Annotated in this window: 95 protein-coding genes, 2 tRNA genes, 1 other RNA gene and 1 riboswitch (2 of these 99 cut by a window edge); of the genes, 43 read left to right on the forward strand and 55 right to left on the reverse strand. The window is 42.3% G+C overall.

What is annotated here, in order from left to right:
• Together K333_RS11695 and K333_RS0101775 are read right to left on the reverse strand one after the other, a co-directional pair.
• Window positions 1-509, reverse strand: the beginning of a protein-coding gene (locus K333_RS11695) for a glycoside hydrolase family 95 protein (protein ID WP_024989175.1). Its footprint begins 1,621 nt before the window's first position; only the first 509 of its 2,130 coding nucleotides appear in the window; it begins with the start codon at window positions 507-509; the stop codon falls past the left edge of the window.
• 81 nt (window positions 510-590) lie between these two features.
• Entirely contained in the window at window positions 591-1,316 is a 726-nt protein-coding gene (locus K333_RS0101775) for a sulfite exporter TauE/SafE family protein (protein ID WP_024989174.1), read from the reverse strand.
• Window positions 1,317-1,773: 457 nt separating this feature from the next.
• Here K333_RS0101775 and K333_RS0101780 point away from each other — a divergent pair, with 457 nt between their 5' ends.
• Both K333_RS0101780 and K333_RS13610 read left to right on the forward strand, forming a co-directional pair.
• Complete coding sequence (locus tag K333_RS0101780) at window positions 1,774-5,742, forward strand: hybrid sensor histidine kinase/response regulator transcription factor (protein WP_024989173.1); 3,969 nt, start codon at window positions 1,774-1,776, stop codon at window positions 5,740-5,742.
• A gap of 64 nt (window positions 5,743-5,806) precedes the next feature.
• Complete coding sequence (locus K333_RS13610) at window positions 5,807-6,607, forward strand: DnaJ domain-containing protein (protein WP_024989172.1); 801 nt, start codon at window positions 5,807-5,809, stop codon at window positions 6,605-6,607.
• Here the strand turns inward: K333_RS13610 and K333_RS0101790 are convergent.
• Both K333_RS0101790 and K333_RS0101795 read right to left on the reverse strand, forming a co-directional pair.
• On the reverse strand, window positions 6,604-7,428 hold the full coding sequence (locus K333_RS0101790; protein WP_024989171.1) for a zinc ribbon domain-containing protein: 825 nt from the start codon (window positions 7,426-7,428) through the stop codon (window positions 6,604-6,606). The two genes, K333_RS13610 and K333_RS0101790, sit on opposite strands and share 4 nt — an antisense overlap.
• Window positions 7,429-7,454: 26 nt before the next feature.
• Window positions 7,455-8,243, reverse strand: a complete 789-nt coding sequence (locus K333_RS0101795; RefSeq protein WP_024989170.1) for a Nif3-like dinuclear metal center hexameric protein — start codon at window positions 8,241-8,243, stop codon at window positions 7,455-7,457.
• Between the two features lie 150 nt (window positions 8,244-8,393).
• Here K333_RS0101795 and K333_RS0101800 point away from each other — a divergent pair, with 150 nt between their 5' ends.
• On the forward strand, window positions 8,394-9,482 hold the full coding sequence (locus K333_RS0101800) for an agmatine deiminase family protein (protein ID WP_036885831.1): 1,089 nt from the start codon (window positions 8,394-8,396) through the stop codon (window positions 9,480-9,482).
• Window positions 9,483-9,491: 9 nt separating this feature from the next.
• Window positions 9,492-10,376: a carbon-nitrogen hydrolase gene (locus tag K333_RS0101805; protein ID WP_024989168.1), complete on the forward strand. Its 885-nt coding sequence runs from the start codon at window positions 9,492-9,494 to the stop codon at window positions 10,374-10,376.
• An 82-nt stretch (window positions 10,377-10,458) separates the two neighbouring features.
• Here the strand turns inward: K333_RS0101805 and K333_RS11700 are convergent, their stop codons facing one another.
• The 3 genes from K333_RS11700 to K333_RS12830 all read right to left on the reverse strand — a co-directional run bounded on the left by K333_RS11700 (window position 10,459) and on the right by K333_RS12830 (window position 16,138).
• A complete protein-coding gene (locus K333_RS11700; protein WP_024989167.1) occupies window positions 10,459-10,941 on the reverse strand; it encodes an energy transducer TonB in 483 nt (160 codons plus the stop codon).
• Between the two features lie 167 nt (window positions 10,942-11,108).
• Complete coding sequence (locus K333_RS0101815) at window positions 11,109-12,398, reverse strand: MFS transporter (RefSeq protein WP_024989166.1); 1,290 nt, start codon at window positions 12,396-12,398, stop codon at window positions 11,109-11,111.
• A 32-nt stretch (window positions 12,399-12,430) separates the two neighbouring features.
• Window positions 12,431-16,138, reverse strand: coding sequence for a DUF4922 domain-containing protein (locus tag K333_RS12830; RefSeq protein ID WP_081657179.1), 3,708 nt, complete (start codon window positions 16,136-16,138; stop codon window positions 12,431-12,433).
• 103 nt (window positions 16,139-16,241) lie between these two features.
• On the opposite strand from K333_RS12830, the gene rlmN reads away from it, so the two are divergent.
• From rlmN to K333_RS0101865, 9 genes are all read left to right on the forward strand, one after another.
• Window positions 16,242-17,294 (forward strand): 23S rRNA (adenine(2503)-C(2))-methyltransferase RlmN, encoded by a 1,053-nt coding sequence (gene rlmN / locus K333_RS0101825; RefSeq protein ID WP_024989165.1) that lies wholly within the window; start codon window positions 16,242-16,244, stop codon window positions 17,292-17,294.
• Between the two features lie 13 nt (window positions 17,295-17,307).
• Window positions 17,308-18,192: a DUF4837 family protein gene (locus tag K333_RS0101830; protein ID WP_081657180.1), complete on the forward strand. Its 885-nt coding sequence runs from the start codon at window positions 17,308-17,310 to the stop codon at window positions 18,190-18,192.
• Window positions 18,179-19,339, forward strand: coding sequence for a PdxA family dehydrogenase (locus K333_RS0101835; RefSeq protein WP_024989163.1), 1,161 nt, complete (start codon window positions 18,179-18,181; stop codon window positions 19,337-19,339). Before K333_RS0101830 ends, K333_RS0101835 begins: the two co-directional genes overlap by 14 nt.
• 74 nt (window positions 19,340-19,413) lie before the next feature.
• Window positions 19,414-20,403 carry a lysylphosphatidylglycerol synthase transmembrane domain-containing protein gene (locus tag K333_RS0101840; protein ID WP_024989162.1) on the forward strand — a complete coding sequence of 330 codons (990 nt, stop codon included), beginning with the start codon at window positions 19,414-19,416 and terminating at the stop codon, window positions 20,401-20,403.
• A gap of 75 nt (window positions 20,404-20,478) precedes the next feature.
• Window positions 20,479-21,732, forward strand: coding sequence for a sigma-54 interaction domain-containing protein (locus tag K333_RS0101845; RefSeq protein ID WP_024989161.1), 1,254 nt, complete (start codon window positions 20,479-20,481; stop codon window positions 21,730-21,732).
• A complete protein-coding gene (locus K333_RS0101850; protein ID WP_051230832.1) occupies window positions 21,729-22,283 on the forward strand; it encodes an LptE family protein in 555 nt (184 codons plus the stop codon). Before K333_RS0101845 ends, K333_RS0101850 begins: the two co-directional genes overlap by 4 nt.
• Window positions 22,283-23,182, forward strand: coding sequence for a hypothetical protein (locus K333_RS0101855; RefSeq protein ID WP_024989159.1), 900 nt, complete (start codon window positions 22,283-22,285; stop codon window positions 23,180-23,182). Before K333_RS0101850 ends, K333_RS0101855 begins: the two co-directional genes overlap by 1 nt.
• A gap of 2 nt (window positions 23,183-23,184) precedes the next feature.
• Window positions 23,185-23,559, forward strand: coding sequence for a preprotein translocase subunit SecG (gene secG / locus K333_RS0101860; protein WP_024989158.1), 375 nt, complete (start codon window positions 23,185-23,187; stop codon window positions 23,557-23,559).
• 97 nt (window positions 23,560-23,656) lie between these two features.
• Window positions 23,657-23,732 (forward strand) — tRNA-His (locus tag K333_RS0101865).
• Window positions 23,733-23,838: 106 nt separating this feature from the next.
• On the opposite strand, the gene K333_RS0101870 is transcribed toward K333_RS0101865, so the two are convergent.
• Window positions 23,839-24,528, reverse strand: a complete 690-nt coding sequence (locus K333_RS0101870; protein ID WP_024989157.1) for a type I restriction endonuclease — start codon at window positions 24,526-24,528, stop codon at window positions 23,839-23,841.
• A 17-nt stretch (window positions 24,529-24,545) separates the two neighbouring features.
• Window positions 24,546-24,737: a winged helix-turn-helix domain-containing protein gene (locus K333_RS12835; RefSeq protein ID WP_262498673.1), complete on the reverse strand. Its 192-nt coding sequence runs from the start codon at window positions 24,735-24,737 to the stop codon at window positions 24,546-24,548.
• A gap of 677 nt (window positions 24,738-25,414) precedes the next feature.
• Between K333_RS12835 and K333_RS0101880 the strand changes: the two genes are divergently transcribed.
• Window positions 25,415-26,686 carry an ABC transporter substrate-binding protein gene (locus K333_RS0101880; protein ID WP_027452261.1) on the forward strand — a complete coding sequence of 424 codons (1,272 nt, stop codon included), beginning with the start codon at window positions 25,415-25,417 and terminating at the stop codon, window positions 26,684-26,686.
• Entirely contained in the window at window positions 26,683-27,720 is a 1,038-nt protein-coding gene (locus K333_RS0101885) for an iron ABC transporter permease (RefSeq protein WP_024989156.1), read from the forward strand. Before K333_RS0101880 ends, K333_RS0101885 begins: the two co-directional genes overlap by 4 nt.
• Here the strand turns inward: K333_RS0101885 and cbiD are convergent.
• Genes cbiD through K333_RS0101910 form a run of 5 tightly spaced genes read right to left on the reverse strand, consistent with a single transcriptional unit; the run spans window position 27,711 to window position 36,037 of the window.
• The gene (gene cbiD / locus K333_RS0101890) at window positions 27,711-29,531 is read right to left on the reverse strand and encodes a cobalt-precorrin-5B (C(1))-methyltransferase CbiD (protein ID WP_024989155.1); all 1,821 of its coding nucleotides are present in this window, start codon (window positions 29,529-29,531) and stop codon (window positions 27,711-27,713) included. The two genes, K333_RS0101885 and cbiD, sit on opposite strands and share 10 nt — an antisense overlap.
• Complete coding sequence (gene cobM / locus K333_RS0101895) at window positions 29,528-31,291, reverse strand: precorrin-4 C(11)-methyltransferase (RefSeq protein WP_024989154.1); 1,764 nt, start codon at window positions 31,289-31,291, stop codon at window positions 29,528-29,530. Before cobM ends, cbiD begins: the two co-directional genes overlap by 4 nt.
• Window positions 31,292-31,311: 20 nt before the next feature.
• Window positions 31,312-32,526 (reverse strand): bifunctional cobalt-precorrin-7 (C(5))-methyltransferase/cobalt-precorrin-6B (C(15))-methyltransferase, encoded by a 1,215-nt coding sequence (locus K333_RS0101900; protein WP_024989153.1) that lies wholly within the window; start codon window positions 32,524-32,526, stop codon window positions 31,312-31,314.
• 30 nt (window positions 32,527-32,556) lie between these two features.
• Window positions 32,557-33,966 carry a precorrin-3B C(17)-methyltransferase gene (cobJ, locus tag K333_RS0101905; protein WP_027452262.1) on the reverse strand — a complete coding sequence of 470 codons (1,410 nt, stop codon included), beginning with the start codon at window positions 33,964-33,966 and terminating at the stop codon, window positions 32,557-32,559.
• Window positions 33,967-33,976: 10 nt separating this feature from the next.
• Window positions 33,977-36,037, reverse strand: a complete 2,061-nt coding sequence (locus tag K333_RS0101910) for a TonB-dependent receptor plug domain-containing protein (RefSeq protein WP_024989152.1) — start codon at window positions 36,035-36,037, stop codon at window positions 33,977-33,979.
• Between the two features lie 80 nt (window positions 36,038-36,117).
• Window positions 36,118-36,309, reverse strand: a riboswitch (cobalamin riboswitch).
• A gap of 90 nt (window positions 36,310-36,399) precedes the next feature.
• Here K333_RS0101910 and K333_RS0101915 point away from each other — a divergent pair.
• Window positions 36,400-37,686, forward strand: coding sequence for a cobyrinate a,c-diamide synthase (locus tag K333_RS0101915; RefSeq protein ID WP_024989151.1), 1,287 nt, complete (start codon window positions 36,400-36,402; stop codon window positions 37,684-37,686).
• Between the two features lie 37 nt (window positions 37,687-37,723).
• Here K333_RS0101915 and K333_RS0101920 read toward each other — a convergent pair whose 3' ends face one another.
• The 6 genes from K333_RS0101920 to ssrA form a co-directional block, all read right to left on the reverse strand.
• Complete coding sequence (locus K333_RS0101920) at window positions 37,724-37,975, reverse strand: hypothetical protein (RefSeq protein WP_024989150.1); 252 nt, start codon at window positions 37,973-37,975, stop codon at window positions 37,724-37,726.
• Window positions 37,976-37,987: 12 nt separating this feature from the next.
• Window positions 37,988-38,605, reverse strand: a complete 618-nt coding sequence (locus tag K333_RS0101925; RefSeq protein ID WP_024989149.1) for a hypothetical protein — start codon at window positions 38,603-38,605, stop codon at window positions 37,988-37,990.
• A gap of 461 nt (window positions 38,606-39,066) precedes the next feature.
• Window positions 39,067-39,759, reverse strand: coding sequence for an LrgB family protein (locus K333_RS0101935; RefSeq protein WP_024989148.1), 693 nt, complete (start codon window positions 39,757-39,759; stop codon window positions 39,067-39,069).
• Window positions 39,756-40,115 (reverse strand): CidA/LrgA family protein, encoded by a 360-nt coding sequence (locus K333_RS0101940; RefSeq protein WP_024989147.1) that lies wholly within the window; start codon window positions 40,113-40,115, stop codon window positions 39,756-39,758. The genes K333_RS0101935 and K333_RS0101940 overlap by 4 nt, the downstream gene beginning before the upstream one ends.
• A 31-nt stretch (window positions 40,116-40,146) precedes the next feature.
• Complete coding sequence (locus K333_RS0101945) at window positions 40,147-40,725, reverse strand: cytidylate kinase-like family protein (RefSeq protein WP_024989146.1); 579 nt, start codon at window positions 40,723-40,725, stop codon at window positions 40,147-40,149.
• A gap of 262 nt (window positions 40,726-40,987) precedes the next feature.
• Window positions 40,988-41,387: a transfer-messenger RNA gene (gene ssrA, locus K333_RS12840) on the reverse strand.
• A gap of 173 nt (window positions 41,388-41,560) precedes the next feature.
• Here ssrA and K333_RS0101950 point away from each other — a divergent pair.
• The 9 genes from K333_RS0101950 to K333_RS0101990 are packed head-to-tail and all read left to right on the forward strand — an operon-like array spanning window position 41,561 to window position 50,908.
• Entirely contained in the window at window positions 41,561-42,232 is a 672-nt protein-coding gene (locus K333_RS0101950; RefSeq protein WP_024989145.1) for a hypothetical protein, read from the forward strand.
• A gap of 45 nt (window positions 42,233-42,277) precedes the next feature.
• Window positions 42,278-43,066, forward strand: coding sequence for a polysaccharide biosynthesis/export family protein (locus tag K333_RS0101955; RefSeq protein WP_024989144.1), 789 nt, complete (start codon window positions 42,278-42,280; stop codon window positions 43,064-43,066).
• A gap of 8 nt (window positions 43,067-43,074) precedes the next feature.
• Window positions 43,075-45,348 (forward strand): GumC family protein, encoded by a 2,274-nt coding sequence (locus K333_RS0101960; protein WP_024989143.1) that lies wholly within the window; start codon window positions 43,075-43,077, stop codon window positions 45,346-45,348.
• On the forward strand, window positions 45,329-46,630 hold the full coding sequence (locus K333_RS0101965) for an oligosaccharide flippase family protein (RefSeq protein ID WP_024989142.1): 1,302 nt from the start codon (window positions 45,329-45,331) through the stop codon (window positions 46,628-46,630). Before K333_RS0101960 ends, K333_RS0101965 begins: the two co-directional genes overlap by 20 nt.
• The gene (locus K333_RS11710; RefSeq protein ID WP_051230833.1) at window positions 46,617-47,756 is read left to right on the forward strand and encodes an O-antigen ligase family protein; all 1,140 of its coding nucleotides are present in this window, start codon (window positions 46,617-46,619) and stop codon (window positions 47,754-47,756) included. Before K333_RS0101965 ends, K333_RS11710 begins: the two co-directional genes overlap by 14 nt.
• Window positions 47,753-48,511 carry a glycosyltransferase family 2 protein gene (locus tag K333_RS0101975; protein ID WP_024989140.1) on the forward strand — a complete coding sequence of 253 codons (759 nt, stop codon included), beginning with the start codon at window positions 47,753-47,755 and terminating at the stop codon, window positions 48,509-48,511. Before K333_RS11710 ends, K333_RS0101975 begins: the two co-directional genes overlap by 4 nt.
• On the forward strand, window positions 48,508-49,377 hold the full coding sequence (locus K333_RS0101980; protein ID WP_024989139.1) for an alpha-1,2-fucosyltransferase: 870 nt from the start codon (window positions 48,508-48,510) through the stop codon (window positions 49,375-49,377). Before K333_RS0101975 ends, K333_RS0101980 begins: the two co-directional genes overlap by 4 nt.
• A 12-nt stretch (window positions 49,378-49,389) precedes the next feature.
• Window positions 49,390-50,208: a glycosyltransferase gene (locus K333_RS0101985; RefSeq protein ID WP_024989138.1), complete on the forward strand. Its 819-nt coding sequence runs from the start codon at window positions 49,390-49,392 to the stop codon at window positions 50,206-50,208.
• Window positions 50,209-50,242: 34 nt separating this feature from the next.
• Window positions 50,243-50,908: a sugar transferase gene (locus tag K333_RS0101990; RefSeq protein WP_024989137.1), complete on the forward strand. Its 666-nt coding sequence runs from the start codon at window positions 50,243-50,245 to the stop codon at window positions 50,906-50,908.
• On the opposite strand, the gene K333_RS0101995 is transcribed toward K333_RS0101990, so the two are convergent.
• Together K333_RS0101995 and K333_RS0102000 are read right to left on the reverse strand one after the other, a co-directional pair.
• Entirely contained in the window at window positions 50,909-51,343 is a 435-nt protein-coding gene (locus K333_RS0101995; RefSeq protein ID WP_024989136.1) for a lipocalin-like domain-containing protein, read from the reverse strand. It lies immediately after the preceding gene.
• Complete coding sequence (locus K333_RS0102000; RefSeq protein WP_027452265.1) at window positions 51,340-52,914, reverse strand: capsule assembly Wzi family protein; 1,575 nt, start codon at window positions 52,912-52,914, stop codon at window positions 51,340-51,342. Before K333_RS0102000 ends, K333_RS0101995 begins: the two co-directional genes overlap by 4 nt.
• Before the next feature lie 144 nt (window positions 52,915-53,058).
• Here K333_RS0102000 and K333_RS11715 point away from each other — a divergent pair, with 144 nt between their 5' ends.
• Window positions 53,059-53,868: a hypothetical protein gene (locus K333_RS11715; RefSeq protein WP_024989135.1), complete on the forward strand. Its 810-nt coding sequence runs from the start codon at window positions 53,059-53,061 to the stop codon at window positions 53,866-53,868.
• A 295-nt stretch (window positions 53,869-54,163) separates the two neighbouring features.
• On the opposite strand, the gene K333_RS0102010 is transcribed toward K333_RS11715, so the two are convergent.
• Window positions 54,164-54,673, reverse strand: a complete 510-nt coding sequence (locus tag K333_RS0102010) for a histidine phosphatase family protein (protein WP_024989134.1) — start codon at window positions 54,671-54,673, stop codon at window positions 54,164-54,166.
• Window positions 54,674-54,771: 98 nt separating this feature from the next.
• Here K333_RS0102010 and K333_RS0102015 point away from each other — a divergent pair, with 98 nt between their 5' ends.
• Window positions 54,772-55,401, forward strand: coding sequence for a DUF308 domain-containing protein (locus K333_RS0102015; protein WP_024989133.1), 630 nt, complete (start codon window positions 54,772-54,774; stop codon window positions 55,399-55,401).
• A gap of 639 nt (window positions 55,402-56,040) precedes the next feature.
• On the opposite strand, the gene udk is transcribed toward K333_RS0102015, so the two are convergent.
• Genes udk through K333_RS0102030 form a run of 3 tightly spaced genes read right to left on the reverse strand, consistent with a single transcriptional unit; the run spans window position 56,041 to window position 58,299 of the window.
• Window positions 56,041-56,682 carry a uridine kinase gene (gene udk / locus K333_RS0102020; RefSeq protein WP_024989132.1) on the reverse strand — a complete coding sequence of 214 codons (642 nt, stop codon included), beginning with the start codon at window positions 56,680-56,682 and terminating at the stop codon, window positions 56,041-56,043.
• Entirely contained in the window at window positions 56,679-57,254 is a 576-nt protein-coding gene (locus K333_RS0102025; RefSeq protein WP_024989131.1) for a uracil-DNA glycosylase family protein, read from the reverse strand. The genes udk and K333_RS0102025 overlap by 4 nt, the downstream gene beginning before the upstream one ends.
• Before the next feature lie 7 nt (window positions 57,255-57,261).
• Window positions 57,262-58,299, reverse strand: coding sequence for an endonuclease/exonuclease/phosphatase family protein (locus tag K333_RS0102030; RefSeq protein ID WP_024989130.1), 1,038 nt, complete (start codon window positions 58,297-58,299; stop codon window positions 57,262-57,264).
• Window positions 58,300-58,456: 157 nt separating this feature from the next.
• Between K333_RS0102030 and K333_RS0102035 the strand changes: the two genes are divergently transcribed.
• The 5 genes from K333_RS0102035 to K333_RS0102055 all read left to right on the forward strand — a co-directional run bounded on the left by K333_RS0102035 (window position 58,457) and on the right by K333_RS0102055 (window position 65,114).
• Window positions 58,457-60,994 carry a TonB-dependent receptor gene (locus K333_RS0102035; RefSeq protein WP_024989129.1) on the forward strand — a complete coding sequence of 846 codons (2,538 nt, stop codon included), beginning with the start codon at window positions 58,457-58,459 and terminating at the stop codon, window positions 60,992-60,994.
• A gap of 11 nt (window positions 60,995-61,005) precedes the next feature.
• Entirely contained in the window at window positions 61,006-62,325 is a 1,320-nt protein-coding gene (locus tag K333_RS12845; RefSeq protein ID WP_027452266.1) for a DUF5689 domain-containing protein, read from the forward strand.
• A 35-nt stretch (window positions 62,326-62,360) separates the two neighbouring features.
• Window positions 62,361-63,677, forward strand: a complete 1,317-nt coding sequence (locus K333_RS0102045; RefSeq protein ID WP_024989126.1) for a hypothetical protein — start codon at window positions 62,361-62,363, stop codon at window positions 63,675-63,677.
• 77 nt (window positions 63,678-63,754) lie between these two features.
• The gene (locus K333_RS0102050; RefSeq protein ID WP_024989125.1) at window positions 63,755-64,693 is read left to right on the forward strand and encodes a DNA/RNA non-specific endonuclease; all 939 of its coding nucleotides are present in this window, start codon (window positions 63,755-63,757) and stop codon (window positions 64,691-64,693) included.
• Window positions 64,694-64,862: 169 nt separating this feature from the next.
• Complete coding sequence (locus K333_RS0102055) at window positions 64,863-65,114, forward strand: type B 50S ribosomal protein L31 (RefSeq protein ID WP_024989124.1); 252 nt, start codon at window positions 64,863-64,865, stop codon at window positions 65,112-65,114.
• A 165-nt stretch (window positions 65,115-65,279) separates the two neighbouring features.
• Here K333_RS0102055 and K333_RS0102060 read toward each other — a convergent pair whose 3' ends face one another.
• Window positions 65,280-65,984, reverse strand: coding sequence for a hypothetical protein (locus K333_RS0102060; protein WP_027452267.1), 705 nt, complete (start codon window positions 65,982-65,984; stop codon window positions 65,280-65,282).
• A 139-nt stretch (window positions 65,985-66,123) separates the two neighbouring features.
• A complete protein-coding gene (locus tag K333_RS0102065; RefSeq protein ID WP_024989122.1) occupies window positions 66,124-66,600 on the reverse strand; it encodes a hypothetical protein in 477 nt (158 codons plus the stop codon).
• A 323-nt stretch (window positions 66,601-66,923) separates the two neighbouring features.
• Between K333_RS0102065 and K333_RS11720 the strand changes: the two genes are divergently transcribed.
• The 4 genes from K333_RS11720 (at window position 66,924) to K333_RS0102085 (ending at window position 74,052) form a co-directional block, all read left to right on the forward strand.
• Window positions 66,924-70,712: a helix-turn-helix domain-containing protein gene (locus K333_RS11720; protein WP_051230835.1), complete on the forward strand. Its 3,789-nt coding sequence runs from the start codon at window positions 66,924-66,926 to the stop codon at window positions 70,710-70,712.
• 276 nt (window positions 70,713-70,988) lie between these two features.
• Entirely contained in the window at window positions 70,989-71,540 is a 552-nt protein-coding gene (locus tag K333_RS0102075; RefSeq protein ID WP_024989120.1) for a glutathione peroxidase, read from the forward strand.
• Window positions 71,541-71,546: 6 nt separating this feature from the next.
• On the forward strand, window positions 71,547-72,494 hold the full coding sequence (gene trxB / locus K333_RS0102080; RefSeq protein WP_024989119.1) for a thioredoxin-disulfide reductase: 948 nt from the start codon (window positions 71,547-71,549) through the stop codon (window positions 72,492-72,494).
• Between the two features lie 175 nt (window positions 72,495-72,669).
• Complete coding sequence (locus K333_RS0102085) at window positions 72,670-74,052, forward strand: TrpB-like pyridoxal phosphate-dependent enzyme (RefSeq protein WP_024989118.1); 1,383 nt, start codon at window positions 72,670-72,672, stop codon at window positions 74,050-74,052.
• A gap of 494 nt (window positions 74,053-74,546) precedes the next feature.
• Here K333_RS0102085 and mfd read toward each other — a convergent pair whose 3' ends face one another.
• From mfd to K333_RS0102130, 9 genes are all read right to left on the reverse strand, one after another.
• Complete coding sequence (gene mfd, locus K333_RS0102090) at window positions 74,547-77,936, reverse strand: transcription-repair coupling factor (RefSeq protein ID WP_024989117.1); 3,390 nt, start codon at window positions 77,934-77,936, stop codon at window positions 74,547-74,549.
• A 3-nt stretch (window positions 77,937-77,939) separates the two neighbouring features.
• Window positions 77,940-78,689, reverse strand: coding sequence for a polyprenol monophosphomannose synthase (locus K333_RS0102095; protein ID WP_027452269.1), 750 nt, complete (start codon window positions 78,687-78,689; stop codon window positions 77,940-77,942).
• Window positions 78,690-78,731: 42 nt separating this feature from the next.
• Window positions 78,732-79,490, reverse strand: coding sequence for a lysophospholipid acyltransferase family protein (locus K333_RS0102100; RefSeq protein ID WP_027452270.1), 759 nt, complete (start codon window positions 79,488-79,490; stop codon window positions 78,732-78,734).
• Window positions 79,491-79,494: 4 nt separating this feature from the next.
• Window positions 79,495-80,682, reverse strand: coding sequence for a metallophosphoesterase (locus K333_RS0102105; RefSeq protein ID WP_024989116.1), 1,188 nt, complete (start codon window positions 80,680-80,682; stop codon window positions 79,495-79,497).
• A 10-nt stretch (window positions 80,683-80,692) separates the two neighbouring features.
• Complete coding sequence (locus K333_RS0102110) at window positions 80,693-81,511, reverse strand: vitamin B12 dependent-methionine synthase activation domain-containing protein (RefSeq protein ID WP_027452271.1); 819 nt, start codon at window positions 81,509-81,511, stop codon at window positions 80,693-80,695.
• Window positions 81,511-82,833 (reverse strand): dihydroorotase, encoded by a 1,323-nt coding sequence (locus tag K333_RS0102115; RefSeq protein WP_024989114.1) that lies wholly within the window; start codon window positions 82,831-82,833, stop codon window positions 81,511-81,513. Before K333_RS0102115 ends, K333_RS0102110 begins: the two co-directional genes overlap by 1 nt.
• Before the next feature lie 9 nt (window positions 82,834-82,842).
• Window positions 82,843-83,649 (reverse strand): DUF4369 domain-containing protein, encoded by an 807-nt coding sequence (locus K333_RS0102120; RefSeq protein ID WP_024989113.1) that lies wholly within the window; start codon window positions 83,647-83,649, stop codon window positions 82,843-82,845.
• A 99-nt stretch (window positions 83,650-83,748) separates the two neighbouring features.
• Complete coding sequence (locus tag K333_RS0102125) at window positions 83,749-84,165, reverse strand: hypothetical protein (protein WP_027452272.1); 417 nt, start codon at window positions 84,163-84,165, stop codon at window positions 83,749-83,751.
• Window positions 84,149-84,496 carry an FtsB family cell division protein gene (locus K333_RS0102130; protein WP_024989112.1) on the reverse strand — a complete coding sequence of 116 codons (348 nt, stop codon included), beginning with the start codon at window positions 84,494-84,496 and terminating at the stop codon, window positions 84,149-84,151. The genes K333_RS0102125 and K333_RS0102130 overlap by 17 nt, the downstream gene beginning before the upstream one ends.
• Before the next feature lie 70 nt (window positions 84,497-84,566).
• Here K333_RS0102130 and K333_RS0102135 point away from each other — a divergent pair, with 70 nt between their 5' ends.
• A complete protein-coding gene (locus K333_RS0102135; protein WP_024989111.1) occupies window positions 84,567-86,393 on the forward strand; it encodes a DNA polymerase III subunit gamma/tau in 1,827 nt (608 codons plus the stop codon).
• Between the two features lie 164 nt (window positions 86,394-86,557).
• Here K333_RS0102135 and K333_RS0102140 read toward each other — a convergent pair whose 3' ends face one another.
• The 3 genes from K333_RS0102140 to asnA all read right to left on the reverse strand — a co-directional run bounded on the left by K333_RS0102140 (window position 86,558) and on the right by asnA (window position 90,941).
• Window positions 86,558-88,624 (reverse strand): outer membrane beta-barrel protein, encoded by a 2,067-nt coding sequence (locus K333_RS0102140; protein ID WP_024989110.1) that lies wholly within the window; start codon window positions 88,622-88,624, stop codon window positions 86,558-86,560.
• Window positions 88,621-88,830 (reverse strand): helix-turn-helix domain-containing protein, encoded by a 210-nt coding sequence (locus tag K333_RS0102145; RefSeq protein ID WP_024989109.1) that lies wholly within the window; start codon window positions 88,828-88,830, stop codon window positions 88,621-88,623. The genes K333_RS0102140 and K333_RS0102145 overlap by 4 nt, the downstream gene beginning before the upstream one ends.
• Before the next feature lie 1,073 nt (window positions 88,831-89,903).
• Window positions 89,904-90,941 (reverse strand): aspartate--ammonia ligase, encoded by a 1,038-nt coding sequence (asnA, locus tag K333_RS0102160; protein WP_024989106.1) that lies wholly within the window; start codon window positions 90,939-90,941, stop codon window positions 89,904-89,906.
• A 208-nt stretch (window positions 90,942-91,149) separates the two neighbouring features.
• Here asnA and K333_RS0102165 point away from each other — a divergent pair.
• Window positions 91,150-91,223: transfer RNA gene (locus tag K333_RS0102165), tRNA-Arg, on the forward strand.
• A 31-nt stretch (window positions 91,224-91,254) separates the two neighbouring features.
• Window positions 91,255-92,478, forward strand: coding sequence for a peptidase T (gene pepT / locus K333_RS0102170; RefSeq protein ID WP_024989105.1), 1,224 nt, complete (start codon window positions 91,255-91,257; stop codon window positions 92,476-92,478).
• A gap of 33 nt (window positions 92,479-92,511) precedes the next feature.
• Here the strand turns inward: pepT and K333_RS0102175 are convergent, their stop codons facing one another.
• The 4 genes from K333_RS0102175 to K333_RS0102190 are packed head-to-tail and all read right to left on the reverse strand — an operon-like array spanning window position 92,512 to window position 99,901.
• On the reverse strand, window positions 92,512-94,761 hold the full coding sequence (locus K333_RS0102175; protein ID WP_024989104.1) for a cation:proton antiporter domain-containing protein: 2,250 nt from the start codon (window positions 94,759-94,761) through the stop codon (window positions 92,512-92,514).
• An 18-nt stretch (window positions 94,762-94,779) separates the two neighbouring features.
• On the reverse strand, window positions 94,780-97,563 hold the full coding sequence (locus K333_RS0102180; protein WP_027452273.1) for a putative LPS assembly protein LptD: 2,784 nt from the start codon (window positions 97,561-97,563) through the stop codon (window positions 94,780-94,782).
• A gap of 23 nt (window positions 97,564-97,586) precedes the next feature.
• Window positions 97,587-98,126: an HD domain-containing protein gene (locus tag K333_RS0102185; RefSeq protein WP_024989103.1), complete on the reverse strand. Its 540-nt coding sequence runs from the start codon at window positions 98,124-98,126 to the stop codon at window positions 97,587-97,589.
• Window positions 98,126-99,901, reverse strand: a complete 1,776-nt coding sequence (locus K333_RS0102190) for an oxaloacetate decarboxylase (RefSeq protein ID WP_024989102.1) — start codon at window positions 99,899-99,901, stop codon at window positions 98,126-98,128. Before K333_RS0102190 ends, K333_RS0102185 begins: the two co-directional genes overlap by 1 nt.
• A 138-nt stretch (window positions 99,902-100,039) precedes the next feature.
• On the opposite strand from K333_RS0102190, the gene K333_RS11730 reads away from it, so the two are divergent.
• The 4 genes from K333_RS11730 (at window position 100,040) to K333_RS11735 (ending at window position 104,311) form a co-directional block, all read left to right on the forward strand.
• On the forward strand, window positions 100,040-100,891 hold the full coding sequence (locus K333_RS11730; protein ID WP_036885862.1) for a hypothetical protein: 852 nt from the start codon (window positions 100,040-100,042) through the stop codon (window positions 100,889-100,891).
• Between the two features lie 16 nt (window positions 100,892-100,907).
• Window positions 100,908-101,648, forward strand: a complete 741-nt coding sequence (locus tag K333_RS0102200) for a helix-turn-helix domain-containing protein (protein ID WP_027452274.1) — start codon at window positions 100,908-100,910, stop codon at window positions 101,646-101,648.
• Between the two features lie 126 nt (window positions 101,649-101,774).
• The gene (locus K333_RS0102205; protein WP_027452275.1) at window positions 101,775-103,814 is read left to right on the forward strand and encodes a TonB-dependent receptor; all 2,040 of its coding nucleotides are present in this window, start codon (window positions 101,775-101,777) and stop codon (window positions 103,812-103,814) included.
• The gene (locus K333_RS11735) at window positions 103,811-104,311 is read left to right on the forward strand and encodes a hypothetical protein (protein WP_024989099.1); all 501 of its coding nucleotides are present in this window, start codon (window positions 103,811-103,813) and stop codon (window positions 104,309-104,311) included. Before K333_RS0102205 ends, K333_RS11735 begins: the two co-directional genes overlap by 4 nt.
• Window positions 104,312-104,337: 26 nt before the next feature.
• Here K333_RS11735 and K333_RS0102215 read toward each other — a convergent pair whose 3' ends face one another.
• The 11 genes from K333_RS0102215 to K333_RS0102265 all read right to left on the reverse strand — a co-directional run.
• A complete protein-coding gene (locus K333_RS0102215) occupies window positions 104,338-104,634 on the reverse strand; it encodes a cysteine peptidase family C39 domain-containing protein (protein WP_024989098.1) in 297 nt (98 codons plus the stop codon).
• A gap of 34 nt (window positions 104,635-104,668) precedes the next feature.
• Entirely contained in the window at window positions 104,669-105,703 is a 1,035-nt protein-coding gene (locus K333_RS0102220) for a hypothetical protein (protein ID WP_024989097.1), read from the reverse strand.
• A gap of 74 nt (window positions 105,704-105,777) precedes the next feature.
• On the reverse strand, window positions 105,778-106,254 hold the full coding sequence (locus K333_RS11740) for a hypothetical protein (RefSeq protein WP_161624545.1): 477 nt from the start codon (window positions 106,252-106,254) through the stop codon (window positions 105,778-105,780).
• A gap of 665 nt (window positions 106,255-106,919) precedes the next feature.
• Complete coding sequence (locus K333_RS0102230) at window positions 106,920-109,475, reverse strand: outer membrane beta-barrel family protein (protein WP_081657182.1); 2,556 nt, start codon at window positions 109,473-109,475, stop codon at window positions 106,920-106,922.
• A gap of 9 nt (window positions 109,476-109,484) precedes the next feature.
• Window positions 109,485-110,138: a DUF4974 domain-containing protein gene (locus tag K333_RS0102235; RefSeq protein ID WP_036885825.1), complete on the reverse strand. Its 654-nt coding sequence runs from the start codon at window positions 110,136-110,138 to the stop codon at window positions 109,485-109,487.
• 1 nt (window position 110,139) lies between these two features.
• Complete coding sequence (locus tag K333_RS0102240; protein WP_024989094.1) at window positions 110,140-110,688, reverse strand: sigma-70 family RNA polymerase sigma factor; 549 nt, start codon at window positions 110,686-110,688, stop codon at window positions 110,140-110,142.
• 781 nt (window positions 110,689-111,469) lie between these two features.
• Entirely contained in the window at window positions 111,470-111,940 is a 471-nt protein-coding gene (gene queF / locus K333_RS0102245) for a preQ(1) synthase (RefSeq protein ID WP_024989093.1), read from the reverse strand.
• 5 nt (window positions 111,941-111,945) lie between these two features.
• Window positions 111,946-112,635 (reverse strand): queuosine precursor transporter, encoded by a 690-nt coding sequence (locus K333_RS0102250; protein WP_024989092.1) that lies wholly within the window; start codon window positions 112,633-112,635, stop codon window positions 111,946-111,948.
• Window positions 112,636-112,792: 157 nt separating this feature from the next.
• Window positions 112,793-114,127 (reverse strand): MATE family efflux transporter, encoded by a 1,335-nt coding sequence (locus tag K333_RS0102255; RefSeq protein WP_024989091.1) that lies wholly within the window; start codon window positions 114,125-114,127, stop codon window positions 112,793-112,795.
• A 9-nt stretch (window positions 114,128-114,136) separates the two neighbouring features.
• Entirely contained in the window at window positions 114,137-115,069 is a 933-nt protein-coding gene (locus tag K333_RS0102260; protein ID WP_024989090.1) for a calcium/sodium antiporter, read from the reverse strand.
• 28 nt (window positions 115,070-115,097) lie between these two features.
• Window positions 115,098-115,343, reverse strand: partial view of a hypothetical protein gene (locus K333_RS0102265; protein WP_154652965.1) — the 3' end only. The gene runs 312 nt beyond the window's last position; only the last 246 of its 558 coding nucleotides appear in the window; the start codon falls outside the window, past its right edge; the stop codon is at window positions 115,098-115,100.

Here is a 115,343-nt window from a genome sequence, read left to right on the forward strand (position 1 = left end):
ACAATGACGGGATCACTAAGCGAAGCAAACACTTCGCGATGAATATGATTACCGCCTTGCTTGTAATCCACAGAAGCTAATGCGCGATCTAACTTCAAGTCTCGCACATACTGACTAACCTTGTCATGACAGTCAAAGTCGATTACGATATCTCCCAAAGGAAGGAATTTCATGCCATGAGGTCCCTTGATGAAATAACGGTTGATGAGATTCTCAGCTTCGTTTTCACGCCCATTGAATATCAACTGTCGCACTTCTGCCAGATGAGATAATGATTCCTTGGAATTATTGGTATAAGGACCACCCGACCAAAAGGTATCCTCGTTTAAAGCAATGGTATCGGAAACAATTCCACCATATAACATTGCACCCATCTTTCCATTACCCAATGGCAATGCCTCCAACCACTCTTTGGCCGGAGTATTAAACCATATACGCTGCTCGTCATTATGGGCATAAAGGCCCATAAACGAAAGCAGCAAACATAATAACAAATACGATCTTTTCATTTGAGCACAAAGTTAATATATTTTAGGCGTAAGTAATTTCGTATATGTTTCAAATAGTTTACTAAAAGTTTCAAGTGGTGGCTATGCTGTAAAAAGTATTATAATTCCGCTAATTCCAATGTAAGTATATACGACATATCTGAATATGTATCTCGGGATGTGATTAAAGACGAATGCGCCCAAAGCGGAGCCTAATACGACACCTCCTATACCATACAGGTAATCTATTCCGACGGTAGGTGTGAGAAAGCCATTGTACGCACGCTCCAGTGTCATCATCAGGTTACCAACAACGAAATAGGTTTGGCACATGGCCATATAATGATTTTTATCGGACTCTGAGGATATAAAATAAAGCACGGCCGGTGGTCCTTGCATTCCGAAGAATCCTCCCATGAGTCCGCTCAACACGCCTATGCCGACCTGATTGGACTTTGTCGCAGGTATTTTTATCCGACGACTGAAGAACTCGAAATAAATGCTGATAAGGATCAGAACGATACCGAGAATCCTACGCAGAAGTATGTCATCCATTCTTTTCAGATAGAAGATTGGTATTGCTGACACGACAATGAAAGTAAGAAGCATCGGCAGCAGATTCTTCCATACCACGTATTTACGCATTCTTACGGCTACAATAAGAGATGTCGACATGGCCAGCAGTCCACTCAATGTGGTGGCTTCGCCGAATGACGGCATGAGGAACGGAAGCATCGTCATGATGAAGATGCCAAAACCGAATCCTGTAGTACGCTGTATGAAACTAGCGCCTATACAGAGAAGAAATATGATTAGAAATAAATCCATTTTATATGATTACTTTCTGCGAAGGTAATATAATTTATTGACAAAAACAACTTTCTGTGCCATAAAAAGTGATACATACAGAAAAAAAATACTGGGTCACTAGTATCGCTACTCATGACCCAGAACTACCTAAAACGTTCAAAAAACAACTTTTTTAACTAACCTAAAAAATAATTTCACATAAACTTATGTATCTTTCGTATCTTCAGAATCCACCAGATTCTATATTTTTAAAACAACTATAAATTCAACGCTGCAAAGGTAATCGTTTATTTGCAAACTATCGTTTTCATATGTTTCCAATAATTTATCATTTGTATCAAACTGTGTTAAACTGCTGTAACAAAAACTTTCCTATTCGTACCATCGAAAAATAATTTATCCGCTATTTCTTTTGTAACTCGCATAATTTCAGTATCTTTGCAGAAAATAACGTATGCGAAGCAAAAAGCTAACTATGAAACTTAATTTTTTAATATTATTATTACTTCTAACCTTAAGAATCTCTGCCCAAACCGGTAAATTCTATAATACGGATAACCAACTACCTAGCAGTTTTGTAAATCAGGTATATCAGGATTCACAAGGTTACATTTGGATTGCTACCAGAAATGGACTAAGCAGATATGACGGCTATCAATTCAAGAACTTTACGAACGATGACCTTACAAGCGTATATATCAACTGTATATGTGAGGACTCTAAGCACGATCTGTATTTTGGAAGTAATACCAACGTACAACGATTCCATAATGGTGCTTTCGAGACGATTCATCTCTATGACAAAAATACCAAACGTGAGATAAGTACTTATGTCACTTCTATCATTGAGAATAAACAGGGGAAAATTCTGATCAGCACTTCCGGATATGGTCTCTTGCAACTCAAGGATAATACGGCTATGGCTTTAGGTGGAGCTACGGCAAAAGTTTTATTTATCCGTAAGATGGTGGAAGACAGTAAGGGACGCTTATGGATTATCGATGACAAACAAGGACTTCTCTGTGTCTTTCACAATAAACTCCAGAAGGTATCGATCCCGAAGGAAACCCGAACATATCTAAGAGATATCTGCGAGGATGCTCGGGGAAATATTTATGTTGCAACTATCGGACAAGGTCTTTTCAAGCTCAACAATTCTAACCAAACTTTTGAGAAGATTCCGGCTGCCGGCAACCTACCAATTTCGAGTTTCCATATCACCAGGAACGGTCTGTTCTTGTTAGGATGTGATGGTAACGGTCTCTATACTTTCGACCCGAAAACGAATCTGATCACCAACAATCCTTTCTACTCTCCAGAAACCGACCTTACCCATACCAAGGTGTATTCTATCATCGAGGATCAATCGGGAAACATCTGGTTGGGATTGTTCCAGAAAGGTGTATTCATGCAACCTGTCCAGCATAGTATCTTTGGCTATCTCGGTGCAAAACTCGGAACGCATAACGTAATTGGTTCTAACTGTGTTTCCGCCGTACTCAGAGACCATCTAGGAAACTTATGGGTGGGTACGGATAAAGATGGCTTATATCTCTTGGACAGTCATCGCAACTTGATAAGACATTATACAAATGTACCTTCTACCATTCTGGCCTTAACGGAAACCAAAGACGGAAAAATATGGTTAGGATCATACGAGGAAGGTATGGGATACGTTTCTGCATCTTCTTCGGCCTACACACCACATAACCTTAATATTGGTGAGCACACGAGTGTTTACACCATTGCTAAGGATCATCATGATAATCTATGGATAGGTACCATGGGACAGGGTATCATCTATTTAGACCCTTCGACAGGAAAACAGAAGCGCTTTGTTGCTCCTCAGAACAACAACACACGACATATGAACTGTCTGACCAATAATTTTATCGGTAAAATCATTCTCTCTCGTGATGGCAAACGTATGTATGCCGCTACTTCCGTGGGAGTCGTATGTCTGGACTTGACCAAGAACAGTTGGCTTAGTACCTTTGGCGTGAACTGTCCTAATTTCGGAACTTATTGTACTACCGTACACGAGGGATTGGACGGATTCATCTATGTGGGAACGAATTATGGACTTTATCGTTATGATCAGAAAAATAAAAAGACGAAGATAATAACCATAAAAGATGGACTGCCTTGTAATGGTATTGCCAGTATAGAACATGATCACTTGGGTAGATTGTGGATAGGTACTTATCATGGTCTGTGCTGCATGAATCCGAAGAATCTCAACATGAATTGTTTCTATACTGACAAGGGATTACAAGGAAATGAGTTCACAGATGGGGCTTCGTTCATGACTCAGGATGGAAAGAATGCGTTCTTCGGAGGTGTCGGTGGTGTGACATGGTTCGAAACCGATGCAAAACTTAACCAGACTTGGAAAGCAAATGTAACATTAACAAGTATTGTATCGGGAAACCAAGAAATCCTCGGTTATATGGAAGACGATAAAAACGAAGATGAGGAATATACCTTCGACTATGAGGATAACTCTCTCTCGCTACATCTGTCTACGCTTACATACGATGATCCTGACAATATCACTTATTTGTATAGCATCAACAACGAGAAATGGAATAAACTACAACCGGGAAGCAATGAGATCAACTTCAGCCACTTGTCACCGGGAACATATCATTTCCGCGTGAAGGCTATGCTCAACAATCAGCAATCCAGCGAGAAGGAGTTTACCATCATCGTAAAATCTCCGTGGTATCGCTCTTCTATCGCTTATTTATTCTATATCATCCTGTTGGTTTTTGGTGTCTTCGAGTATCTACAGTATCGTAAACGCCGCGAAGAGGCTCGTCTTAAACTGCAAGAGCATATCCATGCTGAGGAAATGGGTGAGGCTAAACTGAAATTCTTCATGAACATCAGTCATGAGATTCGTACGCCTATGACGCTGATTATCTCTCCTCTACTGCAATTGATGAAAGAGAATAAGGATTTGCATCATCAGCATGTTTACGAGACTATGCGAAGAAATGCTGAGCGTATACTTCACCTCATCAACCAAATGATGGATCTGCGTAAAATCGATAAAGGACAGATGGCTATGCATATGCGAGAAACGAATATGATTTCTTTCATCGATGATGTGCGCACGCTCTTCGCTGAACAGGCTCGTAACAAGAAGATCAATCTGAAATTCGAGCACGACTGCGATAGGCTTCCTGTATGGATTGACCGAAGTAACTTTGACAAAATCTTGGTCAACATCATCTCTAATGCCTTTAAATATACTAAGGTGGGTGGAAATATCACCATCAAACTTACGCATACAGCTGAAGAATGTAAAATAGCTATCAGCGATGACGGAGAGAAGATTGCAGAGGATAAACTAGAACGTATATTCGACCGCTTCTACCAGACACCGACGACGGCTAACGATCGCCATATTGGTACGGGTATCGGTCTCGACCTGACACGTTCTCTCGTGGAACTTCACTATGGTAATATCGAGGCTCATAATAACGAAGACAAGGGTTGCGAATTTGTCGTTACCATTCCGTTAGGTAATGAGCATCTGAAACCTGAAGAGATGATTTCTGATTCTCTTGATGCTGAAGAGGAGAAACGTATAGAGGCACAGAATGATGTTGAGGAAACGATTGTAGATGATGACATCGAAGATGTTCTAAACACGGAGACAACAGGTAAGGGTAAACGTACTACGGTTGCCATCGTGGAGGACGACGAGGAGATTTCCAAATATCTTGAGAGTGAGTTGGGAAGAGACTATAAGATCACAACTTATCCAAATGGTAAGGATGCGTTGGAAGGTATCCTCCGCAAGGAAAGACCTAACTTGGTGATTAGTGATGTCATGATGCCGGAAATGGACGGAAACACGCTCTGTGCTAATCTCAAGAACAATATCAATACCAATGATATTCCGGTCATCCTGCTGACGGCAAAGAGCCGTGACGAGGACAGACTGGAGGGATTGGAAACCGGTGCTGATGCTTTCATCGTGAAACCTTTCAATATGGATATTCTTCGTCGTACTGTTGTCAACTTATTACAGCAGAGGCAGACTCTTCGCAACAAATTCAATGGCAATGAGTCGCAAAAGAGCAGAATTGACGAGATCAAGATGCAGAGTCCTGACGAGAAATTGTTGGAGAGAATCATGGGCGTTATCAACGCTAACATCAGCAATCCTGAGTTAAGTGTCAATATGATTTCTGAACAGGTGGGTATCAGCCGTGTCCATTTATACCGTAAGATGAAGGAGCTGACAAACCAAACTCCTCATGGTTTCATCCGTAACATACGATTACAACAGGCTGCCAAACTGTTGAAACAGCAAGGACAGAATGTAACGGATGTGATGTATGCTTGTGGATTCAACAATCCGGCTTCTTTCTCAACTACATTCAAGGCTCTCTATGGTGTTTCGCCTCGTGATTATATGAATCAGAAATAAGCAAGGAACTTGAGTTGGCATAATATTTGCATCATCAAGGATATATAATCAAACAAATAATAATATGGCAGCAGGAAAATGGATAGGCGGAGCCTTAGGCTGGATTACAGGAGGTCCTCTCGGAGCTCTTGTAGGGTTTGCAATGGGATATCTTTTCGATAAAGGATTAGATAATTACAGCGAAAACGATACGTATATTAATCGTGAATACGATGATTATGGGTCAACACATCGACAATATCGACAAGAAGAGCAACGAAATTCCTTCATGTTCTCTTTATTGGTCCTCACAGCCTACATCATTCGCGCCGACGGTAAGGTGATGCATTCTGAGATGGAAGTAGTAAGAAACTTCCTTCGACAGAATTTCGGAGAATCCGCAAAGGTACAAGGAGAACAAATACTGTTGAAGATCTTTGAACAACAGAAGAATATAGGAGCCCAACAGTTTGAAAGTGTTATCCGTGACAGTTGTCATCAGATTGCTGTCTATATGCCTTTTGAACAGCGTTTACAACTCATCAACTTCTTGACGATTATAGCCAGAGCCGATGGTATTGTAGCGACAGAAGAGGTAAAAGCTATAAAAAATGTAGCTATCCATCTGGGATTGTCTATAGCCGATGTAGAATCTATGCTCAACCTCAAGGATGGCAGTACAAATCTAGACGCAGCATATAAAGTGTTGGGGGTATCACCGGATGCCAGCAATGATGAGGTAAAGAAAGCCTATCGTAAGTTGGCATTACAGAATCATCCTGACCGTGTTGCCACTCTTGGTGAAGACATAAAAAAAGCGGCAGAGATTAAATTTAAAGAAATCAATGCCGCTAAAGAACTTATATGGAAGGAAAGAGGTCTTTAAGCCTCTTCTCCTTCTGTTTTCTTCTTACGAATAGTACGCTTGCGCTTTGGCTTTTCTTCTTTTACTTCAGATTTAACACCTGCCAATTCTGGGTCAATAAGGATACGACCACAGTATTCACAAACGATAATCTTCTTGTGCATCTTGATATCCAACTGACGCTGAGGCGGAATCTTGTTGAAGCAACCACCACAGGCATCACGCTGTACATACACGATACCAAGACCATTACGAGCACCCTTACGGATACGCTTGAAGCTGGTAAGAAGACGCTCTTCGATCTTACTCTCAAGTTCGGTTGCCTTCTCTTTCAATTTAGCTTCCTCTTCCTTGGTCTCGCTGACAATCTCAGAAAGTTCTGTACGCTTCTCGGCAAGAGCTGTCTCATGATCTTCAATAGTCTGCTGAGTGTACTCTAACTCTTTACCCTTTTCTTCAACCTTAATCTGAGCTTCCTTGATCTTCTTCTCGCAAAGTTGAATCTCAAGTTCCTGGAATTCAATCTCCTTACTCAAGGTATCATACTCACGGTTATTCTTTACCTCATCAAGCTGCTTCTTGTAACGCTCCAAGCTCTGCTCTGCATCAGTGATTTCACCTTTCTTTTGAGAAATTGCTCTTTGGAATTCATCAATCTCTCGCTCAATCTTCTCATAACGAGTCTTCAAGCCCTCGATCTCATCTTCAAGGTCTTTTACCTCAAGAGGAAGCTCACCACGAATAGCACGCTTCTCATCGATAGCTGACAAGGTAGTCTGCAACTGGAAGAGAGTTCTCAACTTCTCTTCTACGGTCAATTCTGAAGGATCTTTCTTTGCCATATTATTGATATATTATATATTGTATTTTATAAGTAAATTATCGGATTCGTATTGGTCTCTGCTATTTCACATCTCACTTCCGGGCAAGCCTTTTGTATGATGCTCTGGAAGACTTCAGTCACGTATTGTTCACTCTGATAGTGACCTATCACGCAAATCTGTATTTCCTGTTCATGACCGAAATATTCATGATAGCTCATCTCACCGGTGATAAAAGCATCTACTCCTGCAGCAATGGCCTCTTCAAGTAGAAAACTTCCTGCACCACCACAGACTGCAACCTTCTTGATAGGACGGCGCAACAGTTGATTACAACATACGCTCTCGACCTCAAAGACATGACGAAGTTTTATCACTAGGTCATCGGCAGCCAACGGTTCTTCGAAGGTTCCAATTACACCTTCTCCACCTTTTACGCCATTCACTTCCTGTAATTTCCCCAAGAAGTCAGGATTCTCAAGACCAAGTTTTTCGGCAATCTTGAAATTCACTCCACCCTGGGCCGCATCCAGATTGGTATGCATGCTCACGATAGCGATGTCGTTTTTTACCGCCTTACGAACAGCACGCTGCACGTAGTCTTCATCTGTCACACGTCGTAACTTTCTGAAGATTATCGGATGATGACTCACAATAAGATTACAACCCTTACGGATAGCCTCATCGACAATTTCCTCAGTCACGTCAAGACACAATAAAGCCCCTGAGACTTCCACCCCTGTTAATCCAACCTGCAACCCGGCATTATCATAGTCTTCTTGCAGAGGCAGAGGCGCGAATTGTTCAAGGGCATCAATTACCTTTTGTATGTTCACGCTTGTATAAGCCTTTATATATTACCGTGCAAAGATACATATTATATTGTAATTATGCAAGGTTTTAACTAATTTTAGTTAGTACATCTTCTTAAATTCGCTCTTTTTTGTTTAACTTTGCACAATTAATAACAATCAATCTCATATCCTATGAACATTACTTTGCAAAGTGACTTTATCCTCCCACCTGAGTGGTATCCGCAAAGCGGCATTCAACTGACATGGCCTCATACCAACACCGATTGGGCTCCTTATCTTGATGATATCACACGTACTTTCATCGAGATGACCCGTATCATCGCTGCACGCGAGAAGGTTCTCATCGTCACACCTCACGTCAACGAAGTAAAAGATTCTTTGAAACAGGAACTTGGGGAGGACTTGTGCAAGAATCTTGTCTTTTATGAGATTGACACCAACGATACTTGGGCACGTGACCATGGAGCTATCACATTGGTCTCTACAGGTAAAGCTAAGGGATTCAACATCCATAACCATCTTCTCGACTTCAAGTTCAATGGTTGGGGTGAGAAGTTTGCTTACGAGAAAGATAATGCCATCAATCTACAACTCTATTATGCAGGTGCATTCAATGCTGCTCTGGAAAATCATACGGATTTCACACTGGAAGGCGGCAGCATCGAGAGTGATGGTAAGGGTTCTGTCTTTACGACGACCAGTTGTCTGATGGCCCCTCATCGCAATCAACCTCTTCGACAAAATGACATTGAGAATCGACTCAAGATTATTTTCCATGCTTCTCGCATTGTATGGCTGAATCATGGTCAACTGATTGGCGACGATACTGACGGACATATCGATACCATCGTCAGACTGGCTCCTAATGATACTATTCTATATATGGGAGCCGGAAAGGAGGACGATGAACAGCATGATGACTTTGTGGCATTGGAATCGGAACTACAGGAGTTACGTACCCTCGAAGGAAATCCTTATCGTCTGCTCCGTCTACCTATGCCTGACGCCATCTATGACGGTGAAGATCGCTTACCTGCCACTTATGCCAACTTCGTTATTCTCAATGGGGCTGTCATCGTACCTACTTACAACCAACCGAAGAATGATGCCGAGGCCTTGGAGCAGGTACAGAAAGCCTTCCCTAACTATGAGATCATCGGACTCGATGCACGTACTGTCATCCGACAACATGGTTCATTACATTGCCTGACAATGCAATACCCAAAAGATATTCTCACCCAACGTAATCAGATCTATTAATATATAACAATGAAAGAAATCAAAGTAGGTTTTTTACAACAACATAATACCAGTAGTCTGCAAAATAATATGGTTAGACTGGCCGAAGGCATTGCTAACCTAGCAGAAAGAGGTGCACAACTGATTGTATTACAGGAACTTCACAATTCACTCTATTTTTGTCAGGTTGAATCTGTGGATAACTTCAATCTTGCAGAACCTATTCCCGGTCCTTCCACTAACTTCTATGGTGAATTGGCCCGACAATATGGTGTGGTCATCGTCACCTCTTTATTCGAGAAACGTGCACCAGGCCTATATCACAATACAGCCGTTGTTATTGAAAAAGATGGTACTATAGCTGGTAAATACAGAAAGATGCACATCCCTGATGACCCTGCCTACTATGAGAAATTCTATTTCACACCAGGCGACTTAGGATTCCATCCTATCGACACATCAGTCGGACGATTAGGTGTACTCGTATGTTGGGACCAGTGGTATCCTGAAGCAGCACGTCTGATGGCTCTACAGGGGGCAGAAATACTTATCTACCCTACTGCCATTGGATACGAGAGCAGCGACACTCCTGAGGAACAGGAACGCCAGCGCGAGGCTTGGACAACCGTCATGCGTGGTCATGCTGTAGCCAACGGCTTGCCTGTCATTGCAGTCAATCGTGTAGGCTACGAACCGGATCCAAGTGGACAGACTGGTGGTATTCAATTTTGGGGAAGTAGTTTTGTAGCTGGACCTCAGGGAGAATTACATTATCGGGCCAGCAATGATGAGGAGGAAAGTGTTATTGTCAACATTGATTTAGACCACAGTGAACAGGTACGCCGCTGGTGGCCTTTCCTTCGCGATCGCAGAATCGATAAATATGACGACATCACGAAGAGATTCATCGATTAAAACATATCCATATCAAAGTAATGAACTTGTGAACGACCTAATATATAGCGTTCACAAGTTCATTTTGTTTATATCAGGACCTCTAAAAGTATTTCTTGGGAGTATCATATTTGAAATTAACAGCCACAGCCATTGCATATCTTACAGGATTGCCATCAACCTCAGCTGGTTTCCATTTCTTCATCTTTACCCTCTTCACCGCCTCAAGAGAAGCATTATCCAAAGGTGGAGTGATACCTTTCACCACCCTGAAATTACTACAACTACCATCTTTCTCTATCACAAAGCCGACAACAACACGAGAACCTTTCTCATCTAAACCATTGATCAATTCTTTTGGTATACTTTGGGCTTTCTCGTTTATTAATTTCATTAGGGCAGCCATCCCTCCCGGATAAGAAGGTCGCTTATCTGCAAGCTTATAAACATCTACCGAATCCTTGACAAGTTCAGCCTTGGGAGGATTCTCCGCTGCCTTCAATAGATCCAATAAGTTCTGAGCTGATGCCGTAACCGAACACATCATTAGAACACTTACACAAATCACCTGTTTAAAGTTTTTCATTCTTTTATTATGTTCAATATTAGATTATTAATGCAAAGATATGCATTTCAAAACAGAAAAGAGCCATTAGGTTCCATCTTTTTGATGCGAATTCAATTATATTAACACAAAGAGCATGCTTCCGAAGCAAGAAAACATGCTCTTTGAGAATAAAAAGTACGAATCATTTATTCGTCTTCGATCTCGAGGTCATCCTTGCGGCCGAATTCCGGATCAATATGTACAAACTTAGTAACAAGGAATGTGACCACACAACTCATCATGATGACCACGAAGAACATCCGATAACCTAACAGTTCCTGTAACGCTCCACTCACGAATCCCGGTAACATCAAACTGATGGTCATCAAGGCTGTACAGAGTGCATAATGACTGGTTTTATAATCTCCCTGAGAGAAGTAAATCAGATAAAGCATGTAAGCCGTGAAACCAAATCCGTAACCGAATTGCTCCACAAAGAGACAACTGCTGATCACCAAGATATTATTCGTCATCATATAACTGAGCAAGATATATACACAGTCTGGTAGCGTGATGGCACAAACCATCGGCCACAACCACTTTTTCAGTCCATCCTTAGATACGGCCATACCACCTAGAATACCACCCAACAACAGACCTACGACGCCCACAGTACCCGATGCCAGTCCATATTCCTGTGGCGACAATCCCAGACCACCGTTATGCGAAGCATCGATAAGAAACAGAGGAGTAATCTTTGTAAGGAATCCTTCAGGCATTCGATAGAACAACATGAAGCAAACTGCCGTGAGCAGATATGGCTTATGAAAGAATGTAACCACTGTATGCCCAAATTCTGTCAAGATATCATGTGTAGTGACCCCTAAACGAGGGCGATCAACCTTCGGCTCTGGCAGAATATAGCGATGCCAAGCCCATAACGCAATAAACAATCCTGTAACACCATAGAAGGTAAGACTCCACGAAAAACGGATATTATTACGGAATATCACTTGCAGATTACCCGCTATCATCACCAGTACACCTTGACCAAAAATCATAGCCAAGCGATAGAATGTACTTCTGATGCCTACAAAAAGAGACTGGTCGTGCTCACTCAATCCTAACATATAGAAGCCATCGGCTGCAATATCATGCGTGGCACTGGAGAATGCCATCAAGAAGAAAAAGAACAAGGTAGACTGCAACCACCACACCGTAGGGATAGTGAAAGCTACCCCGGCAAGGGACGCCCCAATCAACAACTGCATAGCCACCGTCCACCAACGCTTGGTCTTGATAATATCCACAAAAGGACTCCATATCGGTTTAAGCATCCATGGCAAATTCAGCCAGGAAGTATAAAATGTAATTTCCGCATTGCTCAGACCCATCTGCTTATACATCACCAAGGATACCACGGTGACAATGACATTTGGCAGTCCTTCAGCAAAGTAAAGAGTCGGTATCCAGCTCCAAGGATTTCTATTTTTCATGATGTTGAATCTTTACAAATGTTTCCGTTCTTTTATTTATAGATTTTCTTGATATCGGCACCTTGATAATAGTGCAACAGGATCTGGTCGTATTTGTACCCCTGTTCACCCATAACGGCAGCACCTATCTGGCACAATCCTACTCCATGTCCCCAACCTGCACCGATAATTTCAAACTGCTGTGGCACACCGTTAGCATCCTTCTCTGCCTTGTCTACTACAAAAGCAGAACTGTAAAGATGCGAAGAACTTAGTGTGCGACGAATCTCAAGTTCCTTACCGATAATGAAGCTCTTCTCACTTCCCACGATGCGGAGACGAGAAATTCTACCACTCTTTCCACGTTCCAAAGGTTCCAGATCCAAGATATCTCCCAAACTCATCTTAAGACTATCCTCTATCAACTGACGAATTTCCGCCTGTGTATAGGTTACTTTCCAGCGATAGAAGTCCACAGTTTCCTGATCATAATCATTCAACACCTGCGACAGAATCTTCTTATCATTCGTGTTACAGAAAGCATCCGGTGACGTACGAATCCATTGTTCTGCATTCGCTTCCACAGTGAGATCAGGCAACTCTTGTTTACCATCACGTACCGCCAATAGATAAGGTTTCTTGATATTCTCCCAGCAATACTGGAACTCTTCGGTGACACCACCACAACATTTTGAGAAGCGAGCGTCACAAATCTCATCACCACTCATCAAGATCTGACCACGGGTAGCCTTGATAGCCTCAGCGACATGTGGAGAAGTCTCTTTGGTTATACCTTGATAGCGCTGACAATGGTCATCGGCACACACATCAAAGATGGTATGGTCTTCGCGGTCGTACCAGCGAACCAACTCATCATCTTTCTTTACGAAAGAGAAGAAACTATTGCCTTGTTCAGCCACCTTACGGCGTTTCTCCATCTGTGCCAACAACCAACTGCGGGAAATCACAGCATGAGCCTTGAGAAGTTCCAAACTCGAAGTAGCACTCATCTCACTCGAGATCACACTCTCTAAGTATTTTTCTACTGGCAACTCGTTGATTGCACAGATTTTATCTTCCTCTACGACAAAAGACAACGTCCCCAAGAAAGTCTGAGTCTCTTTACGTTCCCAATGGAAGTTCACACCAATGGTCACATCGTCGAGCGAGAAAGAAGCATCATTACTCTGAGGATGGAAAGTAAGTTTACTATACTGATTACCATTCCATAAGATACCACCCTCGGAGAATTCCACAGTCTGCTCTCCTTCCACCTTCGTACCCTTGGCTAGATAAGGTTTGTTGAGTACGAAATGAACCTTCTGTGCCGATACGATTCCGACAGTCACGTCAGGCTGTTGGTTACCGAACATCGTCTCAAGATGTGGCGTCAACTTATCGAGAACTATACGCATGGTCTCATCAGTAATTGTCATTTCCTGCAAGATATCATACAGTTGACTACCCGTAATACGCTCGAAATCTTGCTCTCGTGGCGTTATCGCAAGTCCTGCCATATCCAGAGCACCCGGAGAGATAAGTATCTTACTGTCATCTTCAGCGAAATAACAATCCGGACGATGCTTCTTTCGTGGGAAGACAACGCTAACATATTCATCATCCTGTCGCCAAGCCACGATATTCATCATAGGTTCAGTTTCATCCTTCTGCTGTGGCAGAGAGCGATAGAGTTTCCTGAACAATTGCATATCAGCCTCAGCAGTTTTTGTACGAATCACGAAAGCCTTACAAGGATAATCCTTGATAACCGAAAGGCTCTCCTGCTCGTTCAGAGCAATAACGACATCCAAGTTTCTGCTCAGTCGCCCCCATTCTGTCTGTAGTGGTAACACACCACTCGTTCCAGCTTGGAAATGCATGTGGTCCGGTGCACTGGCACCACACTTCGGACCGTTATAGAATACCATCAACTGGTCGTATTCACTCAATATCTTATGTATCTCGCCATAATTTTCGAGTATCGCCTGTGGCTTATGCTTACGGGCAGGAATCGTGAAATGCGTTGGCAGAATAGGGAACGGATTCACCAACAGATGGAATTTGCCGTCGATATTCTTCGACATCTGCACATCCGGACGATTCTGGTCACAGAGGAAACATGCACGTTTGGCGATTGTATTCTTGTCTATCTTCGCCCCTGTACTTACAATTCGTGCTGGGTTAAACTGTACCTTAAGATTTATCGAAGTATGCTCACCTTCCACGGCAAGATCTCGTGTCTTCACCTGTGTCAGGTCACGATAACGTTTACGTACGTCATCCCATATCTCGATCTGTCGATTGAAGAATCGGGTAAGACTGTTGTTGGTATGCTCCAGAGTACCAGCAGCCAACTGTTTGCGAGCCATAATCTCCATCGTACGCAGTCGATCTTTGTAGAGATTATTTGCATTCACCTTTTCGATACTCAGATTACTGTCACTATTACCACCCCATCGACGGCATAGATACAGTTCTTCATAGATTCTTCCGATACGATAATGGCGACTAAACGCCAAACCTAAGGCATAGTCTTCACCATAACTGGTATTCGGGAACTGCAACTGACGGAGAATAGGCGTAAAGAAAGCACGCGGAGCACCAAGGCCATTGATACGCAACGCATTATTACATCCATTATCATCCGTCCACTCCTTATGATCAATCATACCGGGAGGCAACGTATTGAGGTCGAAATCGCACATTCTATAACTACCGATGATCATAGCCGCCTTCTGCTTATGGAAGGCATCCACGATTTTCTGCAAAGTATATGGAGAAGAATACAAGTCATCACTATCGAGCTGTACGGCGAAACGACCACAGAAGTTGGAATTGATAGCTTCGTTCCAGCAACCTCCGATACCCAAGTCATCGCGTTCCGGTACGATGACATGCAGATGCTCATACTTAGCTGCCAACGCATCGAGGATTTCACCCGTACGGTCGGTACTATGATTGTTGACAACGATAACATTGAAATCGAATTTGGCTTTCTGTGTGAGCGCACTCTCCACGGCATCAGCCACAGTCTTCTCACGATTGAACACAGGAATGATCACAGAAGCCTCCTGATCGAAATGCTGTTCATCAAACTCTGGTTTCAGATAATCATTCACATCCACTAACGCATGGATAGCGGCAAGATGCGCTGTGACCACCTTCTCCATCTCGATCTGAACCTCACGATTACGAGGGTTCACATAGTCAAACTGCTTTTCACCACTCTTGCGCAAGTCGAGTTCTTCCTCCGTATAGAGATACTCATTCAGATGGAAAATCTCACCCTTTCTACTCAAGAACAGGCGCAGATCATAAAGAGCCGCATATTGCAACACATTGTCATCATTCTGCATTCTCGCCCACTGATGGAACAGATCGGCACGAATCAACAGCAGCGAACCGAACTCGAAGTCATCCCGAACGGATCCCGACTGATAATCGATGACAGGATGCTTCACCAACTTGCCATTTTCCATGGCATAATGATCGCTATACACCATGGCAGCCTGCGTATCCACAGCCACCTGAAGCATACGATGCAGACAATTCTGTCCTATCACGACTTTGGTAGGACGAATGCATAAAAGTACGAATTCGGCATCTGTAGTATCATTAATCTCCAAAAGTGAAGTCGTAGAGGTCATCGACTTCTTTACGATATGAATATGCTGTACTGTCTTGTCATCAGAAAGAATTTGGCAAGTGTCCTTCATTTCATCACCAATTTCAGGCAAGAAACAGTCTATCTTTTCTCTCATTTTCTATGCTTTAATAATTATATAAGTGCAAAGATAATAGTTTTTTGCAAATAATCACTATTCATACCTGTGATTTTCCCAACTTTTTATTATCTTTGCAGCTATGAACGAAGAAAAGAAAGTACTCTTGGGAATGACCCTTGACGAACTGAAAGATGCCGTCAAGACATTAGGTATGCCAGCCTTTACAGGTGGGCAGATTGCCAAATGGCTGTACGAGAAGCACGTGAAGAGCATCGACGAGATGACAAACCTATCCAAGGCCAACCGCGAGAAACTGGCCGAGCATTTTGAGATTGGTTGTGCTGGGGCTATCGACGAGCAGCGCTCTAAGGATGGCACCGTGAAATATCTCTTCCCTACTCGTAGCGGTAAGTTCGTAGAATCGGTCTTTATCCCTGAAGAAAATAATCATGCTACGTTATGCGTATCATCACAGGTGGGATGTAAGATGAACTGTCTGTTCTGTCAGACTGGCAAGCAAGGCTTCGAAGGAAGTCTTCCTGCTTCTGACATTTTGAACCAAATCTATTCCCTACCGGAAGTCGACCAACTCACCAACATTGTGTACATGGGTCAAGGTGAACCAATGGACAACCTCGACAATGTGTTGCGCTCCACAGAGATTCTTACAGCCAAATACGGATGGGCATGGAGTCCAAAGCGCATCACAGTATCATCAGTAGGAGTCAAGAATAAGTTGAAACGTTTCCTCGATGAGAGTCAATGCCAAGTTGCCATCAGTATGCACTCACCCTTACCCGAACAACGTGCCCAACTAATGCCGGCACAGAAGGGCATGAGCATCGAGAAAGTAGTAGAATTGTTACGCAACTACGACTTCTCTCACCAGCGTCGCCTCACCTTCGAATATATCGTTTTCGGAGGTGTCAACGATAGTATCGACCATGCCAAGGCCATCATTCGACTGACCCGCGGACTGGAATGCCACGTCAACTTGATTCGTTTCCACCAGATACCGAACGTTCCGCTCCACGGAGCCGACGAGAAGACGATGGAGACCTTCCGCGATTATCTTACCTCACACGGCGTATTCACAACGATTCGTGCCAGTCGCGGACAGGATATCTTCGCAGCCTGCGGCCTCTTGAGTACGAGCAAGAAGATCGGTGAAATCAGAGCCAACCAGGAATAAAAGGAATAAAGACATGAATAAGTTCGGGAGTATCATTCTGTTGATATCTTTAATCATGATTTGCGGATGTCGTGAGAGAATGAACCGACTGCCCAACAGTACAGCCCGACCTTACGAGGTTATCCTCTCCGGTGATAGTGCCGACACGATAAGGAAGGCGCTCACGACTGATGTGGAAGGACTTCCTCAGCCGGAGCCCAACTTTGACGTGAGGACTATCAAACCGGCAAACCTAAAAGGCAACATGCTTTATGCACGGGCCATCGTTATCTATTCGCACGACCACGATACAATATGCCATTACAAACTGAACGTGCACGCTGAGCCGCAGATCATCATCGAGGCCAACGCACACAATATCAAGTCGGTGATTCGATATCTACAGGCTTTCGAGGCCGAACAACAAGTTGTTCAACTCCGTCGTCATCGCAATCGTGAAATGGAACGAATGATACGGAAGAAGTTTGGTATCCAGATGACGATTCCTGTGGAGATGACATCGAGCAAGGTACGCAAAGATTTCATATGGCTATCCAACAACGATGCCCTGAAGATGAAGAACATCTGCATCATACGGATCAACGAACCAACCACAGAAGCCATCGACAGTATGCTGGCTCGGAATATCAAGGGCGAAACAGATGCTATGCATATGCAACTTACTTCCGCCACACTACACGAGGAGGAAACGGCTAACGGAGAACAGCATCTCTATGGACTATGGGATATGAAAGGTGATGCCATGGGAGGGCCTTTCGAAGCAAGAGTCGTCCCACAAGGTAATCATTACATCGCTATGTTAACCTTTGCTTACGCACCACAAACCAAGAAAAGAAACATCATGCGACAGCTTCATGCTGTTATCTACAATAAATTCATTACTTATGGAAGAAAATAATAAAATACGTGTGGCTATCACACATGGCGATACCAATGGTATCGGATATGAGCTCATCTTTAAAACCTTTGCAGAACCAGAGATGCTGGAGATTTGTACTCCGATCATCTACGGCTCGCCTAAAGCCGCTGCCTATCATCGCAACGTACTCGACATTCAGGCTAATTTCTCTATCATCAACTCGGCAGAAGAAGCCAGAGATGGAAGAATCAACCTGTTGCCTACCTACGACGAAGAAACGAAGATCGATATGGGCATCGCGACACCGGAATCCGGAACGGCTGCCCTCAAAGCCCTCGACAGAGCTATGGGCGACTATCGCAATGGATTGTTCGATGTTCTGGTGACAGCTCCTATCAACAAGGCAAACATCAAGGGCGAAGGGTTCGAGTTCAAAGGTAATGCCAAATATATAGAAACTTGTATCGGTGAGGGACAAAAGGCTTTCCCTATCCTTGTCAACGAACAGATCCGACTGGCTTCTGTCACCGAGAATATCCCGCTCAAGGATGTGGCCAATGCCATCACGAAAGAAGCCCTCGCCGAAAAGGCCACGATATTCTTCAACACCCTTCGTCGCGACTTCAATATCTCAAACCCTCGTATCGCCGTATTGGCGCTCAACCCAAGTACCAACGAGGACGGTACCTTCGGCAAGGAGGAGACTGAGGTCATCATTCCGACAATCAATGAACTCGTTGACAAGGGTGTAGAGACATTCGGTCCTTATGCGGCAGACGAATTCTTTGGCAACGGTTATTATCAGTCTTTCGATGGTATCCTTGCGATGTACCACGATCAGGGTACAGCACCTTTCAAGACAATCGCTCCGGAATCCGGTGTGGTCTATTTGGCTAACCTCCCTGCAATTACGACAGCATCCGATATGACCGTAGATTACGAGAATGCAGGCAAGTGTATCGAGAGTCCTGACAGCTTCCGACATGCCGTCTATCTGGCTATCGACTCATTCAACAATCGCCACCGCTATGATGAGCCTTTGACGAACCCGCTCAAGAAGCTCTATCATGAGAAACGCGACGAGAGTGAGAAAAATCGCTTTGCCATTCCTAAGAAGCATAGTGGTGATCCTTTCCCTCCAAAGGAAGACAAGCATACCGAGAAGAAAGAGGCACAGAAGAAATAAAAGAGAACATCTGGTGTTAAAGCATTTGCTCTAACACCAGAAAAGTTCTAAAAATACGAATTGATGTAGATGAGATGAGAAAGAAATACCAGAATGCTTTCTTCATTTTTGGTATCGTTGTACTCGGCATCATGGTGAGCCAGCTCAACTTTACCGAAGTATGGCAGGGATTGCAACATGCCGGCTATTGGTTCTTCGCAGTCCTCATCCTTTGGGCATTTCTGTACATCTTCAACGTATCAGCATGGTATGTCATCATCCGTTCGTTAAAGGCCAAGGTCAACTTTCTCTGGCTCTATAAGATAACCGTCTCCGGCTTCGCCCTGAACTATGCCACCCCAGGCGGTCTCATGGGTGGCGAACCTTATCGCATCATGTCCTTAGCGCCACATATCGGTACCGAGAAAGCCACTTCCTCCGTGGTACTCTATGCGATGACCCACATTTTCAGTCATTTCTGGTTTTGGATTATATCCATATTTCTTTACATTATCACCCAACCGATTCACCTATTCATGGGGATTATCCTTGCGTTGACCTTCACATTTTGCTCCCTCGGAATATGGTTTTTCATGAAGGGATATCGCAAAGGATTGGCCTATAGGGCTATGAACATTGCAAAACATATTCCTGGTTTACACAGAAGGACTGAGCAGTTTATCTCTACCCATAAGGAACAACTCAACACCATCGACGAACAGATCGCAGCCCTCCACCGTCAGAACCCCAAATCGTTTATCACAGCAGTACTCTTAGAACTCATGTGCAGAATCTGTTCAGCACTTGAAATTTTCTTTATACTCTTGGTACTCATGCCACAGGTAAACTACATCGACTGCATCCTCATCCTCGCCTTCACCTCATTACTCGCCAACCTACTCTTCTTCATGCCCCTCCAGTTAGGCGGCAGAGAAGGCGGATTTCTTCTCTCCACAACAGGACTTGCCATGAGCGCAAGTGCAGGAATCTTCGTAGCCTTAATCGTCCGTCTCCGCGAACTGATATGGGTAGCTATCGGTCTACTTCTCATCAAATTCGATAGAAAATCTACTCTTACAGAGTAATAAGCGGTTAAAAACCCGAAAAAAACTGCCAAATTTGCGCATTTCTCAAAAATAATATGTAAATTTGTCAGCTAAATGAATACATCAGAACTGCAAAAAGTAAAACAGAGATACAACATTGTAGGAAACTGCGATGAATTGAATCATGCTCTTGACGTTGCCCTTCAGGTAGCGCCAACAGATTTGAGCGTACTTATTGTTGGCGAATCAGGTGTCGGCAAGGAAATCATTCCGAGAGTTATCCACGACAACTCCCCTCGCCGACGCGAACAATATCTTGCCATCAACTGCGGTTCTATTCCTGAAGGCACCATCGACAGCGAACTGTTCGGTCATGAGAAAGGTTCTTTCACCGGTGCTATCGGAGAAAGTGAAGGTTACTTCGGCATCACCGACAAGGGTACAATCTTCCTCGACGAGGTAGGTGAACTACCATTGGCAACACAAGCACGTCTGCTCCGCGTACTGGAAACAGGAGAATATATCCGTGTTGGCGGTACACAGATTCGCAAGACCAATGTAAGAATCGTGGCTGCTACCAACGTGAACATGCGCAAGGCTGTAAGCGAAGGTAAATTCCGCGAGGACTTGTATTATCGTTTGAATACCATCCCTATCCAGATGCCTCCTCTCCGCAATCGTGGCAACGACATCTTGTTGCTCTTCCGCCTCTTCGCCATGCAGATGGCTGAGAAATATCGCATCCCAAAGATTATACTTACCGACGAGGCCAAACAGATTATGCTGCAATACAAATGGCCTGGTAACGTGCGACAGCTCAAGAATATCACCGAGCAAATGTCTATCTTAAGCGAGAAGAGGGAAATAGACACAGAGACCCTACTTCAATACATCCCTCGTGATATCGAATCTACGCAACTGGCAACGACCAACAAACCGGGACAGCACTCCTACGAGAGTGAACGCGAGATACTATACAAGATTCTATACGAGCTAAGAGGCAACGTGAGCGATTTGAAACGCGACATGAACACCCTCCGCAAACAACTCGATGAAGCACGCGGTCTTGCCGGGGCTGCAGGATTCCAGAATCCGACATTCCAAGATACTGAGGCTGCGAAGTTCCCAATGGTACAATCGGGACATCATGAACCAAGCAACGAGATTGCCGAAGCTGAAGCCGAAGAAATCAAAGATCTCGAGCCGGAGACGCTCAACCTCAACGATCTGGGCAGACTGATGGTGGAGAAAGCCTTGGAACGCAACGGAGGCAACAGAAAGAAAGCAGCACAGGAACTCGGCATCTCCGACCGAACCTTGTACAGAAGAATCAACCAATACGGTCTTGACAAGCAAAAAGAAAAATGAATATTCTAAAAGAAATATACAATAAGGTAATAACAGCGCATCGCTATCTATGGATAGTGCTCCCTATCTGCGTCCTCACTTGCCTTGTAGCCGCTTGCAGCATTTCCTACAAATTCAATGGCTCTAGCATCGACTACAACAAGACCAAGACTATCCAGATAGACGAGTTCCCTATTCGTTCAAGCTATGTATGGGGACCTATGGGTCCAATGTTCAACAATGCCCTCAAGGATGAGTTTGCCAATCACACTCGTCTGCAACAGGTAAAACGTAACGGTGACTTGCAGATTTCGGGAGAGATCACCAACTATTCCCAGCGTAACAAATCTGTTTCCAGTGAGGGATACTCTGCACAGACTGAGTTGAGCATCACGGTAAACGTGCGCTTCACAAATAATAAAAATCACAGCGAGGACTTCGAAAAACAGTTCACCGCCGCACAGACTTATGAGACTACTCAGAGTTTGGCCAGCGTGCAGGAAGAACTGGTAACACAAATCATCAAAGACCTCGTCGATCAAATATTCAACGCAACAGTCGCAAATTGGTAATGGAGTTAGCACAACTAATACAACATCCGGAAAAGATGAACAAGGAGACGCTCTACGACCTTCGTAGTCTTCTTGCCCTTCATCCTTACTATCAGACGGCACGCCTGCTGATGTTGCAGAACCTATACATACTCCATAGTCCGTCCTTCGACGAGGAATTGCGCCGGGCTGCCATCTATATCACCGACCGCAAGGTACTCTTCCAGATGATAGAGGCTGCGCACTACAAGTTGCATACTCTTCGCAAAGATGACAAGTCTGCTGCCACCCAACAGGACAACAGTAGCAGAACCGTGGCCTTGATTGACAACTTCTTGGAATCAATCCCTGCCGACGAAGACAACGAAGAGACAAGTAAGCAACACCGCAAGCCTACTCCTGCCGATGCTGCCGTTGACTATGTGGCCTACCTACTCGAGACTGAAGATGAAGACAACAAGGTCGAAGATGTACAGGAACAGGAGGACGGCGAAGCCAAGTCTTCCGGAAGTAGAACTATCGACCTCATCGACAACTTCATCCATGATGGTGGTTTCAACCTGTCTACCGAAGAGGGGGAACAAGAACAAAACGAGAAAATCGATGAAGACTTGCTCATCCCTGAGGAACAGTATAACCTAGAGGAGGCCACCAAGAATATGCCTGACACGACTGTAGAGGAACAAGAAGAGGAAGAAGGAGTTGAAAAACAAGCTGATTCCCCAACAGAAGAAAAGGAAACAGACGAAAGCTACTTCACGGAAACATTGGCACGAATCTACATCAAACAAGGCAGATATGAGAAAGCATTGGAAATAATCCAGAGATTATATTTGAATTATCCGAAAAAAAATGCTTACTTTGCAGACCAGATGCGTTTCTTAGAGAAATTGATTATAAATAATAAAAACAATAAATAACAATGTACACATTATTAATTATCTTAATTGTCCTGGTATCATTCCTCATGATCGGAATCGTACTTATTCAGGAGTCAAAGGGAGGTGGACTCGCTTCAAACTTCTCTTCATCAAATTCTATCATGGGTGTTCGCAAGACCACCGATATCATTGAAAAACTCACATGGACTTTTGCCGGCATCATGGTTGTCATCAGCGTTCTTTGCGCTTACACCGCTCCAAAAGCTCAAGGTGAAGAAAGTGTTATGGAGAAAACTTCTACTACGACCAACACTGCAATGCCTGCAATGCCTGGTCAGAGTAGCGATGCTAACACTGCAACTCCTGCTGCAGCAGGTCAGAATGCACCTCAGGCACCAACATCTCCTGCAAAATAAACTTTTTTTGAAAAAAGTAAGAGAAAAATTTGGTGGAACCATTTTTTTCTCTTACCTTTGCACCCGCTAAACAACAATAGCGGACATCAATTAAGATGGTGGATGTAGTTCAGTTGGTTAGAGCGTCAGATTGTGGTTCTGAATGTCGTGGGTTCGAGTCCCACCCTCCACCCATCAAGAAAGCGGAAATCCTTTTTAGGATTTCCGCTTTTCTTTTATCCATATAGAGTACAAAACAGATGGTTTTCTACTCTATATCATTTAAGGTGTAATATCCTATCATTTACGATGAACCTCCAACCCAGCCCCATTGCTACCTTGGTTGAACGGTATAAAGTAAGTCTTCTCACCCTTCAGTTCTGTAGCCATGGCAGCCTCATAGAGGTCGCAGCCGAAATAGGCAAGGATACGGTTATCGAAATGAAACAAAGGTTCCTTAGGGTTACGATCATGCTTCCATTGTTCTATCGAGTCGTTCACATCCTGTCCCGTGAACTGGTTTTTCAATTCTATGGCCACTATAGGAATACCGTTGAGCGAGAGCACCATATCGATAGAGTTTCTCACGTCCTTGCTATACACGAACTGGCGCGTACACTCCAAGATATTCTTATGATACTTCTCCATAAGTTCAGGGTTGAGCGAAGAGGCAGGAGCGAAATAGCAAAGTTGAATCTCAATGCCCCTATTCTTGATACCCTTACGAAGCGTATGAATAAGGCCATACTTCAAGATGTCGCCCTGCATCGTCTTGTAGAGTTCAGTTTTAGCATTAGATCCAAACACACGTTCAAACTTCTCCCAAGCCTTAGGCTGAGAGTCTTTGATAAAACGAATGAGAGTATCTAAGTCAATGGCCTTTTCCTTATCGTATGTTTTCTGAGAACCTTTCACGTACCCTCCTTCTGTGATAAGATACTGTTCTATATCGGCCTCAAAATTCTTTTCCTGTAAACCGCTGTGTGTCATAATTCAAAACAATAAGTTTATTTTTCTATAATTTCCCATCTACCACCATAGTCGTGTCCGTCCCGTCGTATAAGCCCTTGTTCTTGAAGTTTCTTTATGTGTTTAGCAATACCACTACGAGCTTTACCCAGCCTTGCAGAAATCTCATCATAGGTTATTTCTGGATTATTTCTAATTAATTCTAAGATTTCCATAGCTACTTCTGAAATTTTTCTTGTTTGAACGGACTGAGAGGTGGACTAAGAGGCGGACTGAGAGGTGGACTGACTTCAAAACAATAACAGATGAAGACATATATATGGTACAAGAAAAGATTAACAACAGACCTAGAAAAAGGCTGAATTTTATATCTTCTATTGAGTTTATAATACGAAAATATTGGAAAAATAAAACAATTCTAAAGTTGTTGCGTTATTAAGTTGAATTCGCCCAAGTTTAATGAACTTTAAATTCCTTAATTTTCAATCTTAAGAAGATGCTCATAATTCGCAAATTCTGAATCCATGACGAGTTGATGACGAAAACTGGAATTATGAGCAAAATGCAAATTACTGATTATCAGCAAGTTAAAAAATCAACATCTATTCTATCATCAAAAGATACTGAAAATAGCGGCTTATTCAGTTAACTACATAAGGCTACAAACCTATTCGCACGAGCTTACGAAGTTAACTGCGTAAGCCGATGAAGTTAACTGCGTTCGAAGACGCAAGTTTTGAGCATGGATTTTCCATACTATCATGGGGGCAGAAGACTGCCCGTTTGCTCTAAAAGGAGCTATAAACAGACACCTTTTTCTTTTAACACTTGCACGATAAGGTTTAAATAGTGTAAAAATTATCACATCAGGAAACTATTTTGTATCTTTGCATAAAATTATCAAACTATGAAGAGAATTGCTTTTATCGCACTTACTGCCATCTTCGCGATGACAATGAACTCATGTAAAAATAATCTGCAAAAGAAAGATTATCCTAAGGCTGACGTGACGGGGATCATGAGCAAGGATGCCTTGATCCAACCGAAATATGCTAAAGGGTTTACCGTGAAATATCAGAAGGATGGCGTGAGACTCGTCGACATTTTCGGTTCTGAAATGGAGATGAAAGGTATGGGGGGTATGAAGAAGCATCACGACAAAGGGATGAAGAAGGCTCATGGTGAACATTCCGGTAAGATGCACATGATGGGCGACAAAGAGCACATGATGGATGACCATAAGAGTGATTATCACTTTGCTCTGGTGCCACGAGGCGCCAAGGTTAATGTGCCTGCAGGATATACTCCTATAGAAATCCCTATCAAGAGTACCATCTGTATGACACTATTGCAGCTCTCCAACTTCACCGCCCTCGATGCCCACGACTATGTGAAGGGTATCACCAGCACAAAGAATCTCTTTGACAAGGATATCCTGAAACGCGTGAAAGAGGGAGACATCGTGAAGATCGGACAAGAAGGTAATTTTGATACCGAGGTGGTGATGGCTGCCAACCCTGACATCATCTTCATCTCACCTTTTAAACGTGGCGGATATGAGACAATCAAGGAGACGGGAATCACACTGATACCACATCTGGGTTATAAGGAACTCTCTCCATTAGGTCAGGCTGAATGGATCAAATTCGTCAGTATGTTCATCGGTAAGGAGAAGGAGGCCAACAAGATCTTCGCTGGCATCGAAAAGCGATATCAGGCAGCGAAGGCCTTGGCACTGAAGGTGAAGAACAGACCGGTGGTGTTCAGCGGTGAAATACATGGTGGCAACTGGTTTGCCGTGGGTGGTAAGAACTATCTTGCTCAGATGTTCCGCGACGCCGGTGCCGAATATGTGCTGAAGAATGATCACCACACCGGAGGCGTCCCTATGGACTTTGAATCTCTATATGCTCAGGCAGCACAGGCTGACTACTGGAGGATTCTGAACAGTTATCCGGGCAATTTCTCGTATGATGCACTAAAGGCCAGTGACCCAAGGAATGCTGACTTCAAGGCTTTCAAAGAGAAGCATGTCATCTATTGCAACATGAAGCAGACTCCTTATTATGAGTTGTCACCGGTACAACCGGATATCTTATTAAAAGACTTTATCGCTATCTTCCATCCGGAGTTGATGCCGAAAGACTATAAACCAACTTATTATACCCTACTGAAATGATGCGGAGAACTGCCCCTTTGATGACCCTACTCCTTGTGGCCATCGCCTTGTTGTTTGTCATCAACTTGGCTATTGGCTCTATCGACATCCCTATGAAGGATGTCGTAGCTATCCTTTTGGGCAACGATGAGACATCAGAGATCTGGCAGAACATCATCTTAAAGTCAAGAGTTCCACAGGCCCTCACGGCAACTATGGCGGGAGCAGGACTGGCTATCAGTGGTCTGCAGATGCAGACGGTATTCCACAATCCACTGGCTGGTCCTTCGGTATTGGGAGTGAGCAGTGGTGCCAGTTTGGGCGTTGCCTTTGTCGTCCTACTCTCCGGAGCTATAGGAAATGTGGCTCTGAGCCGACTGGGATATCTCGGTGACACAGCCTTATCCATCGCTGCCATCATCGGTTCACTCTCCGTGATGGGGCTCATCGTATGGATATCGCAACGTGTAAAGGGTAATGTCACACTGTTGATCATCGGTGTGATGATCGGTTATCTAGCCTCAGCGATCATCGGTATACTGAAGTTCTTTAGTCCTGAGGAAGATGTAAAGGCTTTCGTCGTCTGGGGACTGGGCAGTTTCTCACGTGTATCGGGCGACCAGATGGTACTTTTCGTGGTCATCATGGCGATACTGATACCGCTCTCGATGTTACTCATCAAGACGCTCAACCTGATGCTGCTCGGTGATGAATACGCGAAGAACCTCGGTCTGAACATCAACCGTGCCCGCACGCTGATCATACTGAGTGCCGGTATCCTCATCGCTATCGTCACCGCCTATTGTGGACCGATCATGTTCATCGGTTTGGCGGTACCTCACCTCTGTCGCGCTGTATTCCGCAGTTCCAACCATCGTATCTTGATGCCGGGAACCATGCTCATGGGGGCAGCACTGGCCTTGGTATGCAACCTACTGGCGAGGATGCCGGGATTCGAGGGTGTGCTACCGGTAAACTCGGTAACGGCTCTCATCGGAGCGCCTGTCATCGCTGTTGTATTATTCAGAAGAAGAAATCGTGAATTTCATGAGTGATAGATGTTGCCGTCTTCATCAATCAACAATATGGTCAGTTGACCATGCGGTAACAGGGATTCACAATGGGAGGCACAATACTTGATGACGACTTCGGCAAATCGCTGAAGTTGACTCTCAGGGACGATCTTCCACAATTCACGAGCTAAGGTGATGTGTTCTGCCTTACGGATGACTGTATCATCGCATTGAGCTTCCCGAAGCATATCCAGAATAAAACTTTTATCCATCACGGATTTCTTGCTGTGGGTATCCAAATTTCCTGCCGCCAACTTTACCGCCTTTCCAAGCATCACACCCAATGTTACCTGAGGAAAATGCAGTTCTGAGGCCATCCGGATGGTATCACCGATATAGTTGCCATACTCCACGAAAACTTGTGAAGGCAATGCGGGATAATAGACCTTGACGAATCGCTCACTCTTGGCACCGGAATTGATGACCACCCGATCGCATCCCGAAGCCTTAGCCACCTGCATACACTTCTTGATGGAATCTAAGAACCCAGCCTTGGAGAAAGGTTTGATGATGCCAGAAACTCCTACCACGGAGATGCCACCAACAATGCCCAGACGGGGATTGAACGTGCGACGGGCTATCTCTTCGCCTTGTGGAATGGAGATCGTCACCACAAGATGGGCATCGGGGAAATGAGCAAGAATATTATCACGGATCATCTCACGAGGTACTCGATTGATAGCAGACTCGCCGACGGGAGAGTCGAAACCGGGAAGTGTTATGGTTCCTACACCCTTACCGCCCTTGATGATGATGTTTTCATGTTGTTCTCCACGGGTTTGGATCACCGATGCCTGTATCTCCAGTCCATTCGTTACATCCGGGTCGTCACCACTATCCTTGATGACCGATGCCCCATCATTATGATAAAGGACATCAACGGGAATGGTCTCCTCATTAGGGAGGATGACGGGCACACTTGTAGGGCATTCGTCTTTCAACAAACGAAAACAGGCTGCCAATGCTGCTGCCGTAGCACATGTACCAGTGGTAAGTCCACTATGCAATGGATAAAACTCCGGAAGTACATGTTCTACCATTCTTCGCAGTCCATGCTCTCCATTTACGGTCAGGAAGCCTTCGGGCATGACGGGACGTTTGATGGCCATCACACGGATGCCAAGAGATAAAGCTGCACGGGTCTTATCTTCAAAGCCTCCACTCTCACCGCTCTCCTTGACGAGGACGACATCGGGATGCAGACGTTCAAAGAGGGCCATATCGTCTTCCGTCGTCGAACGCTCCGCATCACTTGGAGAGGGATAGTAGCAAAGTTCTTCATCGCATGCTCCCTGCTCATAAGCCAAAGCCATACTACTTTGCCGAGGAAGTATCCTAAACCACAGTCGGATGCCCCGCTGCTTCAAAGGTTGCAACCGAGATATCGACTGCACCCCACAGGTTGAAAGTACACGTTTTACGGTTTTGTTTTTGTCGGTCAACATACGGATTGCCTCATCGTAATCGGCAACCCACAGGATAGCAGGATTACGAGGAGGATAGATTCGCTCATAGCGGATGACTGGAAGATGAAGTTGACGAGATACACGTGCTATCGTATGATGCAGATGCGCGGCAAAAGGATGGGCAGCATCAATGATGAGGCGGATGGAATGTGACCGACAGAAGGCGATCATGTCGTTCTCGGGCATAGCTCCACAGAGCGGAATACCATGCAGCAAGGCGATATCCTGTTCACCTTGTTTGGTAGAATAGAAGAAGGGATTACCCGCTTCTTCCAGTTCCGCTACCGTCTTACGACCTTCTGTCGTTCCTCCAAATACGAGTATCATTTGCCCTGACGGAATAGATGCGTGAAATGTCTATCGTAGAGTTTTGACTCATGACTTCTGTTATCTATCGCCTCACCAACGACAAGCATCGTGGTCAGGGTAAGATGATGATCTTTCACAATCTTAGCCAGGTCTTTGAGTTGACCGCGATAGATGCGTTGGTCGTCCCAAGTGAGATGATAGCAAGCTGCAACGGGAGTATCTTCGGGATATTCCATGAGTAACTCCTTTTGCACCTTGTCGACGATTGCTGCACTCAGGAAGATGCACATCGTACTCTGACTGCGTGCCAACAGGTGCAACTTCTCACGCTCAGGCATCGGTGTACGCCCTTCGCCTCGTGTCAGAATGATGGTCTGCACACGTTCCGGAATGGTAAACTGGGAACGCAGTTCGGCGGCAGCTGCCAGAAACGATGATATTCCCGGAGTGATATGATAGTGCATATTGTGCTGGTCGAAATAGGCCATCTGCTCCTGTATAGCACCGAAGATGCAAGGGTCACCAGTATGCAATCGTACGATATATTTGCCTTGATCGTAGAAGGTCTTCATCAACTGGCATTGCTCTTGCAAATTCATGTCGGCAGAGGAACGGACGGTAGCACCGGCCTTGGCACAATCCGTAAGTTCACGAGGCACCAGACTACCGGCATACAAGATCAGGTCGGCATGTTCGAGCATCCTGCGCCCACGTACTGATACGAGGTCGGGATCTCCGGGACCTGCTCCGACTATCTCGATATGTCCCTGACGAACGGCATCAACATCGAGAGCGGCTGCCAATGTCCACTTTTCTCCTTTCTGCTTAGACATCAGTAGACGACCATACCGGGAAGAGAGAAGGGCGGATGCTTCACAGACACTCGCTGTAGACATATATTTTTCGACAGTGGCACTGGGATTAGGAACTTCCACATCCTTGAGTTGGGCTGCATCGTAGAAATGTACGGTCTCACCTTGTGCCTGTAAAATCTTGACCACAGGTTCGTCTTTCTTCTCACGAATTGTGGAATAGTCAGCGACAGCCTCCGGAAGGATCTGATGATCAGTCATCGATGCCGTCATCTCCCTCAGAATCGTATCAACAGGTTGGGCTTGATGCGCCAGTCCTATACCGAGGTGAACGCATCGTGGGATATATTGCAGACAGGGTATTGTAATGTTATGGAGTTGGAAAGGAGACACCGCCAGCAACAACTCATAATCTTGTTGCGGGATGTCATCAAGATGATAGAACACCTTTACATGATCGGGAAGGTTAGCTTCCATCCAGTCTGTTCCCTTATCACAAATATCAAGTAATAAGGCCGTCGGTCTGCGGTTCGTAAAGCGTGCAATCTGCTGATTCATCCGTTCATTCTCCACTGTCCATCCAAATCGTCCGGCAAGCATATCGAGAGCCCATAATCCCATGCGGTCACTCTGTGTGGTGACAACGGGCATAGCTCCCAATAATCCAGCAATTCTATGGGTGAGTTCGTTGGCCCCACCAATATGTCCCGACAAGACTGAAACGACCATCTCGCCCAAACTATCGACACAGACTACTGCCGGGTCGGTATGTTTATCTCGAAGATAAGGTGCAATGCTACGCACACAAATGCCCATGGCACCGATAAAGACAAAGGCATCATGAGTGTTCCAATGTTCCGGTGTCATACCTTCATGCAAACTAAAAGGATGGGCATGCAACTCTTCTATCAATCGTTGGGCTACAGGATGTCCTGTCTTCGAAATCTGTATAACAGCAATCTTCATTATATCGTATGGTCTTTACTTTACAACTCCTGTTTTATCGCTTTTAGTATAATGATAGGGTTAAATTCATCTAATTGGATACGTTCGGCAGATTGCAATGTCATACCGAGTTCTGTGGCTGTGGTTTCGAATATCGCCCTACTATCTACGGGAACAACCTGAGAGATGACGGCATTCATCACGATGCATCCTCCGGGACGAAGATACTTATAGATACGATGTATCATATCGCGAAGATGTCCCCCATGACCGCCGATGAAGACGGCATCCGGAGCTTTCAGCACAGAGAGGTCTTCTTGCATGAAGTCGCCGATATGTACTTCTATTCCCGGTGCTCCGAAGCGATGACAGTTCTCCTGCATGAGTGCCCTGCCCTCTTGACGGATCTCAAAAGATGTGATATGAAGGTGCGGAAACTGTAGGCGCGCTTCTACTGATACGGAACCGGTGCAGAAGCCGATATCCCACATCTCATGACGCTGATACAGATCCAGTGCCTGAAGGGACAACAAGCGAATAGGCATCTTGGTAATCATCTTGCTACGCCCGTCCAGAAGCATAAACTCGTGATCGGGAATGCCCAACCTGCGCGGTGGTAATGGGGATGATGCCTGCAAAATCAAACAGTTGGGATATTCTGAGGTATCATGTGCGGCCTCCGACAGGGAGATTGTACGCACCTTTTCCTTCTCTCTATTGCCCAGATGCTCGCCTATCGTCATCTGATACTGTGTATATCCGTATTCTATCATCCGTTGAGCAATAGCTGACGGCGAATGTTGACGGTCGGTAAGTAGACCGATCTTGTCTGCACGCTCTATCAAAGCTCTGTCAAATTCAGGCCAGTCGCGCCCTGTGAGCGATACGATGCGCATATCATGATAAGGTATCACCATGCGATGCGCTAAGGTCTGAAGGGAGTTGAACCAGGGATAGACGATGATCTCGGCATCCGGCATCTTGCGACGGATGGTATTGGCAAAACCAAAGAACAGGGGATCACCGGAGGCAAAGACGACGATAGGTGACTCTACAGCGGAATATTGTCGGAAAACATCATCCAAGGGTACGGTGATGTCTATCCATTGCGCATCAACGGGCAATTGCTCACTCACCAGTTCATGGTGACGTCTACCACCCGAGAAGATACGTGCGGTAGACAAGAGTTCTTCTACTTCTTTCGCAAAATGGAAATCAGGAGAATCGGGAATACCTATTACAAAAAACTTTTTCATAGGTCTATGATTTATTCTTTTATTCTGCTATCATAAGTCGCGCCCGGGACGTAACTGTGCAGCATCATCAAAACAAAGGATGGCATTGCAGAGTGTGGCGGCAAGGTTGCTGCCCCCCTTTCTGCCCTCAACGATAATCTTAGGGATGTCATGGAACGGTTTCACCATATATTTAGACTCCTTGACATGTACGAAGCCTACCGGTGCTGCGATGATACCGGCAGGATGAGCCTTGCCCTTACGAATCAAATCGCAGAGTTCCATCAATGCCGTAGGTGCATTGCCAAAGGCAAAGAGGGCATCAGGATGTTCTTCTACAGCCAATCGGATTCCCGCCTGTGTACGGGTGATACCTTTCTGTTGGGCGAGTTCACTCACACGAGGGTCCATCAGATAGCATTTTGCCTCTACCCCTAACCGTGCCAAGGCGCCCTTGCGGATGCCACTCGTCACCATCGTCACATCAGTCACAATGGTTTTCAACTCGCCTGAGGCTACCTTACGATATAGGTTTTCCACAGCATGGTCATCGGTATAGAGGATATCTTCCATATCGAAATCTGCCGTCGTATGAATGGCATGGAGCAAAGCCCACTTATGGTCGAGCGGGATATCAGGATGTTTCAGTTCGCTCTCTATAGTCCTAAAACTATGGATCATGATATCCTGTCCGATCTTCGCGGCATGGTCGTCATCCTGACGATAATACCCGCGAGGGGTTATCATACTACCATTCCATTCGTACGATTGCGAATTACCAATCAGTACCACCGTGAACATATCTATTTCTTCAGGGTCAAAGTCTTGGAGGGTCGTCAGCGTCACCTTCTGTTCTTCTCTGCCGGCTTGTCTCACATAGCCTACCGGGGTTTCCTTGGCTCTACCCTCTTGCAGGAAAATTTCCTTCAGTCGATAGAGTTGCCAGTATCTGCCATGACTCTTAGGGTTATATACTGCCGTGATGAAGTCGGCCATCGCGGCAGCATGTATTCGTTTTTCAATGACCTCCCATGGGGTCATCAGATCGGATAGTGAGATAACGCAAAAATCATGGCCGATAGGTGCACCGAGCAGAGAGGCCGCCTTCTGGAAGGCGCTGATACCCGGATAAGAGATGACCTCAACATCACTGTTACGCTCGCGTTTCATCTCATAGATGAGTGGTGTCATACCATAGATGCCTGCATCGCCACTACTGATGACGACAACGACATTGCCTTGTTCTGCGAGTTCGAAGGCCTGCAAGGCTCTGTCGCGTTCACGTTTCATACCGGTGTCGATACATTGGGCATCACTACGAAGATAATGTTTGACAAACTGGAAGTAATAGCTATACCCTATTACGATATCTGCCTCGCGAACGGCATTCAGTACGGCGGGGGTCATATCATCTGCACTACCCGGTCCGATGCCAACAACTATGATTTTTGCGTTACTCATTGATTCATCATTATTTAAACTTCACCTTCAGTCCTACTACGAGCATTCTGCCTGGTGAGTAGAGTGCATATCGGCGCTTGTCGCTATCGATACGATTATCGGTCTTATTCAGGATGTTATCCACACCGATACTTGGTTCGATAAACGCCCACTTCAGATAATCGAAGGTATGTGTTGTATTCAGATTCCATACACCGAAGCCTGGAGCATCTTCATAACTTGGGTAATAGGTCTTACTCTGCAGTCTGCCGTTCAAATTCACGTTGAGGGCATACTTGTTCCATACATGGTGATAGTTGGCTGCTACGGTTGCGGTATTGCGGATACTACGTTCCAAAACTTGCCATACGTCAGCGCTCTTGGTCTTTGCATAAGTATAGGCATAGTTGGCTGTGAGATCAAAACCCGGGAGGACGTTAGCCCATAGGTTTACCTGTACACCTTTTACCAATCCACGGTCACTATTCTGATAGAGTGAATAATGGGTGAGCTTCTTAGCCTGTGGATCTGTCATCTCTGGGAATGCTTTTCTCAGTTCTACAAGTTTCTCCGGAGTTACATCAACATAATTCTTGATGACCATATCGCTGATATAGTTCATGAAGCCATTAACAGACATAGAGAATCTATTGGTACGGTATTCTGCATTCAAAGCGACATAATTACTCTTCTCCGGCTTCAAGTTCTTGTCACCAAAAGTTACCATCACCTTACCATGGTTTACAGAGAAGTAATTGTAATACAACTCATCAAGTCCCGGAGCACGGAAACCCATGGCGTAGTTGGCACGCAAGTTGAAGTTACCCACAGAATACATCAACGCAAACTTTGGAGTAAGTCGGTTACCGAAAGTTTCATGATAGTTGTAACGCAATCCGGCAGTAGCCTTCAAACCGCTTACGATTGTTTGTTCATGCTGAACATATCCGGCTAAGGTATATACGTGTTCATCGATATTACCCGAAGAGGCTGTAAGGAAGTCGTTACGCCAGTTGGCACCAATCACGGTGGTACCATTCTTTACGAAATGGAATACGCCCTTCAGGTCAGACTCATAAGAGCGTTGCTTCTTCTGCTGAATATAGTCGCCGATATGATTTGACTTGGTCTCGACATCATATTCCTTACCATAACGGAACTTATCGGTGGTAAAGGTAAACTGGATAGAATTCTTGTCGTTGATCTTATAGATACTTCCCAAATCCCATCGCAATCCTTTATATCGCATCTCGTAATCATATCCTCCGGCGATATCGGTACGGGTATCCGGACGATTGGTCATCTTGTAAGATGTGCTCAGCGAAGCATTGAAAGAAAGATGACGATTGACGTCATACACAAACTTCTGACTGAAAAGGTTCGACTTGTAACCGACAAAGATCGGAGACAAAGACTGCCGGGTTTCACCATCTTCACCCTTTACATATTCCAAAGGGTTGATGCGATAGCTATCAGCCTTGTCGTGAGTGAATGTCGTATATGATCCGAATCCCTTGTAATAGGCATCGAGGTTCACAGACTGTGTCAACTGTCCACGTCCTGAAACACGAGTATTTGATGTTACAGATACGAGATCGTTCGTAGGTTGGTCGGTAATAATGTTGATGACACCGCCGATGGCATCAGAGCCATAAAGTGAGGAAGCCGCACCGTCAAGTACCTCGATACGCTTCACACGAGACATATCGACACGATTCAAATCAACATTGTTGCTGATATCACCAGACAACTTCTGACCATTGACGAGCACCAAGATATACTTGTTTCCCAATCCGTTGAGACGCAACTGTGATCCCATGGCATTAGGAGCCAATGAAACCTGAGGAAGCATGTGAGTCAACGCTGCATCAAGGGTGGTGATGCCTTGTTCGTGGATTTCACCCTTCGTGAGTACATGTACCGGCGTTGATGAGGATTTAAGATGCTGATGATGTCCCGAGGCTGTAACCACTACAGGGTCAAGAACATGAGTACGATAAACACTCAATGTATCATTCTTTTGATGCATCTGAGCATTTGCAGGGTAAGTGGCGACCATTCCGCCCACTAACAATAAATAAACTTTCTTCATTACTTTATGATTTACGGATTCGATGTCGTGATATAAAGAACATGAATCCTAGTTAAACTTCAACTCCTGGAAGTCTTATACTCTATAATATAGATAAGGTAGGTATTCTGGCTCTCCTCAATTCACTATACCTTCCCGCTCGACGCAGTGGCGTTATACTAGTGAATCAGTAAAACGAGGATTACAGCTGCAGGAACAGCTCCGGTATTCCACCGGATTCCCTTGCATCCTTCAGATTCTTCTTAAGGATTGCCTCATCTGGAATGCAAAGATACATATAAATTAAGAAAAAGAGGGTAATTTTGATATATTTTTTAAAAACATCCTTTTATTTTCTCTTAGAAAGTTTTACTTTTGCAATAATGAATATGATTCCTCAATTTCTCATCGCTGCACCATCCTCGGCTTCCGGAAAAACCACAATCGCCCGCGGACTGATGGCGCTCTATACGCACAAGGGGTTACATGTGCAACCCTGCAAGTGTGGACCTGACTATATAGATACGAAGTATCATGCTATGGTATGTGGGCGACCTTCGGTGAATCTCGACTCTTTCATGGCCAGCAAATCTCATATCCAAGAGATTTATGCCCGATATGCTGACCATGCTGATCTGACGATCACGGAAGGTATGATGGGACTATACGATGGATATGACCGCGACCTGGGTTCTTCGGCCGAGATTGCTCGTATCTTGCATCTGCCTGTGATACTGGTCGTAAACGCGAGATCATCGGCTTATTCCATCGCTCCTCTGATACAGGGCTTTGTCAACTTCAGAAAGGATGTGGAGATTGCGGGAGTTATCTTCAACCAGGTGGGGTCGCAGCGCCATTTCAACATGCTAAAACAGGCTTGCGACGACATCGATGTTCGGTGCTTCGGATATCTTCCCAAACAGTCTGAATGGGAAGTGTCATCAAGATATCTGGGGTTAGACTTCAACACGGATTCTAAATCACAACAACTTATCGAACAACTCGACAAGACGGTTGACTGGCGGGGATTGCTCGAATTGAAACATCCGCTCGCGGCTCCTTCTCCCGTAACTTCACAAAGGGATGGGGGGCATATCCTTGTGGCGCGAAACGCTGATTCTTTCTCTTTTATCTATCAGGAACATATCGACATTCTGCGTACGCTCGGAACCGTGGATTTCTTTGATCCGGAAGAGAATTTCTCACTTCCTGATGATACTTCTCTGTTATATCTACCGGGTGGCTATCCTGAACAGCACACTGAAGCACTCATGAAGGCTGAAACCACGAGGAAGTCTATCAGAGAATATGCACAGAGAGGAGGAAAGGTTCTTGCCGAATGTGGGGGAATGATGTATCTATGCAAGGAAATCCTCACCGATGAGGGATGTTGGGAGATGTGTGGAGTGTTGCCGTATTCCATCACAGCACGAAAATCAGACCGGAAATTATCTCTCGGATATCGTCAAATGGAATGGAATCATCAGAATCTTCGGGGGCATGAATTCCATTACACACAATTCTGCAATGAAGTTCCTGCATCGATGACGCAAGTATATAATGCTGCCGGGACTCCTGTGACAACTCCCGTATTCCGCGAAGGGAATGTCATCGCCAGCTACACACATCTTTACTGGGGAGAAACAGACCCGTTAAAGTTGTTTCTGTAGTGTTAGAATGATGTAGTATACGGAATACGCAACAAAATCACAACAGTTGCATGGCTTTCTGATATTCCTCTGAGATTATCAGTTCCAAGTTTAGGTGATGAATTTCACAGAGTTTCAGCAAAGCTGAGTTGTGCGGAGCAAGGATTCGATAGAGACGAAGACCTTTCAGCACATTCCGTCTATAAGCCTCAGGATTACTGTTCTTTATGGCTCGATAGTCATCAAATGATACCTGGAATCCTGCCTTTAGGGCTTTCCTTATTTCTTCTTCAATCTTTGAGTCGGTCATTATACTATACTATTATTTTTTCTTTTTGCTTTTAGGCATGATATCGCGCAAACTCCGATTGTCTTTAATTTGCTTTTCCAGATATCTTATCTTCATCCTAAACATAATCATCTGTCCTTTATCATCACTATCGAGACCGATACTATTGGCCAGTACATCGATAAAGATTATACGATTGGTAGACTGTCTGGCATGGCCGTTGGCAAGTGGTTCCATCTCCAGCCATTTCGAGTTGGCACTCTTGAGACAGGTAAAGAGAAAGCACTCCAGTGCTTTAGGTTTGGTGGTAAGGAATGCTTTCTTCATATCGTTTACATCTTCGATATTGAGGATGTATCCCGCTCTGGAAAGAAATTTAATATCATAGACAAATTGTTCCTTGTCGCTCATGAAGTCGATGAGACTTTGCGACACACCTGCTGCACGATGATTGTATTCATCGATATACTGATAGAGCATGCCACAGGCTTTCTTCATCGAGAAGAGTAAAATCTTGTCTAATTCGTCCTTGCTAACGACGCCCTGTTCGAAATAGTCGGAAACTATATCGACAAATTGTTTAAACGCATTTTGATTCTTTAGGAAACTATCGGAAGGAAGGTTTCCTAATACATGGGGTATCGTATTCATCCAAAAATAATCTAATATATACTTTGAGTTCTTTCAGCGTGCAAAAATACTAAAAAAATATGGGAAACCCGCAAGAAAAATCTTACTTTTTCATCAAATACTGTATAATAACGTGGCATACGAAAAAGGGGGACTGTCTCTCGACTGGCCCCCGTTCACAATTACTCAAGTTTTAAATTTACTTTTCTATCGATTAATAAGAACTCTTTCTATTCTTTCGGATGCAAATATACAAAACTTTGTTGAAACCAACAAAACATATCGGCAATCAAAAGTCGAAATTAGTTCTTTTATTCATATACGTTTTTTCATTTTTTATCCACACATTTTCACACAACTTCTATTTTTCCTTTATCTTTAGTATATAAGAACAGGAGAAAAACTTGCAACCGTATTACAAATTTTGAAGTTTTCATTTTAACTTTCATTAACCACAAATATTTTCCTCAACAAGTTACTTTTCACAGAAACCAGGAAAATACCGTAGCACCAAGTACTGTCATGATACCACTTACTACGATGGACAATCCGCTCATGGCGCCTTCAACCTGTCCCATTTCCATAGCACGGGCCGTACCAATGGCATGGGATGCACTACCTATGGCGACACCCTTGGCAATAGGTTCTTCTATATGCAAGAATTCTAATACTCTGTCGGCGATCACATTTCCGATAACACCGGTAAGCACAATGACAACGACTGTTACTGATACGTATCCACCTAACTCCTGAGAGACGCCCATACCGATGGCGGTCGTAATAGACTTAGGAAGGAAAGTTACGTATGATGCATGATCGAACCCAAACAATAAGGCTAAGATAAGTATCGTGATCATCGAACTAATCACTCCGGATAATATTCCGGCCAATACTGCCTTATAGTTTTTCTTCAATAGTTCTACCTGTTGATATAATGGAACTGCCAGACAGATCGTTGCTGGAGTAAGCATATAGCTGATAATATCTGCTCCTTCACTATAGGTTTGATAAGGAAGTCCTGTAACCAAGAGGAATGCGATAATCAAAACAATAGAAACCAATAGTGGATTGAGGATGCTCCAACCCGTCTTTCGTTTCAACAACATACCAATGGCATAGGCTCCGATACTGAGCAGGACACCCAGAAATACTGAATTCTGCAATAAGTCTTTCATTCGGCTGCCTCCTTTCCGCGACGAATCACATATTGGGTCACGAGTCCGGCAACAGACATCACTACTACTGTACTTATTATCGTAATGGCGAGATACTGGAATATTGAGCCCTTGATGGCTTCCCAAGAGTCAATAAGTCCTACTGCTGAAGGGATAAACATCACAGGCATCACAGCGATGAGGAACATACTGACTTCTCGGATATCTTTCACCTTGATCCATTTCATCTCCAATACTCCGAACAACAAGATAATACCATAGATGCTGGCGGGTACCGGAACCGGTATGAAATGATGGAGTACTTCCCCGATAAATGCGAATATGATAATAATAAGTAGTTGTATAATATATTTCATTTTGCTATCCTTCTTTTTACCCTTCTTTTAATTATTTAATGTTCAATGCTTTGATATATCCTTCTATGATCGATGCCGTATGCGAGGAATCCAACCGACAGTTGTCCAGACAGATGTCGTAATCGGCAGCATTTCCCCAAGTCAGACCTGTATAGTATTTATGATAACTGATACGACAATCGTCTATATAGTCAACAAACTCTTGTGCTTCGGTCTTCTTCATATTTTTCTCTTGCATGATATCCAGCACCCTGGCATCCACGTTACCCTTAAGGAATACAGATACCAGATCTTTTCGATTCCTAAAGATATAATTTCCGCATCGTCCTATGATGATGCAATCCCTATCTCCGATCATATCCGAGAGCATTTTAATAGGTTTCTCATGCAGACTGATGTTTGCTTCTGCATATCCTTCTGATATCGCGAACATCAGATTGTCTACAGGACGCTCCTCGAAGAAGTCATCCATTTCCTGCAAGATGCCCTTTTCTTCGGCCATATCCATCAAACTCTTTCTCGTATAGAGAGGTATGCCATAATGTTCTGCAAGTATCTCGCCCACATGGATTGCACCGCAACCACATTGGCGCGCTATTGTAATTATCATACTTTATTTTTTATCGTTAAAAAAACGAGTGCAAAGGTAGTCATAATTTACCTAATAAATGCGAGAAAGACGCTTTTATATCTTCCGTACCCGTAATTTATTGATATATATCTAATCGCTAAATAGAAAGGAAATCGCAAGATGACCTTTGGATTAGCTGATAGAAGATGCTTACGAGCAAAAAGTAAAGTGCCTTAACTTCATGAAGTTAAGGCACTTTACAGATTCCTAATTGTTTTTTTGACTTTGTCTGAAAAGATGGTCGTGGAGCTGGCGGGAGTCGAACCCGCGTCCAAACAGGGAAACCATACGCTTTCTACACGTTTATTCCAGCCTTCGGTTTTCGTGTATCGGCAAGACCTGGACCACCAACCGATACCTTATCCTCTAAAATTTCATCAGACGAGCGAGGCATCGCCAGACTATTTCCGATTTAACCTGCACCACTATATCTTTAGATTCGGAACAACATCCTCGGAGCGGTGTCTCGTCCTATCACCTTGTGACAGGATTAAGCCAGTAATCTACTGTACTTCGATTAGGCAGCGAGAGCGTAATTGTTTTCGCCAATTAATTTTTGATCACTCAGATTAAGGAGCTAGCCATCGAGGCTCCGCGTGCTTACGTACCATTTCATCCCGCTGTCAAATCCAAACAACCCCTGAAATGTACTTTTCTGCTGCAAAGATAAATCAATTTACAGTAATAGCAAAATAAAAATGGAAGTTTTTGTTCGTTTTCGCACATATTATATATATGATTGCCATTTTTATGCTACCTTTGCATCGTCTACGGCTCTCGTGACATCACGGGACATGATTCATACTAAGTTTTTATGAGACATAATAAGAATGTACAATCTATAGGTGGTAAGACTTGCTACGTCTATCATGAGGATGAACCTCGGTTCGTTCTCCTGCAACCGGTGGACAGTCATGATGTGACGGAACTCGACCATGAGGTGGAACATATTGAGCAACTGACGGACAAGTCGTTTACACTTGTGGCTTTCAAGATAGAAAAATGGAATGCGGAACTTACACCTTGGCCTGCCCCACCGGTATTCGGAAAGATTCCTTTCGGTGATGGCGGTCCGCAAACACTCGACTATATCATCGAGAATATCATCCCTGTGTTCTGTCTCCCTGACACGAAGATCATCCTCGGAGGATATTCCCTTGCCGGATTCTTCTCGATATGGGCGGCTTTCCAGAGTGATATATTCTATGGTACGGTATCGGCATCACCATCGATATGGTATCCTAACTGGATAAAATACTCTGAGGAGCATGACCCTTTGGTAAAGCATATTTATCTGAGTTTAGGAGACAAAGAGGAACATACCAAGAGTGTGGCCATGAAACAGGTGGCTGTATGTATGCGTCGGGAATACGAGATCTTGCAAGACAAGGGGATAAACAGTATTCTGGAATGGAATCCCGGCAACCATTTTCAAGACAATGGATTGAGAACTGCAAAGGGATTTGCATGGGTTATGGGACAATAATTTAGGATAAAACGAGTTTTCTCTAAAACAATATTAAGATTCATCATGAAGAAATCATATCATATCATTATACTTTTACTTTCTTTTGTTTTTCTTTCCTGTGAAACGCCAAAGAACTTCAATTATATGCAAGACCTCTATGATGGTACTACCATACAAACCTCGAACAACGGAATGATCAGACTACAGAAAGGTGATGAGATATCTATCATCGTCAAGAGTAAAATTCCGGAGTTCAACTATCTCTTCAATGGTAACCTGAACACGAACATCAGTTCGGGAAGTCCTTCGGGCAACCAGTACATTACAGGATATACTATCGACTCTGATGGCAATATCGATTTCCCGATCTTGGGAAAGATACATCTCTCGGGACTAACCCGAGAGGAAACCGAAGGAATCATCAAGGAAAAACTAGTGAATACGGGAATGGCTAAGGATGTCACCGTCAACGTGGGATACAAGAATCTTTCGTATACTGTTCTAGGTGAGGTAACCCTTTCGGGCATAAAGAAGATCACCAAGGATGAGACAAATATCTTTGAAGCCCTGGGACAATCTGGTGACGTAACCTTATTCGGAAAGAGGGACAGCATCGTCGTACTACGCGATGTGGATGGAATGAAGAAAACTTATATGCTTAATCTAGCTTCCGGGAAAGACCTTCTTCGTTCTGATGCCTTTTATATCCACCAGAATGACGTGATATATGTGAAAGCGAACAATTACAGGGCACGACAATCTACGGCCAACGGTAATACGTCACGAAATGTTTCGGTATGGCTTTCCGTTGCTTCTGTCCTCACCACGATTGCCGTTCTCTTCTTTAAATAAAATGTGCCATGGATTTTCAAGATTACGAAAAATTAGTTGAAAATAAAGAAAGACATATTACGTTGAAAAGAATCCTTGACGAATGCAGAAATCATTGGATAGGATGTGCTATATTCTTTGTCTGTACAATAGCTGTCGCTATTCTGTTTCTCCTGATAGTAACCCCGAAATATGAAAGGGATGCTGAGGTTCTCATCAAGGACGAGGATAACAACAGCAGTAGTCTGTTGAGCTCTGCTGTCGCATCAAACTTAGGTGTGTTCTCGAATTTGGGAATGTTCCATATCTCTTCGAACGTGAACAATGAAATCAGAATTCTACAGGCGATGTCAACCTTAGAAGAATTGGTAAAAAGACTTGACCTAAACACTTCGTATCAAATTCAACATGGTCTGTTCTATCAGGAGGTATGCGACAAGAACTTACCAATAAAGGTTTCCTTCGCCAACATCGATGACTCGTCGAAGGGACAGGTTATCGTGAAACTCAACAAGAATGGTGAGGTTACGCTAAGTGACTTCAAAAAGGAGAAAACAGACTATGATGATGAGGTCAAGGGAAAGATAAATTCTGTGATTCATACGCCTATCGGTTCCGTTTGCATCACGCCGACAAGGTATTTCCCTAAGGCTTTCAGCGATCAGGAGGAAATCACGGTAAAGGTAAAGAAAGAAAGGGTGTACGATACTGCTGACAATATATCGAAGGTCATCAAGATAGAAAATTCTGATGACCAGACCTCTGTCATAGAACTCTCTTACCAGGATATCACAGCCAAACGGGCTGAACGGGTTATCAACACGCTCATCAGCATATACAAAGAGAAGCATTTCAAAGAGAAGATGACTTCTATGCAATCGTCGGCAAAATTCGTTAACGACAGAATCTCGGATATTGAGAAGACGCTCTCTGGACTTGACAATCATATCATGGACTTCAAGAGTGACAACATGATACTGGACTATGCTGGGAACGCGAAAATGTATCTGGAAACTTCGTTGGTGGAAAACGAGATGGCTGCAAAACTGAACAACCAGTTGTATATGCTCCAGAATATGAGTAACCTTGCTAAGGGGGCTAACAACTATCAGCCGTTGCCGGGCAATTTGTTGCCTGACAACGAGAACGTGGCGAAGCAGATCATCAACTATAACGAGCTCTTGATGAAGAGAAATAATATGCTTCAGAATAGTAGCGAGAAGAATCCGCTCGTAGAGGAACTCACGCGCCAAGTAAATGCGATGAGAAAGGCACTTGCCACCTCTCTCGACCACGCCGTGGCACAGGCAAAGTTGCAAGCAAAGAATATGCAACAAACTAAGAATTCGACAAATAGTGAGATCGCCTCTGCTCCACAGAAGGTCAAGAAGATTCTTCCTATCGAAAGACAGCAGAAGGTTATCGAACAGTTGTATATTTTCTTGTTGCAGAAAAAGGAGGAGATAGAACTCTCCAACTTGTTTGTCTCTGACAACGCTAGGGTTATCTCTCAGCCTACGGGTAAGTTTAAACCTGTATTCCCTAAGAAGATCAGAACGATGGCTGCCGCCGTACTCTTCGGTATGCTGTTTCCTTTTATCTTCTTCTTCATCAAACTATACCTCAGTAAGACAATTAGAAGAAAAGAGGATATCTTCGGCACGAGTCTGCATCTCTGTGCTGAACTTCCAGAAGAGCATGACGCCAACTACGATGATGCGATCCGTATGTTAAGGAATCGGATGACGAAAGACAAGGAGGATGACGGAAGTTATAATCTTCTGATCTGTCCTGCTCACGAAGATTCGGGAGCAACACATACTGCCTTAAACTTGGCAAAATCTCTTAGCAGACTTCCCAAGATGAGGACTTTGCTGATAGATGCTGACACCAGAGGCTATTCTTTAACGTCTATATATGGTGCTCAACATGAGGGATTAACAGATCTATTACAAAACGAGGATGCCGCCAACCAAGATTCTTACATCATACAGATGCAAGAAGGGTTGTACTTTATGCCACTCGGAACAGAAAGAAGTCATGCTATCGACATCTTATTATCACCTTATGGCAAATCACTCATGAGCGAATTGTCTAAGGTATACGACTTCATCGTCATCGACGCACCTTCTCTATTGCATTATTCTGATGTTGAGATATTCGCTGAATCCTGTCAGCATTCCTTGTTGGTAATCAGAAGTGGAATGGCAAATATCAATGACATCAGAAATATCGAGAAACTGGAGAACGACGGCTTTATAAAGAATGTCCAACTCATCTTAAATGGCGGGAATAATAGATAATCTTAGAAAGCATGATGTTGCCAACAGATTAGTCCATGGGGCTTTCTGGACGTTCACGGGTACAGCTATAGGAAAATTTTGTTTCTTCCTGTCTGGTATCTTATGCGCCCGTATCTTGGGGAAAGACATATTCGGTGAACTCGGTATCATCCGTTCTACCATTGGTATGTTCATAGTCCTGGGTGCCACGGGAATTGGAGTAACGGCTACAAAATTCATTTCGCAATATCGCAAGGATTGTCCTGACCATGCAGCCTCTGTCTATCGGCTCTCCAACAGATTCTCGCTCGTCATCGGACTCGGTATCGTAATCTTGCTCTTGCTGTTCTCCCACCTGATTGCAGAAAAAATTCTCGGTAGACCGGACTTGGATACTATCATTCAATATGGCAGTGTCATGTTGTTCGTATCGATACTGAACGGAATTGAGAATGGTACGTTGATGGGACTGGAGGACTTCAGAAGTATTGCCATCAACACACTCTGGGGAGGTATCGCTGAGGCTGTCCTCATGGTTGCCGGTGCTTATTATTTTCACCTATCCGGTGCCATTATAGGATTCGGTTTAGGCATCACCTTACTTTATATTCTTAACTTCTTCTCTGTCCGAAGGTCATTCGCAAGAAACCATATCGACATCAAAAAAGGACGCATCCGAAAAGAAGATTGGAAATTGTTATATACGTACAGCATTCCCGCAACGCTTTCGGCCATCATGGTGACGCCGGCTTTCTTCGTCATCCGAACCCTACTCGTGAGGAGCAATGGATTCGGAGAACTTGCCATCTTTGAAGCTGCTGACCAATGGAAAGTTATCTTACTTTTCATCCCTGGAGCCATCAGTCAGATTGTGTTACCTATACTCGCCAGCATTACCAGCAACAAGGAGTTCAAGAACACCCTACTTACCAACATTATCGGGATATCCTGTATATCTCTTCTCTTTGCCATCTTCACGTTTTTGGCAAGTAACATGATCATGGACTTTTATGGCAATGGATTTGAAGATACCACTCCCCTTGTTCTGTTAGGGTTCTCTACGGTATTCTCTTCCGTCTCCAATGTCATCGAGATGTCTGTATATAGTAAAGACAAGATATGGACCAGTTTCTTATTGAATTTGATATGGGCTATCGTCTTGATTCTGTCTACATATTATTTACTTCAGATGGGGTATGGAGCCTCAGCGCCGGCCTTGGCAGTATTCATCTCGTATGTTGCCAAAACTCTCATGATATGGATATATATAAAAACGATATTGAAGACTTATGATCATCAGTAATAGTATAAAATATTATATCTTCGCAATATCCCTCATTCTGTTCCAGTTTGCGGGATATACGCCCTATACGCTACCTCTGCTCGCTCTGGCTGCCATACTTCTGTTCTCTGTGGATACCTTTATCTATCAGATAAGAACAATACCTGTATTTTCATTATTCTTGGGCATTTCTCTCCTTATCGGTATTGCCAACGTGATATTCCGGGATACGACAAGTAAATCAATCATGATGTGGGGACAATTCTACTTTTTCGCATTCTTCTTTATGGGTACCCAACATAAGACTGAACTCATCTCCATCATCAAGGCTGTTGTCTATCTCATCTTTATCGCAGATATCCTTTCCAACATATTATTGGCGATGGGGTTCTCGCTACCTTGGACAGCATTTCCACCTATACGTCCGGGAGAGTTCTTACCGAGATTTCCTGGTGTAAAGAACAACACGCTCTATTCCGGAAGTATATCATTCTTGGCGATATGCTGTTTCTTACACGAAGACATCAAGAACAAATGGATCAAGAGATTCATCATGGCAAGTATGCTGATCAATCTACTTCTTGCAGGTTCGTTCAGATATTACATCATATTATTGGCAGTATTCCTACTTTACAAATATCAGTTCTTCAAACATCCAAGACTATTGAAATCGCTCTATTTTCTGTTGGTCATCGCTGTCGTCGTCATGACAGCGCTCACGGTAGATATTAGTCAGAGCAACGAGTTAAGATGGGCGCTTTGGGAAAGAACCGTCGGTTTGATCCTACAGAGTCCGTTGACAGGGATTGGTTTCTTCTTCCAAACCTTAAAAGATAACACGATATTCACCTTCCACAATTTGGCAATGGCCGGAGTAACGGAATCTACGATATTGCTCATCGCTTTATGCTTCGGAATTCCGGTGATGCTCTTGTTCCTCTATGCGATATACAAGACGCTTACCTATTATTCTACCTATAAGGAGTATTCTATAGAATTGGGACTGTTCCTTGGGTTATCGCTCGACTTATTTTGGGGCGGTAGTCTCGACAACTGTATCTCGTTATCTATTCTGTTATTGAGTCTGGGACTAATCAACTATCATGGATATATTGTAACACAAGCCGGCAAATATATTAAGAAATGAATAACTTCTGTATCATCATACCGACCTATAATAACTTGCTCCTAACAAAGGAAGCAATAGACTCCGTTCGTTGTCAGAGTGTACAGGACTTCAACATCATCATTACTGATGACTCTACGAATGATGATATACGAGATTATGTTGACTCCATCAGCGACCAGAGAATCAGATATTATGCGAACAAACCTTCTCTCGGAGCCGTAAGGAATTGGAATAAGGGGTTGGAATTTGCTGATGGGAAATATGTCATCCTTCTTCATCATGATGAGAAGATGATGGGTGAAAAATATCTGGAGGAACTTCTGTCTGACTTCAGAAAAGGTTATTCGATCATTATCTCTCGAGTAATCGTACAGGATTCTAAAGGCGTAAGGAGACGATACGTTAACAAACTGACGAACTTCTTCGCATCACATCCTCGTCTTCTCTTTGTCTGCAATACCATAGGACCATGTTCTGCCATTGCATTCGAACACGAGAAGATGAAGATGTTCGATACGAGATTACATTGGCTCGTTGACGTTGACTGGTATTATCATCTGCTGAATGGTCAGAATATCTATTATGACCGACATATCCATATCATCTCACAACATGGGCATGCAGACCAGATATCTATGAATATCGATCGGGAAGCTATGATAAAACAAGATTGTGAAATTCTAAATGCTAAATACAATAATTTGTTCAGATACGAATTACTGGCATACCAATTGATACAATATTTCAAGGAAATCATTAAACGACTCGTATGAAAATCGTTAAGATATTAGGTGGATTAGGCAATCAAATGTTCCAGTTTGCATTTGCTCTTGCTCTGAAAAAGAAACATCCTGAGGAAAGGGTGCTTCTCGACTTGAGATGTGCTAGGAATTATCATAAGCATCATGGGTATGAGATTTCTTCTGTCTTCCACACCAACCTTCCTACAGCTTCATGGTCGGAGATTTTACCTCTTGCTTACCCTTACCCTAATTATAATTGTTGGAGAATAGGAGTTAGATTGCTACCCAAAAGGAAAGATACAATCATTGAGGATTTGTCTATGACTTTATTGTCTGACATCACGGAGATTGAACAAAGTAAGTATTATGATGGATATTGGCAACATGAAGAGTATTTCAATGGCATCAAGGATGAAATCATAAAGGCGTTTACTTTTCCTGCCTATCACAATAAAAGGAATCTGGAACTCAGCAAAACGATTCAAACTTGCAACTCGGTTTCTATCCATATCCGACGAGGAGACTATCTGAAAAGTAACATGTACAGGGATATCTGCAACATCGATTATTATAAACAGGCTATCCTGACAATTGAGGAAATGGTACACCCTGACTTATATTGTATATTCTCTGACGATATGGAATGGTGCAAACAGGAAATCGTTCCATTACTCAATAAGCATTCTGTCTTAGTAGACTGGAACAAGAATGGTGATAGCTATAATGATATGCATCTCATGTCTGAATGCAAGCATAACATCATCGCTAATTCTTCTTTTTCGTGGTGGGGAGCCTGGCTGAATAAAAACAGAGATAAGGTCATCATCGCGCCAAAGAAATGGAACAATATTAAGAATTATCAATCACCTGTTTGTAAAGATTGGATTACCCGATAAGTATTTTACACAATGAAATTCTCTGTTCTTATATCTGTATATTTCAAAGAGACTCCCACACATTTATCTGAATGCTTGGAAAGCCTCATCCATCAAACTGTAAAAGCCGACGAGATTATACTGGTGGAAGATGGGAAACTGAACGATGGTTTATATGATGTCATCAACAGGTTCTCTGAGAAATTTCATACTCTTAAGATTGTTTCGTACGAAGAAAATATGGGATTAGGATATGCCCTTCAACATGGTCTGCAACATTGTTCGCACGAACTGGTGGCCCGAATGGATGCCGACGACATCTGCTATCCCGAAAGATTCGAAAAGGAACTCGACATTCTTCTGTCGCATCCTGAGATTACTGTCGTTAGTTCATGGATGTCTACCTTCTCGAAAGATATCTTTCATATCGAGAACATCAAGATGGTTCCGGAATTCGATCATGACATCAAACGATATGCCATATCGAGGAATCCTGTCAACCATCCGGCATGCATGTTTAGGAAGTCTAAAGTTCTGGAAGCAGGTAACTACAAACCCTTCTACCTTCTCGAAGACTACTATCTATGGATTAGAATGATTAACAAAGGCTACATCTTTTATAATATCCAAGAGCCATTAGTATATTTCAGACAATCCAACGACACCTTCGAACGCCGTGGCGGTATAAGATATATACAGTCTGACATTAGATTGCAAACCTATGCATTCCGGAGTGGATTTATCAACATCCGACAATATATCAGAAATCTGGGTATCAGAGTCTTCGTCAGATTGGTACCGAACAAGATTAGGAAATATCTCTATCTGTTTTTTTTAAGAGACAGACAATAAAAGAGCCGTCACTTACGTTTATAATAAGGTGCTCATGAAGAATATTGAAACAAAATATATAGAACGATATAGTATCCACGGGAACGCAGATATAATAGGTAGTAGACTTTCGCAAACTAGCGTCATTATAAAAAGATGTTTTGAAATCCTCTTTGCTTGTTTAGCTCTCATTATCTCTTCTCCCGTCATGCTATTATGCTTTCTCGCTATTCGATGCGAAGACGGCAAACCTTCTATATTCAAACAGGAGCGTATAGGGAAACATGGGCGCCCATTCTATATCTATAAGTTCAGAAGTATGAGAAAGGATGCAGAAAAGGACGGTCCTATGCTTGCCAAACTCCATGGCGACAAAAGACTTACCAAGGTGGGACGCTTTCTTAGAAATCATCATCTAGACGAACTTCCTCAACTGTGGAATGTCTTCATCGGCAACATGTCGTTTGTTGGTCCAAGACCGGAACGTAAGTATTATATTGACAAAATCATGAAGAGAGACCCTAGATATCGGTTGATCCTACAAGTGAAACCGGGTCTTACCTCTTTTGCCACATTATATAATGGTTATACCGACAACATGGATAAAATGCTTCGGAGATTGAGAATGGATCTATTTTATATCCAGAAAAGATCTTTGCTTACCGATGCTTCTATCATCATAAAGACAATCTTTAAAATCCTTTTCGGTAAAATCTTCTAATTAGAATCTTCGGAAATACAGGCGGATACTATCTGACTTCAATATCATCTTTCCCCCTGACAGTTTCTCTACCTTATAATGCTCTTCGAGATGGAATATCCCATAATTGGCAAAATCTACCGGAACTTTTGTCAACAGAGAGTCACCACCCGTCTGATGTTCCATATACTTATACGGTTCACTTATCCACAAACTATCTCCCTTATGCTTGAATCTAAAATAGTAAGAATCTCCTCCACCAGACAACTGAAGGAGTTTTGCCTGTATAGCCCAAAAACGTCTTAAACCAGATACATCATCTTGCTTTTCCGTTGCCAACGTCTCGATAGAAACCATATTCCAGTTTCCGTCGAGTTCTCCATTGTCTATATATTCTAATTCACAAGAAGTGAGGGAAAACATCAAAACCACGAATAGAACAAATATCTTTTTCATAAACCTAGTACTCCTATTTTTGTAACTGTTATCTGAAATCCTGTATTCCGACCTAATATACTTCCAAAGTCCATAGCATAAGCACCCTTTACATCCCAATTTCGATGCAGATGGAATACACCTTCAAACATAACGCTGGCATTATGACGTATCTTGTCAAAAGCATAGTCATAAGTACCGAATCCTTCCTGCCATGTGGCCAATATTCTATAATCAAACGGCTGCACAGGATGCCCCGACAATCCCAGATGGAATCCCCAGAAGCGATTGTTCTCTACCATCAGCATACCATCCGTATTATACAGCGGAGAACGATACAACGGATTACCCATCACTTGTCCCCAATGTTGCCATCCCGGATATATATAATGGTTATAATAGTTATCCTTTCCAGCCACATGATCGCTTATTGTCTCCGTTCTGTCATGATATACAGGACCACTTTGATATCTTGTATAGATATATTCAAAGACAATATCACGAAGCCATCTACCTTGTTTGAGATTGATTTCTGTCCCTAACAGCATATCTTTCATGGGATAATGAAGTAAACGGAGCTTTTCACGCTTATTCCAATTCTCTCCCGTTCCATAACCGTCATAATCGAAGAGGAACATCATCGACTGATCTTCAAAGAAATGATCTATATATAAATGAGCTGCCCACTTATCCGTATCATAGTTCAAACGTGCCACCCAACTACCTAAGTCATCACCTGCCATATTCTCATAGAGTCCTTCTCCTTGATCACCACCACCAGGTATAAAAGAATGCCACATTCCCTTCAGCCCTGTTTCGCCTTGCCATATTCTTACGTTACCCGATGCGTCTGGTTCTCCATAAGCTGTTCCTCCATAAAGGGTGGCCATCTCCAGACCTAACTCTAAGCTCCAATGTTTGATCTTCTCTTTATTTCCTATCTTCAGATAACCGGCCTTACTATGAAACTTCACATCATCAGCATACTTATGATTACAAGATGTAAAATCATGTTGCCAGCGTTCATCGGTCTGCCATCCATAGGCTATATGTCCCTTCATATGCAACCAGCGTCCTCCGATGGGCAATGTCCAGTATTCGGGCAATGCGATACGCACTTGTGGTATCGGACGGGCATTGATTCCCAACGTCTGGGAGCCACTACTCAACGAGTTATTCTTTAATTCCATCGGATATTCTTTGCTACCTATGGTGAGCACGCCATGATGCCATCTCATTTCTCCATACGCCTGCTGTACCACAAACTTACTGGTATAATTCAATGGAACTACCAAGTCTATACCATATCCTATCCCCCAATGGCGATCGGAATCCTTAGATAAAGGGCGACAGATACTTCCGCGAAGATACCCGTTATTCTTTCTCAAGGAACTTAACCCATACTTATTGGCATTCAACCACAACGGAGTTTTCCCACTAGAGAAAGACCCCTGTGTTTCAACACAATATACCAAATTTTGTGTGAGATTATGATGCTTCTCTCCATCCACATTCGTCTGTCCTGTGTATTGCGCATACGATGGCAGAGACATCACAGACATGATAATATATATGATCGTTTGCAATCTCATGGTTTCACTCTTATTATGGTATAATAACGCTGTTACAGATCATTTATTTTAAACTATAGGGATTTTCCCCCTCTACTTTAGGGAAAATCCCCCCACATGGGTGAAATTTAAGAAGTAACTTTGCAAATAATAATTAATACGCATATGAAAAAGTTGATATTAGCCTTCATAGCACTGTTTACCATAACAGTATCAGCAAGCGCCATGAGTTATGAGCAAGCCCGAGAGCAAGCTCTCTTCTTGACGGATAAGATGGCGTATGAATTGAATCTTACAGATGACCAATACGAAGCCGCCTATGAGATCAACCTCGACTATCTGATGGGCATCAACAACTATAGCGACATTTACGGAAATTACTGGCAGCAACGCAATATCGACCTGCAATACATATTGTACGACTGGCAATACCGTAATTATCTCGAATGCTTGTATTTCTATCGCCCTATATATTGGGACGGAGATTACTGGCATTTTAGGATCTATGCAAGATATCCACACCGCAACTATTATTACTTCGGTCGTCCTCACTTCTATGCGGTCTATCGAGGCAGACATAGTTGGAAAAACAATAGTGGAAGAAGTTGGTATAAAGACAGAACCTATGGATACAGAGAAAACGGAAGATACTACGGAATGCGTGATGACTTCAACAACGGAGTATATGGACGCGGACGTTCTTTCGGCAATCTGGACAACCGATCCAACAATACGATACGGCAGAGTTCTACACGGACTACGGTAAGGAAAGGGAACAGTTTCGGAGAGAACAGAAGTTTCGGAAATGCTACCCGACCTTTTGAATCTACCCATCCGAGCAACACGTTTGGTTCAAGGGCAAATAGCTTCGGCAACAGTCGCTCTAACAATACATTTGGTTCAAGAGGTTTCGATAATTCCGCGAGGACTTCCGCACCAAACAGAGGTTCCGGGAGTTTCGGAGGACATCGATAAGATATCAAGAATTATGAAGATAGAAACAAGTTCAATATAATAGACAACAAATTAGAGAGTTATATAATAGAGAGTTATATTAAATCTTACGAGACGACTAATCAGAGAGTTATTTTAAGAGTTAATTATAATTCGCATGTGGAGTGGGTTTGTCGTGAGACACGCTCACTTTTTATGCAGTATTTTTGCTAATCCATACACATTAGCGAACTACAGGAATCATAGTCTTTAGATTGAATAAAGGGGTAACGTGGTTAACTGCGTTGACTACGCAGTTAACTACACAAGAGGATGTTCAGAGGTCGAGCACACGAACTTCAGCGTTCGTCATCTTCTGAACTTCGTTCATAGGTTTATGAAAATACACACTCTGTATTGCTTTGTTGATAATACCATGCCCTACAGCCAGGACTATTTTATCAGGATAAGTCACCTTAAGATAAGTCAGGAAGTTCTGCGCTCTCGATTTCAACTTCTCTAGCGATTCCACATTTTCCGGCCATTCTTTTACATCCTGCAGATCAGGGATAAACTTACCCGTGAAGTCTCCCCAGTCGCGCTCGCGAATCAGTGCAGTAGTCTCTACAGGTTTATGATGTGGCGCGGCAATGATCTCTGCCGTTTGGATACTACGATGCAAATCGCTCGAAATGAAAACATCAATATGGGCATCTTTCATCTGATCACGAACAATCTCTGCCTGATGTATTCCGTTTTCGTTAAGTTCTCCCGGGGTTTGTCCCTGTAGGATTTGTGCTGCGTTGTCTACGGTCTCACCGTGACGTACTAAATACAATCTTGTCATAATGAATGCAATTTGTGTGCAAAAATACAAAAGAATATGGGTTAACGATAAAGGTTTTGCGTTTTTTTATTATATTTGCACAAAACAAGAAAGAGAGTATGAAGATATTACAAAGTCATCTATTCAGAGCTATCTGCGCCATCATCATTGGTGCATTACTCATAAGATATCGTGAAGATATGGTACAGTGGCTGACAATAGCTATCGGTATCTTATTTTTCCTGTCGGGAGTGATCTCCCTTACCGTATATTATGCAGCATTGCGACAGCGTTCCGACACGATCGTCTATGATGCCCATGGCAAACAAATCTCCGGAATGAAGCCAAGTTTCCCTATTGTTGGATTAGGAAGCTTGATTTTGGGACTTATCCTTGCCTTCATGCCACATTCCTTTATCTCCGGTCTGATGTACATACTGGCAGCAATTCTGATACTGGGTGCTATCAACCAGTTCTTCAACCTTGCCTCTGCCCTGAAATTCAGTCGCATCGGTTTCTTCTATTGGCTGATGCCGTCTATCATCCTACTCACGGGCATTTACATCTGCATCAAACCTATGGACAGTGCATCACTACCTCTTCTCATCATCGGTTGGGGTATGCTGGTATATGGTGTCGTGGAATGCATCAATGCCTTCAAGATTCATACCTGTCATAAGACGTGGGAGGAACAAAATAAAATGGCACATGATGCCATTGAGGTGAAAGAGAGCGACACTGACAACTAAATAGTTATATAGTAAAAAGATAATAAGAAATTTTTCCATAGTCTTGTTGGAGACACCTTGCTTGCAGAGAACTCATGTTTAAATAACCTTTCATAGTTTAATTTTCATCTACAAAAAGAGGCTCATAATTCGCAAATTCAGAAATAATGACGAGTTGATTATGAGTATTAAAAATATGAACAAAACGTATTTACCTGATTTTCAGCGAGTTGAGATTTCCACCTTTGATTTCATTCTCGGAAATTACCGGATTTGCAGCATTTCTTAGTTAACTGCGTAAGGCTACAAACCTATTCGCGTAAGTTTACGAAGTTAACTGCGTAAGCTGATGCAGTTAACTTCGTTCAAAAACACAACCTTTTGAGGATTATTTTCGATGGCTTTTGAGAGTGAAAATGCAGTTATACGATCTAGATGAAGCATAATTCGGAACATTTTTTCTTTAACAGTTCCGCGATAAAGTTTAAAGATTGTGAACAAAATACTCAATTCTCATAAACTCGTGTATAACATAAACAGCACTCTGTTCAAATTCTCTTGCAGTTCGGACAAAAAAAGCCTTGTGTCAACAATGTCAAAAGACATGAGATACAAGGCCTTATATTTTTGGACTAACGTTTTCTAATATTACTTCCGATATTAGACTTCTTCCTGAGGAACCAACCCCTCAATATATTTACATAAGATTCCAATACCGGTAACGTTCTCACCTCCCTGTGGGATAATCAAGTCAGCATAACGTTTGGTAGGCTCGATAAACTGCTCATGCATAGGTTTCAACACCTTGAGATATCTGTCGACAACCATGCTCACGGTACGTCCACGGTCAATGGTATCGCGCTGAATATTACGAATCAGTCGTTCATCAGAATCGCAATCCACGAAAATCTTTAAGTCCATCAGGTCACGCAGTTTCTTATTCAACAAGGTCATGATACCTTCGATGATGATAACAGGCTTTGGCTCTACATGTACCGTCTCCGGAAGACGGTTACACTGGATGTAACTATACGTAGGCTGCTCTATGGCAATGCCCTCACGAAGATCATTGATCTGCTTATGCAACAACTTCCAATCGAATGCATCCGGATGGTCGAAGTTGATGGCATGACGCTCCTCCTCTGTCATATGACTCGTATCATTGTAGTACGAATCCAAAGGCACTACGGCTACATAATGTGGAGGCAACGCCTCAACGATTTTCTTTACTACTGTGGTTTTTCCACTTCCGGTACCTCCCGCGATACCAATAATTGTGATATGGTCTTCCTTTACGTTCATAATATCTCGTCAAACATAATTTTATAATATTCTGCTTTTTTCTCTACTGCTAAGGGATAGGCGCGACTACTGCTCGGCATTCGGTAAAGACGGAGGGTTCGTCCTTCGAAAGGAAACTCTACATACGACCCCATCTTCAATTTCTTCGCATCAATACCATAATGTTCTGTAAACACCTTCGTCGCCAACTGTCCTGCCGTAAGTACGCCCTTGCAATCCGGCAATGAGCGAAGCATACCGTCTAGGTCTGCTTCTTCTACGATCTCCAGATCTTTGTCGGAGGCATTGCCCTTTGTGCGACGTATCCGCAAAGCTGTATCAAAAATCGCGACACGCTTCTCTCGGAGAAATTCCTTCAATTCATCCAGACGATATGTCTTATGCGCTGTATCAACAAAATGTAGTTTGTCACCCCAAAAGACGATACCAAAGATACGCCACATATCGTTCATGAAATTGGGATAGTACCATTCCATACACCAACGCTTGGGGGATGGAGGGAAAGTACCCAGCATCAGCAATCGAGCATCAGCAGGAAGCCATGGTTCAAAAGGATGCGTTTCTATCTCCATGAATGTATTATTTTTTTTCCTTCAACAAATAGACAACTACAGGAAGGTGGTCGCTATAGCCATCGAGCCATACGCCGCCGGCACTGGTTCGCTTTGGACTGCCTTTATATTTCCCTTCGGTCTGGAAGAGATAATCACGACGGAAAATCTGATTCTTCCAATATTTTAATGTTGAGAAATCTTTCTTGCCTTTTTGGTTTAATAGATTTGGAGTCATCACAATCTGATCGAAAAGATTCCATGCTCCCTTATATGTCAAAGTACCTACACCTTGCTTCACCAACAGATTATACCATGGGTTGTACATGTCACCCTCGCCTACCTCGTCGACTTCTGGCTTACACTTGAGATATTGTGTCATGCTGGCATTGGTAGGATCATCATTAAGGTCTCCCATGATAAAGACCTTACGAGTAGGGAAAGCATGAAGAATAGAATCCTTGATAGCCTTTACCTGACGGGCTGCACTCTCACGATAGAATCCTGCACTGAATCTACTTGGCCAGTGGCATACAATAACGGTGACATCATCATCGGCCAACTTTCCCGTTACCGTGAGGAAGCCACGAGTGAAGAAGGCGCTATCCTTTTTCAATTCCTGAACATAAGGAAGGAGTTTGCTGTCGGTAACCTGAAACAACTGTGGATTATAGATTAATGCACAGTCTACTCCACGACGGTCAGGACCTTCGATGTGAACATATTTCATGCCACGCTTTGCCAAAGCCGGTTGAGCAACGAGGTCGCTCATCACGCGTGCATTTTCCACCTCACTCACTCCAATGAAGGCACAACCTACATTCGGAAGGACATCGGTACCCATCTCGGCAAGTACCTTCGACATATTATGAAGTTTATGTGAATACTTGAGACCGTTCCATCCTCTGGCTGGAAGATACTCATAATCGTTTTTCCCTTTGTCGTGACAAGTGTCGAAAAGGTTTTCCTGATTGTAGAAGCCCACTGCATAGCATGAAAACTTTTTCTGGGCAAAAGATGCCAAACTAACAAAGAGCAGAATGGCCAGTAAAAGCTGCTTTTTCATATTTTCTATTTATTTATCCTCAAAATCATTCTGCAAATATCGGTATTTATTCTTAAAAAAGCCATCTTTTAACTGAAAATTTAATCAAATTTCTTTTCTTTTTTAAAATTTATTTCGTTACTTTGCAGCCAAAGTATAATATTTATTAATAAAGACTATGCAGAAAAAGGTAAAAATCGCTGTGATGGCGTTCTGTTACAGTCCTTTGGTCTTCGCTCAAAATGTAAATTCTGAGAATCAAGCTAAAGCTCTTGACGAAAATGCCTTCACTTTCACCGAAGCACAGTTGGGTGAGGATGACAACATGTCTCAGAATGTTACCATCCTAAATTCAACAAACAATGCGTATGCATCTGAAGTGGGATTCCTATTCTCACCTATGCGTTTCCGTTATCGTGCATTAAACCAGAAGTACAATGAGGTCTATATCAATGGCGCTTCCATGAACGATATGGAATCAGGACAGTTCAGATTCTCTAACATCGGAGGTTTAAACCGTTTCACCAGAAACGTTGAGTTTGCTCTTCCTTTTGAATCAAACAACTTCGCTTATGGTAGTATTGCGGGTAGCAACAACTACGATTTTCGTGCTGGAAGCATGGGAGCAGGACAGTATATCTCCCTTGCCGGTGCTAATCGCAACTACACACTTCGTGGTATGTATACCTATGCTTCAGGCTTTAACGAGAAAGGTTGGGCTGTAGCTGCTGGTCTTACTTACCGCTGGGCTAACCATGGATATGTAGAGGGTACTTTCTATAATGCGCTTTCTTATTTCTTTGGCGTCCAGAAGAAATGGAACAATGGACATTCACTGAGTTTCACAACTTGGGGTAACCCTACCGAGCGCTCTACTCAGGGTGCTTCTACCGATGAGGCTTACTGGATGGCTAACGATTATTACTATAATCCATATTGGGGTTATCAGAACGGACATAAGCGTAACTCTCGCGTCGTTAACGACTTTGCTCCTTCTGGCATCCTTACCTGGGACTGGGACATCAACGATAAAACGAAGTTGACTACTTCTGTCTTTGGTAAATATAGTATGTATAAGAGCACTAAGTTGAACTATAACAATGCAGAGAATCCTCAGCCTGACTACTGGAAGAATATGCCTAGTAGCTACTATGATGTATGGGGAAACTATAATGCAGCCGACGAGGCTCAATGGCAACGCTCTTACGATTACTGGACTAGCATGAAGATGCATCGCCAGATCAACTGGGACCGTTTGTATTATGCCAACAAAAATACTGACGGTGATGCTATCTATTACATACAGGCTAAGCATAATGATAACTTGATGCTGAGTATGTCTTCTGCTTTGACTCATAACTTTACTGAGAAGCAGACTCTGAATGTTGGTATCAACCTTGCTGCCAACACAGCTCGTCACTATCAGACTATAGATGATTTGCTCGGTGCTAGTCAGTTCCACAATATCAATACTTATGCTGTAGGTGAGTATGCTCTTTCTAACCCACTCGTTCAGTATGACCTGAATACCGTTGATGCAAATGGTAATGCAAAATCTGTTGGCGTCGGTGATACTTTCGGTTATGATTACCGCCTCAACGAGCGTAAAGCTTTGGGATGGTTAAGTTGGAGCGAGGTATTCGGTATCGCTCACTATACTGCTGCTGCCAAGATTGGTTATACAAATATGTATCGTAACGGATATATGCGCAACGGTTTGTTCGCTGACAACTCTTACGGTAAGAGCAAAAAGGCTGACTTCGTGGATGGCGGTGTCAAGTTGAGTTCTTCTTTCGCTATGGCTCCTGGTCATACCTTGGCTTTGGGTATCGGATATGAGAAGCATACACCAACAGCCGCTACTGCTTTCTCGGCTCCTGAGATGAACAACGACTTCGTACTCAACTTGAAGAATGAGAACATCTATAGCGCTGAAGCTAGCTATCAGTTCCAGAACGGATGGTTACATGCTAACATCGGTGGTTACTATAACTATATGAGTAATGGTACGGAGTGGCAGAACTTCTACTTCGATGATGTTAACTCTTTCACTTACGTAAGTCTTACCGACCTTCGCAAAGCTTATTATGGTTTAGAGGCTGGCTTGAACGCAAAACTTACTTCATGGTTGAACTTCAAGGTTGTAGGTACTATCAGCGAGGCTAAATATCTGAACAATGCTACCGCAACATATTTGATCTCTACAAAAGCCAACGTCACTTCAGAGACTGTCTACAGCAAGAATATGCGCGAGAGTGGTACTCCTCTGAAGGTTGCCAGCTTGGGTCTTGACTATCATCTCGGTGGCTGGTATATCGACTTGAACGCTAACTATTATGATGATATCTATCTCTCTTGGTCTCCTAGCATGCGCTACGAAAGCACTTTGAAGACTACAAAGAGCATCGACATCAATACCGGTGAATATATCGCTCCTGAACAGGCTAAGGGTAAAGGTGGTTGGATGGTAGACGGAAGCATCGGCAAGAGCTTCAGACTGAGAAACGGTCATCAGTTGAACTTCAACTTCTCTATAACCAATATTCTGAACAACCAGAAGATGGTATCAGGCGGTTATGAACAGAGTCGTAGCGACTATACCGTAACCGATGCCGGAGATTACAACAAGGCCCGTACCTATAAGTTCTCTAAGAACAGCAAGAAGTATTATGTATTCGGTACCAATGGAATGTTCCAGGTATCTTATAGATTCTAAAATAGAAAATCATGAAGAAATTTAAATATATCGCATTAGGACTCACGGGGCTGCTCTTCGCATCTTGTATGGGTGCAGACTATGCTGATCCGGACGATAGCATTCCACCATATGGTAACAATTCTATCATAGGAACCAATATCATCAGCATCGACTCTTTGAAAAATATCAACGAGTATGCTAATGCTATCGATAACAATGGCTATAAACTCATCGACCAGGATATCCAAATCAAGGGTATCGTAACGGGTAACGATAAGATGGGAAATATCTATAAGGAGATTTCTCTACAAGATAAGACGGGTGCTATCTTGATTCGCGTAAATCAGGGTGGGCTCTTCGCTACTCTCCCTGTAGGTCAGGAGGTTCTCATCAATCTGAAAGACTTATACATCGGTGGATATGGCAAACAGGCTCAGCTCGGTTTGCTGTATAATGGTTCGGTAGGCTATATCGACCGCTATAGCTTCAACAAGTTCTATCGTCTGATGGGTAATCCAGACAAGGCTAAGGCTGAGGCTCTTGCTGAGGAATTCGACCTGAACAAGGTTAACGACGAAACTTATCTCAAGAAGAATGCCGGTAAACTGATGTATATTAAGAATGTGGCTTTTTCTGACGCTAACGGTAAGAATACATACGCTCCTAAAGGTAGCGACCAAAGCATTAACCGTGGTTTGAAGAATGCAAAGACTAGTCAGAACATTTCTACTTCCAACTTGGTGGTACGCACAAGTACTTATGCTAAGTTTGCTAATGAGGTGTTACCAAGTGGTAGCGTGGACATCACGGGTATCTTCACACGATTCAACAAGACTTTCCAGATCTTGCTCCGCGGAACTGATTCTACAGAGATCTGCCCAAGTCTGAAACCTTTCCTCACTGAATCATTCGGTGAAAGCCAGGGGCAATTCTCCATCGACAACATTGCATTGAGCGAAGGTGTTGACCATGTGTGGGCATGGGCTTCTGCACAATATGGAATGAAGGCTTCTGCTAATATCAGCAAAAAGAATTATGCTACACAGAGCCGTTTGGTTTCTCCTGCTATCGACTTGAGCAAAGCAAAGGGTGCTACCTTGACTTTCGATCAGGCAGGTAAATTCTTCAGCACTTATGCCAACGACTGCAAAGTTCAGGTGTCTACAGACTTAAAGAACTGGACTGACCTTACTGTGTCTGAGGAGTTGACTGGTAAGAACTGGAACTTCGTGACAACTACTTGCGACTTAAAACCTTATGTCGGCAAGACTATCTATATCGGATTCCTTTACACCAGTACTGCTGAAGCTGCTGCGACATGGGAAATTAAGAATGTAACAGTAGAATAATACTCATCAAGTAAAAAAAACAAAAAACAATAAATATGAAAAAGCTTATTTGTTCAATGTTTGCATTGGCAATGACTGCCATGACATTCGTAAGTTGTGAGGATGTTCCTATGCCTTACACTCTTCCTACCGATAATGGTGGAAAAACCGAAGATACCGTTGCTGCTACCGGTACCGGTACTCAGGCAGACCCTTACAACGTTGCTGCCGCAGTAAAGTTGATCAAAGGTCTTGAGGCTGGCATACAGACTGAAACTGCTATCTACGTAAAAGGTAAGGTGAAGAGTTTCGCTAGTGACTATGCTTCTGCTATCAGCGGATTCGGTAACGCTAACTATTATATCACCGATGATGGCAACAACGAGTTGTACATCTTTCAGAGCTATTACTTAGGTGGTGCGAAATTTACTTCAGCAGACCAGCTCAAGGAGGGTGACGAGGTTGTTATCTATGGTAAGTTCGTAAACTATAAGGGTAACACTCCTGAGACTGTAGGTAAGGGCGCTTCTCATATCTATTCTCTGAATGGCAAGACTTCTTCCACCAACACTCCTACTGTTACCGAGGAACAGAAAGGTGATGGTACTCTGGCTAAGCCTTACAACCCTGCTGCAGCATACGTAAAAGCTTCTTCTCTCGACGGTGAGGGTAAGATCGAAAACGTTTATGTTTCTGGTATCGTTTCTAAAGTTGAGGTGAGCACACAGTTTGGTAACGCTACTTACACCATCTCTGAGGATGGCAAGACTACCGGTACTCAATTCTCTATCTACCGCGGTTTGTATCTCGAGGGTGCTAAGTTCAAATCTGCCGACCAGTTGAAGGTTGGTCAGAAGGTTGTTGTATTGGGTACTCTTGTAAACTACATGGGTAACACTCCTCAGATGACAAAAGATAGTAAGTTGATCTCTGTCGAAGGTGAGGGTACTACTCCTGAGGCTGACGATGAAATCGCTGTCAGCAGCTTCGGTTTGGGCAACACCACAGATTGGGGCACACAGACTATGGCTGATGGAACCAAGATTATCGCTGATAAGGGTACCGGAAGCAATGTTCCTAAGTATTATAGTGCAAGCAATGGTACAATCCGTATGTATCCTGGTAACTCGCTGACCTTTGAGGCTACCAAGAAGATTGAAAGCATCGTATTCACATGCGACAGCAGCAATGGTACAAACTATACTGCTGAAGGTAAAGTTACGGTTACTTTTGGTACAGTCGCTCTCAATGATCTTGTATTTACTATCAGCGGAATCAACAACACAAAGGTAACGATTACAAATAGTAATACCGCTACCGGAAGTAAAACTCAGCTCAGAATAAAAAGCTTCAAGATCGTCTACGCTAAGTAATTTAGATAAACTTTCATAAAAAAAAATGTAGGATGCGAAAATCTTTGTATTTTTGCATCCTATTATTTTTTGTACGTATGAAAAGAAATAAGTTTTATCTCATAGCTCTTGCAGCTCTGACAGTTCTTGCAGGATGCAGTAACGACACGGAAACTACAGACGGTGACAGCGAAATCAACATCAACAAGAATGTTGTAACAGGCAATCTACCTTCTGAAGTTACACGACTGGAGTTTCCGAAACTAAAGGACGGAAACAATTGCGTCATTGTGCATTATGCAAAAGAACCGGGAGGTACTAACAAGGACGTTAACTATGCCGTGGAATGGGATACTAAGAAGAAGGCTAACAGATGGACTTGCTACATCATGACGACTAACAATCAACAGGATATCGTCAAAAGAAAACCTTATACATCAACAGCAGACCAATATCCACAAGACCCGAATCTGCCAAATTCATACCGATTCTCCACAGACCCTTTCAGAGGTTCCGGATATGACCACGGACATCTATGTCCGTCAGCAGACCGATTATACTCAAGAGACGCAAACGATCAAACTTTCTATCTGACGAATATGATTCCGCAACCTCATGACTTTAATGCTGGTATGTGGGAGAAAATGGAAGCTGAAGTAAGAAGACTCCTAGAAAAGCAAGTAAGCTTTGATTTGAGTCATTACAAGGTTGACAAAGATACTTTGTTCGTCGTAAAAGGTGGCACAATGGATAAGAGCGACCAAATAGCAAGGACGCTCAGCAATGGCTTGATCGTGCCAAAATATAATTATTGCGCTCTTCTCATGAAATGCCATGATGGATATATGGCCATGGGATTCTGGTTCGACCAAACTAAAAACTATTCGGATTCTGATAAACCAGAGAACTATATCGTAAACATCGATGAACTGGAATCTCTCACAGGGATAGACTTCTTCTGTAACCTACCCGATGAGATTGAAAATCGTATAGAAAGACTTCCACGGGAAAACTTGAAAAGAATCTGGGGATACTAACAACTCTCGTGGTTCCTTTAAAATATATTGATAATATGCAAATAACTCGCAAATTATTTGCTAATTCCCAAAAATCTTCGTAAATTTGCGCCCGATTACGCTCTAAGAGTCGTAAAAGACCCCGAAACGTGATATAACATTATTAATAATATTATAATTTTAAATTAAAATGAAAAAAGGTATTCATCCAGAAGACTATCGTCCCGTCGTATTTAAGGATATGTCCAACGGCGATATGTTCCTTTCACGTTCTACATGCAAGACTACAGATACAGTAGAATTTGAAGGTGAGACTTACCCAGTAGTAAAGATTGAAATCTCAAGCACTTCTCACCCATTCTATACAGGTAAGAGCAAGCTTGTTGATACTGCAGGTCGTGTTGACCGCTTCATGAACCGTTACGGTAAGTTGAAGAAGTAATATATACCTTTTTGATTTAAGGATATATTAAGTACGAAAGTGCATTTAGACGTAGTTGCATATGCGTTTGAATGCACTTTTTCTATGCCCATAAAAAAAGGTCGCACAACTCTCGTTGCACGACCCACAGCTAATCTCAAGTTAATTCTCGCAAGTGGAGTTTTGTTATCTCCTTATCAATTTCTTTTCACCCTTTATCTCTTGCTTCTGTAAATCCGTACTACCGAAATTGCGAATAGAAGAAGCCCTCGTTGAAGACTTGGCGCTCTCTGTACGGGTCAAGTCGATATAAATCATATCTTTGTTGTTGGTCCCTGCCATATATCCTCTGAAGATACCTGTAGATTCTTCTAGACGGAAACCATAAGTGCTGGCACTGATGTCCATCACATAAGTAGATCCACTGGCATACTTTATATATATGTTACCATTATAGTCGATATACCAAGTAAACTTTAAAGTCTGTCTCTCATTTCCCGATACGTCTATCTCCACACCTGTACCTTTGATCGCATTAGTATTCGCCTGTACGAATGTCATCGCTACATCAAAAGAAGCTTGTTCACCAGTAGTTCCGTTAGTAAACTGCATCTGTCCGGTCCACTTACCACTCAACACCTGAGCCTCATCGAGAAGGGTGTTACCTTGCTGTCCGCCACCATTATAGTTTCCACCATTGTTGTAATAACCGTTATTCCAGTTATAATAGCCATTACTATATCCATACCACCAAGGTGTATGATCGCCATACCAAGGTCTGTCATACCAATAGCCACTATCATCATACCAGTAGTCGCTATCACAACTTGTCATCATAAGAGGCGATGTTGCTACCATCAGCATCAATATAAAATGAGTAAACCTTTTCATATCTTTCCATTTTTAAATTCTACTTTTATCTTGTTTTCAATAGCAAAAGTAAACAAAATCCCCATAGCTAGATAGTATTTTTTCCTATTTTGCTATGGGGATTTCCCTATTCTATTTAGTAAGTTGCCGATATGTCTGTTTATCGCTTGTTTTCTATCGCCCCTTTGGCATAACTATCATAGTTTCTGCTATCAGAGATTAGGTCAATATTGACGTTACGCCCAGATCCATCATCAATATAACCACGGAGATGACCACCATCGGTCGTGATGCCATAGATATAGAACCTGCGACCATTCTCAAAAGTGATCTCTACCTCACTACCCTTTACCCAATATTCAAAACGAGAACGAGAAGCACTCTGATTATTACGAGTGAAATCTATTTCATAACCATGACCATGACGAGAACCTAGGTCTCCACTAAAATGAAAGATGGTGTAATAATGGCCTCCTTGATCCAAACTCCACCAACTCTTATAGTAATTGGTAGAAATCGTACCTCTCCACGTGCCTTGGATATTCATTGCAATCATCTGATCTTCATCACATGATGTAAAACACATGCTCATCAATGCTACAAATGCTATTGATAATAAAATCGAAAGTCTTTTCATAACTGTTTTTTATTAATCTTTAGTTTATGCTGCAAAGGTAGAAATTATTTCCCGCCTAGACTCAAGAATATTCATATTATTCGTATAGAATTCCCCATTTTATCAGAGGGAATCCCTATAAATGATGAAAAAAGCGAAAAACACTTGCTTTTATAAAAATTAATTATTATTTTTACTCCCAAAACAGTATTCGCATTTGATCATTAGATTAATTTAATACCAACGGAATGAGATTTTGTGGAAGGATTATATTACTTATTTTTCTCTTAGCGTGCTCTATTATCGATAAAGCGCAACCTTTTTGCGATGTTCGAAAATATTCATTGACGGATGGTTTAGCTGCCAATACGATTGCTGACTTTAAGCAATCTAATGATAAATTGATGTGGTTTGGTACTTGGAACGGACTTTCCTATTACGATGGATATACTTTTAAGACTTTTCGCGATGGACCAGACGATATAGACTGGATCACAACGAATCGTATCCGTTCTATTCATCCCAACTCTCATAATGATATTTGGTTTATCACCTACGACCATCGACCTTATATTTTCACTACACACGATATACAGTTTATCAATGTGGCTGCATCGCTACGTGAACGCCTCAAGACGACGTTGCTCGTCGATCAGGTATATACCTTGCAGAATGCTACTTGGCTGGTGAGCAAGGACCATAAGATATTGATCCGCTCCAACGAATTGTTAAAAGGTGCTCTTAAAGACGAATGTGAGATATTTATTGCCGGAAAAAGTATCTATCGGGGAGGAAAAGTGTTCTATATCAAGAACGACTCACATGGTCGCGAATGGGTCCTTACAACCAAAGGTACTTATGTGTATAGTCCATACCAAAAACCTTTCTATTGTAACGTTTCGTTCTTCTGGTTGGAGAATATCGGGAAACGTGTGTTCCTAGCATCAAAAACGGGAGAACTTGCGGAATACATTGGTGAGAATCAAATGAAATGGTGCAAGATTCCATCTGAAATCAAAGAAATTCGAGAAATCAAAGTGTACGACAAAAACACACTGTTACTGGCTACGAATATCGGTTTGGTAACCTTCGATGTGAACAGGGGGACAACAAGGATGTGGAATTTGCAAAATCCGAACAATCCATCGACTGAAGTCACGAGCATCTATGTCGACACCCATAAGAACATCTGGGCGTTTACTAAGGGCTCCGGCATCACACGTATCAATCTGAAAGATAACACGAGTCAATGGATGCAAGCTGACCTACCTGAAGAAAAGGCAACCCGAACGGATCTCGAACTCATCTTAGAGGATGAGTATGGTGTACTATGGATGATACCTCGACATGGTACCTTCTGCTACTATGACACAAAGAAGAAAGAACTCGTACCTTATATGTTGACGACAAATAACGCAGCCAACTATCCTGTAAGAAGGATCAACAAATATGTCATCAGCGACCAACGGATATTATGGATAACAGGATATTATGATTTGGTACAAATCAATTTCAATTATCAGACCTATCTTGAAAGTAAACTGGATAGGGGGATATCCAGTGTACGCTCTATTCTTTTGGACAGCAAAAAGCGATACTGGAATGGATACAAGAATGGTACGATACAGATACTCGATAAAGATAAGCATATCCTGGGATATTTGAACTCAGCGGGACAGATTCAGCATGAACAGACGACATTCGTAAACTCTGGTGTCTACTCGCTCTACGAGGACAACAAACATCGCATATGGATAGGTACCGACAAGGAAGGATTATATGTCCTGAATACAGGTAACAAGCTTACACGTTTTATGCCAGATGCGAAGGACAGGTATGCTCTAAAAGGAAATAAGATATATGACGTGCAAAGCGACAAGAAAGGGAGGCTCTGGGTAGCAACCTTTGGTGGTGGATTGAATCTGGTTGACGAAAGTACAGGAAAAATTAGATTCATCAACACGAACAATACTCTATCGTTACCAAAGAATAAATTTACGAATTGTAGAAGGATATTCTTAGGCAACCACGATGAAATCATTATCGGGACAACAGATGGTCTGGTTTCTTTCTCGGATAAATTCAAGAGTCCGGACAAGATCAAATATTTTCTTTCACGACATATCGAGAACGATACCACTTCGCTATTGTCTGACGACGTGATGAGTTTGATTATCCGACCAGACGGTTGTACCTTCGTGGCGACAATGGGAGGAGGACTTCAGTTTGCCAAACTTCCTACCCTACTCAAGGATAATCTGCAGCTTACCTATGTAAGAGCCATAAACCCTGAGGAAGGTATTATACAAAGCATCATCGAAGACAAAAATAAAAATATATGGTTGATACGAGAATCGAGTATCGACAAGTTTAACCCTGTCACAAATCGCATGAACATATATGGGCCTAACGACTTCTGTAATGATGCGGAATTTACTGAGGCTAGACCTGTAAAGGATATAGAATCCGACGAGATAAGTATTGGAACGAACCGAGGGGCATTTACTTTCAAGCCTACTACTTTAATACAATCCAACTATAGTCCGGAAGTGATGTTCACAAGTGTACATTATCTAGATGGTACTGAGCAACCTATCTTAAACGTAAACGTACTCGAGATACCTTCTGATAAGCGTAACCTTACCATCAACTTTGCATCGCTCGACTATACTCGCAATTATCAGATGAAATATGCTTATCGTATCAAAGAGGAAGGAAGCAAATGGCATCTGTTAGGAGAAAATCATAGTATATCCTTCAACCGTATCCCTCATGGTACTTTCACGATTCAGGTAAGGGGTACCAACACACATGGTATATGGAGTAAGAAGGTGAAGGACTTAAAAGTACATGTAGAGGCAACCTTCTGGGAAAGTATCATAGGAAGAATCGTACAGATCATATTCGTCCTATTTATCATCTTCTGGATTGTGTACTTCTTCATCCTGAGAAACCAACATGGTATAGACAAGAAAATCAATAAACTAAAGACTAAGTTCTATTCGAATGCGTCTCATCAGTTGCGCACCCCTCTTACTCTTATCGGCGGTCCTATCGACGAAGTATTACAGAAGGAACCTTCTCTCAGCGAGAGCAGTAAGGAACTGCTGAATATCGTAAGGAGAAATACAGCAAAAATGCTCGATATGGTAAACCAGATGCTAAACTATAGCATTGATGGTAAAAACTACATTGATGATATTATAGACGATGGTAATGCAAGATATTTCATGGTGAACGACTCTGCACAAACTACCACCAACATAAACGAGAACTCACGTGAAAAGGAAAATACTATCCTTGTCGTAGAAGATAATAAAGACTTACGCACTTATCTATATAATATATTGTACAACGACTACAACGTGATCTTAGCAGAAAACGGATACATCGGTATAGAAAAAGCCAGAAAATATATGCCTGACTTTATCATTACCGATATCACGATGCCTGTTCTTGATGGACTTACCATGATACGCATGATTCGTGAAGATTCTGATATCAATCATCTGCCTATCATCATTCTGTCTGCCCGTGCATCTGAGAAAGACAGGAACCTAGGCAATGAACTGGGGGTCTTGGGATATATCACCAAGCCTTTCTCGGCTACTTATCTGAAAGGACGAGTAGATAATTTTATCGCTCAACGTAAAGCGATGCAACAGCAGTTACTGTTCAAGATAAGAATCTTGAACAATGAAGAAAATAGTAATCAGCAAAACAGTCTGAATGACTATCATCCAAATGCCGGAATATATAATGAAGATGGGCTCCAATATCAAGATGAGAAATCTTCTATACAAGGGATAAATGACAAGGTGATACAGAAAGTGATACTATATCTTGACGAGAACTTGAGTAATCCTAATTTAAAGATAGACCATATAGCTATCGAGATGGGAATGAGCCGAAGTGTATTATATAGTAAAATTAGAAATGCCGTTGGTATGTCACCAGTAGGATTCGTAAGACATATCAGAATATTACGCGCAGAAGAATTGATAAGTCAAACAGAGGATTCCTTCTCACAAATCGCATATGCCGTAGGATTCTCTGACCCTAAATATTTCACCAAAGTATTTAAGAAAGAGACCGGTATGACCCCAAGCGAATATCGTGATTCGAGCAAATAAACGAAAAAAGGTAAAATTTCCACCTAGATAAACGGAATTTACTACCTTCGAAAAGAATAAACTCTTATCTTTGCAACAGTTCTTAGAAAAGTTAAATGATAGATTAATCGTAAGACTTCCACATTTTTAGAAGTCTGAAAAGTATTCCGGACGTTGTGAAACGTCCGGTTTTTTTTAAACTTAAATAATGTCAATTGTTGAGTTAAGGCTAAAAAAATTATTATATTTGCAATCATAGAACGGAATATAAGAATTATACATATAATACAAAAGAAAATGAGAACAGTTTACGAATTCTCTGTAAAAGACAGAAAAGGTAAAGATGTGTCACTAAAAGAGTATGCTAACGAGGTTTTACTCATCGTCAATACTGCTACAAAGTGTGGATTCACTCCACAATACGAAGAACTGGAAAAACTATACGAGACTTATCATGCACAAGGTTTCGAAATTCTCGATTTCCCTTGCAACCAGTTTGGTCAGCAGGCTCCTGGTACCGACGAGAGTATTCATAAATTCTGCAAGCTGAACTATGGTACGGAATTTCCACGATTTAAGAAATTAAAGGTAAATGGTGATGATGCTCACCCATTATATAAGTTTTTGAAAGAACAAAAGGGGTTCGCTGGTTGGGATGAGTCACATCCTATCTATCCTGTCCTTGATAAAATGCTTTCTGAAGCAGATGCTAACTATAAGGATAATCCTGACATCAAATGGAATTTTACTAAATTCCTGATCAACAAAAAAGGACAGGTAGTAGCTCGCTTTGAACCTACAGAGAAGATTGAACATATTGCTCAACAGATTGAAGAACTTCTAAAATAAAAAGATATGGCTGACAGAGAATATACAAGATGCCTGATTATCGGTTCTGGCCCTGCTGGTTATACAGCTGCCATTTACGCTGGTCGTGCAAATCTGCAACCTATAGAGTATTGTGGTCTGCAGATTGGCGGACAACTCACAACAACAACTATTGTGGAAAACTTCCCTGGCTATCCACAAGGCGTAGACGGAAATCAGATGATGATGGATCTGCGCAGTCAGGCTACAAACTTTGGTGTGGACATCCGTGATGGTGTTATCACCAAGGTAGATTTCTCCAAGAAACCTTATGTCGCTACTACTGACAGAGGCGCAGAAATAGAAGCTGAATCTATTATCATCGCAACAGGTGCCACAGCAAAGTATCTGGGACTCGATGATGAGAAGAAATACATGGGACAAGGTGTTAGCGCATGTGCTACATGCGACGGATTCTTTTATCGTAAAAAGGTTGTTGCTGTGGTAGGTGGCGGAGATACTGCTTGTGAGGAAGCTAACTATCTAGCTGGACTTGCCAGTAAGGTGTACATGATCGTACGTAAACCATATCTTCGTGCCAGTGAGGTAATGAAGAAGCGCGTGGAGGAAAACGAAAAAATCGAAATCCTTTATGAAACAAACACCTTAGGCCTATTCGGTGACAATGGTGTGGAAGGTGCTCATGTTGTATACCGTAAAGGAGAAAGTGACGAAAAGAAATATGACATCGCCATAGACGGATTCTTCCTTGCTATCGGTCATAAGCCACAAACTGATATCTTCAAGGGTAGTATGGATATGGACGAACAGGGATTCATCAAAGTAAATGGTATCAACCAGAAGACAAACATTGATGGTGTATTCGCCGCAGGAGATGTCTGTGACCCTCATTATCAACAGGCTATCATTGCTGCCGCAACAGGAGCTAAAGCAGCTTTAGATGCTCAGGAATATCTGAATCAGATAGGGAAATAATATCCAAGATATACTCCAAATAGAAAAGCTGTGCTAATAATCTTATAAGTTAGCACAGCTTTTTTCGTACTTTCATATCATTCTGTCGTTTTTCTCATTTATTTTATATACTTTTGTAAGTAATTTGATCATTTAACGCAAATATTAAAAGACCAATAACTAAAATAATCATATTATGAGACAAAAGAAATTTATTCTACAAGAGAAAGACATTCCTTCACAATGGTATAATATTCAGGCCGACATGGTCAACAAACCGATGCCTCCTCTAAATCCGACTACACATGAGCCAATGAAGGCAGAAGACTTGATGCATATCTTCAACGAAGAATGCTCTAAACAGGAATTAGATCAGAAACATGCATGGATAGATATTCCGGAAGAAGTTCGCGACAAATATACATTTTACCGTTCTACTCCTCTCGTTAGGGCTTACGCATTAGAAGAAGCACTCAACACTAAGGCTCATATCTACTTTAAAAACGAATCTACAAATCCTTTAGGATCTCACAAAATAAATTCTGCTCTCCCTCAATGTTACTATTGTAAGCAAGAAGGCGATACTAACGTAACGACGGAAACGGGTGCTGGACAATGGGGAGCAGCGCTAAGCTATGCCGCTAAATTGTATGGACTTGAAGCTGCTGTGTATCAGGTAAAAATCACGATGCAACAAAAACCATATAGAAGTATCATCATGCGTACCTTTGGAGCGACTGTGGAAGGTTCCCCTTCGATGTCAACACGTGCAGGAAAAAATATCATCACACGAGATCCTCAACATCCGGGTTCATTAGGAACTGCTATCAGCGAGGCTATAGAATTGGCTACAACTACTCCGGGTTGCAAATACACTTTGGGAAGTGTGCTCAACCATGTGGCCCTGCATCAGACCGTTATCGGATTAGAGGCAGAAAAACAAATGGAGATGGCTGGTGAATATCCCGACAAGGTAATTGCTTGCTTCGGTGGAGGTAGTAACTTCGGAGGTACGGCATTCCCTTTCATGCGACATATTTTCGATGGTAGTCACAAAGATACAGAGTTTATCGCCGCAGAACCTGCGAGTTGTCCTAAACTGACAAGAGGTAAATTTGAATATGATTTCGGTGATGAGGCTGGATACACACCTCTTCTTCCGATGTATACCTTAGGACATGACTTTAAACCTGCCAACATTCATGCTGGTGGTTTGCGATATCATGGTGCTGGTATGATTATCTCGCAATTACTGAAAGACGGATATATGCACGGCGTAGATATTCCGCAGTTGGAGACATTTCAGGCTGGTATGTTGTTCGCACGTACAGAGGGCATTATTCCTGCACCTGAAAGTTGTCATGCCATTGCCGCAACAATACGAGAGGCTAAGAAGGCCAATGTAGAAGGAAAAGCTCCTGTAATCTTGTTCTGCTTGAGCGGTCATGGACTCATTGATATGCCTTCTTATAATAGTTACATCAATGGTGACCTCATGAACTATAACGTTACCGAAGAAGAAATTGAAAAATATCTGAAAGGAGTACCTCAGGTGGATATGAATAGCCTTAAGCTATAAACAAAAAAAATCAGGACTCATAGTAATATGCTCACGCACCTTAACTATTAGTCCTTCATCTTCTAAAATCCTTCGTTTATCAGGACCGATGTCCTGGCGAAGGTTCGCTTTTTTTAAGTGGTCTTCTAATTAACTACTCTTGAGTTAATTCATTCGCATTAAACATCTTATTACTTATTCTCTATTTTGTAAAAGCCCCGACGTCTTTACTCTGTTTCACGTAGGTGTTTTCGAGACTCTTTTTTATCTATTCACGTTTGCAAAGATACTATTTTTTTTTGAAATACACACATAAAATTGTATCAAATTGGTGCATATTTTGTTACATCAATATATTTTATGTACATTCTATTATTTTTCATGGCCTAACTGCGTATTTATATCGCCTAAAATTCGTCTTTTATTGGCAATAATACAATCATTTCATATTATTTGGTGGATAAAAGCACTAATATATAAGTTTTGAGTACCATTTATCCACCAAATTATAAAAACTACGCACTTATTTTTTCTAATAGATTACATGCTTCTTCTACAGAATGCACATCTTTTATACTCATAAAGCGCTTACTATTTTTCTCCTTAAGTTTTGCACGTTGTATCGCAATCGTCGCATAATTGATGATCTTACCAAACATCTGACTCTGATAGAATACACTCTTGCTGTTGGCAACAAATTGGAGTTGCATGATTCCTTGGCGAAGGATAATCTTCTCACATCCCAATCGCTTGCCCAAACGACGAAGACGAACGACTTGCATCAATTCCTCGCCCTCTTTTGGAACAGCACCGAATCGGTCGATAAGACGCTTGCGATATTCTGCCAACTCCGTATCATCCTCTATACGATCGAGTTCACGATAAAGAAGCATACGCTCACTACTTCCCGGAACATAATTATCAGGGAAATACATTTCCAGATCACTCTCTATCGAACAGTCGTCAACAAAGTCATCACCTGTTACTTGCTTTCCTTCTGCGATTTGTTCTGCATACAAATCCTGGAACTCATCATTCTTTAATTCTGCAAGAGCCTGATTAAGAATCTTCTGATAGGTCTCATAACCTAAATCTGCCATAAATCCACTCTGTTCAGCTCCCAACAGATTACCCGCGCCACGAATATCAAGATCCTGCATGGCCAAATTGAATCCACTACCAAGTTCTGAGAACGTTTCCAACGCCTCCAAACGGCGACGAGCGTCTTGACTAAGCACACTCTTAGGAGGTGCCAGCAGATAGCAGAAAGCCTTACGGTTGGAACGCCCTACTCTACCACGCATCTGGTGGAGGTCTGACAATCCGAATCTATGGGCATCATTGATGATGATGGTATTGGCATTGGATATGTCTATACCATTTGCCACAATCGTCGTAGAGAGCAATACATCATAATCATAGTTCATGAACCCCATAAGTATATTTTCCAGTTCCTCAGGTTTCATCTGTCCATGTCCTATAGCGATGCGCGCATCCGGAACATATTTATGAATCAGTTCTGCTATAGCCGGCAGATTATTGATTCTATCGTTTACGAAATACACCTGTCCGTTACGACTCATCTCAAAGTTAATAGCATCTGCTATCACCTCGTGTCCAAATGTTGTCAACTCGGTTTGAATTGGATAACGGTTTGGTGGTGGTGTACGGATAATACTCATATCTCTTGCTCCCATCAACGAGAATTGCAAGGTACGAGGTATCGGGGTTGCCGACATCGTCAAGGTGTCGACATTCGATTTCAGTTTACGAAGTTTTTCTTTCGTAGATACACCAAACTTCTGCTCCTCATCAATAATAAGAAGTCCCAAGTCTTTCCATTTCACCGATTTACCAATCAGTTTATGTGTACCAATGAGAATATCTATCTTTCCCTGCTCCAAATCAGCAAGGACTTCTCTCGTCTGTTTGGCCGTACGGGCACGAGACAGATAGTCTACCCGTACAGGGAACTGCTCCAATCGTTTCTTGAATGTCTGATAATGCTGATAAGCCAAAACCGTGGTAGGGACAAGGACAGCGACCTGCTTAGAATCGCATGCTGCCTTGAATGCTGCACGTACGGCAACCTCTGTCTTTCCGAAGCCAACATCACCACAAACCAAACGATCCATAGGGCGACGACTCTCCATATCTCCTTTTACATCCTGAGTTGCCTTATATTGATCTGGCGTGTCTTCATACAAGAAACTAGCTTCCAACTCATGCTGCATATAGCTGTCAGCACTATATGCAAAGCCTTCCTGATGGCGACGAGTCGCATAGAGTTTGATAAGATCACGCGCAATATCCTTGATCTTCTTCTTGGTCTTATTCTTTAACTTCTCCCAAGCACCTGTTCCCAAGGTGGAAAGACGAGGGGGCTCATCTGTATTACTGTTACGATACTTGGAGATTTTATATAAAGAATGAATGGAGACATCCACGATATCATTATTCTGATATATGATACGAATCATCTCCTGATAGCTATCACCTGTAGGAACACGGACGAGACCACCGAATTTACCGATACCGAAATCGACATGAACGATAAAGTCACCTGGCTCCATCTCCTGAAGTTCCTTCATAGACAATGCCATCTTGCCCGAGCGAGCAGCGTCAGACCTTAGATTATACTTATGATATCTGTCGAAGATCTGATGATCCGTGAAATAGCATACTTTCAGATCATCATCAACAAAACCTTCATGAAGGGTATGATCTACCGGTTCAAAGACGATAGATTTGGCCTGTGGTGCATCCATATCAGCAAAGATATCTTTCAGACGTTCTGTCTGTTTCTTGCTATCGGCAAAGACATACAGTTTATACCCCTTCAGCATATAGTCTTCGAAGGCCTGTACCAGCAAGTCAAAATTCTTATGGAATAACGGTTGTGGCTGAATATGAAATTCTATCGTAGCCTGCGGAGTTCCCGTTGGTCGATTACCGAACTCAATACGCTTAAAGGATGCAGCAGATTCTGTAAAACGAGTAGCAGTAACCAGATTGCTATCCTTCTCCATCTGTCTACGGATTTGCTCTTGTTCTACTTCCGTAGCCCCTTCCAAGCGCTCGACCATTGCTTGAGAAGAGAACCCATCCTTGTATATCTGCTCTATACTATCATGAACATAAGAGAATTCCTTCATCACGAGTAAGGTATCGGAAGGAAGGAAATCCAAGAAAGGAACTTTATCGGTTTGTATCTGAGCTAATTCCGGGACGATATCTATTTCGACCTTCTTATCTTTTGATAGTTGCGTTTCTACCTCAAAAGTACGAATGGTATCGATTTCATCACCAAAGAAATCAATACGGAAAGGATATTCACAACTATAACTGAACACATCAAGAATAGAACCACGCACGGCAAACTGTCCCGGTTCATAAACATAATCAGTCTCGCTGAATCCATACTCGCGCAATTTCTTTTCCAACTCATTAAGTTCGCACGAGTTACCGGTTTTCAGTTTGATCAGGCGATCATCGAGTCGTGTTTTAGAGACGACAAGTTCTGCCAAAGCCTGCGGATAGGTTATCACGAACAAATCGCCAGCACCTAAACGTGCCAGCACCTCGGTGCGTAAGATTTCATTAGCCCTATCACGTTGTCCATATTTGACAGCACGTTTATAGCTACTTGGAAAATAAAGGACACGCTGTTCACCCAGTATCTGCTTCAGGTCATTATAGAAATAGCCGGCCTGTTCTTCGTCATCAAGAACAAACAATACCGTTTCCTTCAATCTATTTGCTATAGAAGCAAATAGTATAGATGACGATGAAGCCAACAAACCCTTAAGAAAGAGATGTTTTACCGACTCCTTCTCTAACATCGTAAGGAGGGCTGCCGCCTGAGGCAACTCCCCATACAATCTTTTTACTTCTTCTATTGTCATATATTACTCCGGCATCTTCGGATATTTGCGAAACCAACCGTCTAAGCGGAGACGCATCACTCCAAAGAAAGCTTCACCGAAAATACCTCCATTCATCTTGCTCACACCTTCACGACGATTCACGAAGATAACTGGTACTTCTTTTATCTTGAAGCCGATCTTATGTGCCGTATATTTCATTTCAATCTGGAAAGCATACCCCTTAAAACGGATTTCATCAAGCGGTAAAGTCTCTAAGACACGACGCTTGTAGCATACAAATCCAGCTGTAGTATCATGAACCTCAAATCCTGTAACAAACCTAACATACTTAGATGCGAAATAACTCATCAAGACACGACCGATAGGCCAATTGACAACATTCACACCACTTACATATCTACTACCAATAGCAACATCATTACCTTCATCATGATTAGCGGCATATAGCCTTGGCAAATCATTAGGATCATGAGAGAAGTCGGCATCCATCTCGAAAATATACTCATATTTCCGTTCCAAAGCCCACTTGAATCCTGCAATATAGGCAGTTCCTAAGCCCAACTTTCCTGAACGTTCGATAATAAATAGGCGGTCAGAGAATTCCGTTGAGATCAGATTATGAACTATCGTAGCAGTCCCATCAGGGCTACCGTCATCAATAACCAAGATATGAAAACATTTCTCCAGGCCAAATACAGCACGGATTATTTTCTCTATATTTTCCTTCTCGTTATAGGTTGGTATAATAACGATGCTATCACTTTCGTTCATAATTTCTAAATTTTATAATGCAAAGGTAATATTTTATTTTGATTATTGGTCAGGATTTTCTACAAAACCTTGATATTTTGGCTCTAGCCCACTCATCACGGCTTCGTAACTACGTTCCATTTGATTCTTTATGTTCTCCGGACCTTTACCCTTTGGCTTTATTGGTTTGTGGATGGTAAGTGTCAGTGGATGCCAGAATATCCAATACAAATCTTTGGTTCTTGGCTTGACATCGAAACTACCGTTGATCGTCAACGGAACAACGGGCAGCTGCAATTCGTCGGCCAACATGAATGCTCCTCTTCTGAATACTCCCATATGACCCGTAAAGCTTCGGGCTCCCTCCGGGAATACTACGAGAGACATACCTTCTTTCAGTGTCTCACGGGCTTTATCATAAGATGCTCTAATCTTAGAAGGACCACTCTTATCTACAAAAATATGATGCGCATATTCACAAGCAATACCTACCAATGGTATCTTGCGGATGCCTTTCTTCATCATCCATTTGAAATTTCTATTCAGGAAACCATAGATCAGGAAGATATCGAAAGCACCCTGATGGTTGGCGACAAAGACATAACTCTGATTCTTATCCAAATTTTCTCGCCCTTCTACTCTGACAGGAAGCATCAAAATACGGATTGTTAACCACGACCACCACTTTCCAGGATAATATCCCCAGAAGTGTCCATCTCCTACCATACTACCTAATGTAGTTGTCAATGACGTTAGAATACTTGCTACCAAAAAGATTGGTATAGCTATAAACAACTGATAAATACGATATAAATACTTCATAATATTATTTTCGATGAAGGGTGATTACTACGATCTCTGGCGTTATACCAAAACGAATTGGGATGACGCCTCCTAAACCACCACTGACATATAGGTATCTTCCATCTTTCTCATATAAACCATAATCTTGTTTATAGGAGAAAAGCGTTGGGCGTAACCCTAACACTCCTATTTGTCCGCCATGTGTATGACCTGACAAAGTAAGTTGTACATGAGAGTGAGGAAGTATGTCTTCTTCCCATGCTTTAGGGTCATGCTGTAACATGACTATAAAATCGTTTGGTTTAGTTCCTGATAATGTTTTCTTAAGATTGGCCTTTGCAGGTGAATGAGCATTCTTACCATCACCTCCGTTTTCTTCGCCTGCCAAGACAAAATACTGGCTCTTGTCTCTTGAATATATTTTTCTGTTCTGATTCTTAAGTAGGGTCCATCCCAGATCACGCTCCTGCAGTTGTAGAAGTTTTTCATTCTTCACTTTTACTGTCTGAGGGGCTTTTATATAGACACTATAATCATGATTTCCGAGAACACTATACACAGGGATACCCAACGCTGCCAACCTACTCAGTTGCATCTTCTGTTTATCAATCTCCGTAGGTTCCATATTTTGCAGATCACCTGTAAAGCAAACCATATCCGGATTCTGTGCTATGATACTGTCCATATCGCGCTTCAAGGTGTAATCCATGACTTCATTAAATGTTCCGATATGGGCATCACTGAACTGGACGATTTTATATCCTTCAAAAGATTCCGGAAGATCATGGAATGTCAAATCGAGATGTCGTACCTTCAACTTACGAGGACCAATCGTCAGACTATAAAAGAAAAGTAATGTAACCACAAAGGCTATTGCATAACCGACAATAGAACCCCAGTTTATTTTCATGGGAATGAACTTTCGGATACGCTTTCCCACGAAACTACAGACGACATATGCAAATTTAGGAACAATGAGAATCCCCCAAAAGTAGAAATAGACTATGATCCATATCTGTTCTGAAGGAAGGAAATTATCCGTACATGCAAGCATTGTCGTATATACGATCATAAAGAGCGCAGGACACCACCACAAGAGGCGCTTCCACCAACAATAGGGGTTAAGCATGTGTCGCAGATAGTGTCTGTCGAGATATATGTCTGGCAGGACTATCAACAATAATATCCATATAAATACTCTTAATATCATCTTATAAATTCTATTTTTTCAAGAGACTCATCTCCAAGAACTTTCTTACCATCGTCAATGGTAATCCTCGACGGGCAGCGTAATCTGCCAATTGGTCTTCTCCTATCTTACCCAGTTCGAAATATCTGCTCTGTGGATGAGCGAACATAAAGCCACTAACACTGGCATGGGGTTGCATCATTCCGCTCTCTGTGAGTCGAACACCCACTTGTTTCATATCCAGAAGTTCATCAAGAAGAAAATTGATACTGGTATCCGGGAGTGACGGATATCCCACAGCAGGGCGTATACCTTGATATTCTTCATTATGTGTTTGCTCCATTGTAAGTTGCTCGTCCGGAGCATACCCCCAATATTTTCTTCTTACTTCTTCGTGCATCTTCTCTGCCGTTCCCTCTGCCAGACGGTCAGCCAGTACCTGCGAAAGCATGCGTTCATAGACATCTTCATGATAGTCATTTCTCACATCTGCCTCTACGGTCACACAAAAGATGCCTATTTGGTCTGTCTTTCCATCTGTTACCGGGATAATGAAATCAGCAAGACAGAGATTCGGTTCCGCCGACTGGGTACTTTTCTGCTGACGGAGCATTGGGATTCTCAATCCGCCCACGAGCAAGTCATCCCCGTCACTATTAGCGGCAAAGATTCCGAAACGAGCCAGACAACGGTACTTCTTTTCCCATGTTTTCAGCATCTTTTCGGCATCATCTCTCAGTTTTCTCTTAGCCTTTTCAGGTTTCCCCGTCATTCCCCATGTATGGTAGAAATAGAGCCAGTTGATATATGGAGAGATGTCGCTAACTTGATATGTGAGTTGTTTGATCACTAGGCGCGGAATTTTATCTCTTCTCCTCTATAACTTTCATCTAATGTTTCCTTATGATATACAATATGTCCATTACAGATTGTATAGGCTACACGCCACTGATAGTGGTGTCCTTCCATAGGGCTCCATTTGCATTTGCTCTGAATATCGTCTACAGATACCGTCCACGGTTCTTTCTTTACGATTACAACATCTGCTTTATAGTTCGGACGAAGGAAGCCTCGACGTGAGACTTCAAACAGGCGGGCCGGCTGATGCGACATCAGTTCTACAAGTCGCTCTATGGTGAGCACTCCTTGATCAACCAATTCGAGCATCGTCACCAACGAGAATTGCAACATGGGCATTCCCGATGCGGCATGAGCACATCCCCCTACTTTATCTTTTAATTCATGAGGGGCGTGATCTGTACCGATGCAAGATATTCTTCCATCCATCAGCGCTTTGCGAATGGCATCTCTGTCAGTACAACTTTTTATCGACGGATTACATTTTATTCGTGTCCCCTTTTCTGCATAATCTTCATCAGTAAAAAACAGATGGGCGATACATGCTTCTAGGGTGATATTCTTATCTGCCAAAGTGAGTTCGTCGGCTGTGGAGATATGGGCGATATGGAGATGTGCCCCACTTTCATTGGCTAGTTGAGCCGCCAAACTACTACTCTGATAGCAGGCCTCGGCGCTTCGAATCTCTGCATGATGAATGACATCGGGATCCTCACCATATTTTTCCTTAGCTTGTTTCATATTCTCATTGATCAACTTCGTATCTTCACAATGAGTCATTACCGGGAGGTTTCTTTCCTTGGCGATATGGAAAATTTCGCGAAGACTGTCCATCTTGTCAACAAGCATATTGCCTGTGCTGGCTCCCATGAACAACTTGATACCCGGAACCCTTGTTGCATCGACAGTTCTTAGTACCTCGGCATTGTCATTCGTGGCACCAATAAAGAAGCTATAGTTTACGTGACTTTTCTCTGCTCCCAAAGAGAACTTCTCCTCTAAAGTTTCGATGCTCGTTGTCTGAGGATTCGTATTCGGCATATCGAAGAAAGAGGTAACACCGCCAAATGCGGCAGCACGGCTCTCGCTTTCGATGTCTGCCTTTCGCGTTAATCCTGGCTCACGGAAATGAACATGCTCATCGATGACGCCGGGTAATACAAAACATCCCGTAGCATCTATAATCTGATCATAGTTGCCACGGGCTATCCCATCATTTATGATTTCAAGTATATGATCGTTTTCAATAACAAGGTCACCCACAAAAGAATGTCCTTCATTTACGATCGTTCCACCTTTTAATAATATTTTCATTAATATATATTAGTTGGCCGGAGTATTCTGAGTTGCTGGTGCTGCCAATTCGTTTGCCGTAGGAGCAGGAGCAGCATCTGGATTCTGCGGTTGTACCTGAGGAGCCTGTACAGGAGCCTCACGTGTACCATTCATTATTTCTTCGTTTTCCTGCGCTTTCTGATAATAATCCTTTACATAAGGATCGTTCTTAAAGGTATCGGTAGCCTTACTCATGATATCCTCTATCCATGGAGTAAGGATAGGATACTGGTTGTTGATGGTAACCATGAAGAACACACCAGGGCCCAGTATATTATCGAAATTATCCGTTACAAAATTTGTGATTAGTCGGTCTTCTTGCTCAGACAGGCGCTGTGCCTCCACATTCAAGCGCTGGTTCACGACCTCCATATTTCTACCATTCATAATGGCTTGGTCATGCTTATGAACCAATTCAGCCTCTTGATTCTTTAACTGATTATACTTACTAAAGAACTTTGAAAGTTTGTCATTTAGAGGAGTACCCGTAACGGTCTGTTGCGCATAATCAATTTTGACATTGATATCACCACTCTCCAGCACCAAAGGCAATACGCTCTGATCATCCATGAAGATGCTGGCCATTCTCACAGAATCCACAGTACCGGAGAACTGAAACTGTCCATGAAGAACGTCGCAAGAATCTATTTTCTTGAAATCATTATTTTTGAGCACTTTCAGGTATAGCATCTGTCCGTCAAGTGTTGAAACATTGCTATTACCTTGCACATTATAAGAGTTGACACAAGAGGTCAATGCCAACAGAGAGAAGAGAGTGTATATAATTTTATTCATAAGCCGGTATTAAGTTCAAGAACAAAGGTACAATGTATTATTGTTCCTAGAAAATATTTTTATGCAATTTAATTGTATCTGCCGAAGTTTTAGTATTTTTTATTCTTTTCGAAGTTCATGACTGATACGATGTGTCGTGTACAATTCCAATATGGCAGCCACCAGCAATAATACAACCCACTTATTATAAAAATAGGTGATGTATGTTTCATAGTTCTCGAATAAGGAACGGAAAAAGCCATAAACGGTATCTACCATGGATATGCCCGCCAATACAAAGAATATATCAGCGAAGACCTGTATTTTCTTCAGTCTCTTGATTACAATATTAGTGCCTTCATAGATTTGCATAGCCTGAATGACAGAAAACAAGACTGTTCCGAGAAGGAATATCCAGCACGTTACCATCATCAACTTGGGATAAACAAAACCAAAAGCAAAGCATCCGGCTCCTATCACCATCATTAAGCCACCAATCAAAAACAGAGCGCTCTGCAATTTACTCAATTGTTTCATCGTCTTCATTAGTATTTTTTTCAGCTTGCTCGTCTGTACTCAAGACAAAGATATCCTCATCATCGGCTTTCATGAAGTAACGCTCACGAGCGATTTTCTCAATAGCCTTAGGATCTTTCTTGATTTCCAGTAAATTCTTACTGTCTCTCTCGTACTGCTTATTATAGAATTCTATCTGATCTTCCAATTCGCTTATCTGCAGTTCATACTGGATACGCTTTCTGAAACTGTTATCATCGAGCACACCCACAACAAGAAGACCCACCACAATTGTTATCAAATACTTGTAGTGAGAGATGACTTCCAATATAATATTCAGACGGCTTGCCATGATTATTTATTATTTGTTTGCAAAGATAACAAAAAAATTATTATCTTTGCAAGGCAAAGCAAGAAAAACTATGGAAGAATATATTGTTTCTGCGCGAAAGTATCGTCCTGTAACCTTTGACTCGGTTGTCGGACAAGGTGCTCTCACTACAACTCTGAAGAATGCGGTAAAAAGCAGGAAACTGGCTCACGCTTATCTGTTCTGCGGTCCGAGAGGTGTAGGAAAGACTACTTGTGCGCGTATTTTCGCCAAAGCTATAAACTGTGAACACCCAACAGCAGAGGGTGAGGCTTGCAATGAGTGCGAGAGTTGCAAAGCCTTCAGCGAGGGAAGATCTTATAACATCTTTGAACTTGATGCTGCCAGCAACAACTCTGTAGAGAACATCAAGGCGCTGATGGAGCAGACACGCATTCCGCCTCAGGTCGGACGCTACAAGGTCTTCATCATCGACGAGGTACACATGCTCTCTACAGCGGCTTTCAATGCTTTCCTCAAAACCTTGGAGGAACCGCCTGCTCATGTCATCTTTATTCTCGCTACTACCGAGAAGCATAAGATTCTGCCTACGATTCTGAGTCGTTGCCAGATCTATGACTTTGAACGAATGACGGTGCCTAATACGATTGAGCATCTGAAGAAGGTGGCCGAGAAGGAAGGGTTCACCTACGAGGAACAGGCTCTTGCTGTCATCGCTGAAAAAGCTGATGGTGGTATGCGTGATGCGCTTAGTATCTTTGACCAGGCTGCAAGTTTCTGTCAAGGGAACATCACATATCAGAAGGTTATCGAGGACTTGAATGTTCTCGACTCGGAAAACTATTTCAAGATCATTGACCTTGCCTTAGAGAACAAGGTAAGCGACATCATGGTACTCCTAAATGCCATTCTATGCAAAGGTTTCGATGGTGGCAACTTGATAGATGGGCTTGCTGCTCATGTGCGTAATGTGATGATGGCCAAAGATCCTCAGACTTTACCTTTGTTGGAGGTAAGTGACGAACAGAGAAAGAAATATAAGGCACAGGCTCAGAAATGTCCTATACCTTTCTTATATAAGTCGCTCAAGATCATGAACGACTGTGACATCAACTATCGTCAGAGTAGCAACAAGCGGCTTTTGGTTGAGCTCACTTTGATACAGGTTGCACAGATTACGCAACCTGAAGATCAGGATGTGCCTAATGCGGGGCGTCAGCCCCATAGATTGAAATCCCTGTTTCAGAAATTCGTAATTGCAAAGCCTAAACCGGCTATACAGGTGGCTGGGGCTGACAAGACTGCTCTGCATGCAACCAGGAGTGCTCAGAAGCAGAATACGAAAACGGTCGCTACTACAAAGACCGTTGCTCCTGCTTCGACAGATCATTTGTCTGGGAAGACCAAGAGGACTGCTGATAACATAAAACTCGGTAGCATCGGATTAACTTTCAACAATCTTCTGAACCCTAAGAAACAGACTTATGGGAAGTCGAAGAATGATGAGGATTTGGATAATGTCGTGGAGACTCCTCAGATTAGCAAGGGGGAGGCTCTGAAGTTTACACAGGAGGAACTTGACCTGCAATGGCTCATGATGTGTAAAAGGATGCCTCCAAAGATGATAGGACTGGCTCAGCGCCTTAAGAATTCGAGTCCTATCATTACGGATTATCCTAACATAGAAGTCGTCGTAGAAAACGAGATTCTTCTTGAACAGATTTTGGGAATAAAGAACAGAATCAGAGCGACCCTTGCTCAGTATCTGCACAATCCGAACATCCAACTGGATGCTAGATTGGCAAAAGCTGAAGAGGCTAGGAAGATATTGACGAAACGTGAGATTTTCGATGAGATGAGGGAAAAGAATCCTGCCATCGAGAAGTTACGTAAACTCATGAATTTGGAATTGGCTTAATTGTCAATTCCTTATTTTTTATTGACATCAGGTCGACTCTTACGTTTATCATGAACAAGATGGCTTGCACCATTCTTTAAAAAGTCACCAACTGGTAAGGCGATGATGTTTTGTCTTCTAATTATATATAATTTTCGTCAACAACGCATATTGCAAAATGATTTCTACTTACGGAATCTTGATGTGTTTACATTATCGCTCTTCTTTGCCTTATATCCACCGAACTTGACAGTTAAAGAGACACCAACCTCACGATAGCAACTGAAGTCCATATTCATGTATTGTCCTTTATAATCAATTCGAGGATTGATAGAAGAAGTCTCAAACAAGTCATTACAAAAGACATGCAACACGGCTTGTTTTTTCCAAAATTGCCAACGAAGTCCAAGGTCTAATTTTCCAGAACCCGGTAAATCGTAAATTGCTTGATGGGCTTTGCTGCGTATCATTCCGTCAACTGTTAGTGACAAATCGGGATTAGTACCTAGTGTGATAACATTACTCATTTGGACCATTCCATATATTATGGCTCGATTAAACGGTATATCATAAAAGTCATCACATTTCTCATGCATCCAAACCCCTGTTAATGTCAATCGGGAGTCTAACCATGAACCGAACTTATGAGGAAAGACTGCCTGCGTGAAGGCCTGTTGCTGGTAATTAAGATTCACATACTTAAAAACAGTAGCCAAACGGTCTGGACGCTGATAAGGTGTCTGTATGAAATAGTCGTCAACATAGTTGAATCCTGCCACAAGATGATACTTGTTTTTCAGTACCCATACTATATTTGTTTGATATGATTTGGCGGGTTTAAGATATGGGTTACCTGTAATTTCATCATACCCACCATTACTGTATACCGTAAAATTATTCATTGTCCAATATTCTGGATAAGTCCGGTCTGTTGAGAAGCTTAGCACCCATATATTGCTTGGGGTGTGAACGTATGTCAAGTTCAGTGTGGGATATATGTTCCATTGATGCCATTGCGGTGAATGATAGTATTCCGCTGCTAAGGACGCATCTAATATGAACTTGTTATTCCAATTCTTTCCTAATCCAATATAAGTGTTGGCTATATCTTCTTTTTGGCGAATGTAACTGGTTTCTGACAGATTCTGGTACAATTGTAAACTGTGGTTGATAGACTGTTTGTACCAAACTCCGTAATTCAAATTCCAATTATCTTTTAATTGATGTTCCTGGGATAAGTAATAACGCCACACATTTACACGCTGGTCGTTGTCAGCGAGAAAGTTAAGATATCCCGTAGGTGTAACACTTTGCAAATTTTGTTTCTCTGGGTCGTGATAATAGGTAGCTTCAGCACCTGCTTTCATGCCGAATGGCGTTTGATAGTCTAATTTGATATTGTGCAGCCATGTACGTCGTGTGGAAAAAGTTCTGCCGACAATATCCCCAGTATAGTCACTATAGATGTCACGATTGCTGTAATTTGCCTGATATGCCAGTGACAAGTTATGATTTTTTGCAAATTCATATTCAGTGCTTATGCGGTATTCATGCCCAAATTGCTTGACAAATATAGTTTGATGATCTTTAATCTCATGCATTGTCCTATCATTGAGGCTATGACGGGAATCTTCATTAGTAACCTTAAACGTTTTGCCATGACTATGTAGATACATTGCATCCAAAGTGAACTTACCGGTGTGGTAAAGGAAGGATGCACGCTCGCCGAACATTGCATGATGATTCTGATTATAGGCTACATTAAATTCACCTTGCAAAGGTACTTCTGATTGCGCGCCATTTTTCAGTCGTATGTTTATCAATGCACCGCGAACCTGCGATTTTGCTGGAGCAGAATACATCACATCAGCTTTTTCGAGCCGGCTGACTGGTATACTCTTTAACAGCTGATTCATCTGATCTGAAGTCAAAGACATGACTTTTCCATTCAAAGATATAGTCACACTTCGATTTGCCAACTGATATTCGCCGTTTTTCTCCGTAATTCCCGGAAGTTCTTTGATTGCATCAAATACATTATCTACACCTTTCTTCTCGATTATGCGAGGCAAATCATAGGTTATAGCACTTCCATGAACAACAGCCAATGGCCTCTCGCCTTTCACCATTACTTCAGGAAGAGTTCTCACAATGCTATCAATAGATAGGGAGTCTAATGAATTTTGAGCCGATGCTTGGTGAAAATACAAAGGCATTATCAGAACTGCAGGCAAAAATACATTTCTTTTCATAAATTATCTGCTTTATATTCTAAAATATCCCCGGGGGTGCAGTCCAACGCCTTACAAATAGCATCAAGGGTGACAAACCTGATTGCCTTTGCCTTCCCTGTTTTTAATATCGAAAGGTTTGCAGTTGTAATGCCAACTATACTTGATAATTCATTCAATGAAATTTTCCGTTTAGCCATCATGACATCTAAATTTACTATAATCATATGGATAACATTTATATAATTAGTTCATTTTCTTCTGTGATACTTACAGCTACTTCATACATGAGTGTCATTATGAGAAATAACAATGGAGAAATTATCATCTCACTACCGAACTGTATTTCTCTCAGGCCGAAAAGTATATTAATGTTCAAAGAGAAAAATTTAAAGAAGAAATCTGCGATAGTTATACCCCATAAGAGTTTTGTATTCTGGCGGTTGAATAATCTTTTTATATCCAATTTGCCAAGACTGGTAATTATAAACTTTGAAGAAAGGAATATTAGAATTATCGTGGAAAACGAATAACATAACATATCTTAACCAAGTGGCTAAATATATAACTTCTTTTAATACAACTGTTAACGGGAAAAGTTCTATATTTTTTCTTCATCTAGCGAATATATGGGCTCAAAAGGATGAAATAACAGTCTTCAAAAGCTTGTTTTCCAACCTTTAGCTATTGCGTCAACTTACGAAGTTAACTGCGTTAGCCGATGAAGTTAACTTCATCAGCCGTTGTGAATAGGTATATAGCCTCGCGCAGTTAACTGAATATGCCGAAATTTCTGGTATATATCGACAATAGAAATCGGCATAACTTTACAACCACCTGATTATCAAGCGATTACATCCTGCTTATATTTTAATTATTCGTAATCACCTTCTTTTAAATTTAGAATTTACGAATTATAAGCACCTTTTTGCAGTTGGGCATTAAGAAAATAAAATATTTGTTAACGTTATGATGCACATCTATCCCAATTAAAGAATAGCCTTTAAAATAAATACAGCATACAATCCTACAATCTCCTTTGGTAGTTTGCAATTTACATATAAAGTTTAATGAAGCTTTTCTTTGAAGTAGACAACATCGGTTCTGTTATCTCAATATCCTTTATAACTAATTTATATTTCCTAAGAATAGAGTTTCTGACGATGTAGGGCATGAGTTTAACCACAAAAACTATAATTTATAACGATAGATTAGATTTGAAATAAAAAGACCGTTACTCACATATAAGTAACGGTCAAATACTTTTTTGTCTTGTTTCGCAAATTCAACGAGCAACAGATTAAATCAAAGGCATACCAGCCTCTTCGCATTCTTTACGCATCTCGTCTGACCAGATACTTGCCTGAATTTCACCGATATGCGCTTTATGAAGCATTACCATGCAGAGTCGGCTCTGGCCTATACCACCACCAATACTCAATGGTAACTTATCCTCAAGGAGTCGCTTATGGAAATAAAGACTTTCACGTTCTTCCTTACCCTCTATCTTCAACTGACGAAGCAGACTTTCCTTGTCAACACGAATACCCATAGAACTCAATTCGAAAGAGCGACCTAAAACAGGATACCAAATCAGAATATCACCATTCAAACCGGCTTTACCATTCTCGGAAACAGTACTCCAGTCATCGTAATCAGGAGCTCGGCCGTCATGCTTCTTACCATCGCTCAACTTGCCACCGATACCTTCTACGAAGACAGCACCGTATTTCTGACAAATGGCATCCTCACGCTCCTTCGGAGTCAGATCCGGATACATATCCAATAGATCCTGAGCATGTACGAAATGAATCTCCTCCGGCAAGAAAGGTTTGATCTGTGGATAGGTCTCACAAGTAAGATATTCAGTTCTGCGAATAGCAGCATAAATTCTACGAACGATATTCTCCAAATAATGAATCGTACGGTCCTTGCTGGTTATCACGGCCTCCCAGTCCCATTGATCGACATAGAGGGAATGAAGGTTATCCAACTCTTCGTCAGCACGAATCGCATTCATATCTGTATAGATACCATACCCAGGCTCTATCTCATACTCTGCCAAGGTCAATCTCTTCCATTTGGCAAGAGAATGTACGACCTCAGCCTGCGCTTCACCAAGATCTTTAATAGGGAAAGTCACAGGGCGCTCTACGCCATTCAAATCATCATTGATACCCAATCCCTTGAGTACAAAAAGTGGAGCTGTAACACGACGAAGTCTTAATTCTGTAGAAAGGTTCTGCTGAAAGAATTCCTTAATTAATTTAATACCCTGCTCAGTCTGACGCATATCAAGTAAGGCCTTATAACCGACAGGTTTTATCAATTTACTCATATGTTTGTATCATTAATTATCATTTTTCGCCACAAAGATACACATTAATTATTAAACTGCAAGAGATTTTACCGTTATTTCTACAAAATGAAAGAAAACTTTTCTGTTTTGTAACTTTCTGCGATTATAATAACATATTATTAAATATTGTATAAGGATTTGCTAGAATCAAGAAAATTCTGTATATTTGCACTCATGAATAAATCAAGGCTTCGTAGCTTAGCTGAATAGAGCGTCAGATTCCGGTTCTGAAGGTCATGGGTTTGAATCCCATCGAAGTCACCCTTTACATATCATTAATAATTATAATAATATGGATCTTACCGAAAGGTTTATTAATTACACACAATTTGACACTCAATCGAGTGAAGACTCTGATAGTGTCCCGAGTACGGCGAAACAACTGGAGTTCGCCAAGTATCTAAAGAAAGAACTTGAAGATGAAGGGCTCAAGGATGTCGAGATGGACGAGATGGGCTACATCTATGCCACTCTCGAAGGCAATACTAAGAAAAAAACACCTACCATCGGTTTTATTTCACACTATGACACTAGTCCTGATGCCAGTGGTAAGGATATCAAACCACGTATCATTCGCAACTACGACGGTAATGATATAGAATTGTCTCCTGGTATCATTTCATCTACCAAGAAATTCCCTGAACTTTTAGCACATAAAGGAGAGGATTTGATTGTTACTGATGGTACTACTCTTCTTGGTGCTGACGATAAAGCTGGTATTGCGGAAATCGTTCAGGCTATGTGCTATCTCCGTGACCATAACGAGATTAAACATGGTGATATTCGCGTTGGTTTCAACCCTGACGAGGAAATCGGTATGGGTGCTCATCATTTTGATGTAGAGAAATTCGGATGCGAATGGGCTTACACCATTGATGGTGGTGACCTCGGAGACTTAGAATATGAAAATTTCAATGCCGCTGGTGCTAAAATACATATCAAAGGTGTCTCTGTTCACACTGGATATGCTAAGGGTAAAATGATTAACGCTAATCGTTTGGCCTGTGAGTTCAATAGCCATATTCCTGATACGGATATTCCTGAAACGACTGAGGGATATCAGGGATTCTATCATCTCTTGAGTATTGACAGTCATACCGAAGGGGCTACTCTTTCATATATCATCCGTGACCATGATCGCGATAAATTCGAAGACCGCAAGGACTTTATCGAGAAGATTGCAAAGGAGATGAACGACAAGTATGGTGAGGGTACTGTCACTGTGGATATGAAGGATCAATATTATAATATGAAGGAAAAGATTGATCCTAATATGCATGTCATCGACATTGTCGTGAAAGCTATGCAGGAGACGGGTGTGGCACCTAAGGTAGAACCTATCCGTGGTGGAACAGATGGTGCTCAGTTGAGTTTCCGTGGTTTACCTTGCCCTAATATCTTTGCGGGTGGCGTAAACTTCCATGGCCCTTATGAGTTTGTCAGCATCCAAGTAATGGAAAAGGCTGTAAGCACTATCGTCAAGATTTGTGAACTTACTGCTGAATATAATGACTAATTCGTATAAAACGAAATAAGAAGAAGGCTTTGATCAACCGATCAAAGCCTTTAAATTTTCTTCTTCTCCTACAATCCAAAGGACATTGCCTTTTTCCAATATCCAATTAGGATTGATCGCGGTAAGTCTTTCTTGTCCATTCTCTACCCCTACAACCATACAGTTGTATTTATCGCGAATGCCACTGTCTTTCAGTGTTTTCCCTACGAATTCGCTATTACCGGATATGATCATCTGGCGTAATTTCATTTCCCGCTTTTCGATATCGGTATCTTCAGGAACCAAATCCGTCTTTATAGCGTTGTCCAACTTACTCAGTTGTTCGTCGTCGCCAATGGCTTCTATACGGTCACCAGGGAAAAGTATTGTATGACCATTGGGAATATTGATACGTTGTCTGCCTCGAAGGATACTACTTACGTGCACTCCGAAGAGTTTTCTTAATTGTAATTCTCGCAAACTTTTACCTGCCCAATTGGAATCTTCCGGTATCTCCAGATTACCAATATGCAAATCTCTATCTAACAGGCGACCTACAAAGAGCGGTTTCTTTCTACCCTTCACTTGTGCATCTATATCCCGGGAACGAAGATTTAAGATGAAGGTACGCTCCAAACTGATACTTCTCTTCTTTAGTCCACGCGACATGATCATAACGGCAATAACCAATAATGCTATTGTCATCATTAGGGCATTGCTAAACCTTGTAAGATAATTGCATATATAGAACACGAACATTGATGCGATGATGAGTCTCACAACAATGGTGAACAGCAATGGTAAACGAAAATATCTATTCTCGGTCCAAAGGGCCTTGAACTCTTCACTATGGTTTTTCTTGATGACCATGGCTCTTAATGCCGGAGCGATAAGCAGGACCGTGAGAATACCACATAATGCATTCCCTGGCCAATGTCCTAACATACTACGACTGAAAGGCAAGAAGAATGTCAGCATCAGGAAGATTCCGGCAACTGATAAGATGCTACATATAATAACATTCCATGCCATGGCACTAAGCAGTTTATTCCAATTTCCACGTTCTTTGGCTGTACCTTGTTTATCGCTCATCTCTAAATGATTCAGTCGACGAATCCATTTCTTTGGCAAAGACTTCTCTAGTCGTAGGTAACAGGGTTCTGCAAAACGAATCATATAAGGTGTCAGGAAGGTGGTGATAACAGATACTGCTACAACAACAGGGTATAGAAATTTACCAATCACGCCAAGTGAAAGTCCTAGAGAGGCTATGATAAATGCAAATTCACCAATCTGTGACATGGAGAATCCACATTTCATCGCTGTCTTCAGTGGTTGTCCGCTCAGTAGGAAACCGGATGTTCCGAAAACGCTCTGACCTATGATGATAACCAATACCAAAGAGATGATTGGTAATGCATAGTCTACCAAAATATCCGGATCTACCAACATTCCCACTGAAACGAAGAATATTGCTCCAAACAGGTTCTTTACTGGTTCTACTAATCGGATGATCTTTTCTGCTTCGATAGTCTCTGCTAGAATGCTTCCCATAATGAAAGCGCCAAAGGCGGAACTGAATCCTACCTTTGTGGATACGACTGCCATCAAACAGCATAAGCCTAAAGAGACAACAACAAGTGTCTCATTATTCATCAACTTTCTGGTCTTACGCAGGAAGAGGGGTATCAGGAACAAACCTACAACGAACCATAGTATCAGGAAAAAGACTATACTGAAAAGGCTCTTCAGCATCTGTTCTCCATCGGGACTTCCTCCACTGGCCATAGCAGAAAGCATCACCATGAGTACGATCGCCAAGACGTCCTCCAAGATAAGGACGCTCATCACCAAGCCTGCAAATCGCTGCTGACGTACATCTAAATCGTCAAAAGCTTTATAGATAATTGTCGTTGATGACATCGCAAGCATACCTCCGAGGAAGATGCAATCCATCTTACCCCAATGGAACAGATATCCCGTAAGGATACCTAATGTCATCATGCAAAAGATAATTGTCAGGGCTGCTATCACAGGAGCTATTCCCATCTTCAAAATCTTCTTGAAAGAGAAATCAAGTCCTAGAGAAAATAAAAGGAATATAACACCAATATCTGCCCATGTCTGCACATCTGCCTTATCGATAACAGACATGGTATAGGGCATATGTGGTGACACTAGAAAACCTGCCACGATATATCCCAAGACCAATGGCTGCTTAAGCTTCTTGAATAACAATGTGACGATGCCCGCAACCACGAGGATGAGAGCTAAGTCTTGTACGAGGTTTGGGATTTCTGCCATTGTATGTTCTCCTAATGATTAATACCACTGCACGGCATTTCCATAGCCAGAGCGCTTGTCATATTTCAAAGCATCTGTAAGTGTTGCTGCATTACAGCGGAAGGTGAAATTATAACTTGTATATGGAGCAAGTACTACTTGACAACTCATGTTAAAACAGTGTAAGTCACGCTGTAAACTGGCCGTTGTCATACTTACCTTATGAAAATCAAAATCATAACCTGAAGAGAAACTGATATTCCATCCATCACTAATACGTAGATTTCCACTGACATTCAGAGTCTGTGTAAACTTATATGGATAGCGCATCGTTTTATAATTAAACTTGTTGATATCCGTATTTTCACGCATCGTGATACCATAACCGAACGTTAACGACCAAGGCATAGAGAAGGCCATGTATCCATCATCATCGGTCTGAGCTTTACTACTCTTCTTTGCTCCGTGCTGAGCGTTAACCATTTCGTCATCAACATTGCTCTCACGATCGGTATCTATTCCTTCGTCATCATCCTTATTGTTCTTGCTGTCTGCCTTATCGTCGCTTTCACCAGAAAAGAACTTCTTTATCTTTTCCGGAGTCAAAGTATATGAGATATTCTGACTCATACCCTGGAAACGACCAAACTTACCCATTCCCCAGTATGTATGTGTACCAACATACGGTCTTCCGTTTTCATCAAGATCATAAGCATAAGAGGCAAAGACGGCATTCATATTGAATGTATAGTTCTTCCACCATTTCAGTCGGATATTCATACTCAAGTCACTCCATGGACGAGTCTTCGCTGCCATGTTATAACTCATATTCAATCCTAACTCATCTATCAGACTGATCTTTTTAAATCCCGTAGAATCCTTATCACTCTTTACCTTCATCTCAAGGTTATTCCCGAGACTAAAGGATACACTTCCGGTCTTTCCTCTACCAGGTACACCATACAGGGAATTCTGGAAAGGTGAATATTCTACTAATGACACATTACCATTAGCATCTGTTTTCTGATAAGTTTCATAATAACCATAACGTGAAGCTCCAAAGTCTGGCGCGAAACTAAAGCTAACCTGCGGTGTCAACACGTGACGAATGGTTTGTATCTTATCACCAAAGATCTTCCTACTTGGTGTCCAAAATCCATAAAGTTTGGTAGAAGCTCCAACACTAAAGTTCCAATTATATATATTATGGAAGCCATAAGTCGTATCAGCCACCTCTGTCTGTGTGTGTTCATCCCAAGAACGATTCACTTTGCTCGTGTACATACGATCGGTGAAATTGAAACTTGGATTTACATTGATGTATTTAAATAAGGTGAAACTTGCACTCACCGGAATATTATGCTGCCATCCATTTCGCCAATCACGAATCAGATTAGAATGCAACAATTTATCCTCATGTGTATTGATAGAATTGCTTATCTGACCAGTATAGCTCATTGCAATTTTCTCGTACCAACGCTCTTTACCTACCATATGCTTACGGCGGAAAGGATAGAAACGAGCCAAACTAATATTCAAATCCGGTAAGGTCATCGCAATCGTAGAGTCGCGCATATTCTGACTCAAATTGGCTGTAGAACTCAAACTCAAACCTATACTTGAGAATGTTGTACTCCAACTTATTGAAGATGTTCGAGTACTCTGTGTCAAAGCCTGTGGATTATAAAGACTGGTGAGATTGTTACGCTCATAACTTGAAGTTGCAAAATTCACACTAGCACTCAAACTGCTATAAGGATTTGCTTTGCTATCCTGTCGATGGCTCCACTGTACCTTGAAACTCTCTTGTTCTGCGAAATCCGGCATACCTTTATCTCCCGTCTTCGTATCTTGATAACTGAAGAAGAAACTACCACTATAACGATAACGCTTACGATAGTTACTTGCTGCACTAATACCCCATGAGCCCTTGGTATAAATTTCACCAAGCAGTTTCAAGTCCCATTTATCGCTCATCGCGAAATAATATCCACCATCACGCAAATAGAATCCTCGACTGGTCTCATCACCATAAGTAGGCATGATAAAACCAGACGAGTAGCTCTTGGTAAATGGGAAAAAGCCATAAGGTACTGCTATAGGAAGTGGCACATCGGCTACAACAAGATAAGCAGGGCCAAAGACTACATCCTTACCCGGACGAACTCTTGCACGTGACAAAGAAATATAGAAATCAGGATGTGGTTCATCACAAGTCGTATATCGACCATGTTCCAGATAAACAACACCACTAGAATCGCGCTTAGAATGTTCACCAGTCAGGAAACCTTCCTGTTGCTCTGTATACACATTATCTATATAAGCGCGCTTTGATTTATAATTAAAGGCAATCGTATCGGTCTTATACTCATCAGAACCCATCTTAAAAACAGGTTTATTCTTCACACCGCCTTCTGCTGTAGAATCTGTAGTACCATGTGCATGAATAATCGCATCATCCATGTTCATATTAATCTGATCACTTGTAAGATCGTAATTTTGGTACTTTACATTACTTGATCCATAAAGATAAGCAGTTTTACTGTCGGCATGATATACCAGCGAATCTTCGCCCTGATAATTGATAGGAGCTTCTATACTGCCTGATTTTTTCTTATTTATAGAGTCTAAACGAATAGAATCATCCACCTGCTTATTATGGTGATAAATAGCAAGCCCTATAGAATCGAGCTTTGTGGTATCAGTGACAGCCGTTGTATCAGCCTGAACAGCCTTCTTTTTATTTAAAATAGGCATACGCTCACTAGCCATCATGAAGATGACGACCAATAACAGCAGTGCTATGATTGTATTTCTTTTCATTTAGGATACATTCAATTTTATGTTTACTCGAACATTTGGGCCCATTCCTTGAACCTTACCAGTCCTCCTTGTCCGAATTTCTCCAGACTCTTCAAAGCTTGTTCCATTGTTTTCTCCCTTTCCGGATGCGTTTTGCTATAAAACTTGTCAGCATAACAGATAACCTTCTCTTCTAATGTCTCTGGAAGAAAATCTTGATGAGGTAAAGGAAGATTTTGCAGGATGATTTCATCCTTTGTAATTCCTACACCGGTATGACGTTCACACACACGTGCATGGCGAGGATATCCCTCCTTTCTTAACATTTCGGCACCTATTCGTCCATGACAGATATAGGGTTGATCGCCAAAACATTGAATTCCCGAAGCATCACAACGACATATGCCAATATCATGAAGCATCGCAGCCTCCTCGATAAAGGTCTTATCCATGTGCAATTCAGGATGACGATTACAAATACTTACAGCACGCTTCATTACAAGCGTGCTGTGAGTGATAAGAATGGAGCGCAATTCTGCACTCTCATTCTCATAGTATTTACCAATAATTTCTAGATAATTCATTAATCTTCTTTTCTCTGGATATACGCGATGACATCACCCTTGCGAACCTTAGCGCCTTGATGAGCGTTGATTTCAACAAGTTGTCCACCCATTGCAGCTGGAATCATCTCGAACTCACCCCAAGAAGTGCAGATATAACAGAATGCTTCACCTTCTTTATATTCCTTACCGATGAATGGCTCTACTGCAGGTGCAGCTTCACCTTCGCCCTGGAATTCCCAGAAGATCTGACCCTTTACAGGAGCTACAATAGCATCTGCCTTGGCATGCTTGAATGCGATAGCCTCTTCTACGCTGACCTTAGCACCCAACTTAGCATCTTTAGCCTTTTGCAAGTCTGCCAACATATTCTTCTTAGCCTGACCGCTCTTATAGTTACGATACTGCTCTGGATGCATTGCAAGTTCCCAAAGTTCTTCATTGTCCTGACCGTAATCCCAGCCATTCTCGTCCATTTCCTTCTTGAAATCTTCAAGTGCAGGAGTCAACAATGTATGAGGATCGGCATCAGTAAACTCACGTCCCTGAGCCTTTGCAAGTTCTACGATCTCCGGAGCCAACTCACCAGGAACCTTACCTGATTTACCTAAGATCATACCCCACATAGAATCGTCCATATAAACATAACGACCCTTACCTTGCTCCAATGAGAGGAGGTTCATCAATGAGATATTCTTAACATACTGAGAGAATGGGGTTACCAATGGAGGATAACCAACACGTGGCCATACATAAGCAACCTCGTTGAACAGTTTCACGAGCATATCGTCAACGCTCAACTCTGGCTCACCCTTCTTCTTACGAAGGTTATTGATCGTACCACGGATACCGCCAAGGTCTGACATCATAGAACCCATCATACCACCAGGAAGACCACAGCCGAGGAGCAATGAGCTCATCATCTTATTACCTGGGTTAATGAAGTAGCCTAACCACTCATCGATGAATTCCTGTGTAAGGGCACGAGCCTTCATATAGGCGTCCATATTGATCTCCGGAACCTCGAAGCCGGCATGCTTCAACATGCTCTGAACAGAGATTACGTCTGGATGAACCTTACCCCATGACAATGGTTCGATAGCTGTATCGATGATGTCTGCACCATTCTTACAAACTTCCAAGATAGAAGCCATAGAAAGACCTGGACCAGAATGACCATGATATTCGATAATAATCTCAGGATGCTTATCCTTGATCATCTTGGTGAGTTTGCCCAAGAATGCAGGCTGGCCAATACCAGCCATATCTTTCAAACAGATTTCCTCAGCACCAGCTTCGATTTCCTTATCTGCTAATTCACTATAATACTCCAATGTATGAACAGGAGAAGTGGTGATACACAATGTACCCTGTGGTGTCATACCAGCCTCCTTAGCCCACTTGATAGAAGGGGCAATGTTACGGATATCATTCAATCCGTCAAAGATACGAGGAATATCTACACCCTGAGCATGCTTTACCTTATACATTAAAGCGCGCACGTCGTCAGGAACTGGATACATACGCAATGCGTTCAGACCACGATCAAGCATATGAGTCTTGATACCAGCCTCATTGAATGGCTTACAGAAAGCACGAACAGCTTCATTTGGATTCTCGCCAGCAAGGAGTTGAACCTGCTCAAATGCACCACCATTAGTCTCTACACGAGAGAAACATCCCATATCAATAATGACTGGAGCGATACGCTCCAACTGGTCTTTGCGAGGCTGGAATTTACCAGAACTCTGCCACATATCTCTGTAAACGAGACTGAATTGAATTTTCTTTCCCATTATTTTGATTTTATATTTTATCCTAGTTCAATCAACGTGCAAAAATAGATAAAAAATTCCAAATATCGACCTAAACGCACCATTTTTTACAAATATTACATTATCTTTGTGGTCAAAATAAAACTGATGCGCACAAATATGAAAATCAAATCTATATCAGTCTTAATACTTATCACCTTACTGGTAACAAGTTGCAGACAAAGTACAAAACCTTTATCTTCTACTGATATACAGATACCTATTAGTTTAAATACCAAAGCCGAGGGGGACTCTGCCATCTACGGATTGGTATGTCCTTCGTCTGCAGACTCTTTGATTTCTATTTTGCCTTTTACGGGTGGTGACCCTGTCACTTATAATATATTCTCGGCCATTAAGGAGAATAGAATATATGGCAGTCCGGATACAGGTGACTGGATTTGCATCATGCCTTGTCACGATGACCCTCACAAAGCTTATTCGATTATCGACCTTGATGAGATCAAAGGTACATGGACTTATCCTGTAATGCCACATCTACGTGATGTTTCTCATCTCACGAAACGCCAACAGGAACGTATTCTTGTGAATATGCCTGATTCTATTATAAAGACTTATATGATTCCTCGACAGTATGGATTCACTCTTCAGCGCATGAGTGTGGCCAAACCGGTGGGATTCGTTAATCAAACGAATGATGTAGAAGATGACAGTCCTGTTGAATATCCTGCTGTTCCTTTCTTCACGGAATGGCATGCCTACAATGGCCGCATCATCCTCGTAAAAGGACAGCATAAATATCTTGATAAGTGGATTAACAAGACTACGGTTCGTGACACGTTTGATTTGGTTTATATGCAGAATGATTCACTTGTCATCCGAAATCATGAAGGAAAGATCTACAGTTTCCACCGCCAGCAGAATGCTTTGACAGCGAACGCAAAAGCCAATGCAATGGCTGAGAAACAAGACAAGAAGTTAAAAGACAGAATGGACAAGGTGTCGAAATAAATAATACCATACGACTATGAAACTAAAACCATTACATGCTATACTCATATTTATCTTTATGACATGTTGCTCTGTTTGGGCAAGCTACAGTAGTTATAGTCACACCCGACAGCGCATCATCGATGATATGAATCAGGCATTAGCTCAGACGCTTGCGGAGAAAAGTTCTAGTTGGATTACTCCGGACACGATTCAAGATTATCGGAGTCACCTGAAACTAAACGAGCTCAAAGATTGTTCTTTCGTCTATTATGCCATGAATGACCGGCAAGAGGGGTTATGCAGTAAAAAGATGAAATGGCAAAAGAACCATCAAGACATAGAATTTCAAAGTTATGCGAACTGTTCTGCGGCTTCTATATTCTCGATGTCGGACCAATCGATGAGCAGTATTCTCTCTTTCTTCACCTTACTATGGGCTATCGGCTCTTTTTACTACTTCAAGAATCATCATAAAGGTATGCTGATTTTGGGTGGACTGATGATGAACACCACCGACTGTTCTTTTTACGATCTGAACCACCATTCTATTAAGTTGACGCCTATGCAGATGCAACTGATGCGAATGTTCTTTACCGCTGCCAACCATAAGATTTCCAAGCATGAGATTTGTACCACCTTATGGCCTAAGAAACCTGATGCCAGCGAAACCCTCTATACGTTGATACGCCGATTAAAGCCTATCGTTGAAAAAAACGGTAACCTAGAGATTGTATCAGAGCGTGGTAAAGACTACCAGTTACGCATCAGAAGATAAGATTCTAAATATCAACCACATACGGACATTTGTCGGATAGTCATCAAGAAATGTCAGGCAAATGTCAGTTTGTTTTTTCGCCTTGTTTCCTATCATTCTATACCTTTGTCGGAAAACAAAGCAAGAATGAAAAACTATCTTATTTTACTATTAACACTTTTCTGCGCCATTGAATCAAGAGGACAGAAAGAAGTGAATCTCGAGGAAGTAACCATCAAGGCAGCACGTACGATCGACAAGACCGATGGCAAACTGATTATCCCTTCTGAAGAGGAGAAGCAATCTTCCGCCAACGGATACAGTCTGTTAAGTAAGCTCTCATTACCTGCCATCAAGATAGACGCTGTTCTGCATACCATCAAATCCGCCGATAACCGAGGAAGTGTCCAAATGCGAATTAACGGAGCGGTTTGCAGCAAAGAAGACTTACTATCCCTGAATCCTAAGGTCATCAAGTCTATCGACTTCATCGACAATCCTGGAGTAAGATACGGTAAAGACATTGCCTATGTCATCAACATCAAGACACGGAAAGACGAGGATGGATATACGTTGGGAGTTGACCTTATGAATACCGTCAGCACATGGAATGGTGAAGATATGGCTTTTGCGAAATGGAATCATGGCAATTCTGAATGGGCCATTACCTATGACTTCAACTATCAGGACTTTAGAGGTGACCGTTATAAGGAGTTGACTGATTATCTGCTGAAAGACGGCACGCACCATTTGATCGAGCGAGAAGATATCGACAACAGGAAAAGAAATTTCAGCAATATGATCGAACTGAAATACAATCTAGTAGATCCAACCTTTTATACCTTTCAAGCTACCCTATCCACGCATCTCAGCCATACTCCCGGTGACTATACCACTCGTTGGTTCAACGAAACAAATCACGATGCTGTCCTGACAACACAGGGCGAAAAGTCTAAGAGTTCATCTCCCACACTCGATTTATACTTTTACCACCGGTTAGGCAATCATCAGTCTGTTACGGCCAACATGACCGGTACTGCGATACACACCAGGATGTGGAACTCCAATAACGAGGGAACTGACTATGTTTATTCGGTAAAGGGCAGGACATACTCGCTCACCACAGAAGCAATATACGAGAATCGCCTAAAACCTTTCACGCTCTCAATGGGATTTCTACACAAGACAAAATATACAGACAACGTATATCACGGGGACGTGAATTCCAACAATAATATGCACAACCGGAGTTTATATCTTTTCGGAGAAGTAAAAGGTCGCTGGTCGGGATTTAATTATTCGGCTGGAATGGGTCTTAGTAATGAGCATTATCATCAAGGAGAAAATAGATTTAACTTCTGGTTATTCCGCCCTAAAATTACATTGGCTCATTCTATCTCTGACCTTTGGAACATTCGTTATAGTTTTGAGGTATCTCAACATATCTCGCAAGTAGCCATGATCAGCGACACTCGTATACGTACCAACTCGATGGAATGGACTGTAGGGAACCCTGACATCCAGCCCAACGGCAACTTCGAACATTCTGTTAACCTATCATACAGGAGTTCTCGATTCGACAACCTATTCATGACGGCTTTACGAATTATACCCGACTGTAATATGGCAAGCTACAGTCGTACAGACGATGACCAATTTCTATATATGCAACGAAATCAGCCCGGTATCAAGATGTGGTATGCAATGGATTGTATTCGATGGTCGATAATTCCGCAAAAACTGAATATGAGCATTATTGCCAGCGCATACAGGTTTATCAACAATGGCGAGAACTACACACATACTTTAACGAGCTACCAGATAGAGGGAAATATACAGGCATATCTCGGGCGATGGACCATTACAGCTTATGCGACAAACGGATATAAGTTTATGGAAGGCGAGACATGGAATCATCAGGATGATGCATCCTATATCTCATGCAGCTATCATCTGGGACTTTGCGATATTTCCTTATATTGGCAGCATCCTTTTGAGGTGAACCCTCGCTTAAATCGGGGTGGACTGGAGAATGTACTGATACATAAGCAGATGGAATACCATGGACGAGACTATGGCAACATGATCTCCATTGGTTTCAGTTGGAAGTTGAACCGAGGAAAACAATATCATGATATCAATAGAAAGCTCCACAACAAAGATACACAAACCGGTATTCTGAAATGAGAAAGATATTTTTCTGCTTCATCTTATATCTTGTGGTCATGGTCGTGGCAACGATGACATCATCTACAGACAAACGCAGCGATCAAGAGAAATTCCGACAAGCGCTCATCGGTATGCAACACCTATCATATACCGACCCAGACTTTGGATATCATGTCCATTATCCTTCATTTTTTGAAAAGGAGGACATGAAGGATTATGGCATTGGTCACGTACAATTCGGCTATCATGCGCACAACATCAACTTGGTAATGGAATGCAAAGTCGTTCCCGAAAGTGTAATAACAAGCCGTAAGCATAACTTCATCAAACAGGGTATGCTTGCCGACATGGAGGGGTATGACTATTACTCACATTATGTATATAAACATCATCTATTCTATATTCTTACCTTATATTACCCATCCGATTACAGAAAGGCCTTCGAGAGAATCATCTATGATGTAAAAATATGGAATCCATTCTATAGAAACAAACACGTGAACTTACATCGTTGACCGCGTAAGCTCACGTGAATACATACCTAAAACTTATCAATCAAAGAAATGCATAAATGATTATTATTCCAATAAATAACACAAGGTAAATTGATTTTTTTCAAAAGTATCTCAGTTGGTATTTTCAATCCAACAGCATGCAGTCCAATACACTCAGCAGCCTCACCCATTCCAAAGAGTGACACCCCTTTATTGGTTATACAACAATGCTGACGCAAATAATCTATATCAAAATCCTTTCCATAATACTGTGCTATCATCTTTAGGCAGGAAGGACCACAATCGTAAGAATCATGCTGAGTATATAATGCTATTTTGTCCATTCATCGAATCTATATTTATTTCCAAAGTGATGATTTAAAGATTATACAGAAAGATCTGTCTACCATCACAGCCTATCAAAGTATTAGAGACTTTATCAACAGAAATAATATCTATCATGTCGTTAATCTGATACACCTGCTTTATATTGCCTAACCAGTCGAACTTAATGATTCTTGTCTTAGCCTTGTTCTGTCGATCCAATTTAAGCATATCATCATATTTGGTCCCACGATAAGCCGCATAAACATAATCATCTGATTGAGAGAGCGACACGAAGTAGTTCACATTTTTGTTATAAAAGTCACCTTGTGTAAGCAATGAGGTTTTGAATATGGGTTTGTCCAACTTAATTGTCTTCTTGACAACATTACTATCGTTCATGGAATAGAAATCTATACCTGGGCAAACATCAAAAGCAAATACTCCTGTCTTGTACTTTTTACTATAATTAAATATTCCATGATTTGCTATCCATTGCGGATAGCGCTTGTCAAAGATTGGCTTTATTACATCTTTTATGGTTAATGTACCAGTTGTGTTGTCAGCATAAAGTATGCAGTTAGATCCATTTTCTGGCTGATGACCTAAAAAGTAATACTTATGAGGAGCCGCATAAGCAACATCTTTTGCCTCCAAAACAATTGCATAAGGAACTTTGGCATTCATGCCCACCACATAATCTCTTGCACGTACTAATCTACCTTTATCTATAACTTTGAATATATCGCCAAATGATCTTTCGGCAACACAGAGGGTATCGTTTGCGCCAAGAAACATTACAGGATTACAAAAGTCATAAGTATTTTTACCATGCTTCCCATATTCAGTTTCATATCTAAGTTGTTTTCCATTTCTGTTTATTTGGTAACTGACCATATATTCCGGTCCCCAATCTTCCTTCCTTTCAAAAGTAAGAAAAAGTTGTTCTCCTTTTACTTGCATACTATAGATACGTTTCAAGTTCTTAATTGCAAAGGACAATTTAGTACCTTTCAAAATTATTGGATGACTAAAAAGAGTATCTGTTTTCACCAGCACAGTTCCACCATCAATAACCTTGGCTTCCATTCTAAAGGTCAAACTTATCAACATGACCAGAATAACTAACAAGTTTTTTTTCATAATTTATTGCTTCTTTTAAACTAAATATCTACACAACATCCCCCAAAATCCTCCGACTGAATTTCAAAGGTCGATATTGGAGGACAAAGATACCGATAAATACATGAACCACACTTCTTCGTTAAATTTCGAGTTAATCTCCATGTGTTATTGCCTTTCAGCTCAGCACTGACCAAATCAGCAAGATGAGTATCTGCAATATTCCCCATTTTTTTTATAGAACCATGCGGAAGGACATCACCCGTATTAAGAATGTCAAAAATACAAAAAAAGTTTGAATTCAATTTCTGGTTTCTGAACAATTCTTCTAAACTTGGATTTAATGTGTAAATATCATTTTTATTCAACATAACATTTTCTTTGAAGAAAATGTTATTTGCTCCAGTCCATACAGGAACCAATAATATATTTAATTTAGTTTCTTTGATTGATGTCAAGTCTTTTTCGTCTCTTACAAGTTTAATTAGTTTAAACTCATAACGCTTATTCTCCAACAATGTTATGACATTTGCTAAGCAGCTATTATTTGTGTATTTGTCAATATATAGAAAAAAACTAAGATTGAAGGTATTCTGATGCTCAAAATAATCTACCAACAATGTACAGTCTTCCACATAGCAATGTACAAAATACTGATAGTTATACTTGTTCAGAATTTCAACATACTTTTCTGTCTGAATCCTAGTCAAATTATCTACTCCCAAAATCAGATTTACACGTGCGACACTTGAAGTAATACACTGCTTTAAAACTGTATCCAGTTGATCCGGAGTAAGAATTTGGGAATCTGCTTTTCAATCTCTTCTGTCATCATTTGAAAGAAGCCACACCGATAAGGAGGAAGCCGCAGGTACTGTCTACAATGCCTCACTCCCCTTTCTAAAAGCGGATGAAAGCGTGCGTGTGGAAGGGGCAACTCTCTGATATAGATCAGGATATGAAAGAAGAACGACAGCAAAACCGAAGCCGTGGATTCCACATGTAGACTTAATATAAAACGAGCCAGCCAACAAAGATAATTGGCTGGCTCGTAATATGCAACCGCGGCTGTGGACTCGTCCTCATCGATGCCGGGGATGTAGGACAAAAGGGGCTGACGAGCATTTTCGCAAATGCCCACCACGGGCCAACTCAAATCTATGTAATGATGAATAGGTTCATATTAGAAGCGACTCTTTACATCGTTAGCAGCACCTTTTCCGCGATACTTACTCTTGGCTGGGTTGAAGTTATAGCGCACAGTGAGTTCGAGGTTGCGGGTGTCGAGGCGCTTGTCAAGATAGATTTCGCGAATGTCACTATAGATGGTTGCTTTCTGGCGGATGCTGCCGAAGAGGTCTTTGCAGGCCAGTTTTAGGGTGAGACGATCATTCCAGAAGGCTTTGTAGAGGCTGATATCAAACTGCCACGACTGAGCAAGGTGTATGTTCTCGGCATCGCCAGCCGAACGCCACGAGAAATCGGCATTGAGCCATGAGTCAAAGGGCAGATTGACGGCGTTGTTGAAGCGAATGATAGTCATCGGACTGTTCATCTTCTTGGTCTCGCCACGGTACTGCACTTCGAGGTTCTGTATCTGCGTGGCAACCATCAACTGCGGGTGATACTTGCCGAAGGTGGGCGCAGCCGATACCATCAGGGAAAGGTTATCGTAACCACGGGTATTGTCTTTACGGAGCAGGGCAATGGTCGGGTCGTCCTTATAGGATGAATAGGAGGTGATAATGTAGTCGTGGACGCGAGCATAGTCAATCATTCCCGTCAGCCACTTGTAGTTGAGTGCCAGCGAGAGGTTGTCGCGGTACGACGGCTTCAAGTAGGGGTTGCCGCTCTCGTAGGTGTATCGGTTGATGTACTTGACGTTGCCGCTGAGTTGGCTGAATGCCGGGCGGTTGATGTTGCGTGAATACGAGAGCCTGGTACGCACGTTCTTCATGGGATACATCATCATTAACGAGGGAAAGAGGTCGCTGTAGGTACGGCTTTCGTCACCCATCTTCACGCCGCTCTCATAGTAACGGCTGTCAAGATATTCGTAGCGTAGTCCGGCAATGAGCGTCAGTTTGTTCAGGCGCTGCATCAGTTGAACGAAGGCCGCCGTGCTGTTTTCCTCAATTTTCGTGTCGCTGGCGTCAATGATGTTTTCTACGTTTCCGAACACGTCGGTACGGTGAACGTAACTTCCCTCGGCACCTATCTCCATATTACCTTTCCAGAGCGGATGACCAGCCACGAACTTGGCTGCATAGAGGCGGTTCTTCACGTCGTTGCGGGTGGTCACAGTGCGGTCGTCGCCGTGCGTGGCATCCTCAAAGGTCAGGTTGTCGGAGTTCTGCTTCTGCCACAGCACGTCAGCGTTGGCATCGAGCGACCATTTGCCCGTCTGCCCAGCATAGTAGCCGCTGACGATGTGCTGGATGTCATCGCCGTCCACCTTGCCTCGACCTGTAATCTGGTCGTCAGTCTGCTTGTCTATGAGCATGGCCGTGAAGTAGTCGCTCGTCTGACTATTGGGGCGCGAGGTCACGGTGTATGTCATGCCGACGGAATGTTTATCGTTCAGCATGTAGTTGAATCCGAGTTTTCCAGCCAATATCTGATTCTTATTATAGTAATGCATCAGGCTGTTCTGCTGATAGTGGCTCTGCAGGTAGGTGTCCTGTCGGCTGTCGTTGGTCTGACGGCTGCGGCTGTTCTCGTATTCGGCCATACCGAAGATGTCAAGTCCGCCCGTGCGATAGTTCAGGTTTAGTTCCTCCAAGCCATAGACGTAGTGGTTCACGCCCGCCACCGTGCGACTATTGAAACTGAATCCTTCGCCGACGGGTCGGATGGTTTTGATACGGATGACGGCTTTGACGGTTGCGTCGTATTTGGCACCAGGCATCATCACCACCTCCACATCCTTGATTTGGTCACTGCTCAGTTGGTCGAGTTCATTCTGGTTGCGCATCTGCCGTCCGTTGATGTAGATGAGCGGAGTGCCACGGCCTATGACCTCAATGCTGTTGCCATTGCGAATAACACCAGGAACGTGGGCAAGAACATCGTTGCCTGTGCCTATTTTCGAAAGGAAACTACCTTCAACAAGGGTGACAAAAGCATCATCGCTCATTCGGAAAAGAGGTCTCTCTCCTTTAACAGTAACTCCTTTCAAAGTTTGCGTCTCAGGCTGAATGCGTATTGTTCCGAGTTCAGTGTTGCGACATAGTTTATATACCGTCTTGTAACCTACAAAGGATATTCGGGCGAGAACTGGGTTTGTTTCACAGGGGATAACGAAGAGACCAGCCTCATTGCTCACGCCACCACTTATAAGTGTTGAATCAGATGGATGAAGCAGGTAAACATTGGCGTATGCAACGGGCTGACCTGTCTCGTCGATAATGGAACCCTTATAGCGGGTTTCTGTTTTCTGTATGCACTCCACGAAAATCTTCCGTCCGTCTTCATCGGTACTTGTAGTGACACGGATGGGATAAAAGCCTATCATCTGCTGTATGGCTTCAGGCAGGTGCTTATTTTTTACAGTTGTTGTGATACGGAAGTCCTCCAGTTCGTTATAGAGGAAGTAGATGGTGTAGCCTGTCTGTTGCTCTGCGAGTTGGTTCAAAGCATCGGAGAGCGACACATTATTATATTCACGTGAGATGCGTTTCTGAGCCTGCATGCTGACTGTCAGCAGCAGGGCAAGAATAAGAGTAATATATCTTTTCATGGCGGCTGACTATTCTACAGTGATTTGATTATCCTTTAATGTGGCGCTAAGACGCTCAAACTGGTTGAGGTCACTGATGATCTGATCAATGCCCTTCTGTGGATTCCAGACAAAGTGGAAACGGAGTCCACGGGCTACATCGTTAGCAAATACGACTTTCACATCGTAGTGAGCGGCTATCTCTGGCAGCATCTTCTCTAATGGGATATTGTCGTAGATGACAGGTTGCACTGTGACGGTATCTTTGGTAAGCGTATCGGCAGGGAGTGTTGTGACGGGGGGTGTCGCATTTTCCGAAATCTCTGTTTGCGGAGTTTCCTGCTTCTGGTACTGTCGGACGATGTGGATGGCGGCAAAGGCTATGCCAGAAACAAGTAGCACACCAATGAAAGATGCAGCTATCTTCATCCAATTGCTGCTTGACTGCTTAGGCTGAAACTTTTGATTGAATCTCTGCCAAGCAGCATCTACATTGACAAGTTCTTTGTTCTGACGATGACGGCTACTACGTTTGGCTTCTACCATAAGACGATAGGTTTCACGAGTATCCTCATCATGGTTGATGATGTTCTGAATCTGCTGCTCGGTATATGCATCGGGATTGTCGAGCATTTCCATCAGCTGGCGGATGTTTTCGTTGGCCGTTTCCATTGTTGTTGTCATTTTAATGTTTACCGAAGTGATGTCTGATTTGCTGAATGCTCTGCATGAGATACTTGTAGGTAGTATTCGGATTCAGACCCAGCCGACGGGCAATCTCACTGACGGTCAGGTCATCGTCGAAGCGGAGGTGGAAGATGCTGCGGTGCGGTTCCTCCAGTTGCTCGTCCACGTAAGTGGCAATATCGTCGAGCCGTTTCATCCGTTTGTCAATGGGTTGCAGGGCGGAATCGTCTTCTAAGGGCATCAATCTCTTCACTTTGTCGTGAAGATGCATCTGTCTGATTCTGTTCAGGCAGGCATTGCGCACGGCAGTCAGCAGATAATTGTCTTTCTTAGGTGGAATGTCGCTGTCTGCCACACGCAAGAAGACATCCTGCACCACGTCCTCAGCCTCTTCGTCATCGCCCAACAAGACACTGGCCAGATGAATCATCTTGCTGTAGTTCCGGCGGAAAAGCTGTTCGATAAATTGCTTTCGCTCAGCCAACTCCAAGCGAGCTTGGTTGGCACTCGATGAATCGCAATTTTCAAGTATTCTCTTATCAAGCATATCAGTCTATTCATATTCGTGCCCCATTTTTGAGGCATGTCTATATATAAGACACTTCAGACCCATCATTTTTTACGGAATAGCCAACTATTTTCATTTTTTTCTTGATTAATTGCAAAATTTGGGTGCAAAGGTACTGAAATTCCTGCTGTCTAACCCTCTTCCTGTTGAAAAATCACTTTTGCTGCACGATGTTATAGATAACCCTACCAGCAAGAAGATTAGAAATAAAAATAGGTTCTTTTTCATAATTAGATCAATTATAAAATTGTTAGATAATTAAGTTTGTACAAAGATATTCGTCAAAACAAAAATATATAATTTATTTTTTATTTTCGTTAACACATTTATCACATATTAATAATGCTTAAAGAACCTTTCATTGTTTAATTTTCATCTGCAAAAAGGTACTCATAATTCGTGAATTCAGAATTAGCAACGAGTTGATTATGAATACTGAAATTACGCACAAAATGCAACAACATGATTATCAACAAGTTACAATATTGCCACCTAATTTAACATCAAAACATACCGGGAATATCGGCATTTTCAGTTAACTACACAAGGCTATACACCTATTCGCGACGGCTTACGCAGTTAACTGCGTAAGCTGATGAAGTTAACTGCGTTCAAAAAGACAACCTTTTGAAAGGTATTTTTCATGCTTTTGAGGGCCTCAACGCTTACCATACACGCTAGATGGAACAAAAAATGGAACTGTTTTTCTATTAACAGTTCCATGATATAGTTTAAATTATTATAAATTATAACCCAAATATTATTTATTCAGATTATGATTCATAAAACGATGCTCTGCCAACCTCTCATACTTGGTTCCCGGTTTACCATAGTTGGCATATGGATAGATGCTGATGCCACCACGTGGTGTGAAATAACCCGTAACTTCGATATATTTCGGATCCATCAACTTGATAAGATCTTTCATGATGATGTTCACACAATCTTCATGGAAATCACCATGATTGCGGAAACTAAACAGGTAGAGTTTTAAACTCTTACTCTCTACCATCCTGACATCAGGGATATAAGAGATGCGAATCTCTGCGAAATCCGGCTGACCGGTTATCGGACAAAGCGATGTAAACTCCGGACAGTTAAATTGCACCCAATAGTCGTTTCCGGGATGCTTGTTAACAAACGATTCCAATACTTCCGGAGCATAGTCCATACAATATTTGGTCTTGGCACCAAGTGCTTTCAGTCCTTCTTCTTTTCTTGAATCTTCCATATCGCTTAGACATTAAATATTTTCAATACGTTATAGTCTATGTTGTCATCGTAGACGTCTTCGCCTTCGTGCTTCTTCATAAACTTTACCACTCGGATGGTCACCGGTAGGGCTATGACCTCGTACAGGGTCTTGAGGACTACCTGCCAGATCATCAACTTAGGGAGCTCTTCTGTAGGAACGACTCCACCTAAAGCCAGCGGAAAGAATAATAACGAGTCGCAACTCTCGCCTACCACGGTACTCCATACAGCACGCGACGAGAAATGGCGCCCTTGATCATGGATCTTCATCTTGCTCATGACATAAGCGTTGGCAAAACTTCCTGCCAGGAAGGCTACGAAAGATGCTACGGCGATACGAGGGGCTAAACCGAAGATAGCATGGAAACCTGCTTCGTTATGCCAATAAGGTGCTCCCGGTATCCAGTCGCAAAGGGCTCCCATGGTCACGAAAAAGAAGTTCATGGCAAAACCTGTCCATATCAACAGCCTTGCTTTGCGATATCCCCATACTTCGCATACGCAATCGTTGATAATATAGCTCACTGGGAACACGATGAGTCCACCGGTCAAACTAATATCCAATACTGAGATTTGCTTTGTTTCTAATAGATTGGCTGCTATCAAGCAGACACAAAAAAGTATACTGAAAAGCATAAACAGTACACTCACCTGTTTTTTCTCTTGATTCATAATTCTTGTTTTTTACGAGGTTTACCAAGCACTCGATGATTGTAAATGGGCTGCAAAGATACATATTTTTTTTGTAACTTCCCATTTCTATATCATTTTTTTCAATATTTCATCCTAAAAAGCCGAATAGGTAATCTATTGAATATCAGGAACGTACCTACTCTTTAAGTTCTTTGAAGGTATATATCATAATAGGTATGGTGAGCAAAAAGCCTAGTATGTCGCTGACGCATTGACTGATTTCTACACCGAACAATCCCCAGAATTGTGGCAGGAGGATGACAATAGGAATAAAGAAAAGTCCTCGACGAGAAGATGCTAGCAGATTTGCTCTCCATGGTTTACGACAGGTTTGCGTAAGCATATTGCTGGTCATACTGAAAGCATTCAGCGGATAAGCCAACAATTGACAGCAGAGGGTGAAACCACCAATGGAGATTACGGCTGCGTCATCTCGGAAACAAGATACGATTTCTTGGCTAAATATTACTCCAAAAATGGCACAGATAAGTAAAAATAAGGTACCTACCTTTACTGTAAACCAGTAGGCTCTACGGAGACGGGAATAAAGTCGTGCGCCATAGCAGAATCCGCAAAGTGGTTGAAAACCTTGTCCTAATCCTACTACTGCAGACATCACCAGCATGGTCAACCGATTAACAATCGTCATAGCGGCGATGGCTGCATCACCAAACTGCCCTGCCGACAGATTTAATGCTATCGTAGATAAGCAACCTAGGCCTTGACGGGAAAGTGAAGGGCTACCTCCATAAAAGATTTCCTTGAACGCTTTCCACGATGGTCTGAAGTTTTTCCAATATATTCCTATATTCTGTTGGGTATAAGATAACCGTAACAAGATAAAGAAAGAAACGATCTGTCCGGTAACGGTTGCTATAGCTGCTCCACTGATTTCTAAATCAAACCAAAATATACAGATAGGGTCGAGTACGACGTTGAGGATTGCTCCTGTGGTAATACCATACATCGCCAAGCGAGCATTACCTTGCAGACGCATCTGGTTATTGAGGGTGAGTGATGAGGTAAAAAAGGGGGCTCCCAGCAAAATAATACTTAGGTATTTCTCCGTATAAGGGAGTATGGTGGGAGTAGAACCTAACCAGACGGAAAGTGGACGTAGCATCATCTCTCCGATCACGAATATCAATAATCCGAAGAATAGAGAGAAGAAGAAGCCTGTAGATGCCATTTGTCGGGCCGTTTCATGATGTTTGGCACCTAACTCGCGAGAGATATAGTTTCCGGAGCCATGACCAAAGAAGAAGCCAAAGGCTTGAATAAAGAACATCACAGAAAAGACCACTCCCACTGCTGCCGTGGACTGTGTATCCAGTCGGCCCACGAAGAATGTATCTGCCATGTTATAAAAGCTCGTTACAAGCATTGTTATAATGGTAGGTATGGCCATGGTCACAACAACCTTCTCTACTGGTGCGGTAGTAAGGAATTGGTAATTATCGCGCTTATGCATCGTAAGTTCCTATATCTGAAGGATTAGATAAACTATATATCCAATGAAAAGAATTGATAGGATGGCTCCTTCCCATCGCTCAATTCTATATTTGGTGAAACTAAACAGCCATAAGAGAATCATCGAAACGACAAGCATCGTAAGGTCGACTTGTGTGATACCATGAATAGACATCGGGGTGATCAATCCTGTGATACCTAATATCATGAGGATATTAAAGACATTACTTCCAAGGACGTTTCCTATCGCAATACCACTGTTGCCCTTACGAGAGGCAACAACACTTGTGGCCAACTCGGGAAGTGATGTTCCTCCCGCTACAATGGTCAGTCCGATAACAGCATCGCTGACTCCTAAGGTAGTGGCTAGTTTTGTGGCACCATTCACAAAGATATTACTACCCAATATCAAACCTGTAAGACCTATCAATAGAAAGGCTACTGCTTTCCATACTTTTATTGACTTTATCTGGGTATCTTCTTTCTTACTGTCGGCTGACTTGCTTTCCTTTATCGTAATCGTCATAAAGATCATGAAAAAGACAAAGAGTATGGCTGCATCCCACCGACTGATCTGTCCATCTTGACTAAGCAGATAGAGCATCACTGAAGCTACAAGGGCAAATGGTATATCTTTCCGTACGGTTGACTTTAATATCAACATAGGGGCTACCACTGCCGAGGTTCCTACGATCAATAGGGAATTGAAGATATTGGAACCTATGACATTGCCTACTGCTAAACCTGATGTGCCCTTGATGGCTGACAATAGACTTATGGTGAATTCGGGCATGGATGTGCCCATGGCTACAACCGTAAGACCAATGACGATCTGACTGATTCCCATACGGTCGGCCAAAGCGACAGCGCCATCGGTAAGTCGATCGGCTCCCCATAGCACTAATGCTATACCTACAACAATAAAGACAAGGTTGAGTATCATATCTTATCTGAAATGAATTTATAAATCACTATAGTGGACGTGATATTCTTATCCTTCGGCCTGGAGCATAGCAGTAAATGCTATAGATGCCATTAGAATATTCTTTTTCGTAGCCATCATGGATAAGTGCGAAACCTGCCTGGATGACCTGTGACAACAGACTGTCATAGGCTTTCTGACTAAACACGCCAATCTCTACTTCGTTCTTATTAATACCTACATAACTTGATACGCCTTTTTTCATAGGTTTCGGCATGTCAAGATATGCACCGCT

It is taken from the genome of Segatella albensis DSM 11370 = JCM 12258 (assembly GCF_000426565.1).
GTDB lineage: Bacteria > Bacteroidota > Bacteroidia > Bacteroidales > Bacteroidaceae > Prevotella > Prevotella albensis.

What these genes read in the sequence shown, in the direction of transcription:
- K333_RS0101775 (WP_024989174.1), bottom strand. Translation starts at nt 1,316, where the DNA reads ATGGATTTATTTCTAATCATATTTCTTCTCTGTATAGGCGCTAGTTTC.
- K333_RS0101780 (WP_024989173.1), top strand. Translation starts at nt 1,774, where the DNA reads ATGAAACTTAATTTTTTAATATTATTATTACTTCTAACCTTAAGAATC.
- K333_RS13610 (WP_024989172.1), top strand. Translation starts at nt 5,807, where the DNA reads ATGGCAGCAGGAAAATGGATAGGCGGAGCCTTAGGCTGGATTACAGGA.
- K333_RS0101790 (WP_024989171.1), bottom strand. Translation starts at nt 7,428, where the DNA reads ATGGCAAAGAAAGATCCTTCAGAATTGACCGTAGAAGAGAAGTTGAGA.
- K333_RS0101800 (WP_036885831.1), top strand. Translation starts at nt 8,394, where the DNA reads ATGAACATTACTTTGCAAAGTGACTTTATCCTCCCACCTGAGTGGTAT.
- K333_RS0101805 (WP_024989168.1), top strand. Translation starts at nt 9,492, where the DNA reads ATGAAAGAAATCAAAGTAGGTTTTTTACAACAACATAATACCAGTAGT.
- K333_RS11700 (WP_024989167.1), bottom strand. Translation starts at nt 10,941, where the DNA reads ATGAAAAACTTTAAACAGGTGATTTGTGTAAGTGTTCTAATGATGTGT.
- K333_RS0101815 (WP_024989166.1), bottom strand. Translation starts at nt 12,398, where the DNA reads ATGAAAAATAGAAATCCTTGGAGCTGGATACCGACTCTTTACTTTGCT.
- K333_RS12830 (WP_081657179.1), bottom strand. Translation starts at nt 16,138, where the DNA reads ATGAGAGAAAAGATAGACTGTTTCTTGCCTGAAATTGGTGATGAAATG.
- rlmN (WP_024989165.1), top strand. Translation starts at nt 16,242, where the DNA reads ATGAACGAAGAAAAGAAAGTACTCTTGGGAATGACCCTTGACGAACTG.
- K333_RS0101830 (WP_081657180.1), top strand. Translation starts at nt 17,308, where the DNA reads ATGAATAAGTTCGGGAGTATCATTCTGTTGATATCTTTAATCATGATT.
- K333_RS0101835 (WP_024989163.1), top strand. Translation starts at nt 18,179, where the DNA reads ATGGAAGAAAATAATAAAATACGTGTGGCTATCACACATGGCGATACC.
- K333_RS0101840 (WP_024989162.1), top strand. Translation starts at nt 19,414, where the DNA reads ATGAGAAAGAAATACCAGAATGCTTTCTTCATTTTTGGTATCGTTGTA.
- K333_RS0101845 (WP_024989161.1), top strand. Translation starts at nt 20,479, where the DNA reads ATGAATACATCAGAACTGCAAAAAGTAAAACAGAGATACAACATTGTA.
- K333_RS0101850 (WP_051230832.1), top strand. Translation starts at nt 21,729, where the DNA reads ATGAATATTCTAAAAGAAATATACAATAAGGTAATAACAGCGCATCGC.
- K333_RS0101855 (WP_024989159.1), top strand. Translation starts at nt 22,283, where the DNA reads ATGGAGTTAGCACAACTAATACAACATCCGGAAAAGATGAACAAGGAG.
- secG (WP_024989158.1), top strand. Translation starts at nt 23,185, where the DNA reads ATGTACACATTATTAATTATCTTAATTGTCCTGGTATCATTCCTCATG.
- K333_RS0101870 (WP_024989157.1), bottom strand. Translation starts at nt 24,528, where the DNA reads ATGACACACAGCGGTTTACAGGAAAAGAATTTTGAGGCCGATATAGAA.
- K333_RS0101880 (WP_027452261.1), top strand. Translation starts at nt 25,415, where the DNA reads ATGAAGAGAATTGCTTTTATCGCACTTACTGCCATCTTCGCGATGACA.
- K333_RS0101885 (WP_024989156.1), top strand. Translation starts at nt 26,683, where the DNA reads ATGATGCGGAGAACTGCCCCTTTGATGACCCTACTCCTTGTGGCCATC.
- cbiD (WP_024989155.1), bottom strand. Translation starts at nt 29,531, where the DNA reads ATGATACTCGTATTTGGAGGAACGACAGAAGGTCGTAAGACGGTAGCG.
- cobM (WP_024989154.1), bottom strand. Translation starts at nt 31,291, where the DNA reads ATGAAGATTGCTGTTATACAGATTTCGAAGACAGGACATCCTGTAGCC.
- K333_RS0101900 (WP_024989153.1), bottom strand. Translation starts at nt 32,526, where the DNA reads ATGAAAAAGTTTTTTGTAATAGGTATTCCCGATTCTCCTGATTTCCAT.
- cobJ (WP_027452262.1), bottom strand. Translation starts at nt 33,966, where the DNA reads ATGAGTAACGCAAAAATCATAGTTGTTGGCATCGGACCGGGTAGTGCA.
- K333_RS0101910 (WP_024989152.1), bottom strand. Translation starts at nt 36,037, where the DNA reads ATGAAGAAAGTTTATTTATTGTTAGTGGGCGGAATGGTCGCCACTTAC.
- K333_RS0101915 (WP_024989151.1), top strand. Translation starts at nt 36,400, where the DNA reads ATGAATATGATTCCTCAATTTCTCATCGCTGCACCATCCTCGGCTTCC.
- K333_RS0101920 (WP_024989150.1), bottom strand. Translation starts at nt 37,975, where the DNA reads ATGACCGACTCAAAGATTGAAGAAGAAATAAGGAAAGCCCTAAAGGCA.
- K333_RS0101925 (WP_024989149.1), bottom strand. Translation starts at nt 38,605, where the DNA reads ATGAATACGATACCCCATGTATTAGGAAACCTTCCTTCCGATAGTTTC.
- K333_RS0101935 (WP_024989148.1), bottom strand. Translation starts at nt 39,759, where the DNA reads ATGAAAGACTTATTGCAGAATTCAGTATTTCTGGGTGTCCTGCTCAGT.
- K333_RS0101940 (WP_024989147.1), bottom strand. Translation starts at nt 40,115, where the DNA reads ATGAAATATATTATACAACTACTTATTATTATCATATTCGCATTTATC.
- K333_RS0101945 (WP_024989146.1), bottom strand. Translation starts at nt 40,725, where the DNA reads ATGATAATTACAATAGCGCGCCAATGTGGTTGCGGTGCAATCCATGTG.
- K333_RS0101950 (WP_024989145.1), top strand. Translation starts at nt 41,561, where the DNA reads ATGAGACATAATAAGAATGTACAATCTATAGGTGGTAAGACTTGCTAC.
- K333_RS0101955 (WP_024989144.1), top strand. Translation starts at nt 42,278, where the DNA reads ATGAAGAAATCATATCATATCATTATACTTTTACTTTCTTTTGTTTTT.
- K333_RS0101960 (WP_024989143.1), top strand. Translation starts at nt 43,075, where the DNA reads ATGGATTTTCAAGATTACGAAAAATTAGTTGAAAATAAAGAAAGACAT.
- K333_RS0101965 (WP_024989142.1), top strand. Translation starts at nt 45,329, where the DNA reads ATGGCGGGAATAATAGATAATCTTAGAAAGCATGATGTTGCCAACAGA.
- K333_RS11710 (WP_051230833.1), top strand. Translation starts at nt 46,617, where the DNA reads ATGATCATCAGTAATAGTATAAAATATTATATCTTCGCAATATCCCTC.
- K333_RS0101975 (WP_024989140.1), top strand. Translation starts at nt 47,753, where the DNA reads ATGAATAACTTCTGTATCATCATACCGACCTATAATAACTTGCTCCTA.
- K333_RS0101980 (WP_024989139.1), top strand. Translation starts at nt 48,508, where the DNA reads ATGAAAATCGTTAAGATATTAGGTGGATTAGGCAATCAAATGTTCCAG.
- K333_RS0101985 (WP_024989138.1), top strand. Translation starts at nt 49,390, where the DNA reads ATGAAATTCTCTGTTCTTATATCTGTATATTTCAAAGAGACTCCCACA.
- K333_RS0101990 (WP_024989137.1), top strand. Translation starts at nt 50,243, where the DNA reads ATGAAGAATATTGAAACAAAATATATAGAACGATATAGTATCCACGGG.
- K333_RS0101995 (WP_024989136.1), bottom strand. Translation starts at nt 51,343, where the DNA reads ATGAAAAAGATATTTGTTCTATTCGTGGTTTTGATGTTTTCCCTCACT.
- K333_RS0102000 (WP_027452265.1), bottom strand. Translation starts at nt 52,914, where the DNA reads ATGAGATTGCAAACGATCATATATATTATCATGTCTGTGATGTCTCTG.
- K333_RS11715 (WP_024989135.1), top strand. Translation starts at nt 53,059, where the DNA reads ATGAAAAAGTTGATATTAGCCTTCATAGCACTGTTTACCATAACAGTA.
- K333_RS0102010 (WP_024989134.1), bottom strand. Translation starts at nt 54,673, where the DNA reads ATGACAAGATTGTATTTAGTACGTCACGGTGAGACCGTAGACAACGCA.
- K333_RS0102015 (WP_024989133.1), top strand. Translation starts at nt 54,772, where the DNA reads ATGAAGATATTACAAAGTCATCTATTCAGAGCTATCTGCGCCATCATC.
- udk (WP_024989132.1), bottom strand. Translation starts at nt 56,682, where the DNA reads ATGAACGTAAAGGAAGACCATATCACAATTATTGGTATCGCGGGAGGT.
- K333_RS0102025 (WP_024989131.1), bottom strand. Translation starts at nt 57,254, where the DNA reads ATGGAGATAGAAACGCATCCTTTTGAACCATGGCTTCCTGCTGATGCT.
- K333_RS0102030 (WP_024989130.1), bottom strand. Translation starts at nt 58,299, where the DNA reads ATGAAAAAGCAGCTTTTACTGGCCATTCTGCTCTTTGTTAGTTTGGCA.
- K333_RS0102035 (WP_024989129.1), top strand. Translation starts at nt 58,457, where the DNA reads ATGCAGAAAAAGGTAAAAATCGCTGTGATGGCGTTCTGTTACAGTCCT.
- K333_RS12845 (WP_027452266.1), top strand. Translation starts at nt 61,006, where the DNA reads ATGAAGAAATTTAAATATATCGCATTAGGACTCACGGGGCTGCTCTTC.
- K333_RS0102045 (WP_024989126.1), top strand. Translation starts at nt 62,361, where the DNA reads ATGAAAAAGCTTATTTGTTCAATGTTTGCATTGGCAATGACTGCCATG.
- K333_RS0102050 (WP_024989125.1), top strand. Translation starts at nt 63,755, where the DNA reads ATGAAAAGAAATAAGTTTTATCTCATAGCTCTTGCAGCTCTGACAGTT.
- K333_RS0102055 (WP_024989124.1), top strand. Translation starts at nt 64,863, where the DNA reads ATGAAAAAAGGTATTCATCCAGAAGACTATCGTCCCGTCGTATTTAAG.
- K333_RS0102060 (WP_027452267.1), bottom strand. Translation starts at nt 65,984, where the DNA reads ATGAAAAGGTTTACTCATTTTATATTGATGCTGATGGTAGCAACATCG.
- K333_RS0102065 (WP_024989122.1), bottom strand. Translation starts at nt 66,600, where the DNA reads ATGAAAAGACTTTCGATTTTATTATCAATAGCATTTGTAGCATTGATG.
- K333_RS0102075 (WP_024989120.1), top strand. Translation starts at nt 70,989, where the DNA reads ATGAGAACAGTTTACGAATTCTCTGTAAAAGACAGAAAAGGTAAAGAT.
- trxB (WP_024989119.1), top strand. Translation starts at nt 71,547, where the DNA reads ATGGCTGACAGAGAATATACAAGATGCCTGATTATCGGTTCTGGCCCT.
- K333_RS0102085 (WP_024989118.1), top strand. Translation starts at nt 72,670, where the DNA reads ATGAGACAAAAGAAATTTATTCTACAAGAGAAAGACATTCCTTCACAA.
- mfd (WP_024989117.1), bottom strand. Translation starts at nt 77,936, where the DNA reads ATGACAATAGAAGAAGTAAAAAGATTGTATGGGGAGTTGCCTCAGGCG.
- K333_RS0102095 (WP_027452269.1), bottom strand. Translation starts at nt 78,689, where the DNA reads ATGAACGAAAGTGATAGCATCGTTATTATACCAACCTATAACGAGAAG.
- K333_RS0102100 (WP_027452270.1), bottom strand. Translation starts at nt 79,490, where the DNA reads ATGAAGTATTTATATCGTATTTATCAGTTGTTTATAGCTATACCAATC.
- K333_RS0102105 (WP_024989116.1), bottom strand. Translation starts at nt 80,682, where the DNA reads ATGATATTAAGAGTATTTATATGGATATTATTGTTGATAGTCCTGCCA.
- K333_RS0102115 (WP_024989114.1), bottom strand. Translation starts at nt 82,833, where the DNA reads ATGAAAATATTATTAAAAGGTGGAACGATCGTAAATGAAGGACATTCT.
- K333_RS0102120 (WP_024989113.1), bottom strand. Translation starts at nt 83,649, where the DNA reads ATGAATAAAATTATATACACTCTCTTCTCTCTGTTGGCATTGACCTCT.
- K333_RS0102125 (WP_027452272.1), bottom strand. Translation starts at nt 84,165, where the DNA reads ATGAAACAATTGAGTAAATTGCAGAGCGCTCTGTTTTTGATTGGTGGC.
- K333_RS0102130 (WP_024989112.1), bottom strand. Translation starts at nt 84,496, where the DNA reads ATGGCAAGCCGTCTGAATATTATATTGGAAGTCATCTCTCACTACAAG.
- K333_RS0102135 (WP_024989111.1), top strand. Translation starts at nt 84,567, where the DNA reads ATGGAAGAATATATTGTTTCTGCGCGAAAGTATCGTCCTGTAACCTTT.
- K333_RS0102140 (WP_024989110.1), bottom strand. Translation starts at nt 88,624, where the DNA reads ATGAAAAGAAATGTATTTTTGCCTGCAGTTCTGATAATGCCTTTGTAT.
- K333_RS0102145 (WP_024989109.1), bottom strand. Translation starts at nt 88,830, where the DNA reads ATGATTATAGTAAATTTAGATGTCATGATGGCTAAACGGAAAATTTCA.
- asnA (WP_024989106.1), bottom strand. Translation starts at nt 90,941, where the DNA reads ATGAGTAAATTGATAAAACCTGTCGGTTATAAGGCCTTACTTGATATG.
- pepT (WP_024989105.1), top strand. Translation starts at nt 91,255, where the DNA reads ATGGATCTTACCGAAAGGTTTATTAATTACACACAATTTGACACTCAA.
- K333_RS0102175 (WP_024989104.1), bottom strand. Translation starts at nt 94,761, where the DNA reads ATGGCAGAAATCCCAAACCTCGTACAAGACTTAGCTCTCATCCTCGTG.
- K333_RS0102180 (WP_027452273.1), bottom strand. Translation starts at nt 97,563, where the DNA reads ATGAAAAGAAATACAATCATAGCACTGCTGTTATTGGTCGTCATCTTC.
- K333_RS0102185 (WP_024989103.1), bottom strand. Translation starts at nt 98,126, where the DNA reads ATGAATTATCTAGAAATTATTGGTAAATACTATGAGAATGAGAGTGCA.
- K333_RS0102190 (WP_024989102.1), bottom strand. Translation starts at nt 99,901, where the DNA reads ATGGGAAAGAAAATTCAATTCAGTCTCGTTTACAGAGATATGTGGCAG.
- K333_RS11730 (WP_036885862.1), top strand. Translation starts at nt 100,040, where the DNA reads ATGAAAATCAAATCTATATCAGTCTTAATACTTATCACCTTACTGGTA.
- K333_RS0102200 (WP_027452274.1), top strand. Translation starts at nt 100,908, where the DNA reads ATGAAACTAAAACCATTACATGCTATACTCATATTTATCTTTATGACA.
- K333_RS0102205 (WP_027452275.1), top strand. Translation starts at nt 101,775, where the DNA reads ATGAAAAACTATCTTATTTTACTATTAACACTTTTCTGCGCCATTGAA.
- K333_RS11735 (WP_024989099.1), top strand. Translation starts at nt 103,811, where the DNA reads ATGAGAAAGATATTTTTCTGCTTCATCTTATATCTTGTGGTCATGGTC.
- K333_RS0102215 (WP_024989098.1), bottom strand. Translation starts at nt 104,634, where the DNA reads ATGGACAAAATAGCATTATATACTCAGCATGATTCTTACGATTGTGGT.
- K333_RS0102220 (WP_024989097.1), bottom strand. Translation starts at nt 105,703, where the DNA reads ATGGAAGCCAAGGTTATTGATGGTGGAACTGTGCTGGTGAAAACAGAT.
- K333_RS0102230 (WP_081657182.1), bottom strand. Translation starts at nt 109,475, where the DNA reads ATGAAAAGATATATTACTCTTATTCTTGCCCTGCTGCTGACAGTCAGC.
- K333_RS0102235 (WP_036885825.1), bottom strand. Translation starts at nt 110,138, where the DNA reads ATGACAACAACAATGGAAACGGCCAACGAAAACATCCGCCAGCTGATG.
- K333_RS0102240 (WP_024989094.1), bottom strand. Translation starts at nt 110,688, where the DNA reads ATGCTTGATAAGAGAATACTTGAAAATTGCGATTCATCGAGTGCCAAC.
- queF (WP_024989093.1), bottom strand. Translation starts at nt 111,940, where the DNA reads ATGGAAGATTCAAGAAAAGAAGAAGGACTGAAAGCACTTGGTGCCAAG.
- K333_RS0102250 (WP_024989092.1), bottom strand. Translation starts at nt 112,635, where the DNA reads ATGAATCAAGAGAAAAAACAGGTGAGTGTACTGTTTATGCTTTTCAGT.
- K333_RS0102255 (WP_024989091.1), bottom strand. Translation starts at nt 114,127, where the DNA reads ATGCATAAGCGCGATAATTACCAATTCCTTACTACCGCACCAGTAGAG.
- K333_RS0102260 (WP_024989090.1), bottom strand. Translation starts at nt 115,069, where the DNA reads ATGATACTCAACCTTGTCTTTATTGTTGTAGGTATAGCATTAGTGCTA.